Below are 115,069 nucleotides of genomic sequence, written 5' to 3' on the forward strand. Positions count from 1 at the left end.
ACGATGCGGCGCCGACGCTGGCGATGCCTGAAGGCACCGATATTGCGGCCTACAGCGCATCGCTGCTGCAGCGCTTTTCCAATGCCGCTCTGCATCACCGTACCTGGCAGATCGCGATGGACGGCTCGCAGAAACTGCCGCAGCGGCTGCTCGCCACCATCCAGGACCGGTTGCGGCTGGGCCTTTCGATCGACACGCATGCGCTCGCGGTGGCCGGCTGGATGCGCTACGTCACCGCAAAAGACGAACAAGGACGCGCCATCGACGTGCGCGATCCGCTTGCCAGGGAGCTGGCTGATATCGCCGAGCGCGCCGGCCCATCCGCAGAGCGCCTTGCTCCCGCGCTGCTGGAGGTGCATTCCATTTTCGGTACGCTTGGCAGCGATCCTCGCATGCGCAGCGCCGTCACCGAGGCGCTCACCAAACTCTACGCCCTGGGTGCACGGCAGACGGTGCAGACGTTTCAGCCAACATGATCGGCAGGTCAGAACCACCTGGTGGCAAGCCACACCGCGCCCCGCCGTTCATTTCGGGAATTCAGCAGGCTACGGAGACAACAACGTCCTGGTGAGTTGATGATCGGGATCGGCGAGCCCGTCGATGACATCGAAATGATGCCGGCCGGGTTCCTCGATCATGCAGGTTTTCGCGCCTAGCCCGGTCCAGATGTTGGCGAGGAGCGCGTTCTGGCGGACGAATTCCGGGCGCTCGGCGCTGCCCACCCAGCACGTCACGCGTGCGTTCTGCATCGGCTCCAGCAACGCCGGGCTTTCCACGAGCGCCTCGGCCTCGTCAATCCGAAGGTCCGTATTCATGGCGGCCTTCATCAGCGGACGAAGGTCATGAAGGCCGGAAATGGAGACGGTGTGGCTGATGCGCCCCCGGATATCGTCCGGGAGCGGCGACGTCGCCGAAATCATGCGTGTCACCAGATGCCCGCCAGCGGAATGGCCGGCCAGAAAAAGCGGGCCTTCGACCATCGCGGCGGCGCGCTCGACGGCCGCGGCAATTTCGCGCGTGATCTCGGAGATGCGCACAGTCGGGCACAGCGTGTAGGAGGGCATCGCCACCGCATAGCCGCCTTCAACCGATCCGCGCGCGAGATGCGACCAAAAGCTCTTGTCGAGCGCCTTCCAGAATCCGCCATGAACGAAGACGACCAGGCCCTTTGGCCGGCCTTCCGGTCCAAAGAGATCGAAGCGGTTTCGTGCGCCCTCGCCATAGCTGATATCGAGCGTCGCGCGGCCGCTGCCCTGAAGTGCGTCGCGATAGGCCTGCGCGGGTTGCACCCACGCCGCCGGCCAGCGTTCGCCGCCCGGAATGTTCGGAGCATTCGCATAGGCGTCGTCCCAGTCGGAAATCTGATGAAAAATCACGCGGTTCGGTTTCCATTTCATCTTGTGGGCCGGGCGGATGTCCGATCGCTACCCGCAGGCAACCAGTCTATACCGGGAAGCGCACCTGGCGCCCATAAATTTCAAGCTTGAAATAATCGATATCAGCGCGAATAATTCCAGCGGGGCGCGGACCAGGAAAGACATGACCGATTTCACGCGAACAAAATCGCGGTTCGCCATCCCGGATGGCCTGATCTATCTGGACGGCAATTCGCTCGGTCCCCTGCCCGTTGCAGCCGCCGATCGCGTCGGCCGCATGATATCGGAGGAATGGGGCAAGCACCTCATCAAGGGCTGGAACGTCGCCGGATGGATGACGCAGCCGCGGCGTGTCGGCGACCGCATCGGCCGGTTGATCGGCGCTGCCGACGGCACAGTGGTCGTGGGCGATACGCTGTCCATCAAAGTCTACCAGGCACTGGCCTCGGCGCTCCAGCTCAATCCGTCGCGGCGCGTGATCTTGTCAGACACCGGCAACTTTCCTTCCGATCTCTACATCGCCAGCGGTCTGCTTGAATCGCTCGACCGTGGCTACGCGTTGAAGGTCGTGGCCCCCGAAGACGTCGAAGCCGCCATCGACGAGACGGTCGCGGTGCTGATGCTGACGGAGGTCGACTATCGCACCGGCCGGCTGCACGACATGCGCGCGCTGACACGCAGGGCGCATGCCGCCGGCGTGCTGACGGTCTGGGATCTGGCGCATTCCGCGGGCGCGCTTCCGGTCGAGTTGGAAGCTGCCGAGGCCGATTTCGCAGTCGGCTGCACCTACAAATATCTCAATGCCGGTCCTGGCGCGCCAGCCTTCATCTATGTAACGCCAAAGCACGCCGATACGGCGCGGCCGGCGCTTTCCGGCTGGATGGGTCATCACGCGCCCTTTGCCTTTGACCTCGACTATCGGGCCGGGCCGGGCATTGAGCGAATGCGGATCGGTACGCCACCGATCATTGCGATGGCCGCACTCGACGCCGCCCTCGACGTCTGGGACGGCGTCAGCATGACCGACGTGCGCCATGCATCGATCGCGCTTGCCGACCTGTTCATCCGCGAAATCGAAGGACGTTGTCCCGAGCTGACGCTGGCTTCGCCGCGGGACGGCAAGCAGCGCGGCAGCCAGGTTTCGTTTCGTCACGCGGATGGCTACGCGATCATGCAGGCGCTGATCGCGCGCGACGTGATAGGCGACTTCCGTGCGCCGGACATGATGCGCTTCGGCTTTACGCCGCTCTATATCGGAGAAGCCGAGGTTCGCGCGGCAGTCGAAATCATCGCCGACGTCTTGACCAATCGCCGCTGGGATACCGCGGATTACCGCAAAAAGGCGCTCGTAACATGACTGGCAAGCCCGACGACGCCCCGCGTGAGGGAGCCCAGATGTCGTTCGACGGGCGCATGTCCTACAGCGATTATCTGCATCTGGAACGCGTTCTGGACGCGCAAGAGCCGCTCTCGGACGCGCATGACGAACTGCTGTTCATCATCCAGCACCAGACTTCCGAACTCTGGATGAAGCTCGCCATCCACGAACTCCGTTCCGCCATCAAGGCGATCCGCCACGACCAGTTGCAGCCCGCCTTCAAGATGCTGTCGCGCATAGCCCGGATCTTCGAGCAGCTTAATACCGCCTGGGACGTGTTGCGGACGATGACACCCAGCGAATACTCCGAGTTTCGCGATCAGCTCGGGCAGTCCTCCGGTTTCCAGTCGTACCAGTATCGCGCGATCGAGTTCCTCGCCGGCAATCGCAATTTGGCGCTGCTTGGCCCGCACGCGCACCGCCCCGACATCACGGCCAAGCTCGAGGAAATTCTCGCTGAACCAGGCCTCTATGACGAGGCGCTGCTGCTGCTGGCGCGCAATGGTTTTGACATCGGCGAAGACGCACGCCGAACCGACTGGCGCGTCAAGCGCACGCCAAACGACGAGGTTTTGGCGGCCTGGAAGACCGTCTATGCGTCGCCGGCGAAACACTGGATGCTCTACGAGCTTGCGGAAAAGCTGGTCGATTTCGAAGACTATTTCCGCCGCTGGCGCTTCAACCACGTCACGACGGTCGAACGCATCATCGGCCTGAAACGCGGAACCGGCGGCACATCGGGCGTCTCCTACTTGCGCAAGATGCTCGAGGTCGAGCTTTTTCCGGAACTCTGGAAGCTGAGAACGGAGCTCTAGGACGACACCCGATAAGCGGGTTTCAGCGCGGCACCACTGCGGTAGCTTCGATCTCGACGAGCGCCGCCTTCTCGACCAGTCGCACCACCTGCACCAGCGCCATTGCCGGATAATGCGCGCCAAAGATCTCGCGATAGACGCGGCCGAGTTCTTTCAGGCTCGCGAGATATTCCTCGATGTCGACGACATACCAGGTCAGGCGCACGAGATGCTGAGGTCCTGAGCCGCCCGCGGCAAGAATCTCGGAAATGTTGGAGAGCGTCTGACGCACCTGCGCGACGAAATCGGGCGCCAGGCGGCCCTGCGTGTCCCAGCCGATCACGCCGCCAGTCACCACGAGACGGCCGTCGGCCGCCATGCCGTTGGCGTATCCTTTCGGCATCGGCCAACCGCTCGGCTGCAGCACTTGCGGGCCGGATGACGAGGTATCGGACTTGGGATTAGGCACCACGCTCAGCGTGGGGCCTTTGGGGGCGGTCACCGGCTGTTCTCCTTCGTCCAATTCAAAGCATTCACTCCGCAGCGACATCAGGCGATGACGCGGCTCCGGCCGACGCCATCTGCCTCAGCGCAAAGCGCCTCAGCTTGCCGGTTTCGGTCTTCGGCAGTTGCGCGACATATTCGATTGCGCGCGGATATTTATAGGGCGCAATGGTCTGCTTGACATGATCCTGCAACGCCTGCGTTAGCGCGGCATCGGCAGCAGCGCCGCCGGCCAGAACCACGTAAGCCTTGACGATCATGCCGCGCGCCTCGTCGGGCGCGCCGACCACGCCGCATTCGGCGACGGCAGGATGCGACAGTAGCGCCGCCTCGACTTCGGGACCTGCGATGTTGTAGCCGGAAGAGACGATCATGTCGTCCGAGCGGGCGACAAAGGACAACCGTCCATTCGCGTCGCGGACGAAGGAATCGCCTGTCAAATTCCAGCCGTCGCGCACATAGTTCGATTGCCTGCTGTCGGCCAGATAGCGGCAGCCGGTCGGCCCGCGCACCGCAAGCTTGCCGACGGTACCATCAGGCAATTCGTTCATGCTGTCGTCGACGACCTTCGCCTCATAGCCGGAAACCGGTTGCCCGGTCGTTCCGGCGACGGCGTCACCGACGCGGTTGGTGATGAAGATGTGCAGCAGTTCCGTCGAGCCGATGCCGTCGAGAATGGTCTTGCCGGTCTTGCGGGTCCAGTTTTCGAACACCGGCGCCGGCAAAGTTTCGCCGGCGGAGACTGCAATCCGCAGCGACGACAGATCAGCGCCGTTGTCCATCGCGGCCATCATCGCGCGATACGCCGTCGGCGAGGTGAAGCAGATCGTCGCCTTGTAGGTCTCGATAATCTTGACCATTTCGGGCGGCGACGCGTTTTCCAACAGCGTTGCGGTTGCACCGAACCGCAACGGGAAGATCGCGAGCCCGCCGAGCCCGAAGGTAAAGGCCAGCGGCGGCGAGCCGACGAAAACATCGTCCTCGGTCACGTTGAGGACTTCTTTGGCGTAACCGTCCGCCACGATCATGAGGTCGCGGTGGAAATGCATTGTCGCCTTGGGTTCGCCCGTGGTGCCCGAGGTGAATCCAAGCAAGGCGACGTCGTCGCGTCCCGTCTTCACGGCTTCGAACTTTACCGGCTTGTTCAGCGCTACCCGGTCGAGTTCGGCGTCATGGTTGGACGTGCCGTCGAAGCTCACGACCTGCTTGAGGAACTTGCTTGTCTTCGCGCACGCGACCAGCTCATCGGCAATGCGGCTGTCGGTCAGCGCCAGCGCAATCTCGGCCTTGTCGATAATCTTGCTCAGCTCGCCGGCGCGCAGCATCGGCATGGTGTTGACGACGACGGCGCCTGCCTTTGTCGCCGCAAGCCATGCCGCGACCAGCGCCGGATTGTTGCCGGAACGGATCAGGACGCGGTTGCCGGGCTTGACGCCGTAGTTCTCCACCAGCGCATGCGCGAGGCGGTTGGACCAGTCAGCCAGTTCTTTGTAGGTGCGCTGGCGGCCGTTGCCGATCAGCGCGATCCGATCACCCCAGCCTTTTTCGACGATACGGTCGGTCAGTTCGACCGCGGCATTCAGATATTCCGGATATTGAAACTCGGGCCGGTCGAGCAACAGATCCGGCCATTGTTCGGACGGCGGCAGATTTCGCCGCGCAAAGTCATCGATATGGCCCGACGGGCCAAGGGACGAACCAGGGGTCCGGCTGGGAGTTCTACCTGACATTCACATCTCCCCTCGCTTCCATCAATGAAAGGCTCGAGATCAATATCGAGGACGCCCGGCAACGCCGTCTCGCAAATCATTTTAGGCTTAAAACAATTTTTCGCAAGTGCGGAATCACGCCTGCCCGCCCCCCAACCTGACGGCGGCAGCGCGGTGGGAACCCGCCCTCCGTCAGGCTGCGCGATAGGCCGGCGCCGAGGCCAGGAAGCGGCCATAGGCCGCGGCATCGGGCGGGGTAAATTTCTCCACCAGCGGATTAGCCCGGCGTCCGGACACGCCGATATCGGCCAGCAATTCGTCAAAATGCTTGAAGTGATAAGGCGCCACGCACAGCCCGCCATACACGCCGGCCGCCGGCCGCTCGACGCGCCTGAAATGCAGCATCATCTCGATGTTGTCCTGCATCTCCTTGCGCGTCGGCTGACGGGCGAGCTGGCCATCGGCGTAGCGCACCAGCCAGTTCGCGGCGAGGTCTGCGCACAAAACCGTGCAGAAGCTGGAATTGAAGCCGACGAATCCCATCTCGGGCAGGTCCGGATTGGCGATCAGCCGATACAGCCGGTATTGCCCGTCGGGATCGACAAGCTTGTTGCGGTACGCCTGCGGCAGGAACGGCACGCCGAGTTTGTAGCCGATCGCGAGCACGGCGACGTCGGCCTGAACGCGCTGCCCGCCGGTCATCACAATGGAATTTCCGTCGTAGCGCTCAAAGCTGCCTCTGACGGCCTTGATGCGGCCGTCGGCAACCATCGGAAAGAATCCTGGCGTGGCGATCGGCACCGAGCAGTTGACGCCGTCTTCGATCCGCTCTTTCGGCACCATGTCGCATTTGCCGAGCTTGAGCTGAACTTTCAGCAGGCTCTCCAGTCCACGCCAGTTGGCCCAGATGAACGGCTTTGCGACCGCATGCGCGAACCGCGACATCGCGCCGATGCCCCAGCTCCGGAACATTTCCTCCTGTGCGCGGATGTAGAGAATGCGTTTGAAATTGACCAGGCCGCCGATGAAATAGGGAATCCGCCACACCGGCTCGCGATATACCATCGTCACTTCGGCCGCGCCGGAATTGACCGCGTTGACCGCAATGTCGGTTGCCGACTTCGAACCGCCGAGCACGACGATCCTCCGGCCCTTGGCGATGACAGGATCGTTATATTGCGAGGAGTGCAGGATACGCGCGCCCTGCGCCTTGAACGATTCTTCGCCGGGCAGGCTGAGCGTCTGGGGCTCGTTGAACTGCCCGGTGCAAACAGCAACAAAATCGAAATCCTCGTGACCGACGCCGCCATCCGGCCCCCGCAGCCCGAGCCGCCAGCCGGGCGCGGAATCGGGCCGGCGATCCATCTGCAGCACGGCCGTGTGGAAGCGGATCGCGCCGAGGAGATTATTGTCCTTGGCGTACTCGGTGAGATAGGCGTGGACCTGCGGGCCCTTCGGCCATTCCGGATAGGAATCCGGCATCGCCTTGTCGGTATAGCGATAGAGATCCTTCGGGCTTTGCGTTTGCACCTCGGGATAGGACCGCGCCGGCTCCCAGACGCCACCGAGATCGCCGCTGCGTTCGACAATCGTGATCCGATGTCCGCGCGCGGCGAAGGCTTTTGCCGCCGCGAGCCCCGATACGCCGGCGCCGACGATACAAACATGTTTTCGCGTGATCATGACAACGTCTCCAGCAAGGATGGGCTCACCGGAGCGGCGCATTTGCGAATCCAGCGCCGCTCCTTTGCGCTCTTTCGAACTATTCGTTCGCCTCGGGTGGTAGGAAATTCACTTCATGCTGCGCCGAGATCCGAACCACCTCTTCGGGATCGGTCAGATTGTGGAGCTGGTTGAACAGCGCCTCCAGCTTCTGCATCGGCGACACCCAGAACAGCGCACGCGCCGGCTTGTCGGATTTATTGAAGTAGCCATGCGGAATGCCGCGCGGCATCCGAACGAGGTCGCCGGCCTTGGCCTGCACCCAGACGCCGTCGAGCTTGAGATCGAGGGTACCCTCCTGCACCAGGATGAATTCATCCTGCGTCGGGTGGACGTGCACCGGCACGAACTGGCCGGGCTCGCTGTTGGTCTCGAAGGCAAAGGTTGAGTCGGTCACGGCTTTGGGGAAGTAGACCTGACCCAGGATGTTCCAGGTCTTGCCGCCGTAGCCCGTGCCGCTGGCGGTGATGCCTTTTTCGAGAGCTGCCATGTCGCCATCTCCTCTGTCGCGGTTGGTGGTTCTTGGTGTCGAACTCGTTCGCGCAGGTTGCGGCCCGGCGACCCGACCGTCTAGCCAGAAAACGAATCCGTCGTCCGCGAACCGAAATTTTTGATTGTTGCGGCGCGAAAAAACGGCTCTTGCCTCCGGACCAGGCAGGCAAACGCGAACAAAACGCCTTTCCAATAGAGGCCCGCGCCGATATTATAGGCTTCAAATAAATGCAAAGGGCCGGGCCGTGGCGAGGGCTTCCAGCGTTCCAGAGCATGACCCCGCCGTCCGACTGGCGGCGTTCAACCACGTTTCGACCGACAGCGTCGACGACGCCGCCGATGCGGTCGGGCGCATCTTTTGCCCGCATGAATTGAAGCCCACCACGCGATCATCGCCTGAATTCTTCGCACTCCATAATTGTGCGGTCTTTGGCGGCTTCTCCGTCAACTACGTCGCTTATGGCGGGTCGGTGACGATCGACCCCGGTTGTCTCGAGCGCTTCTTCCTATTGCAAATCCCCGTGCATGGTTCGGCGCGGATCCAAACGGCGGCGCGCGACATCGCAGCCGCTCCCGGTGAGAGCGCTTCGCTATTGTCGCCGACGATTCCCACACGAATGACCTGGCTGGGCAATTGCGCCCAGCTCATTCTGCTGGTCGACCGCCGCCTCCTGGAGCAACGGGCTGCGGCGCTGTCGGGCCGGCCGGCGTGCGCGGTCGAGTTCGAGCCCGCGGTCGATCTCGCCTCCACGGGCGGCCGAGCGCTGCAGTCGCAGATTCTGGAGTTCGTCGATCTCGCCGAGCGCCTCGGACCGCAACGACGGCTTTCGCCAATCGCGGCAGCCAATATGCGCGAGACGCTGTCGGCTGCCTTGCTTCACGGCCAGCACCACAGCGCCAGCGATGCGATCGACCGATTTGGCGGCCGGGCCGAAGCGCTGCCGCAGCCGCTCCGGCGGGCGCGCGAGTTTCTCCATGCGCATGCGGACGAGCCGCTCGACCTTGTACAATTGGCCGAAGCCGCGGGCACGGGTATCCGCGCGCTGCAGCTCGGCTTCCAACGCCATTTCGGAACATCGATCTCGGAGATGCTGCGCGACATCCGGCTCGCGCATCTCAACGCCAGATTGACCGCCGCATCCCCTGACGACAGCATCACCGATATCGCATTCGAGCTTGGATTTACCCATCTCAGCCGGATGGCAAGCGCCTATCGTGCCAAGTTCGGTGAAACGCCGTCAGCGACCCTGCGCGCGATGAACTAGCGTCCGGCTAGCTGCTTCAGCCGAAGCGTCGCCTCAGCCCGCTCGCGCCTTGGCGGATTTCTGCGCCGAAGCCTTGGTCTTCGCCAGCAGGCGCATCAGTTCGCGAACGTCCTTCGGCGTCAGGTCGCCGAAGACATCGGCAATCCACAATTCGTGCTCCGCCGCCATCTTGCGGAATTCGGCCCGCCCCACCTTGGTCAGGCGGATCACCTGCACGCGGCGGTCGGCGTCCGACGTGCGGCGGTCGAGATGCCCGGACTCGACGAGGCGCTCGACCAGCCCGGTGACGTTCCCATTCGAGACCATCATCCGCTTGGAGACATCTGATAGCGTCATGCCCTCCGGCACCTTGTCGAGCTGCGCCATCAGATCGAACCGCGGCAGCGTGACGTCGAAGCGCTCGCGCAACCGGCTGCGCACCTCGCCCTCGATCAGGGTCGTGCAGGTCAGGAGGCGAAGCCACAGCCTGAGTTCGTCGCCATGATGCTCCGGGAGCTCGACGGCCTTGGTCTCTGAATCGAGGATCATAATGCAAATCTTGTCCGGCTTGGGCGTTCGGCGATCGAACAGAGCGCAGCTTCTCGGATCATTGCCCAGATTTCTTTAGGTTTCAAGTAATTGGCGCATGGCTTGCATGGTGGCTTGCAGGGACGCGTTCTGCTTGCAGGTGCCGTCGCCGTCAGAATAAGCTGCAATCCGAGCATTGGGTGTAGCGTGGGTTTCGGCGGCAAAGGCCGAACGGAGGAATAATCATGAAGCAGTCGTTGAAACTGACCGGACTTGCCGTCTTGCTGGGTGTTGCCGCACCGGCCGCAGCGCAGGAGAAAATCAAGATCGGCGTGATCACGACCTTGTCCGGCCCGGCGGCCGTCCTCGGCCAGCAATCGCGCGACGGCCTGCAACTCGGAATCAAGGACCTCGGCGGCAAGATGGCCGGCAAGGACGTCGAGGTCGTTGTCGTCGACGATGAACTCAAGCCCGATGGCGCCGTGACCAAGGCCAAGGGCCTGCTCGAACGCGAGAAGGTCGACTTCGTGGTCGGACCGATCTTCTCCAACATCCTGCAGGCCATTCACCGGCCGGTGACCGAGAACAAGACGTTCCTGATCAGCCCGAACGCGGGGCCATCGAGCTATGCCGGCAAGGAGTGCAGCCCGTTCTTCTACGTGACCTCCTACCAGAACGACCAGGTTCACGAGATCCTCGGCAAGGTCGCGCAGGACCGCGGTTACAAGCGCATGTATGTGCTGGTGCCGAACTATCAGGCCGGCAAGGATTCGGTGGCCGGATTCAAGCTCGACTACAAGGGCGAGATCGCAGAGGAAAGCTACACGCCGCTCGGCACGCTGGATTTCCAGGTCGAGCTGACCAAGATCGCTTCTTCCAAGGTCGATGCGCTGTTCACCTTCATGCCGGGCGGCATGGGCGTCGGCCTTGTCAAGCAGTACCGGCAGGCCGGCCTCGCCGACAAGATTCCAGTGCTGTCAGCTTTCACCGTCGATGAATCCACCCTGCCCGCGCAGCAGGACGCCGCCGTCGGCATGTTCGGCGGCGCCAACTGGGCGCCGAACATGGACAATCCGCAGAGCAAGAAATTCGTAGCCAGCTACGAGGCTGCCTACAACAGTGTGCCCGGCACCTACGCCATGCAGGGCTATGATACAGCCATGCTGATCGATAGCGCGGTGAAGGCCGTGAAGGGCGATCTGAAAAACAAGGAGGCCGTCTCGGCCGCGCTGAAAAAGGCCGAATTCACCTCGCTGCGCGGCGACTTCAAGTTCAACGTCAACGGCTACCCGATCCAGAATTTCTATCTGACCAAGGTGGCGAAACGCCCGGATGGAAAATTCCAGACCGAGATCGTCGAGAAGGTGTTTTCGAACTATGGCGACCGGTACGCCAAGGATTGCACGGCTGGCAAATAGTAATCGAGAGGGAGCGACACCATGAAAACCGAAATCGCCGGCATCACGCGCGCCAATGAGGGCATCCAGGGAATCTCCTGGAGCATCCTCGGCCAGACCTATGTGCCTAAAAGCGTCACCGAACATTCCTTCTCATGGCATGCGACGTTCCCGCCCGAAACCTTCGTGCCGCCGCATATTCATCCCGACCAGGACGAATATCTCTACATCCTGGAGGGCCAGCTCGACTTCTTCCTCGACGGCGCCGAGACACAAGCCACGCCCGGCGATCTGGTGCGGCTGCCGATGGGCAAGCCGCACGGCATCTTCAACAAGTCCGGCCGCACCGCCAAGACGCTGTTCTGGGTGTCGCCGACGCGGCGGCTCTACGATCTGTTCTGGGCGATCCATAACATGAAGGAGCAGAAGCCGGACGCGGTGGTGGCGCTCGCCGCCGAGCACAACATCCACTTCCTGCCGCCGCCTCCGGGGGCGTGAGGGATTACTCCGTAGCCCGGGTGGAGCGCAGCGAAACCCGGGACCGCTGCCGCTGCTGATCGAACCCCGGATTGCGCTTCGCTCCATCCGGGCTACGCGAGTTTCCTACGCCCGCACCGCGGCCAACCCAAGCGGCGGCGGCGCAAAACCGGCCTTGGAGGCGTAGCCGCGCACGATTGCCTCGCGCTGGGCGTGGCTCAGAACCTTCTCGATGTCGGTAAAGCCATCGGGCGCCAGTTGCTCGACCGCGTCGATCACGCCCTCGGGGCCGCCGCGGCGGTTCGCGCGCACGATCTCCGCCGTCATCGGCAAGCGCTTCTGTTCATAGGCCACCAGCGCCTGGCGCGGATGCTCAGCTCGCGCCAGTTCATCGGCGAGCGCGCGGGCGTCAAGGATTGCCTGCGAGGCGCCGTTGGAGCCGACCGGATACATCGGATGCGCGGCGTCACCGAGCAGCGTCACCCGGCCCCAGGTCCAGTACGGCAGAGGATCGCGGTCGCAGCAGGGATATTCGTAGAATTCCGGCGTCGCCGAGATCAGGCTGCGCACGTCGACATAGGGCACATTGAACCGCTCGACATGCGGCATCAGTTCCTCGCGCTTGCCGGGCCGCGACCAGTCCTCGCGGCGCGGCGGCGGCGAATTACCCTCGCCGATCTTCACCATGACCGCCCAGTTGGTCAGCCGGCTTGAGGGGCTCGATCCTTCGGCAATCGGATACACTACGACCTTGGCATTCAGCCCGCCGGCCACGATCATCGAGCGGCCAGTCAGGAACGCCGGCCAATCACGCGCACCGCGCCACAGCATCAAACCGTTCCAGCACGGCGGCCCCTCGTCCGGAAACAGCATTTCGCGCACCCGCGAATGAATGCCGTCGGCGCCGATCAGAATATCGCCGCGCGCAGTCTTAACGTGCGCGCCGGTGCGATCGAAAAAATGCGCGACCACGCCGCCCTCGTGCTGCGCGAACGAACCGAGACGGCAACCGGTGTCGATTGCCTCAGGCCCGAGCCGTTCCTCGACGGCGCGGTGGATCACGCTTTGCAGGCGGCCACGATGAACCGAGAATTGCGGCACGTCGTGACCGGCGTCGAGCCCGCGCGGTTCGCGCCAGACTTCCTGGCCATGACGGTTGAGATAATACAATTGATCGATGCGAACGGCAGCGGCATCCAGTCGGTCGAGCAGACCGAGAGCTGTCAATTCACGGATCGCGTGCGGCAGCGTGTTGATGCCGACGCCGAGCTCGCGGATGCTCTCAGACTGCTCGAACAATTCGCAGTCGATGCCACGCCCGCGCAACATCAGCGCAGTGGTAAGGCCTCCGATGCCGCCCCCGACGATGATCGCCTTCATGCGCTTTACTCCACTCTCTTCCTCCACCTCGCCCCGCTTGCGGGGAGAGGGAGGGATCGAGCAAGCCTGCCATCCGGCCTATTCGGCTGCAAGCGGCTTTGTCGCCTCGGCTTTCAGCTCGGCCCGGGTTTTCGGCTTACCCTTAATTTTGAGGTCCTCGAAATCCTGACGGTCGCGCACGCTGTTGCGGAAGATCTGTTCCTTGCCCGGCAGATATTGTGGCGGACAGGCGATATCGGCGCCATACCAGGCCGCCGCCCGCATCGTGAAGGACGGATCTACCAGATGCGGCCGGGCCAGCGCGACCAGATCGGCACGGCCAGCGGCCAAAATCGTGTTCACCTGATCCGCGGTGGTGATGTTCCCGACGCACATGGTCGCGACCCGGGCCTCGTTCCGGACCTGATCGGAGAACGGCGTCTGGAACATGCGGCCGTAAATCGGCTGCGCGTCGCGCACGGTCTGGCCTGTGGAGACATCGACCAGATCGACGCCAGCTTCCCCAAACGCACGCGCGACCGTCACCGCGTCGTCGCCGGTGATGCCGCCCGTAACCCAGTCGGTGGCGGAGATGCGCACCGACATCGGCTTGTGCGCCGGCCATGCCGCGCGCATCGCCTCGAACACTTCCAGCGGATAGCGCAGCCGGTTGGCGAGCGAACCGCCATATTCGTCGGTGCGATTGTTGGTCAGCGGCGAAATGAAACTCGCCAGCAGATAGCCATGGGCGCAGTGCAGCTCCAGCATGTCGAAGCCGCAGGCCTCCCCCCGCAAGGTCGCCGCAACGAACTCCTGCTTGACGCGGTCCATCGCCGCGCGATCCATCTCGCGGGGCACCTGGCTGTCGGGGAAGTAAGGCAATGGCGATGCCGAGATCGTGTCCCAGCCGCCCTGCTCCAGCGGCCGGTCCATTCCCTCCCACATCAATTTGGTCGCGCCCTTGCGGCCGGCATGTCCAAGCTGCAGGCAGATCTTTGCTGCCGAATTGGCGTGGACGAAATCGACGATCCGCGTCCATGCCGCCTGCTGCTCGTCGTTCCACAAACCGGTGCAGCCGGGCGTGATGCGGGCATCGCGGCCGACGCAGGTCATCTCCGTGAAGATCAAGCCGGCACCGCCGATGGCGCGCGAGCCGTAATGCACCAGATGGAAATCGGTAGGTACCCCCTCCTTCGCCGAATACATGCACATCGGCGAGACCACCGCGCGATTCCTCACCTCCATCTCGCGAAGTTTCAGCGGCTGGAACATCGGTGCGACCGGCTTATCGACATCGACGTCGAAGCCCTTGGCGCACACCTGCTTTGCAAAGGCCGTGTCGACCTCGCGGACGAACTCCGGCGCGCGCAGCGTGAGGTTATCGTAGGTGATCGCCTTGGCGCGGGTCATGACGCCGAAGGCGAACTGCACGGGATCGAAATCCCAGAAGCGGTCGACATGTTCGAACCAGACCAGCGACACGTCGGCGGCGTGCTGGGTCTTCTCGACCTCCTCGCGCCGGCCGTGCTCGTAGGTCTGCAGCGCAGCGTCGACGGTCGACGCCTGCGCCATGGCGTCCGCCAGCGCGATCGCGTCTTCCATCGCGAGCTTGGTGCCGGAGCCGATCGAGAAATGCGCGGTCGCCTTGGCGTCGCCGAGCAGCACCATGTTGTCCTTGACCCAGCGCTGGCTGCGGATCATCGGGAAATTGCGCCACATCGAGCGGTTGATCAGCAGGGGATGGCCGTCGAGGAACCAGCCGAAAATCTCGGCCATCCGATCGGCGGATTGCTGTTCGCTCAGGCCTTCGAGCCCGGCCCGCTGGAATGTTTCGGCATCGGTCTCGAAAATCCAGGTCGAGCGGCCCGCCTCATACTGATAGGCGTGCGCGATGAACGGCCCCCACTCGGTCTCCTGGAAGATGAAGGTGAAGGCATCGAGCGGCTTGGTCGAGCCCATCCAGGCGAATTTGTTGGAGCGCAGATCGATCTGCGGCTGGAAGTGGTCGATATGCTTGTCGCGGAAGCGGCTGTTGATGCCGTCGGCGATCACGATGAGATCGGCATCGGCAAACCGCGCTTCGTCGTCGATGTCTGTCTCGAATAGCAGCGTCACGCCGAGTTCGCGGGCACGCTCCTGCAGGATCATCAGCAGCGTCCGGCGCGAGCAGCCGCAAAAACCGTTGCCGCCGACGCGATGGACGGTGCCGCGGAAATGCACGGCGATGTCGTCCCAATAGGCGAACTCTTGCGTGATGCGGCGGTAGCTCGGCGGATCGTATTTCTCGAAATTGTCGAGCGTCGCGTCCGAGAACACTACTCCGAAGCCGAAAGTGTCGTCGGCGCGGTTGCGTTCATAGACCGTGATCTCGGCCTGGGGCCGCTGTTTCTTCAAGAGGATCGCGGCGTAGAGACCGGCCGGTCCGCCGCCGATAATCGCGATCTTCATCTGCCGCCTCCGAAACAGGCTGTCGGGCTAGTTCGGAATTACTTTAAGCCTAAAACAATTTTGGGGCAAGGGGGCTGGTGGCTCGTTCGTAGCCCGGATGGAGCGTAGCGCAATCCGGGATTCTCGCGGCATTCGGGCAGTGGCCCCGGGTTTCGCTGCGCTTCACCCGGGCTACGACTAAAACAATTTTGGGCCAAGGGGCTGGTGGCTCATTCGTAGCCCCGATGGAGCGTAGCGCAATCCGGGATTCTCGCGGCATTCGGCAGCGGCCCCGGGTTTCGCTGCGCTTCACCCGGGCTACGGCCCTCAGTTCCCCTCGAACACCGGGGTCCGCTTGTTCGAAAACGCCTCGAAGGCACGGCCGAAATCTTCCGTGGTCATGCAGAGCGCCTGGGCAACCGCTTCGGCCTCGATCGCCTCCTCCACCGACATCGCCCATTCCATCGCCAGCATGCGCTTGGTCATGGTGTTGGCGAAGGTCGGGCCTTCGGAAATCTGCTTGGCCATAAGCTGCGCCTGCGGCAGCACCGCGTCCGGCGTGACGATACGGCTGAAGAAGCCCCAGCGCTCGCCCTCCTCCGCGGTCATGAAGCGGCCGGTGTAGAGCAGTTCGGAGGCCCGCGACTGGCCGATGATGCGCGGCAGGATCGCGCAGGCGCCCATGTCGCAGCCGGCGAGTCCGACCTTGTTGAACAGGAACGCGACCTTGGCGCCGGTTGCGGCCAGGCGCAGGTCGGATGCCATCGCGACGATCGCGCCCGCGCCGGCGCAGATGCCTTCGACGGCAGCAACAATCGGCTGCGGGCACGCCCGCATCGCCTTCACCAAGTCGCCGGTCATGCGGGTAAAGGCGGTCAGCCCCTTGGTATCCATCTGAATCAAGGGACCGATGATCTCGAACACGTCGCCGCCGGACGAGAAGTTGCCGCCCGCACCGGTGACGACGATGGTCTTGACCTCGTCATCCATCGCGCAGGCGCGGAAGAAATCGGTGAGCTCGCGGTAGCTTTCGAAGGTCAGCGGATTCTTTCGCTCGGGACGATTGAGCGTCACCGTGGCGACGCGATCGACGACGGCCAGCAGAAAATGCTTCGGCGAATAGTCAGCCAGCGGCAGCGTGACGGGGTTGGCGGGCTTGCTCATGGGATCTCCCTGAATTTGATCGTTATCGATGTGGCGGCCGATCAGACTTCGCCGCCGGCAACCGCGATGGCCTGTCCCGTGATGGCGCCGGCGCCTTCGCCGCAAAGCCAGAGCACGGTATCAGCCACTTCCGAGGGCGACACGAGGCGTCCCTGCGGATTGTGCTTCGACAGTTCCGCTATGGCCTGCTCGCGGCTGCGGCCGGTCTTCTTGATGATGTTGTCGATCGAGCCTTCCAGCAAGTCGGTTTCGGTGAAGCCGGGGCAGACGGCATTGACGGTGACGCCGCTCTTCGCCGTCTCCAGCGCCAGCGAACGGACGAGCCCGACGACGGCATGTTTCGCCGCGCTGTAGGCCGAGACATAGGCGTAGCCTTTCAAACCGGCGGTGGATGCGACGGCAATGATACGGCCGTGGCGGCGCTCCACCATTCCAGGCAATACGGCTTGCGTGGCATAGACCACACCCATGAAATTGACGTCCATCATCCGCTGGAACAACGCCGCATCGGAGCGGCCGAATGGCGCAGATTCCGCTGCGCCCGCGTTGGCAATGAGGATGTCGATCGGTTGCCGCGCGGCGGCTTCCGCAACGGCTGATTTGACCGACGCCTGATCGGCGACATCGGCTACGGCTGCGAACTGCGCCGCACCGGATGCTATGGCTTCGTCCAGCGTTGCGCGGTTACGGCCGAGCACCGTTACGGTCGCGCCGGCTTTCGACAGCGCCGCTGAAATCGCAAGGCCGATGCCCCGCCCGCCGCCGGTGACGAGCGCATGGGAGGAACGCGATAATGGGGACATCGGAGGCCTCCAGGATGATGGTTCAGCATATATTTTAAACTTCAAGCTTTTGCAAGGAAGCGGCTGGGGCCAGAGCGGTGGCCGGGTAGCCCGTTGGCTCATCCGGGCTATGGATTCCAGGGACACTGTTCCTTCCCCGTCATTGCGAGCGAAGCGAAGCAATCCATGCTTCCGCAAGCTGCGAAATGGATTGCTTCGCTGCGCTCGCAATGACGATGGATATAGTTTCGCGTTCTCGCGGCGTGGGTCGCCCGAGGCTTGCTGGATAACTTCCCGCCCTCTTGTTTAGAGGGCGCAGGGAAGACCGGGTGCGCGCTGCACCCGCGGTCTCGCGTGCATTTGCACACAAAGAATGCGCACACGAGCATACAGGTTCAGCGGAAACACTCCGGCCTTCCCTGCGCAATGGCTTTACGGCTTATAACGTGCTCTCCCCGGTGAACGGCTTTCTTGCCACCGTCGCCACGCAGGAAATAAACCCCGCGCAACTTAGCGCCAGCACCGCGGCGCCAGAACCACACGACTTCGCCGTACGCGTCAGGCGCGTACGTCTCGCGCGCCATCTGCGTCCATCGCATCTCACCGCACGTTCGTGACGATGGCCAACGCCCCTCATCTGCCGTGAGACGCGCGGAGTTATGCCGGTGATTTGGGTGAGAACGAAAGCGGAATATTTTTGCGAGAAGGACTGGACAGGTTTTAGGTGATTTGCCCGACAAGTGATTTTTTGGCACACCCATTGCCTCCACGTCGTCATTGCGAGCGCAGCGAAGCAATCCATAGCGCAGCTTGCGGAGACGTGGATTGCTTCGCTTCGCTCGCAATGACGGCGAGAGTTCGTAGGGTATGCAAAGCGACTTGTCCGCCGTAGCTCAACGAGCGAAGGCGGAAGCGTGCCCACCATCAAGCAGCGCAATCGGTGATAGGTGGTGGGCACGTCGCTAGCGCTCCTTTGCCCACCCTACGGGCAACAGATGAACGATCGCGTTCGCGTAGTACCGCAACAGCACGAGTTCTTTGGGGTTGGCGCGGTAGGTGTCGTCAACCTCGATCACCAGGTGGCGCAGCGTCAGCATCCGCAAGCCGACGGAGATGGCGTAGTCGCGATCGGCGCGCGGGATGTGAACGTAGCTACCGAGCCGTTCGAGGCCGGCGATCAAAGTTGAAACGCGGCCCTTGATTTCGAACAATGTCAGCGGCTGATCGCCGGCCTCCAGCATGGCGGTCGCGACCAGCGAGACCGGCAGCGCCGGCACCACGCGGCCGACGGCCTCCATCAACTCGTTGCCGAGTCGTTCGACCTCGATGCGGCGCGGCTCCGGCGCAAGCACACGAAAATCGATCTTCCTTGCCTCGACATAATTTCGCAGCGACACCGGCACGCCAAAACTCACGCAGGTATATCCGAAGCGATGCCACTGGCCGCGCATTGCCATCCAGAGATGGCGGAAGAAATGGCGCGCGAAGGTCGCCGCGTTGAAGCCGAACACCGGCTTCTTGCCCGGCGCGGTATTGGCCACCGAGGTGAGCATGCGGTCTTCCAGCACGCGGTCGTAGTTAACGGCGACCGGGATGAACACCACGTCGCGCGGGCCGTGCGGATCGAAGTCCGCCACCATGTAGCTCAACAGCCCGAATTTCGGCGGACGCAGCTTGCCGTCGCGGCTGAGCCCGCCCTCCGGGAAAATCGCCTGCGTGACACCCGCCGCCGTCGCCATGTGTACATAGCGCGAAAGCACCTTGCGATAGAGCGCCTCGCCGGAATCGCGCGCGATGAAATAGGCTCCCATCGAGCGAATCAAATTGCTGAGGCCCCAGACCTTGGCCCATTCGCCCACGGCGTAGCTCAGCGCCGACGACGTCGAGGCGACATAGGTCACCAGCACGTAATCCATGTTGGAGCGATGATTGATGACGAAGATCACCGACGCGGACGGATCGACGGCGGCCAGCGCCTCGTCGTTGCGGACGCCGATCCGCACCCGGTACAGCATATGCGAAACCGCCCGCGCGATCCGCGTCCCGACGCGGAAATAGGCATAGGCGCTGAACGCCGGAACGATCTCGCGGGCGTAGCGCCTCACCTTTTCCATCGCGACTTCGTTCGGCACGCCGTTTTGGAGCGAATATTCCTCGGCCGCCCGCAGCACTTCCGGGTCGAACACCAGACGATCGATCAGCACCTGTCGCTCGGTCAGCTTGAACGGCTGAATGCGAAGCTTCAGTTTGGTGTTGAGTTCCTCGATGGCGCGGTTGGCACGCCGGCGCAGCGCCCAGCGCACGCTGGGAATGAGGATGCGATCCAGCGCCGCCGAGATCGCGAAGATCGCCATCAGGACGACGACCCAGAGCGGCAAGCTTACCTGCGACCCCATGCAAAACCCCGATCCCGCCTCGCCCGCGACGCCGCGCGTCGCCGCTCCGCGACGTCACGATACGGTCTGGAACTCCATTGTGACAAGCGTTCCGAGCATCGAGACCCGCCGATTCCCGGCGCGATCGGCTGGCATGTTCGCAACCGCGATATCGACGACGTTCGTTCGAACTCGGGCGTGTGCTCATAAACGAAATATCCGCTTTTGAGGCTAAAGCAGAAATGCGTTGGTTACCCCGGATTTTTCGCCTTTGACCCTGAACCGACATAGGCCGGGCGAAATACCTCAATGCGGCAGCTCCCTGCTGCTCACTCCCGTTTCATATTGGCCGCCCAATTCACCCTGCTCCACTTCCTGACCTCGTCGGAGATCAGTTTGGCGAAGTCGGCGGGCGACCCGCCAAGAGCCGTGCCGCCCAGATTGGCAAGCCGCGCTTGGAATTTCGGATCGGCGAGGCTGACGTTGACTTCCTTGTTCAGTATTTCGATGACGTCTGCCGGCGTGCGCTTTGGACCGCCAATGCCGTACCATGCACTTGCCTCGTAACCGAGCAGGGTTTCGCCGAGAGCTGGAACGTCCGGCAATATTGGCGAGCGCGCCACCGTCGTTACCGCCAGGGCGCGGAAGTTGCCGGCCCTGACATATTCGATCGATGATAGTAGCGGGCCAAAATAGACCTGTGCTTCGCCGGTGAGAAGAGCAGGAAATACCTGCGCGCCCCGATAAGGCACGTGAAAGAGATCGACGCCGGCCATCGTTTTGAACAATTCGCCGGCCAAGTGGGTCGTAGATCCGGTCCCGGCTGACGCCATATTGACCTTGCCGGGATTGGCCTTCGCGTAGGCGATGAACTCCGCGACTGTCTTGGCGGGAACCGACGGGTGGACCTCCATAACCAAGGGCACACGAACGATACCTGCGATCGGCGCGATATCGCGGATGAAGTCGAAGCTAAGGTTGAGCATGGTCGCATTTATCGCATTTGCTGCGGAAACCAACAGCAGTGTGTAGCCGTCCGGAGATGCCCGCACGACCGCCTCAGTTGCGATGTTGCCGGTAGCGCCACTGCGGTTCTCGACGACAAATGATTGTCCCAGTCGCTCCGACAGCGATTGACCGATCAATCGCGCGACGATGTCAGGTGCTCCACCGGCGCCGAAGCCTTCGAGCAGGTGCACCGGTCGCGTCGGGTAGCTCTGCGCGCGGGCGAACCGGGATAATACCGGAAACGTGGCAGCGGCCGCTGCCAGATGCAGGAATTGACGGCGTGGAAGTTTCATTGCGGCCTCCCCAAATTGCTGCATGCGGAGACAGTACCGGCAACTTACCACGCCTCGATCAGACGTTCAGTGAACTGCTTCACTTCCATGGGGCACCAATGACCGCAATTGCCAGCATAAAGCAGACACGCTGAAGGCCAGCCCAGATGTCCGCTTTTGAGCACAGTGCCGGACATCGCCAAGTCCTTGAACGTTTGGGATTTATGAGTCCACGCCCTACCCCGGCATGGCCGCTCGCAGCACTTCCGGATCGAACACCAGACGATCGGTCACATTGGGGTCACTGGTTTGGCCGAATTGTTTGTGCGCGCCCCGGCCAATATGAGGACTTTTGGATGGGCGTGGGGTCGTGTAGGCTTGTTTAGAGCTGCTCTTCGAGACGGGACGTGCCGACGTCTCCGTTCGAGGCGAATGGGCAGCGGGGAATGCCGTCGGCGGGCATCGAACTCTCAATAAAACCGACAGTCCTTTTGTGCCGGCCTCTCACCGAGCACTCGCCGTGCGCACGGGCACGCGAAATGCTTGCTTGACCGCGATGAGGGAGGGCGATGAAACCAAAATTGAGAACGTCCGTCGCAGCGCGATTCATGGCCAAACTCACTTTTCGCTCCACAGTCATTGTCGCCGCGGTTTAGCTATCACCATGAGCGCACGAGGCGTCCCTTTTCGGCGGCCGCCTATCCTCCTTTTTTCTTTTCGACACACTAACCCAAGAGGAGACTCGAAGATGCATAAGACCCTTTTTGCTTCGATGTTGGCCGCCGGTTTGGTGCTGCCGGCATTGGCGGAGGACGCGGGCACGATCAAACTCCACAGCGGGTGGAAGCTGATCCAAGAACGCGTAGACAAAGGTGTTGCCTACGGCACTCTGTGGGGGATCACCTTCAACGATGCTGGCAGCGGTCCTCTGCACATGGCACCTGTTTCTGGGACCTATAGTCTTACACAAGAGACCGGTAAGGGTGAGGGCGAGCTCACTTGGGGCGAAGGTGATGACCAACTCAAGGGGTCGTTTAGCATCACGGCTGCCGATGGTAAGGCAACCGGCGAGAACATGGTCAAGGGGACTGGAAAACTCGCCGGAATAAGTGGCGGTACATTCTCGTGCGCTTTTGTAGGCAAGCCCGAAGATCAGCAAGCGTGGTGTACGCAGGTGTTTAGGCGGAAGTAGGCCGCACGATCGCGGCTCAAAGCCTGTCAGCCCACGACTTCCCTCGGGCGACACGCGTGGACGCGGCCCTAACCCGGCATGAAGGCATCGAATGCGGCCCAGAGCTGCGCGCGATAGCGGTCGTCTTCCTGCAGGATTTCGTGCTTCGCACCCGCGATCACGCGATGCGATCCCGCCGGCAGATGCCGGGCAAACGCCGCAATGGCAGGGGTCGATACGATGGTGTCGTCGCCTGCCGCGAGCATCAGGACCGGCTGGCGAATTCGGCCGGCAAACTCACGCGAACGAAACTCGGTCATCACCGCAAAGGCCGCGTCGAGCCACGCCACGGTCGGCGACGCAATTCCGAGCGTTGGATCGGCCTCCAGTATAGCCGCGTTGCGGGCATAGCGGCGCGGGTCCGAGGTCAGGGGATTGCCGGGAAAGTCCGTTGACTTGATCAGGTCGATGTTGCCGCCTGGAATAAACCGCTCGCCCATTCCGGCCGCGCGCAGCATGCGCATCAGGCCGCGCATCGGCAGCGACGCTCGCAGACCCGGCAGGTCTATCATCGGCGCGCAGAGCACGAAGCGTTCGAACACTTCGATGCCGGCATGCGCGACGCGCAGCATGACCGCGCCGCCCATCGAATGGGCCAGCGCAAAATAGGGCGGCGGACAATCCGGCAGCACCACCTGCTTGACAAAGGCCGCCACGTCGATCTCGTAATCCGAAAAATTCCGGACATGGCCCTTGAGCGGATTGCCCAACTGACGCGAGGAATGCCCCTGTCCCCGCCAGTCGATCATCGCAACCGCATAACCGCGCTGGCGCAGATCCCGCACCGTTTCGAAATATTTTTCGATGTACTCGCTGCGCCCGGTGAAGACACAGACGGTCCCGCTGCCGTTGGCCGGCGCCGCCCAGCGCGCAAAGCGCAACGTGGCGCCATCCGGCGTCTCGATCGTTCCGGCGAGCGCACCCTCCGGAACGGGATTGGCCGGTATCGACAGCAGCGTCATGGAGCTGATGTCCAGGCTGCGGTTTGGCGACGAACCACCTGACGGCAACCAACAAGGCGGGTCATCGGCCGCGGCATCTAGATGATCCCGCCTCTGCGAAGCGCCGCGATGGCATCGGCGTCATAGCCGATATCGGCCAGCACAAGATCGGTGTGCTCGCCGAGCGTTGGCGGGCGCGACACGATTTCGCCAGGGGTCTCCGACAGCCGCACCGCGGCGCGCACCGTCGGAGCGGGTTTCGGCAAGCCTGGATAGTCGACGTCCTGCATGAAGCCGGTGGCGCGGATGTGCGGATGCTCCAGCGCCTGTTGCGGGCTCAGCACCGGGCCGGCTGGAATCATCGCCTTGCCGAGCGTATCGACGGCATCCTGCGTGGTGCGTTCGGCGCACCAGCGCGCCATCCGTTCGCTGATGACAGGACCGTGGTCGCCGCGCTTGAGATCGTCGGCGAAGCGCGGATCGCTCAGCCAGTGATCCGCCTCGCCCATCAATTTGGCCCAGCGGATGAACAGTGGATGGCCGGTGACCTGGCACAGCACCCAGCCGTCTTTGGTGCGGTAGATGTCGGCGGGAGCCGCGGTCTGGCCGAGGTTGCCGGTCGGCACGCGATTGGCTGATATCACCGCCTGCTCGATCAGCGTGGCGTTGGTGAAGGACAGCGCGGTCGCCAGCAGCGCGCCCTCGACGATCTGCCCGCGCCCGGATTTGCCGCGCTCGATCAAAGCGGCGAGCGTGCCGAACGCGCAATGCAGCGCGGTGCCGAAATCGACCCAATTCACGGCGGCCCGGTATGGCGGATCGCCTTTGCCCGTCATGTAGACCGCGCCCGACATCACCTGTCCAACGCCGTCAAAGCCGACGCGGTCGGACCACGGTCCCGGCCCGCCGAAAGCGGTCGCCGTCGTCAGGATAATGTCCGGCTTGATCGCCTTCAGCGATTCATAATCGAGCTTCATCGCCCGCAACGTCTGCGGCGGCAGATTGGCGACGACGACGTCGGCTGTGGCAACCAGCCGGCGCATCACCTCCTGCCCTTCCGGCTTCATCGGATCGAGCGTGATGCACTTCTTGTTGCGGTTGACCTGCAGGAACAGCGCACCCTCGCCGCCTTCGCCCACGGGCGCCACGAAACGGTCCTCGCTGCCGTCGCGTTTCTCCACGCGAATGACTTCCGCACCGAATTCCGCCAGCAAGGTCGCGCAGTAAGGCCCCGCGATATAGCGCCCGAAATCGAGGACGCGAACGCCCTCCAGAACTCCTCCCATCGATCTTTCCCTTTGTCTCGCTCGCTTGTGCCGAGGCTTCTATCATGTTGATGAATGAATTGGACAACCATACAATCACTGATCCCCTCCGAACGGAACTCCAGAATGACGCTGATTGCAAAACGGCCCTACCGCGGTGTGTTCCCCGTCGCTCCGACCATCTTCGACGACCGGGGCGAGCTCGATCTCGCGGGGCAACGCCGCTGCATCGATTTCATGATCGACGCCGGCTCGAACGGCCTCTGCATTCTGGCCAATTTCTCCGAGCAGTTCGTGCTGACCGATGCCGAGCGCGAACAGGTGATGCATGCGGTGCTGGAGCACGTCGCCGGCCGGGTGCCCGTGATCGTCACGACGACGCATTTCGGTTCGCGCATCTGCGCCGAACGCAGCCGCCAGGCCCAGGACGCGGGCGCTGCGATGGTGATGATCATGCCGCCCTATCACGGGGCCACTTTCCGCGTGCCGGAAAAGGCTATTTTCGACTTCTATCGCACCGTGTCTGACGCCATCGACATCCCCATCATGATCCAGGATGCGCCTGTGGCCGGAACGCCGCTGTCGGTCGACCTGCTGGCGCGCATGGCGCGGGAAATTCCGAACATCAGCTATTTCAAGATCGAGGTGCCGATGGCGGCGGCGAAGCTGCGCGACCTCATCGCTGCCGGCGGCGACAGCATCGAAGGTCCGTGGGACGGCGAGGAAGCCATCACCCTGATGGCCGATCTCGATGCCGGTGCGACCGGCGCCATGACGGGTGGCGGCTATCCTGATGGCATCAGGCAGATCGTCGATCCGTATCTGGCGGGGCGCCGGGAGGAAGCGATGACGGCCTATGCGCGCTGGCTGCCGCTGATCAACTACGAGAACCGGCAGTGCGGCTTGCAGGCCGCCAAGATCCTGATGCAGGAAGGCGGCGTGATCGGCTCGGAAGCGGTTCGCCATCCTCTGCAAAAGGTTCACCCGGCGGCGCGCGCGGGCCTCGTTGAAATTGCCCGCCAGCTCGATCCCGTGGTGTTGCGCTGGGGACGGTAATAACGCCTTCACGGCGGCTGGACGCAAAAGCGCACGGAAACGGAACCTTCGCTTCGATCAAACGTAAAAATCGGGGAGGAGCGACATGACCGAACCACAGACCTTTGCATCCCTGCTCGGCGAGGCCGCGATTGTCGTTTGGGGCGATATGCCCAGAGACATCCAGGAAGCGCTGTTCGAGACCGCCATGCGCGACCGGTCCGAACTGCGTCATGATCTGGCCTGTCTGCTGCATGAGCGCCACCCCCGAACGCAGCATCCGGCCAAGCCCGCCTGACCAAGCCTCTATTCCGGAAACGCGACATCCGCGATCACGGGAAGATGGTCCGAATACGCACGGGCCTTGCGATCGGTCCAGGCCGAGAGAATCGTCAAATCGCGCGAGGCATAGATCCGGTCCAGCCGCATCATCGGCAATCGGGAGGGAAACGTCCGCAAGCGCGTTCGGACCGGGCAGATCCGCGCCAGCACCCCCCTCACCGACTTCACCCAGAACCAGTCGTTGAAATCGCCGAGCACGAGCGTTCGCGTTGGCTGCACCAGTTCGGCCAGGGCATGGGCCTGCGCGTGCCTTTCATGGATGCTCAAGCCGAGGTGGGTAGCGATGACCCTGACCTCCCCGTAATCAGACAAGATGCGCGCGGCAATGGCCCGGCGCGGCTCCCGTTCCTGATAGGAGACGTCGGAGATTTTCGGCGGTTCGACGAACGGCCAGCGGCTGAGCAGCACCTGGCCATAGTCGCCGTCCTCCGTGACGATCGATCTTGCATCGACGCTGTGGTCGCCGACGGCCTTTGCCAACAGGGCAAAGGGATCATCGGTCCTTCCGCGGGAATCGACCTCCTGCAGTGCCACGATATCAGGAGACCAGTGGCGGATAATGGAACAAACGCCGTCCAGATCGAAACCCGGATTGAGGTGAAAGATGCCGTGAACATTCCACGTCATGATGCGCATAGTGGCCGTCACGTTCTTCGTCCCGCCATCCACGTCACCAGGAACTGCACGCCAAGGCACAACGCGATCCAGGCTGTGACCGCCAGCGCCAGCAGCACCGCATTCGTCCACGAGGCGTTTCTGGCGAGATCCGCGATCTGCGCACCGAGCGCGGCCATGACAGCGATCCCCGGCGCCATGCCCAGCACGGTGCCGAGCATAAAATCGCGCAGGCTCAGCTTGCTGGCGCCCGCCACCACGTTCACGATCGAGAACGGGGCGATCGGCACCATCCGGATCATGGCGACCGCCACGACCCCCTTGCCGATGATGCGGCTCTGGACCCGCGCCGCGCGACGCCCGAGCAGCCGCTGCAAACGCGCCTGACCCAGCACGCGGCCGATCGAAAACAGCGTGAGCGCGCTGAGCAGCACGCCGGCGCCGGCGCTGAAGAAACCCATCCACGGCCCCAGCGCCGCTGCCGTAGCGGCGATCAAGACCAGCACCGGAAACACCACCAGCCCGCCGAGGACGAAGGCGGCAATCGCGAGCAGCGGCGCGAACTGCGACCATGCGGGTTGCGAAATGACCGAGGAGACGAACCCTATCTCGGTGAAATCGCGCAACGATGTGTACTGCCAGGCCAAAGCGAGGCCGGCGAGCGCTGCGGCCAAACCGGATACGGCCAAAATGGTTCTTGCCGTCCACATGCGATTGGCGGCGCGGTCGAGGTGAAGCGGTTCTCTGGGATCGGCGACGGGCTGCACGACAATTGCCATGCTGCCGACTGTTGCGGCCGGGTCGATCGGCTGCAACGATTTCACGCCGCCTGCGTCCGGCAGGCGGTCGAGAAATCCGAACAGATCGGCTTCGTTGCTTTTGACGTCCCGTTCATCGACGCCGCAGAAATGCCCGATCAGCTGGCGGCGAAGCCCGGCGATGTATTTCCGGTGCGCCTCGGACGTCGCCTCGAAGGCGAGGTCGCACTCGGTATCGGCGCCCATCGAGCGGTTATTCAGGTTGGCCGAACCGACGCGCAGGATGCGATCGTCGACGATCATCACCTTGCTGTGCACCATCACCGCCGTGGCCTGCTCCCCATCCCGCGTCGACGGATAGAGAAAGCGAACCCGGTCCATGACATCAGCCGCCACGAATTGTTCGATGAACCCGCCGCGGCCGCTCTGCATGGCCTGCGATTCGAACCAGGACGAATGCATCTTCGGCGTGACGATCAGAACACGAAGCTGCGGCACGTCGAGCATCCGCTGCGCCAGCAGGCGCGCGATGTCGGTGGCGCTGGTGAACTGGTTCTCGATATAGATGAAGCGGTCGGCCGCGTTGATGGAGGCCTCGAACAGCCGCGCGACCTCGTTCACGCCGGCTTCGCTTGCGGTTGCGATCTCGGTCCGGGCGATACCCGCCGTCATGCCGCGGGACTGCACCGGCACCGAGGCCGGCCAGCGCTCGCCCGTCACCGCCGCAGACGTTTCGACCGTGCAGCCGGCAGCGCGCCATCTGCTCTCCACCACTTCCGTCAGGCTGGCCGCTGCTTCGCCATCCAGCATGCACTGCACGTCGTGAAACGGCGGATAGGGCTTGCCATCGGGATCGATGCGAAGCGGATGATGGGCGTCGTGCGCGCTGGTGTCCCAGCGCCTGATCGTAAGGTCGAGGCCGCCGACAAAGGCAAGCACACCATCAATGACGACGATCTTCTGGTGCTGCGCCGAGCCTAATGGAAGACTGGAATCGAAACAGAAGCAAAGCCGGTCCGACGCTTCGGAGGTAAATTTGGCGGCTGAATTCCACTCCCGCTCCGCCGCGTAGAGAGCCGGGAAATTCCAGCTCAGGATATTGATCCGCAACCCGGGCTTCGCCTTCAGGAGCGCTTTCAGAAACGCGCCGAGCTCTGCTGGATAACCATCGTCGGCCTGCCCGGAAGGCCCGACAAACCGGGTCAGGCTGTGGATGTCCCAGCCGATAATGTAGACCTGCCTCGTCGCGAGCAGCAGCGCTTCCCGCAAAGCGGCGAAATACGCGGCCGCGTCATTGAGAATTGCCAGCCGCCCTGCCTTACACCTTCTCCAGACGGTGTCGCCCGGGATGAGGATGGATGAGCTTTGCAGCAGGCGGCACCTCGGCAAGACATGGCGTGTAAGCGCGGGACTACGAGCACAGGCCCGCCCACTGCAAACGTCTGACAGGCAAGACCGTTCCTGCACCCGGAACTGTTTTGCGATCCGCAATTTCGCGCCAAATCCAGCAAAGCTAGCAGCGATCCCGGCTGGAAGAACCTTCTTCCCCGGCTACGGGCTCGATGTAGGTGCGGTGCAACGAGGTTGGTGACCTGAAGCCGTCGAACATGATGCGGATGGTGCTGCGATAGCGGCCCGCGCCAACGACGACCCCTTCCCTGCCGGCGAGATTTGGGCATCGCACCGCTCCGAGAGCGCTCATCCTGACGCGGGTCCGTGGAAGCAGCCCAGGCCGTTCTTCGGGCGGCTCTGTTGGCGATCGCGATAAATCGAGAACCATTGCGGACTCATCTATTCGGCCAGCGATGAAAAACGAGTTCGGTGCCGAATGCCTGGCGGGAAATCCACCGGCGCACCATGCGATTGACGAACGCCAGCGGGCCGGAGGCCATCGCGGCTGTCAGCCAAGGGAGCAGCAGAAGCGTCCGATCTTCGAAGCGCGGCGGCGCTCTTGACGTCAGTTCTTCCGACTGCCGGCACCTCGCCTTGTTGCAGATGCCGGCTTGGTCAGAATGCCGCCGCATCCTCGCCAACGACATGCACGCATTGGATGCGTCGCCGTATCTTGCGATATCAACCATCGACGCGGTTGGTGCTGGAGAGAGACAGTCTTTGTGGCTGCGCGCTGCAGACCTTGTTTTGATCAACCGCATCGACTGCGTGTGTGGGTGATGGCGTCTGAGGCATCAAAAAATGAACATGCAGTGATTCAGTTCATTGCGAACCTTGGTGGATTCAGAGAAACGCTCGATGAGGGCCGTAGATTTTTCGACAGAGCCTTGGCGCTAACTCTGATCTTGGCCAGTCGCTGGATCAGATCGAGTCTCGCGCGGGTCGTATTCACTGTCGCGAACACGACGGCGGCGGAAGCCTGCGCAGGAGAATCATCAGCACGTAGATGAAAAGGCTTTCGGTGTTCGACCAGCTGCAGATCGGGTTCCCCATCAAGGCGAGAACGAATGTCCGACGATCCGCCGAGGCGGGAGCCACGGCAGCGAGCACTTCAAAGTCCGGTTTTGAGTCCGCGAATGCAGGCCGCTTCGTCTAATCGTAACGACTTCGTCGCCGGGACGTATATATCGAAAGATATAGAAGTGACGGTTGGGCGGCCGCTCTTCTGCAATCACTACAGGAAAAATGTCGCTTTCTCGCTGCTATCTTGCTGCAGTTCCCTTGTTTCCGACGACTTCTTGTCACACTCAGGCTTCTTGGCAATCGTTTGGAACAAGGATAAACTTTTATACACAATTAAGATGCTAAGTGATGTGTTTCACAGCGACCTAGAAGGGCCGGAGGCAATCTATCGATAGTCATAGGATGTAACGATCGATAGTCATTCGACGTATTGTAAGGGGCGCGTTATGTCGGTCCCATTTAAGAAGACGGTTTTTCTTGTAGACGCGATGGCCTTCAGACGAGCTCGCGCAGAGAGCTTCTTAAGTCCGTGGGCCCGGAACGAAAGCGTCGAGCTGATTTCGCTCGATCCTGACGAAGCCCACGCAAGACTCGTCGAGCGCGCCCTATGCGACATGCTGATTTACAGCGTCGGCGCCCCCTCTCCCCACGAGGTCTTCACCGAGATACAGGTATTGCATACGCTTCGCCGTGACGCAGCGCTCGCCATTGTCTCCGACGATGAACATCCCGCCACCGTCCTCGCCGCGATCCGCTGCGGAGCCCAGGGTTACTTCAGCAACTCCATGGCGCCCGAACTGGCGTTGCAGGCCCTTTCGTTCGTCCTCCATGGCGGCACTTATTTTCCGCCAGCTGCCATCCTGGCCAGCCAGACCTTCAGCGCACCGGCGCCCGTCGAATACAAACAGCCCGACCTTTCCCAGGAGCAAGCGCCGCCTCTCAGGCCGGAGGACGGCCTTTACGAGCAGCAAGGCTCCCTCTTCGACGACAAGGCGGCCAGCGTGCAGCGCGACCATGGCGCCAACGGCTCCAACGGCGCGCGGCACGCGCCCGAGTATACCGAGCGGCAGTACGCCGTTCTCGTTTGTCTCTGCCAGGGCGACCCCAACAAGGTGATCGGTCGCAAGCTCGGCATGACCGAAACAACCGTGAAAGTCCATGTCCGCGAAATCATGCGCAAGCTGGGCGTAAGCAACCGGACCCAAGTCGCAATCGCCGCGGCGCACGTCTGCTCGGACAGCGCCGTCGAGCTGGATCCCGCGGGCTCATCCATCGTGGTCAGGCCGTCCATCCCTCATTAGCCGTGAATTTTCGGCACTGCGTGCCGCGCGCCATTGCGCCATCATGCTCTTGGCGAACGTTTCTGCGATCCGATACAAAAGACGCTTCATTACTCTTTGCGGAAGGAATCAGCGCCCGGTCGGGTTCCACAATCGGCGCGTTGGAGCAGTCCCCGGATCATTGGTGCTAATCCTTCCGATGAATCCATCCACGAAAGGACTGATACCGCGGAGGCTTTCGCGCTCCTCTTGTTCCCACGTTCTCGCTCCCGCCAGATTTCACGGTAGGGAGTTCCGAAAGAGAGATCCGGGCCGGGCCCGCAAAGCCAGGGATCCTCACTGCCCCGGTTCGCGTCAAGAAAACGCGTCAAATCAAAAATCTAGAGCCCCGTTCCGCTTCCATCGGAACGGGGCTCTATGCTCTCTTCGGGTGTAAGGTCAAAACCGAGCGCATATCGGCCTGTACGCGCATTGCCTCCTCGATGGCGGCCACCAGCGCCGTCTGGTCGAACGGCTTGGAAATGCGCGGCAGGTGAGGCTGCGTGGAGCCTGGAAGCTCGGCATATCCCGTGCAGAGCACTACGGGCGTGCCGGGACGCTCGGCAGCCACTGCCTCGGCAAGCTGAAGCCCGTTCATTCCCGGCATGGCGTAATCGGTCACCACGATGTCGATCTTCGGCATTCGGGGCAGCAGCCGGACTGCCTCCTCGCCAGAGCGCGCCTCGATCACGGCGTGGCCGAGATCATCGAGCATCGCAGCGATGCTGTCGAGAACAAGAAGGTCATCATCGACGACCAACACGGAGATGGGTCGACTGCTGCGGGATGCGGAGCGCGACGGCTCAGCCGCATGGGGCACCGGCACCTTTTCGTCCTGACAGGCGGGCAGCCAGATCTCGGCCGTGGTCCCCTCGCCGATGTGGCTCTTCAGCAGCAGCACGCCTCCGGACTGTTCGGCCAACCCTTTCACCATCGAGAGGCCGAGACCGGTTCCCTTGCCGACACCCTTGGTCGTAAAGAACGGCTCCTGCGCATGCTTCAGCGTCTCCTCGTCCATGCCGCATCCGGTGTCGCTCACCGAGAGCGCGACGTATCGCCCCTCCGCAAGGCCGTCGATGGCATGCTCTTCGCGTGCGGCGATGCTGATCACCCCGCCGCCCGCCATTATCGCATCCCGCGCATTGACGGCGAGGTTGAGGATCGCGAGCTCCAGCTGGTTGGCATCGACCTTCACATTTGCGAGTTCGATCGGAAAACGGGTCTCGACGCGGATGCCCGGAGCAAACTTCAAGAGAGCTGCCATTCCGCGCACCAGCTCCGGAACATCCACGACGACGGGCTTGAGGTCCTGCTTGCGCGCGAATGCAAGCATGCGCTGGGTCAGCGAGGCACCCCGGAGGGCACCGTGGATCGCGTTGTCGAGGAGCCGGTGAATCCTGGGATCTTCCGGCTGGAGGCGCTTCTTCGCAAGTTCGAGGCTGCCCAGGATCACGGCGAGTATGTTGTTGAAGTCGTGGGCCACGCCGCCGGTAAGCTGTCCGACAGTCTCCATCTTCTGCGATATCGCGAGCGCGTCGCGCGTGCGCTCCAGCGCTTCCTGGGCCAGGCGGCGCTCCGTCACGTCCCGAACGATCTTGGCGAAGCCTATGGTCTCGCCCCGCTCGTTCCGCACCACGCGAATCGTCGCCTCGGCCCAGAAGCGGTTGCCGTCCTTGCGAACGCGCCAGCCTTCGCCTGTCGACTTGCCTTCCCGCTTTGCGTCCAGAAGCATGGCATCGGGAATTCCGGAACAGCGCTCTTCGTCCGTGTGAAGGATGGCGTAGTGCGTCCCGACGATCTCGTCGCCATAGCCGATCAGCCGGTGCGCGCCGAGATTCCAGTTCGCCACCCGTCCCTCGGGGTCGAGCATGAAGATGGCGTGATCGGCCACACCCTCCACCAGCAGCCGGAATCTCTCCTCGCTTCGCCTGAGCGCCTCGGCTTCGCGGCCAGCTCGTTCTGCCGAGAACCGGTCGTACACGGCCGCAGCAAGCCCCATGACAAGGACGACAATCGTGGTGCCAGCGATCAGGAACGCGAGGGGCGCTTGGCCCACCGAGCCGGGTGCTGCGCGGCCAAGGACGGCATCGGCGGGAACGAAGGAGGAGCCCTGCATGGCTGCGTAGTGCATCCCGGAAATCGCCACGCCCATGACGGCTCCCGCCGACACGCGCTCGAGCACGCTCGTCATGTGAAAAGCGAGGCGCAGCGCTATGATGGACGCTCCGATCGCAATGGCGATGGAAAGCGCGACCCAGACGGGATCGTAGTGGATGGAAGCCGCCATCCGCATGGCGCTCATGCCGGTGTAGTGCATGCCGGAAATCGCGAGCCCCATTGCAATGCCGGCAACGACGAGCGCGTTCGACCGCCGACTTACGACGACGAACGCGGCTGCCGCGACCAGGATGGGAATGGCAAGCGAGAGGAGCGTGAGGAGCGGATCGTAGGAGATATCCACGCCGGGCAGGCTAAAGGCCAGCATGGCCACGAAATGCATGGACCAGATGCCGCCGCCCATGGCGACTGCCGCAGCCCCGAGCCAGCCCAGGCTGGCGGAGCCTGAAGCGGCCCGCATGCGAGTCGCGAGATCCAGTGCCGTATAAGAGGAAAGCGCCGCGATCAGGACCGACAGCGCGACAAGAACGGGGTCATGGGAGCCTGGATGATGATGCATTCCGCCGACGACGCATTGAAGACATCTGAATAGCACCGTTTTTCCAACAGTGCATTGTTCCGGTGCCGAATTGTTGAAGAGGCCAGGTTCAGCGAAAAGCCTGGCCGGGCCGGGAGGGATCGAACCTGCGAATCGCGGAATCAAAATCCGCTTTGTTGTTCAACGATTTCCAGGGGGCATTTGAAAAAATGCCAAAAATGTCCCTGGCATTTACAATAGCTTGGTAGTTGTTTCCAAACAAAGAAACACCTCTGCCAAATAAAGAAGCAGACTCTCGCGGGAAGAATCAGTCTCGCAAAATCTGAGGCAACGGCCGATGCCCGCCTTGATTGCGAATCGATAAGCGCTTGCGACGTTCTTATCGGTCGTAAGCAACCAACGGCCGCTTTGCGCCGGGACCGGCCATTCGCCAAGCGGAAGTTATCGAAACTCCACGTCAGTGGCGGCGCCTGCGCGCTCGGCCACCCGATCGGCGCCACCGGCGCGCGATTGATCGTGACGCTGCATCACTGGAAGCGCGGAACCCGAAACGCGGCGTCGCCGCGCTGTGCATCGGCGGCGGTGAAGCGACGCCATCGCCGTCGAGCGCGCCGTTCGCTGACCGGGGCGATTGGAAGGACATGCGAGCGGCACTAATGGCGCCGCCCGCCGCTGTCTTCTCATCCGACCACCTCCGTGTGGGGCGCGCTGGCTCGACGGTCTAGTAATTGCTCGCCGTCGACTCATTCGGGATGCCGTCGATCGGGCATTCGTCGGTGCCAACCGTCGGGCGGGTCATCGCCTCGACCATTTCGCGTGTGCCTTCCGGATCGTCGATCCATTTCTTGTAGAAGTCATAGGGGCAGGACGCGACGCCTTTCGTACTTTCGCCAGAGTTGATCATGCCGGTATAGCCGCGGTGCAGCAGCTTGAAGAGATGGTTCTGCGACTGGCCGTTGCGGCGCGCATCGCGGATCAGGCTCTTCGACAGTCCTGCGTACTGGATGCCGTACTCCTCCTCGCCGGTCTCGCCCAGCGTGCGACCGTCGAAACCAATAATCGCGGAGTGGCCGAAATAGGAATAGACGCCGTCGAAGCCGGCGGCGTTGGCGACCGCGACATAGACATTGTTGGCCCAGGCCATCGCCTTGGAAATCAGGATCTGCTGTTCCTTGGCGGGATACATGTAGCCTTGGCAGCGCACGATCAGTTCGGCCCCCTTCATGGCGCAGTCGCGCCAGATCTCCGGAAAGTTGCCGTCGTCGCAGATGATCAGGCTGACCTTCAGGCCTTTCGGCCCTTCGGAAACATAGGTGCAATTGCCGGGATACCAGCCCTCGATCGGCACCCACGGCATGATCTTGCGGTACTTCTGGACGATCTCGCCCTTGTCGTTCATCAGGATCAAGGTGTTGTACGGCGCCTTGTGCGGGTGCTCCTCGTGGCGCTCGCCGGTGAGCGAGAACACGCCCCAGACTTTTGCCTTGCGGCAGGCTTCGGCAAAGATCTCTGTCTCGGCACCGGGGATCGACGAAGCGGTCTCGTACATCTCCTTCGAGTCATACATGATGCCGTGGGTGGAATATTCCGGGAAGATCACGACATCCATGCCCGGCAAGCCGAGCTTCATGCCGACGATCATGTCGGCGATCTTGCGGGCGTTGTCGAGCACCTCGGCCTTGGTGTGCAGCCGCGGCATTTTGTAGTTGACGACTGCGACGCCGACCGTGTCGTTGCTTGAGGAAATGTCACCGTGGAGCATTGGATCGCCTCTTGTTCTGGTTCGGGTTTGAAGGATCGCGCCTCAGTGGCTGATCATCCAGGGCCGCGCGGTGGGAAAGCCCTTGGCTCCGCTTCTGGTCTTGGTCATCAGGCGGGCCGGCTTCTTCTTTCCGGTTGAACAGCAGCCACAGCCGGGGCCATGCGAGGCCTTGTATTCCCCAAGCGTCTTCGGCGCGTGGGCGCTGCGCTCATTGGTGGCGAGCGCTTTCCGCTTGTCTGATGGCATGCAGAAGAACGCCGGTGCGGTGAGGATCACGCGCGGCGATTCAATCGTGCAGCGCGGGCAGTCCTGCGGATCGTCGCATTCGGCCATCGGCCGCATGTCGGTGAACGGGCCGCAATCGTTGCAGAGGTATTCGTAGACGGGCATCTGGTTTTCTCGCGCGATGGTTGGAAGATCACGACGTCGGATGCGGGGCGGCCGGCACGCATGCCGTCCCGCATCCCTCTCGCGCAGGGATCACTTGTCCGGCGAGATCGGCATCTGGATGTCGCCCTTGATGTGTTTGATCGGCCCGGCCGACGACGGCATGATGTCGAAGTCGAAAATCTCCGTCGGCAGCCACAGCGTGGCGCAGGCGTTGGGCACATCGACCACGCCGGAGATGTGGCCCTGGCACGGCGCGGTGCCCAGGATCGAATAGGCCTGCGCGCCCGAGTAGCCGAACTTCTTCAGATATTCGATCGCGTTCAAACAGGCTTGGCGATAGGCGATGTGGACGTCGAGGTAATGCTGCTTGCCGGCCTCGTCCACCGAGATGCCTTCGAAGATCAGATAATCCTTGTAGTTCGGCGTGATCGGCGACGGCTTGAACACGGGATTCTTGATGCCGTATTTGGCGACGCCGTCCTTGATGATGTCGACCTTCAGATGCAGCCAGCCGGCCATTTCGATCGCACCGCAGAAGGTGATCTCGCCGTCGCCCTGGCTGAAGTGCAGATCCCCCATCGAGAGGCCGCCGCCCGGCACATAGACCGGGAAGAAGATTTTTGAGCCGCGCGACAGATCCTTGATGTCGCAATTGCCGCCATGCTCGCGCGGCGGCACGGTGCGGGCGCCTTCCGCACCGACCTTGGCCTTGGCGTCGCCCTTGGCGCGGCCGGCGTGGGCGGTCGCGGCGAACGGCGGATTGGCGAGGCCCGGCACGCGGGTCGGATTGGTCGCGATCAACGCGGTCTCGCGCTCGTTCCAGGTCGCCAGCAGTTTCGGGTCCGGAAGACAGCCGATCAGGCCGGGATGGATGAGGCCGGCGAAGTTCACGCCGGGAATGTGACGCGACGAGGTGTAGAGGCCCTTGATGTCCCAGATCGATTTCTGCGCCAGCGGGAAATGGTCGGTGAGGAAGCCGCCACCATTTTGTTTGGAGAAGAAGCCGTTAAAACCCCAGAGGCTTTCCTTCAGCGGACCGACGTCAAGCAGGTCGACCACCAGCAAATCGCCGGGCTCGGCGCCCTTGACGCCGATCGGGCCGGACAGAAAGTGCACGATCGACAGGTCGATGTCACGCACGTCATCGGCGGAATCGTTGTTCTTGATGAAGCCGCCGGTCCAGTCATAGGTCTCGATGATGAAATCGTCGCCCGGGTTGACCCACGAAACCATCGGGATGTCGGGATGCCACCGATTGTGGATCATGTCGTTGTCGTAGGCCGACTTCGAAAGATCGACCTTGATCAGTGTCTCTGGCATCGATAGCTCCCCTTTTAGACAGCACAGGTTGGGTTTTCAGACAGACAAGAATTTCGAGACTTGCGCGGCATCGACGCTTTCGCGCGGGTCATCGCGGACGATCTCGCCGTTCTCGATGACCAGCACACGGTCGGCGATATCGAGCGCGAAGCTCAACACCTGTTCGGAGACGACAATCGACAGGCCACGCTCGTCGCGAATACGTTTTAGCGTGCGCGCCATGTCCTTGATGATCGACGGCTGGATGCCCTCGGTCGGCTCGTCCAGCAGCAGCACCTTCGGCTTGGTGGCGAGCGCGCGCGCGATCGCCAACTGCTGCTGCTGACCGCCGGAGAGATTGCCGCCGCGGCGGCCCTTCATTTCCAGCAGCACCGGAAACAGTTCGTAGATATCTTCAGGCACCTCGGAGCCGCCCGACACCACCAGCCCGGTCTCGATGTTCTCCTTCACCGTCATGCTCGAGAAGATCATGCGGCCCTGCGGCACATAGGCGAGGCCCTTGGCGACGCGCTCGTAGCTTGGGAGCGCGCTGAGCTCGGCGCCTTCCATGCTCACCGAGCCGCTTTTGGTCGGCACGATGCCCATCAGCGACTTCATCAGCGTGGTCTTGCCCATGCCGTTGCGGCCCATGATCGCAACGATCTCGTTGGGCGCGACGGAGACGTTGAGGCCGTGCAGCACTTCGCTCTGGCCGTAGGCGACGTGAAGATCCGAAATAGCCAGCATGCCCCTACCCCCTAGTGCCCGAGATACACTTCAATGACTTTCGGATCGTTCTTGACCTTCTCCATCGTGCCCTCCGACAGGATCTGGCCCTGGTGCAACACCGTCACCTTGTGGGCGATGTCCTCGACGAATTTCATGTCGTGCTCGATCACCAGCACGGAGCGGTCCTTGATGATGCGATTCAAGAGTTCGGCAGTCTTGGCGCGCTCGCTCACGCTCATGCCGGCGACGGGCTCGTCGAGCATCAGCAGGTCCGGGTCCTGGATCAGCAGCATGCCGATCTCGAGCCACTGCTTCTGGCCATGGCTGAGCAGGGCTGCGCTCATGTCGAGGCGGTCCTTGAGGAAGATCATTTCAGCGACTTCGTGCACGCGGTCCCGCACCGTTGCGTCGCGCGTGAAGGTGAGCGCGCCGAACACGGTGCGGCCGCGTGGAAACGAAATCTCGAGATTCTCGAACACGGTGAGATCGTCGTAGATCGACGGGGTCTGGAACTTGCGCCCCACCCCGGCCTTCACGATCTGGTTCTCCTTCAGCTTCGTCAGCTCCTTGCCGCGAAATTCGATTTTGCCTGAAGTGGCCTTGGTCTTTCCGCAGATCAGGTCCAGCACCGTGGTCTTGCCGGCGCCGTTGGGGCCGATGATGACGCGGATCTCGTTCTCCTCGACATAGAAGGAGAGATCGTTGACCGCCTTGAACCCGTCGAAGGACACTGTGAGCCCTTCGACCGCGAGCAGGAAGGGCTTGGGTTGATGACCAATCAGCATGATGTCCTCCTCACTCTGCCGGCGCGCCGTCGGCGACGGAATTGTCGGTCCAGCCGCTCTCGGACTTGGGCTTGCGTGACGAGATCAGCCGGTCGATCCGTGGCTGAACGTGATCCTGCCAGATGCCGGCGAGGCCGTTGGGGAAAGCAAGGACCACGGCGATGAACAATCCGCCGAGACCGAACAGCCAGAGCTCGGGGAAGGATTCCGAAAGACTGGTCTTGGCGAAGTTGACCAGCATGGTTCCGTAGACCGCGCCGAGGATCGAGAGCCGGCCACCGACCGCGGTATAGATCACCATCTCGATCGACGGCACGATGCCGACAAAGGATGGTGACATGAACCCGACCTGCAGCGCGAACATGGCCCCGCCGATGGCGGCGAAGACGGCGCCGACGCAGAAGGCGAAGATCTTGAAGTTGGCGACGCTGTATCCGGAGAAGCGGACCCGGTCCTCCTGATCCCGCATCGCGACCAGAATGCGGCCAAGCTTCGAGTGCCGGATGAACTGGGCGATGAAGATGCAGACGAACAACAAGCCTACCTCGAAGAAGTAGAGCACGACCTTGGCGTGGTCGGGACGAATGTCCCAGCCCTTGAGCGTGCGCAGGTCGGTCATGCCGTTGATGCCGCCGGTGTAACCCTGCTGACCGACGATCAGGATGGTCAGGATCGCGGCGACGGCCTGCGTGATGATGGCGAAATAGGTGCCGCCGACGCGGCGCTTGAACATCGCCGCACCGATGATCAGGGCGAAGAGGCCCGGCACCAGAATGACGGCGGCGATGGTGAAGGTGAGGCTGTGGAACGGCTGCCAGAACAACGGCAGCGAGGTGATCTGATTCCAGTCCATGAAGTCGGGAATGCCGGGGGTCGACTGGATCTTGGTGTTCGCGACGCTCGATGCCTCGAGCTTGAGAAACATCGCCATGCAGTAGCCGCCGAGGCCGAAGAATACGCCCTGCCCCAGGCTCAAGATGCCGCCATAGCCCCAGCAGATCACCAGCCCCAGCGCCACGAAGGCGTAGGTCAGATATTTGGCGACCAGGTTGAGCCTGAAGACGTCGAGGCAGAGCGGCAGCACCACCACCAGCAAGGCGGCGAGCACCAGGATGCCGATCAGCTCCGAACGCGTGGTGAAGCGATTGTCGTTCATGGCTCAGCCCCCTTATTTGCGGACCTTGAGGGCGAACAGCCCCTGCGGCCGCAGCATCAGAATTCCGACAACCGCGAGCAGCGTCAGCACCTTCGCCATCGATCCCGACATGAAGAATTCGAGCGTCGACTGCGTTTGCGAGATCGAGAAGGCCGATGCGATGGTGCCGAGCAGGCTCGCGGCGCCGCCGAACACGACGACCAGGAAGGTATCGACGATGTAGAGCTGGCCTGAAGTGGGCCCCGTCGAGCCGATCATGGTGAAGGCGCTGCCGGCGACGCCGGCGATGCCGCAGCCCAGCGCAAAGGTGAAGCGATCGACTTTCGCGGTGTTGATGCCGACCGCACCCGCCATAATGCGGTTCTGCACGACGGCGCGGACCTGGCGACCCCAGCGCGACTTGTACATGATGTAGGCGACCGCCATCGTGATCAGCACGGTCAGGCCCATCACGAAGACGCCGTTGATCGGCACCTCGATGCTGTCGGAGACCTTGAGCGAGCCCAGCATCCACTGCGGCAGATCGACGCCGACCTCACGCGCGCCGAAGATCGAGCGATAGGCCTGCTGCAGCATCAGGCTGAGGCCCCAGGTCGCCAGCAGCGTGTCGAGCGGCCGTTTGTAGAGATGACGTATCAGCACCCACTCCACCAGCATGCCGAGCGCGCCGGAGGCGAGGAATGCGAGGATCATCGCGAGGAAGAAATAGCCGCTGAACAAACCCGGCAGATAGCTCTGGAACACATTCGACGTCATCCAGGTGACGTAGGCGCCGAGGATCATGAACTCGCCATGCGCCATGTTGATGACGCCCATCTGGCCGAAGATGATCGCAAGACCGAGCGCCATCAGAACGTAGACGGAAAACAGGATCAGGCCCGCAAAACCCTGCATGACGAAGATGGAGCCCAGATCGCCAATCGAATATTCGCCGAACATCTGACTTCTCCGTCGAGGGGATAAGGTCCCGCGTCGCGAAAAGATTCGCGACGCGGGGTCGTGAGCGCGGATTGACGGTCCACGCCAGGGAGCTCGGGGAAAGCGGCGCGAGGTTCCGCTGCGCTTACTGGTAGCCCTTCGGGAACGGATCGGGTTCGACCAGATCTGATGTCTCGAAGATCAGTTCGAACTGGCCATCGAGCTTGGCCTTGCCGACGCGGGTCTTCGACCAGAGGTGATGGTTTTCGTGGATGCGCACGTAACCTTCGGGCGCCTCCTTGAATTCGATGCCTGGCGAGGCGGCTGCGATCTTGTCGACGTCGAAGCTGCCGGCCTTCTCGCAGGTCAGCTTCCACAGCCACGGGCCGAGATAGCCGGCCTGCGTCACGTCGCCGATCACGGTCTTCTCGCCCCACAGCTTCTTGAAGGCGGGAACGAACGCCTTGTTGTTGGCATTGTCGAGCGACTGGAAGTACTTCATGCAGGCATAGGCGCCCGCGATGTTTTCGCCGCCGATGCCGTCGATTTCGTCCTCGGTCACCGAGATCGTCAGCAGCGCCTGCTTCGAAAGGTCGACACCGGCCGCCTTGAGCTGCTTGTAGAAGGCGACGTTCGAACCTCCGACCACGTCGGTGAAGATGACGTCGGGCTTGGTCAGCTTGATCTTGTTGATGACCGAATTGAACTGGGTGCTGCCGAGCGCGTAATATTCCTCGCCGACGACCTTGCCCTTCAGCACGTTCTCGACGTGCTTGCGCGCGATCTTGTTCGAGGTGCGCGGCCAGATGTAATCCGAGCCGATGAAGAAGAACGATTTCGCGCCCTTCTCCTTGGCGATCCAGTTCAACCCGGCGAGAATCTGCTGGGTGGCTTCCTGGCCGGTGTAAATGACGTTCTTGGACTGCTCGAGACCTTCATAGAAGGTCGGATAATAGAGCATGCCGTTGTACTGTTCGACGACCGGCAGCACCGCCTTGCGCGATGCCGAGGTCCAGCAGCCCATGATCGCCGCGACCTTGTCGTTGACGAGAAGCTTCTTGGCCTTTTCCGCAAAGGTCGGCCAGTCGCTGGCGCCGTCTTCCTGGATGAACTTGATCTTGCGTCCGAGCACGCCGCCGGCGGCGTTGATCTGTTCGATCGCGAGCTTTTCGGCCTGGATCGAACCGGTCTCCGAAATCGCCATCGTGCCGGTGGCCGAGTGCAGGATGCCGACGGTGACTTCCGTATCGGTGACCGCGAGGCCCGTGGTGTTGACCACGGAGGTCGCGGGGCCGGCTCCGAATGACGGCCGGGGAAGCATCGAAATGAACGGCAGCGCCGCCGCGCCCATCAGCAGTTTGCGGCGAAGCGGCGACTGCAGGCCTTTGCTTGTTTCGTCTGACATGAGCACCCCATTTTTGTTCGAGAACGCGCTTTGGTCAGCCGAGGATGAACCGGATTTGTGCACCGCACAGATACGTGGGATTGCGTATATTGCACCGCAAAATAGCGACGTAGGTTTCTGGTACGGAGTTTGCTGGTTATGCGGGGTCGGCAAAGCGGGTCAGGAGCATCACAGTGGCAGGGCGGCAGCGGATTGACCGCGTCAGGCGCCAATATAATCAATGGGTTGCGAACCAAACCCTGGAAGACTACGCGCTGCGCTTCACCGCCAAGAGCGCCCGGCGATGGTCGGCCGCCCGCGTCGCCAATACAGCCCTTGGCGCCATCTCTTTTCTGGCGCTGGAAGCGATCGGCGGCACGATTACGCTGAATTATGGCGCGGCCAACGCCACCGCCGCCATTCTGGTCGTCAGCGTCATCATCTTCTTTTGCGGCCTGCCGATTGCCTACCATGCCGCAAAATGCGGCATCGATATCGACCTGCTGACCCGCGGCGCCGGCTTCGGCTACATCGGCTCGACCATCACCTCGCTGATCTACGCCTCCTTCACCTTCATCTTCTTCGCGCTCGAAGCGGTCATCATGGCAGCCGCGCTGGAGATGTGCTTCGGCATCCCGCGCCCGATCGGCTATCTCATCAGCGCCGTCGTCATCATTCCCCTGGTGACCTACGGCATCACCTTGATCAGCCGCTTCCAACTGTGGACGCAGCCGCTCTGGGTCATCCTCCACATCCTTCCCTTCGTGGCGATCGCCTGGGCCAACCCGCATTCGTTCACGGAATGGCGCAAATTCGCCGGCGAGCATGGCGACCCAAGCGGCCATCTCGATCTGCTGCTGTTCGGCACCGCCGCATCGGTGGTGTTTTCGCTGGTGGCGCAGATCGGCGAGCAGGTCGACTTCCTGCGCTTTCTGCCGCGTGACCGCCGAACCTCTCGTACCTCATGGTGGATCGCGCTGCTCAGCGCCGGCCCCGGCTGGATCGTCTTTGGCGCACTCAAACTATTGTTGGGCTCGTTCCTCGCCTACTTCGCGCTCAGCCACGGCGTCTCCAGCGAGCACGCCGCCGAGCCCGCGCATATGTATCTCGAAGCGTTTCGTTACGTGCTGTCGCAGCCCGATCTGGTGCTGGCGCTGACCGGCACCTTCGTCATTCTCTCGCAGATCAAGATCAACGTCACCAACGCTTATGCCGGCTCGATCGCGTGGTCGAACTTCTTCTCGCGGCTGACGCACAGCCATCCCGGCCGCGTGGTCTGGCTGGTGTTCAACGTCATGGTGGCGCTGCTCTTGATGGAAATCGGCGTCTACAAGGCGCTGGAGCAGACGCTGGCGCTCTACTCCAACGTGGCGATTGCCTGGGTCGGCGCGCTGGTCGCCGATCTCGTCATCAACAAGCCGCTTGGGCTTCGCCCGCAGCACATCGAGTTCAAGCGCGCGCATCTCTACGACATCAACCCGGTCGGCGTCGGCGCCATGACGATCGCGACCATCGTCTCGATCTCAGCGTTCTACGGCCTGTTCGGACCGACGGCGAAGGCCCTGTCGGCTTTCGTGGCGCTGGCGGTCGCCTTCGTCACCGCGCCGCTGATCGCGTGGGCTACGGACGGAAAATATTACATCGCGCGCAAGCCCAAGCGAAGCTGGCAGAATCTCGAATCGATCCAGTGCTGTATCTGCGAGCACTCGTTCGAGCCGGAGGACATGGCCTCCTGCCCCGCCTATGCCGGACCGATCTGCTCGCTGTGCTGTTCTCTCGACGCCCGCTGCCACGACCTCTGCAAGCCGCACGCGCGCGCCGGCGCACAGGTGTCGGAGGCGCTCGGCAAGCTGTTGCCGGAGCCGATCTATGCCCGGATCAATTCGCAGTTCGGGCATTATCTCGGCGTGTTCGCGGTGTCCGCGGGCCTCGTCGGCCTGACGCTCGGGCTGATCTATCTGCAGACTTCCGCGACGATTCCGGTCGACGGTTTTTCGCTATCCGACGTGATGTGGAAGGTGTTTTTCGCGCTCACCATTATCATCGGCGTAGTGGCGTGGCTGTTCGTGCTGGCGCAGGAGAGTCGCCGTGCGGCGGAAGCGGAAACGCGGCGGCAGACCGCGCTCTTGATTCAGGAAATCGACGCGCACAAGCGCACCGATGCCGAACTGCAGCGCGCCAAGGAAGTGGCTGAATCCGCCAACCTCGCCAAGAGCCGGTATGTGGTGGGGCTCAGCCATGAACTGCGCTCGCCGCTGAACGCCATATCCGGCTATGCTCAGTTGCTGGAACAGGACACCAACCTCGCCACTAAACCGCGCGATCAGGTGCGCGTGGTCCGCCGCAGCGCCGACCATCTGTCGGGGCTGATCGACGGCATTTTGGACATTTCCAAGATCGAGGCGGGCCGACTCTATTTATCGCGCGACGAGGTGCGGTTGAGCGAATTCCTCGACCAGCTCGTCGGGATGTTTCGCGTCCAGGCCGCCGCCAAGGGCATCGACTTCGTCTTCAAGCGGCCTTCGGTGCTGCCCGTCGTCGTCTATGCCGACGAAAAGCGCCTGCGCCAGGTGCTGATCAACCTGCTGTCGAATGCGCTGAAATTCACGCAGACCGGCAGCGTGCAATTCGTCGTGCATTATCGCAGCCCGGTCGCGGAGTTCGAAGTGATCGACACCGGCCCGGGTATTCAGGCAGATGATCTCGAACGCATCTTCGCGCCATTCGAACGCGGCGCGCTCGGCGTATCGCAGCCGCAGACCGGCACCGGACTCGGGCTGACCATCAGCCGGCTGCTGGCGGGCGTGATGGGCGGCGATATCAAGGTGACGAGTGAGGTCGGCAAAGGCAGCATTTTCCGCGTCAAGATCCTGCTGTCGGAAGTCACCAATCCGACAAGGATTGCGCCGGTGGAGGCGCCGATCTTCGGCTATCACGGCCCGCGCAAGACGATCCTGATTACCGACGACGATCCGACCCATCGCGACCTCCTGCGCGAGGTGCTGGCGCCGCTCGGCTTCATTCTCTTGAGCGCGCCCGACGGACCCGGCTGCCTCGCGCTGGCGCAACACTGCCGGCCTGATCTGTTCCTGCTGGATATCTCGATGGCGGGCATGGACGGCTGGACGGTCGCGGAAACGTTGCGCGCGAGCGGCCATCATCAGGCCCGTATCCTGATGGTGTCGGCGAGCGCACTGGAAGCCCATGGCGCGCCGCTGGCGCAGCCGTTTCATGATGGCTATCTGATGAAGCCGATCGATATCCCCAAGCTGGTGGAGACGATCCGGCAATTGCTCAAGCTCGAATGGCAGTACGAGGCCGAGCCAATACCCCAGCCGCGCTGGAAACCGGAAACCGGCTCGCGGCCACCGGTAAAATATGTCGAGGAACTGATCGGCCTCGGGCAACTCGGCTACATCCGCGCGATCCAGATCAAGCTGGACGAGATTGGGAACGATTACCCCGAACATGCCGATTTCGTTTCGCAAATGCGCTCGCTGGTCGACCGCTTCGATCTCGATCAGTACATGGCGACCCTGAAAACACTGCACAGCTATGATCACTGAATCCAAAAAGCGCGACGTCGCCCTCGTCGTCGACGATTCGCCGGAGACGCTCCGGCTGCTCACCGACGCGCTCGACGGCGCCGGCATGACGGTCATGGTCGCGCTCGACGGCGCCGCGGCGATGCGGATCGTCGACCAGATCACGCCCGATATCGTACTGCTCGACGCTGTTATGCCCGGGTTGGACGGTTTTGAAACCTGCAGGCGGCTGAAGCGCGACGCCGGTCTCGACCACGTTCCCATCATCTTCATGACAGGGCTCGCCGAAACCGAGCACATCGTTCGCGGCCTAGAAGCCGGCGGCGTCGATTATGTGACAAAACCCATTGCGGTCGAGGAGATGCTGGCGCGCATCCGCGTCCACCTCGCCAATGCGCGGCTGACCCAGAGCGCGCGCGCCGCGCTCGATGTCTCCGGCCGCTATCTGCTGGCCGTGAACAGCTTGGGCAAGATCATGTGGGCAACGCCTCAGGCGCAGAAACTGCTGTCGGATGCGCTTGCCGCTGATAGCGACGATGTCGTGCTGCCCGAGCCGATCCCGCAATGGCTCGATCAGGCCCGCAAGGGCAAGGCCGGGTCAAAGACTGCATTCATGGCCGCACTTCCCGGCAACGAGCAGCTTCGGCTGCAGTATATGGGCAAGCTTGGCGCGAACGAATTCCTGCTGCGGCTTGCCAAGGATTCCAGCACCGAGACGCCGGCGGAATTCTCCAGCGAGCTTGGCCTGACGACGCGCGAGGGCGAAGTGCTGTCGTGGCTGTCCAAGGGCAAGACCAACCGCGACATCGCGCAAATTCTGGGCTTGAGCCCGCGCACCGTCGACAAGCACCTCGAGCAGATCTACTCGAAACTCGGCGTCGAGAACCGGACCGCGGCGGCTGCGATCGCGGTGAACGCGAAGCATCGAAAATCTTAGGATGGATTTCCAAGCCTACGGCCGACCAGAGAACCGATCAATCAGGGTTTCCATCGACGTATTCAGTTCGTCAGCATTGGTGGCACCGGCAAACACGTAGCCCGGCAACAGCTTGATTTCCCATCGTCGCAGATTGCGGGGCCCGGCACGAACGTTCCGGGGGGTGACGGCCAGCAATACTGAAAACTCTTCGCGGGCCGTTTGGCGGACTCGCTGGTCAGCGTATCCACCACCATCCACCATTCGTCGAACGTGAGATCTTTACGCCATTCTCCCGCTCGTGCCTCGCAAGCAGAAGGCAACAATAGCCTTGGCCTGACGTTGACGCTCTGCGGTCGAGAGGCTGTCCAAGGCCAAGGGACCGACAAGGCCTTCGAAAAGGGAGCCAACGATGCACGCGGCGGAGGCTTGAACGTCCTGGACGGGAAATTCTCCGTCACGAATCCCCTGCTCAATAATCCCTTCGAACACCCGAGCAAGTTTTCTGCGATATTTGAGGCGTGCCGATTCAATTTCCGGCTCGACCGGCTCGGCGACGAGGGCATGCGCCAGCTTCCGGCCTAACAGGGCGCGGCTTGCAAAGAGCCACGCAGAAGCCGACAGCCGTTCAGCGGCCGTGCCATTCTCCGTGGCGACTTTCGCGACGGCATCCACCTCACGCTGAGCCACATCCGCAACAACCTCGACCATCAACTCGGCCTTGGAAGGGAAATTGCGGTACAGCGTTCCCAACGCGACACCTGCGGTCTCGGCAACGGCGTTCATTTGGGTATCGCGGAATCCGACGCCCGTCACCAACTCCCGAGCCGCACGCAAAATAGATGCACGCTTGCTTGGCGATGGCGTTCGGAGCCGCACGCTTCGCGTCGGCTTGCTTGCACCTGACATATGTCCCATCCGAAAATCGTTTCAGGGAGCGGGAAGGAATCTGGTTGATTAGATAGACCGTCTTTGTCGTCCGCCTGCAAGCGAGATTCTACTATCGGGAACTCATGCTCGGGTAAGTGGTTCGGGCTTTCCCTGCCACAGGAACTGCCTTCTGCCCCTCAAAACGTGCCGTCTCTGGGCGTGATGCCAAGCCGAAGCGCCAATTTAGGGCTTGACACCAAGTAGAATTAGAATTCTATTTTCATTAACGATAAGCAAACAAGGCTCGGCGTTCCCCGGTAGGAGCGTCGTGGAAGCCAAGGCTGGAATCCCGGTTCTAGCTCTCTCAGCAATGTGGGAGCGGCGCCGAACAGCAGATGCGGGACAAAAGTTTGCCGCGCCTGTCCGAGTTCTCCAGCGCCCATGCTTCCGACGTGGCGGGCAAGTCGGCCGCGGCCGGCGTGCCTGTTCAGATAATTCATAGGAGGGAACTCTCGTGCCGTCTCAACAGCATGTTGCCGCCCAAGCGCGTATTCACGAACTGGTCGCGCTTTACGCTGATCCAAATGCGAGTGCCGCCGATCTCCTGTGCGACCGTTATCCTCCCGGCGCCTTGGCATACAGGGTCGTCGGAACGGATCTCGAAGCAACCGACATCACATATGGGCACTTGCGAAAGGAGTCCGAGAGGTTCGCGGCAGCACTCGCGGGCCTCGGTGTTGGTCCGGGCGATCGCGTCGCCACCCTGATGGGGAAGAGCTCGGAATACCTTGTCGCTCTCATGGGCATCTGGCGGCTCGGAGCCGTGCATGTACCGATCTTCACGGCCTTTGCCCCGGCAGGCATCGCGTTTCGGCTGATCCGAAGCAAAGCGAAGGTGATCGTCTGCGATGAAACCCAGCAACAGAAATTGCTGCCTGGCGACGACATCCCTGCTCAAGCTTCGTGGAAGGTGGTGACGACAGCAGCGGAAGGCGCCGGTATTCCGGGCTCGCTGCGCTTTTCCGAGGTGATGAGCGCTCAGGTGCCAGGGCGGCCTGCGGCACGGCTTGGCGGTGATGCTCCGATCATTCAGATCTATACATCCGGCACCACTGGAACACCGAAGGGAGTGTTGGTGCCGACCAGGGCGCTGGCGGGTTTCCGGGCCTACGCAGAATTCGGCCTGGGTCTCGGCCCCGACGATCTCTACTGGTGCGCGGCAGACCCGGGATGGGCCTATGGCCTGTACTTCGGCATCCTCGGAGCGTTCACCACCGGAGTGCCGAGTTTACTCCTGACGGCCGGGTTCGATGCGGCGACGACCTTCGAAGTTCTCGCGCGGTACAACGTCACGAACTTCACCGCCGCCCCAACTGTCTACCGTTCGATGCGCGCGTTCGATGGCCCGCGACCGAAGCTCACGAAGCTGCGCTGCGCCTCAAGCGCTGGTGAACCCCTCACCCCGGAGGTCAATCTCTGGGCCGTAGAAGCTTTGGGCATCGCCGTGCACGATCACTACGGCCAGACCGAAGCTGGCATGCTGATCAACAATCATCATCACCCCGATTTGGTCGCCTCCCTGAAGCAAGGTTCCATGGGCAAGCCCCTAACCGGCTGGTCGGCGCTGGTTCTGAAGGAAAACGAAGACGCTCCCGCCGCTGACGGCGAACTCGGGCGCGTGGCGATCGAACTGAAGGACAGTCCCCTCGCCTGGTTCACCGGATATATCGACGACGCGCAGAAGAGCGCCGAAAAGTTCGCCGGGAATGGTCGATGGTATATGACCGGCGATGCAGGTCGGCGCGACGAGGATGGCTATTACCATTTCTCCTCGCGTGATGACGACGTCATCATCATGGCAGGATACCGGATCGGCCCGTTCGAAATCGAATCGATCATCGCGACGCATCCCGTGGTCAGCGAGTGCGCGGTTATCGCGGTGCCCGACAGCACGCGCGGCGAGGTTCTGGAATCCTATGTCGTCTTACGGTCCAGCGAGAAGCAATCCCCGGAGGTCGTGAAAAGTATCCAGGATTGGGTCAAGACGCGCTATGCGGCGCATGCCTATCCACGGCAGGTGCATTTCGTCGACGCGCTCCCCAAGACGCCGAGCGGAAAGGTGCAGCGCTTTATCCTGCGCCAAAGGCGACGCGATCAGCTGATCACCTCCGCGACCGGGACCCGTTGAAATGGAGACCGATACGTCGCTGCCCGGCTTGTCGGGCTCACCAAGGGAGGCGTCCAAGCATTGCCGGAATTCGCCGGTGATCGACGCCGTGGTGAACCGACACTCGGTGCGGCACTTTTTGTCGACCCCGGTTCCCCTGAATGTGGTCAGGGCGATCCTGTCTGCGGCCGCTCGCGCTCCGTCTGGCACGAATTTCCAACCTTGGCACGTCCGTGTCGTGACCGGGGTGACCCGGGCCAATCTCTCCCAAGCCGTCACGCAAGCTGCGGAGGCCGGAGAGCGTTCCGATGAATATTCCTATGCCCCTGCGCCGGTGATGGAGCCCTATCTCTCGCGCCGGCGAAAGGTGGGATACGACCTGTACAAGCTGTACGGCATCGCGCGCGATGATTTCGCGGCGCGCAAGCAGGCCATGCTGCGCAATTTCGAATTCTTTGGCGCGCCGGTTGGACTGTTCTTCACCATGGAGAAACGCCTTCTTCTCGGCTCCTGGCTCGACTGCGGAATGTTCATGCAGAATGTGATGATCCTCGCCAGAGCGCATGGGCTCGAGACCTGCGCACAGCAGGCTTGGTGTGAGTACGGGCGCGTCGTGCACCAACAACTCGACATCCCCGATACCCACATCGTGCTGTCTGGAATGGCGCTCGGCCATCCTGATCCCGACGCGCCCGCAAACAACCTGATTAGTGATCGCGTGAGCATCGATGACTTCGCTGTTTTCCACCAATAGGTGCTGGAGAGGACCTGCCGGCGAGACAATTCGGCTCGACGGCGCCTTACGAATGCAAGCTCGCTGAAATTTCGCACGTCGGAGGAGTTGGAGAGATGATGGACAAAGACCCCGTCGTGATCGCCGGAGCGGCACGCACCCCGATCGGCGCCTTCCAGGGCGAATTGCGTGCAGTCGCCGCCCCCGAACTCGGAGCAGCCGCCATCCGAGCCGCCTTGGAACGATCGGGTATCACCGGCGACGCCGTGACCGAGGTTGTTTTCGGTTGCGTGCTTTCGGCCGGCCAGGGGCAGGCGCCCGCGCGACAGGCGGCGCTTGGCGCGATGCTGCCGATATCGGCGGGCGCCACGACCGTGAACAAGATGTGCGGCTCCGGCATGAAGGCCGTGATGATGGCCCACGACCAGATCCTTTCGGGCGACGCCGACGTGATAGTGGCCGGCGGCATGGAGAGCATGAGCAATGCACCGTACCTGCTCGACAGGGCGCGCGCCGGGTACCGCATGGGTCATGGGCGCATTGTCGATCACATGTTCCTGGACGGCCTCGAGGATGCCTATGACAAAGGCAGCCTCATGGGCGTCTTCGCCGAGAACTGCGCAGAAGCGTATCAGTTCACTCGCGAAGCCCAGGACAATTTTGCCATGCGTTCACTGACACGCGCGCAGAGCGCCGGCGCTGCAGGACGTTTCGAGCGCGAGATCGTCCCCATCACCGTGACGGCAGGTAAGCTGCAACGCGTCGTGCGTGAAGACGAACAACCGTCCCGGGCACAGCCGGAAAAAATCGCAAAACTAAAACCAGCATTCCGGGAGGGCGGCACCGTGACGGCAGCCAATTCTTCCTCGATTTCAGACGGTGCCGCAGCGATGGTCCTGATGCGGCGTTCGGAGGCAGAAAAGCGGGGGCTCACCCCTCTCGCTGCTATTGCCGGCCGTGTGACCCATGCGGGGTTGCCGAGCCAGTTCCCGACAGCCCCCGTCGGAGCCCTGCGCAAGCTGTCCGAACGCACGGGGTGGAGCCTGGACCGCGTCGACCTGTTCGAGATCAACGAGGCTTTCGCTGTGGTCGCCATGGCGGCGATGCACGATCTCGGCCTTCCACCTGAGAGGGTCAACATTCACGGCGGCGCCTGCGCGCTCGGTCACCCGATAGGCGCATCGGGCGCCCGAGTGATCGTTACCCTGCTCGCGGCGCCGGAAACGCACCGCATGAAACGCGGCGTTGCAACCTTGTGCATCGGCGGTGGCGAGGCCACCGCCGTCGCTATCGAACGCCTTGAGTAAGCGCGATCCGGTCGGGCGAGGCCTGCGCGCCGGACCGTTAATGCTTCGCACTTGCAGGGAAATTCGTGTCGCAATGTTGAGGGAGTATCCGAACTAACCAGCCGCGGGCCGGCCCAGAAGAAGAAAAAGCAAAGTCTAGAGAGCACCAGGAGCAGCGCATTCGAAGAATGCGCTGAAGGAAAACTTTTGTCTCAAAACGGGAGGGAAACATGACGTATGTGCAAGCCATGCCGAGAACGGCTGGAATGACTGACAAAGACAGGCGCGTGATCGTCGCAGCGTCGCTGGGCACGATCTTCGAGTTTTACGACTTTTTTCTGATCGGCCTTCTGGCAACGGAAATCGCAAAGGCATTCTTCTCCGGCGTTAACCCCACAGCCGGGTTCATCTTCACCCTGCTCGGCTTTGCGGCCGGGTTCATGCTCCGGCCCTTTGGCGCGATTTTCTTTGGTCGATTGGGCGATCTCGTCGGCCGGAAATACACCTTCCTGGTGACGATCGTGCTGATGGGGCTATCAACCTTCGTCATTGGCCTGTTGCCAGCCTATGCAACGATTGGCATTGCGGCACCCGTCGGCTTCATCGCGATGCGCATGTTGCAGGGTCTTGCGCTCGGAGGGGAATTCGGCGGTGCGATGATTTATGTCGCGGAACACGCTCCGCTTGAAAAACGGGCCGCCTGGACGGCGTGGGTTATTCTCACCGCTGCGCTCGGCTTCCTGCTTGCTGTTGCCGTCATCATCCCGCTGCGCCTCGCAATCGGCCCTGATGCCTTTTCGTTCTGGGGCTGGCGTATTCCTTTCGTGATCTCCATCGTTCTGCTCGGTATCTCGCTTTGGATCCGCCTGCGCCTCGATGAATCGCCGGAATTCAAGCGCATGAAGGCTGAAGGGCGAGCCTCCAAGGCCCCGCTGTCAGAGACCTTCAAGAACTGGAAGAACGTCAAACTGATCCTGGTGGGGGCGCTGTGCATCCTGCCGGCGCAAGCCGTGATCTGGTACACAGGACAGTTCTATTCTCTCTTCTTTCTGACCAAGGTTCTGAGGGTCGAAAATCTGACGGCCAACTACATGCTGATCGCCGCCACGATCATAACTACACCGCTGTATGTCGTGTTCGGCAGCCTGTCCGATAAAATTGGCCGCCGTCGGGTGTATGTGACCGGGTACGTGCTCGCAGCTCTCCTGACGATCCCGATCTTCAAAGGGATCACTCATTATGCCAATCCCGCCCTCGAACGCGCGCAAATAGACGCTCCGATTACGATCCTCGCAGATCCCAACGATTGCTCGGTGCAGTTCAACCCGCTTGGGACCTCGAAGTTTACTTCGTCGTGCGATGTGGTGACCGATGCGCTGGCCAAGCTCGGCCTCAGCTACAATACGGAGAATTCGACGAGCACCCCCGTGGCGGTGGTCAAGATCGGAGAACGGTTGATCAGGGGATACCCCGCAGCGGCACCGGATGCGATCTCGGAGAAGGGACGCTTCGACACGGAACTGAAGGCGGCATTGAGCGACAACAAATATCCTCTCGGGCCGGCCGCGCACGGGGATATCAACGCACCCATGATCGTCCTTCTGCTATGTGTTCTTCTGACCTTTGGGACGATAACTTTTGCTCCCACCACCACTTCGTTGTTGGAGATGTTCCCATCGCGTATTCGATATACCGCGATGTCGTTCCCCTATCACATGAGTGCCGCGTGGTTCGGCGGATTTCTACCCGCTACGGCCTTCGCGATTGTAGCGGCGACAGGGAATATCTACTCGGGGCTATATTACCCGGTGTTCATTTCTGCCGCATGCGTGGTGTTGAGCCTGCTGTTTGCGCGCGAGACAAGAGGGACCGACATCTCTCGAGGATGATAGCGTCCGGGTAGCCGATGAGAGGAACGGCGCTTCTCGATCGAGAAGCGCCGTTTCAAGCAAGGTGCACTGCCGCCGGCGATCTCAAGGCGCGCAGATCCATGTGCCGGTTCACGTCTTTATACAGCAGGTAGCGGAAGCGTTCCGGGCCGCCGGCGTAGCAGGCCTGAGGGCAAAAGGCGCGGAGCCACATATAATCTCCGGCCTCGACCTCAACCCAATCCTGGTTGAGCCGGTAGACGGCCTTGCCTTCCAGAACATAGAGGCCGTGCTCCATCACATGGGTCTCTGCGAAGGGGATCGACGCACCAGGTTCGAACGTCACGATCGTAATGTGCATGTCGTGTCTGATATCGGATGGATCAACGAAACGCGTCGTCGCCCACCTGCCATCCGTGTGAGGCATCGGCGTCGGCGCTATGGCGTTTTCGTTGGTGACGAAGGCATCGGGCACCGCGATATCAGGCACACGCTGATACAGCTTCCGGATCCAGTGAAAATGCACTGAACCGGAGCTGCGGTTTTGCACGCTCCAGGAGCTCCCGGGAGGCAGGTAGGCAAAGCCACCGGGCCGCAGCACATGTTCGGTTCCGGCAAGCCTCAGGGACAGCTCTCCCCCAACGACGAACAGCGCACCCTCCGCGCCTGCATCGGGTTCCGGCGACTCACTTCCTCCGCCCGGCGCCACGTCGATGAGGTAGTGCGAGAATGTTTCGGCAAAGCCGGACAGCGGTCGGGCCAGCACCCAAACGCGCGTATTGTCCCAGTGCGGAAGATAACTGGTCACGATGTCGCGGATCACGCCCTTTGGTATCACCGCATACGCATCCGTGAAGACCGCCCGGCCGGTCAGGAGCTCGGTCTGGGCCGGATGCCCTCCCGGCGGCACGTGATAGGTTCGAGATGACATTCCTTATGACCTCTTGGAGATTGATTGTGCTGGAGATCGCCGGGCCGCTAGCCCGGCTTCGCCGTGATGTCCGGGTTCGCTTCCGCCGCACCATATGGCGCGACGTGCAGCCAATTTGCCGCTTCAAGCCACCTTTCCTCGAGGTTGCTGCCCGACCCCTTACGGTCGATCACGACGAACGGACTGGCGTCCCCGACGACGAGCAGCGGATGATGCCAGCAATTTCGCGCGTAGTTCACGCCCTGTCGTCCCGATGCGGCAAATGCCCGGTAGCTTGAAGAGATATCCGGATCGGTGCACACCACCACCAGCCAGGGCGCTCCGCTCAACGGCATGAACAATTGGCTGCCCAGCGGGTGGCGCTCCATGAGTTTGATGACGAGCGGAGCTGACCTTGCAGAGCCGATGAACAGACTGACGTTGACCTCTCCACCTTCCATGGCGACGTCAATGCTGGCCAGATCGTCAAAACGCTCCGCAAAGCCTTCATTGATCAATTTCGGCTTCACGTCTGCGGTTTCCACCACCTCGCCGAATGGCGCAAACCCTGCCTTTGTCAAAGGCGCAATCGAAAGCGCTATCATCGCTCAACTCCCATCCGTCGCAGATCCAAAAACGGGATCATCGACGATGTGGTCCGGCACGACCACCGCTTTGTCTGACCGGTGCCGGACCCACTGATGCATGGTCTCAGGACGTCTGAAGCTGCGCTCCGGATGCAGCGATACCGACGGGATCGACCGATGTGTCGATATCGATGGCGGCGGCCTCGCCATTCAAGACGCGATGCGCCTTTTCCCGATCGATGTCGCCTTCCCATGAGGCGACGGCAACCGTGGCAACGCAGTTTCCGACATAGTTGCCCAGCGCGCGCGCGATACCGATGAACCAGTCCACCGACAAAAGCAGCACCAATCCGATGGCTGGAATGGCCGGAATAGCCGCGAGTGTCGCCGCAAGGACAACGATGGCCGAGCCCGGGACGCCGTGAGCACCTTTCGAGGTCAGGAGCGCAATGCCGAGAATGGCCAGAAGATCACCCGTCGCCAGCGGCGTGTTGGTGGCCTGGGCAATGAATACGGCCGCCAGCGTCAGGTAGATCGAGAACGCGTCGAGATTGAACGAGTATCCGGTCGGAATGACCAGCCCAACGGTCGACGGCTTGATGCCGAGGAGCTCGAGCTTCCGCATGGTCTGTGGCAGCACGCTGTCTCCGGCCGCCGTGCCAAGAACAATCGTCAGCTCTTCGCGGAAATAACGAAGCAGCTTGAACAGGCTGAAGCCGGAAAAGCGCATGACCGCGCCCAGCACCACGACGACAAAGACGGCCACGGCCACATAGAACAGGGCGACGAGGCCGCCGAGTTGCTTGAGCGAGCCGATACCATATTTGCCGACGGTAAATGCAATCGCCCCAAAGACACCGAGCGGCGCCAGCCTGACGACGAAATTCATCATCTTGAAGATGATGTCGCTGACGCGCCCGATGAAATCCGCCACCGGCTTGGCCCGCTCGCCGCACAGGGAGACGGCGCAGCCAAACATGATCGAGACGATCAATACCTGCAGGATGTCGCCGGTCGTGAACGCTCCGACCACGGTCGAAGGTATGAGCTTCATGAGGAATTCCGAGACGCCGCCGCCGGAAACCTGGGCTGCGGTCTGGCTGAAGCCGCTCAGCGCTTTTGCATCCAGCGTCTTCGGATCGATGTTCATGCCAACGCCGGGCTCGAAGTAATAGGCGAGCGCAATGCCGAGCACCAAGGCAATCGTCGTTATGACCTCGAAGTATATGAGCGCGCGCACCCCGACCCGTCCAACCTTCGAGAGATCCCCGGCAGCGGCGATGCCGTGCACGACGACACAAAACACGATCACCGGAACCAGCATCTTGATGAGTTTGATGAAGCCGTCGCCCAGCGGTTTCATCTGAAGGGCAACGTCAGGGTAGGCCATGCCGAGTGCAATACCCAGTCCGAGCGCAATGGCGACCTGGAAGAAGAGTGACTTGAATATATTTGGCACGGCTTTCCCCACTTGGTTGGCGTTTCCATGAATGCGGCTTGGTCGGCCCACGGCCGATGCCGCTATTGTTTTGACGGCGACGTTGACGTCGCTTCGAAACCGATTGCTCCCCGCCCCCGGGCTGTTGCCCGGCCGCGCCGACCCGCCTGCCCGCCTCGACCTTCGCGACACGGCGCCTCGCCCTGGCCCATCAACCGAAGCAGCACATCCCCCTATTCGTTGACCACGCCGGGTCAAGTGTCCAATATATAGAACGACACGATCAAGAGGATATCGCTATGGATCTCCGTCAAATTAGATATTTCATCGCCGTGGCCGAGGAGTGCAGCTTCACCGTCGCGGCGCGGCGGCTGAACCTTTCCCAACCCCCGCTGAGCCAGCAAATCCAGGCACTCGAAGCTGCGCTGGGGACGCAACTCCTCTATAGGACCAGCCGCAAGGTCGAGCTGACGCAGGCCGGAGAAGCGCTGCTCGCACGCGCCCGCGCCATTCAGCAGCAGATCAAACTGGCGGAAGACGAGGTCCGCGCGATTGGCGCCGGCCTGGTCGGCTCTCTCGATATCGGAGCGACTGGCTCCATCTTGCGCGGGCGCCTGGCCGATCTGCTGGCTGCATACCGGAAGGATGCGCCTGCGGTGAAGATGACGGTGCATGAACAGGCACCGGCCCTGCAGATCGCAGCCCTTCTCAACCGAACGACGAACATCAGCTTGAATCGAAGCATTCCCACCGAGGACGCTTTGAGCAGCGAACTCGCGTGGTCTGAAGAGGTCGTCGTGGCCATGCCAAAAGACCATCCGCTCGCCCGGCGCAAGCGCATCGCCCTCGGCGACCTTGCGTCGGAGGACCACATCGTCCTGCAGCCGGAGAGCTCCCAATTTGCGCGCTATATACAGAAATGCTGCATCGACGCCGGCTTCCTGCCGCGGGTCTCCCAGCAAGTCGTCGATGCGCAGTCAGTGCCCAGCCTGATCGCAGCGGGTTTCGGCGTTGCCCTGGTTCCGCAATCAATAGCCCGCTTCACGACCGACGAGATCGTGTTCAGACCCATCAGGCCCTCGCCGCCGTCCGCCGACGTGTTTCTCGTCTTCAGAAAAGACGAGACGTCGATGGTGGTGCAAAATTTCATCAAGCTGGCGCGTCGTTTCCTCAGGCAGAAACGGAATGCGGGTCACCTCGTCGCCGGCAGATGATTTGGCCGACGGCGAACGCGACAGCGCGCAATAGCGTTACTACCTTTCGAGGCATGTAGAATTACATGCCACTTCAGAAGCTGAGCTGAACCTTCATGGATTGGCTGCGATCCCCCGCGATCTCGAAGGCGTGTATCGCCTCGTCCAGTCCAAAGACACCGGTCAGCAGCGGCGTCAGATCCACTCTCTTCTGGTTGATGAGGTCGACCGCCAGGCCGAACTCCTCGTGGAAGCGAAAGGTCCCGCGCATTTCGATTTCCTTGGCCACCACCAGGTTCTGCGGAATGGAGACATCGCCGCCGAGACCGAGCTGGATCAGAATGCCGCGCGGCTTGAGCACCTCTAGCCCCGAGCGAACGGCCCGCTCGTTGCCGGACGCCTCGAACTGGACATCGAAATAACCCTTGTTGGCCGAATAGGCGCCGAGCTGATCGGGATCGCTGGCGACATTGATGGTTCGATCAGCACCGAGCTGAAGCGCCTTCTCCAAAACCGCGGCCACAACGTCAGTCGCTACGATCTCGCGCGCACCGTGGAGACGCGCCGCGATGATCGCCAATGCGCCGATCGGACCGCATCCCGTCACAAGAACCCGTTTGCCGAGCAGCGATCCGGCACGGTTGACGGCGTGCAGGACGACCGCGAATGGCTCCGCAAAGGCCGCCTCATTGATCGAGACGCCGTCGGCGACCTTGTGGCACTGCCAGGCTTCGGCGACGAGACGCTGACGAAATGCCCCCTGGATATGCGGCATCGGCATCGCGCTGCCGTAGAAGCGCATGTTCAGGCACTGGTTCTGCTGGCCCTTCAGGCAATAGTCGCAAGCGTTGCAGGGCCGGCTCGGCGACACCGCGACACGGTCGCCGATCGCGAGGCCCGACACCGACCCACCCAGCGCCTTGACGGTGCCGGCGACCTCGTGACCGAGGATCATCGGCTCGCGCACCCGCACGGTGCCGAAGCCGCCATGGTTGAAATAATGCAGATCCGATCCGCAGATGCCGCCGGCCTCGACGGCGATCTCGACCTGTCCCGCACCGGCTGTCTCGGGTTCGCGTTCCTCGACCCGCAGATCGCGGGCCGCATGAATGACGACGGCTTTCATTGTTGCACTCCAGCGGCACAGACCTAGAGACTGGTGGTGATCCCGCCATCGACATAGAGCGTATGTCCGTTGACGAAGGACGAAGCCTTGCCGGACAGGAACACCGCAGCCCCGACCAGTTCCTCGACATTACCCCAGCGGGCCGCCGGTGTCCGCTTTTCGAGCCAGCTCGAGAATTCCGGATTGTCGACAAGCGCCTGGTTGAGCGGGGTCTTGAAGTAACCCGGCGCGATCGCGTTGACCTGGAGGCCGTATTTGGCCCAATCGGTGCACATGCCGCGGGTCAGATTCTTGATGGCACCCTTTGTGGCCGTGTAGGGCGCGATACCGGGACGCGCGAGCTCGCTCTGCACGGAGGCGATGTTGATGATCTTGCCCTGGCCGCGCCGGATCATGTGACGGGCGACGGCCTGGCCGACATAGAACGCGCTCGAAATATTAGTGGCGAGCAATTGCTCCCACTTCTCGACGGGGAAATCCTCGAGCGGCGAGCGAAACTGCATGCCGGCGTTATTGATCAGGATATCGATCGCGCCGGTATTCTTCTCGATCGCCTCGACACCGTCCCTGGCGGCTTGCGCCTGGGTCACGTCGAAGCCGGCCACCGACACCTTGTGCCCGGCGGCCGCCAGTCTCGCCGCGGCCGCATCAAGCTTGGCTGCGTCACGGCCATTCAGGACGATCTCGGCGCCGTGCTCGGCAAGGCCTTGCGCAAGCGCTAAGCCAATGCCCTGCGAGGAACCGGTGATGAGCGCCCTCTTACCCGTGAGTGCGAAAAGTTCAAATGCCATGTGACGATCCCGTGCTGGCTTCGAGCGCGAAAACTCACCGCCCGAGCGCCTTCTTGATACCGTTCAATCCGAGGCGCGGGAAGGGGTCAAGGTCGACTGGTAAGATTGCTATTCCTCAATCGCTCCACCGATCAGCCTGAGGTGCTCCCGGAAGCCGAACGCCGGATTCTGCCTACGCCGCGCCAGGTATTGCCCGAACGCCGCCTGGTCTCTGAAGCTCCGGCCCGCGTGCATTTCGCCGGCCTGACGGCGTTCCGTTGTCCTGATCATCTCTGCAGCTTGAACGATCTCGGCCAACCGCTCGCCCGGAAGGAAGACTACGCCATCTGCATCGCACGCTACCAGATCATCGGAACTGACCACCCAATCTCCCACCCGAGCCCAGGCGAGAACGTCGGGCGAACGTTTATCGAGCCGCTGAGGCCCGGTGGGTAGCGTGCCCAGGGAGAAGACAGGCAGTCCGATCTCGAGAAGCTCGGGGGTGTCGCGATGCAGTCCCCAGATGACGATGCCCGCCAGACCTGCGTTACGCACTTCAAGGGTCACCAGGTCGCCCACGCAGGCCTCGTCGACGCGACCTCCGTTGTCAACCACAAGCACGTCGCCGCGCTCCGCCGCTTCCAGAGCCTCGAGGAAAACATCCACGCTGCCGACGTGACGCGCCGGCCGAACCCGACCTGCGCACCGCATCGCGGTCGCTATCGGCCGCAGGGACGCCGGTGCGCACCGCACGACAACGCCGGTCCTGAGACAGGCATCGGCCAGGTGCGGCGTGCTCAACGCGCCGAGGCGCTCGATCAGTTCGCTGTTCATGACAATTGCCCCGAGTGCATTACTCTGTGGTTGAACGGTTCCTGTCGAAAACGAGCGGTTCCAACGCGTGACCCGCCAGAACCATGACTGAGGGTCTCAGGCTGGCAGCGGCCAGGTGATCTCCCTACCCTTCAGCTCGCGGTAGCGGCGGGCATTCGCGCGCAGGCTCCTGGGGTCCGACATGCCCCGCGACAGAAAATCCAGATCTAGTCGCGCCGCCGAATCGATGGCGGCCATCGTCGTTGCCTGTAAGGCGCGCTTGGAAAATGCATAGGCCGGATAGCAGTCAGGCGTCACGTGAGCGGCCCAGGCGACGGCGGCATCCAGAAGCTGGTCCGACGCCACCGTCTTCTGCACGACGCCCATCCGGCTTGCGGCCTCCAGGTCGTAGACCTGTCCGAACAGCGTGAACTCGGACGCGGCCTGCGTGCCGATCGCATATTTGATGATCTCGCAATAAACCGCCGGCATCGGAATTCCGATCGGCACCTCATTCAACGCAAACTGCAGCGCGCCTTGCGTCGCGATCCGATAGTCGCAATCGATCGCCGTGATGAACCCACCCGCATAGGCATGGCCATTGATCGCTGCGACGGTGGGCCGGGGATAGGTGAACAGGCGAAGATTGGTGGCGCGATACGCAGCGAACCAATCGTCGATCTCCCGGAGATTGCGGCGCGCGTACATGGCGAAGTGATGATCCAGGTCGAGGCCCGCCGAGAACACCTTGCCCGTCCCGGTGAGAACGACGGCACATTCGTTGAACTCCGTCTCGAGGCGATCGAACGCGGCGTGAAGATCGGCGAAGAATGTCGGGTTTTGCGCATTGACCTTGTTGGTATTCATCGTCACCACAACGACGTGGTCGTGTTTACGCTCGATAGTCCAGGGCATGTTGCATTCCTTCACGGTTGGTGAGCGGCCGGCTCGCGCCAGAGCCGAAGCTGCGCTCTCAGTTGAGCTTGAATACGCGTTCCGCATTGCCGGCGAGGAATGCGGCTTTGGCGGACTCCCCGAGATCGAGCGCGTCGAGACCGGCGACGCATTCGCCCGCCGGCCAGAACGGGTGGTTCGATCCGAACAGGATGCGGTGCCTTGGATTGCCGCGCATGTAGTCGACCAGTTCTTTGGGATACCGGCTGACCTTGTACGCCGACGTATCGATGAAGACGTTGGGATACTTCATCAGCAGCGAGAGCATCTCCCAGAGCCATGGCACACCAATGTGGCCGCCGACGATGCGCAGTTCGGGAAACTCAAGCGCAACACGATCCAGATAGGGGATGGGTCGCCCGGGCTCCGACTCCCTGAGCGGCCCGGCATGTCCGACCTGCGTACAGAAGGGAATGTCGAGCTCGCAGCACTCCGCAAACAGCGGATAGTATCGCCGGTCATCGGGCGGCAGGCCCCACACCCAAGGGAGCACACGTAGCCCCTTGAAACCATCCTGCTTCACACGACGACGAAGCTCGCGCACACCATCCATCGGCCGATAGAGATCGACCGACGCGATACCGACGAAACGGCCGGGATGAGCCCGGCAATGCTGCGCCACCTCGTCATTGCTGATCATCGGTCCGGACGGGCCGTGCCACGCACAGAGCATGCCGATCGAGACACCAGCCTGATCCATCTCCGCAAGGGTCGCCTCGACGGGTTGGCTCGTCTCCGACCACTTGCCGGGCTTCCACCGGCGCAGCGAGTCGAACATCGGATTGTGGATCCACTCCGCGTTCGGATGCTGCATCCAAGCGTCGATAATCATTGTGCCGCCACCCCTCCCTGATACGCGCGAAATCGGCATGACCACCCGTCCCCAAGCACAAGGGAGCGCTTTACATAACGACGTTATTAGAATATCCCGATAGTCCAATCGAACGCAAGGTCACGCAAGCGGTCTTCAATGTCGGGGATGAATTTCCGCCCTTGGGTTGACCTGTAGCGCGACTCGCGGCGACAAACGTGAGCGGCATCGACGGGAACGATCCCGTGGCCGCCCCTTGAAGTGCAAAAGAGCGAAAGTCGGCAGCAACCCATGGCAAGCCCTTCGGATCCAGACGTCGAAAGGCGCAAGGCCGCCGTGAGCGCATTCAAGCGGGAACTGATCCGGGACGCGGCCAAGCGGGTCTTCGTCGAGGTCGGCTTGCACGGTGCCTCGGTTCGCGAGATTGCCAAGGCGGCCGGATATACGACCGGCGCCATCTACGCGCAGTATGCGAGCAAGGAGGAGGTTTACGCCGACATTCTCCGCGAGTCCCTGAGCGACATGGCACGTGCTGTGGAACAAGCGGCCGCCGCGGCCAGGGTTGGTCACAAGGGCGCCGCTGCCCTGCGCGCCTGGTTCGAATATTTCCGCGACAGGCCAGCCGAGTACGACCTTGGCTTCTACCTGTATGGAGGAGCCAAACCTGCCGGCGTAGGCAATGAACTGAACCGGGAGCTCAATGTCCGACTGAGGCGTGTCTACGCTGCCGCGGCTGACGCACTGGAAGCCGACGGCCTGGTGAAGGCTTCGGAAAAACATGAGAGGGCGATCGCCGGAGCCTCCTGGATGTTCGGCGTGCTGCTCATGTTCAGGACCGGTCGCCTCAAGATCCTGTCGGTGGATGTGGAGCTGCTGGTCGATGAATGTCTGGCAACGTTCTATCGTGGCACGGCAGCACCCCGATCGCGGCGCTGAAGGGGCAGCTGATTGCGGCTTCAATCGGCCTGTTGATCTGCCACCGCTTCTTGCTGTGATCTTCGATAGTTGAACTGGCCATCGCACTCTGCTGGCCGCTCGATCGCCGCTACATCGAACCCTCGCGTGCCGACGCAAGCGGCGGTCTTCGCAGGACGACTTGACAAAATAATAACAGTGTTATCCAAATATATCTAGAATGCATATCCGCGGACGCCCTTGCAAACAGCCAACCTGAACGGCCGCCAATGATTCGCCTCTACACCTGGCCAACGCCGAACGGTCATAAAGTCCAGATCATGCTTGAGGAAGTCGGTGTGCCCTACACGGTACATCCGGTCGACATCATCCGTGGCGCTCAATTCAATCCTGACTATCTCGCGCTCAACCCGAACAACAAGGTGCCAACGATCGTCGATGAAGATGGCCCCGGCGGCAAACCACTCACAGTATTCGAGACGGGCGCGATCCTCGTATACCTTGCCGAGAAGACCGGACAATTCATGCCGTCGGACCCGCGGGCGCGTTCCGGGGTGATGCAATGGCTCATGTGGCAGATGGGAGGGCTTGGTCCGATGCTCGGCCAGGCGCAGCATTTCCATCGCTACGCCACCGAGAAAGTGCCTTATGCGATTGAGCGGTACACCAAGGAAGGCCGGCGCCTGTTGTGCGTGATGGAACGGCAGCTCGACGGGATCGACTACCTTGCCGGAGATTATTCCATCGCCGACATCGCCTGCTTTCCCTGGGTTCGCATCCACAAGATGGCGAACCAGAGCCTCGATGATCTGCCGCGCGTTTCGCGATGGTATGCGGCCATCCGTGCCCGCCCGGCGGTAGAGCGAGGCATCAAGCTGCTGCTCGATCAATGGGTTGACGTCACAAAGAGCGAGGAAGCGCGGACAAATCTGTTCGGCAGTCCCCAGTATCGGTCGAGCGCGAACGGATTGCCGTGAACAGATCCGATATGACCTCAACCGTCATTCTCTACGTCGATTACCGCAGCCCGTTCTCTTACCTCGTGAAGGAAGAAGCCTACGCGCTCGCACGGGATTTCGGCGTGAGGCTGCTCTGGCAACCCTTCACCACCGATTTCGAGGGAGCCTATGGCGGCGCAGTCGAAGAGCGAACCGACCGGGATTGGCGCAAGGTTCGCTATCTCTACATGGATGCAAGGCGCCTTGGTGCCCGGCGGGACTTGATCATCCGCGGCACGACTAAAATCTTCGACCCCACTCTCGCGCATATCGGCATGCTGCTTGCCTCACAGACGCACGATCCCGTGTTCCGCTGCTATCACGATACGCTCTGCGAGCGCTTTTGGCGCGGCGACCTCGATATCGAAGACGCGCGAGTGATAAGGGCCCTCCTCATCGAGGCGGGCGCGGATGGCAGCGCTTTCGACGCGCTGGTCGCATCCGGCAAAGGGGCCCGCCAATGCCGAGCGATCGCTGCGGAGGCTGAAGAGCGGGGCGTTTTCGGCGTCCCGACATTCGTGCTGCAGGATACAGGCGAGCTCTTTTGGGGCAGCGATCGGGTCTGGCTGCTGCGCGAGCGGCTGTCGGACAAGCTGTAGCCAGCAAAGACAGCAGGAGCGCAGCCTGCCAACCCTGTCATTTTCCTTCCACCTCGTTGAACGCCTCACGCGCATTCCGGAAGGCATCGATTCCGGAGGGGATGCCGCAATACACGCCGACCTGCAGCAGGATCTCCTTGATCTCGTCCTTGGTGAGGCCGTTCTTTAGCGCCCCCTTGACGTGCAGCTTCAGTTCGTGGGGCCGGTTCAGTGCCCCGAGCATCGCCAGATTAACGATGCTGCGGGTGCGGCGGTCCAGTCCCGGACGGGTCCACAATGCCCCCCAGCAAAATTCAGTCGACCATTCCGCCATCGTCCGGGTGAACTCGTCGGCGCCGGCGATGGATTTGTTGACGTAGTCCTCGCCGAGCACTTCCTTGCGGACCTTCAGGCCTTTTTCGAACAATTCGCTCATCGTTGGTTCCTTCCACGGTTTGAGTACTCTTTTTCAAGGCAGCGCGGCTCAGCCGTGCGCCCTCATCAGGCCCGAGACGTCCGCAAGCGTATCGAGACGCCACACATCATCGATGATGCGATCCATATCCCAACCGGCGCCACCCAACCGCGCACAATCGCGCAGTTTCGCTTCGATATCGCGGTCCGACAGCGGATCGGCAAGACTGCCCTTCGCTTCCATCACAATCTCGCTGAGCGTCTCTCCCGACGTCAGTTGGATAATGACGCGCGCGGCACCATCCGGAAGCGAAGCGTCAAGCGCCGCCCTCACCTTCTGGCGCAGGGACACGATGTCCGGTCGAAATACGGTCGCATCCGCGAACTCGGTGACGCCGGCCGCACCCAACAGCAGCGCACAGGCGGCGCAATGATGAATGCTGACCCGTGCATCGCGTTCGTTACGAACCGGCCGGTCGCCGCGCGCCAGCAGCAGCGCCGAGCCCTGCACCGTGATGGAGGCGATATCATCGATGCGCTGGTTCAGCTTCGCCCGCAAATTGAAGCAGGCATCGATCACCGCATGAAACACGATGCCCGCCGGATAGGGCTTGTAGGTATTTTTCGTAATCTCCCAGGTCCTGCCGAGACCGCCCGTCAAGCGTGCAGTATCTGGCACGTCCCCCATGGCGCGGGCCCAACCGAGCGGCCCTTCAATGGCCCGCGGCGATGCGGAATAGCCTTCTGCCGCGAGCAATGCCGCGAACAGGCCGTTGCGCGCCGCGTTGCCGACGCTGACATTCTTGGCGGCGCTCGGCAGGTTTTCGACGATCCCGGCCGATTGGCTGGCGGCAATTCCGATCGCATTCGAAATCTGGTCCGCCGGGAGCTCGAGCAGTTTCGCGCAGGCCGCGGCCGCACCGAACACCCCGCAAGTCGAGGTGATGTGCCAGCCACGCGCGTAATGTCCAGGGGACACCGCGTTGCCGATGCGGCATTCCACTTCCACACCAAGAATGAATGCCGTGAGAACAGCCTGCCCCGAAAATCCCCGCGTTTGCGCCAACGCCAGAACCGGCGCTGCGACGGGCGCGGCCGGATGAATGATGGTGTCCAGATGGGTATCGTCGAAATCAAGCAGGTTGGCCGAAACCGCGTTGACGAACGACGCGCCCAGCGCATCGAGCCGTTCCGGACGGCCGATGACCGCAGATGTCGCTGCACCGCTGAACGGCAATAACGTGCGCAACGCAGCGCTGACGGCGGGGTCATATGCCGAACCGAGCGCGGTGGCGAAAAAATTCAGGATCGAGCGTTTAGCTTCGTGATTATGCGCGGCAACATCCGCCCACAACGTGCCAGCAACGAAATCGGCGAAAATTGTGCCGGCGCCTTGCGCTTCATCCTGCCGCACTGAGCGAGTTCCTCGGATCTTGTTTTTCCGACCCTATTCCGGCGCGGCATCGCCTGTCGACAAGAATCTTATGCTTGACAGATTGACTGACAATCTTGACATTCGGCGAAACGCGACCGGGGAACCCTGGCGCGGCAAGAACAAGAAAGCGCCCGTGCTTGCGGCGCGACAGGGAGCGAACCATGGCAGCAGCAGAAACAATCGGCTTTGTCGGCACGGGCCGCATGGGTGGACCGATGGCCGGGCGTCTGCTCGACGCCGGCTATTCGCTGTGCGTTTACGATTCGCAGAGCGAGGCGACCAAAGCACTGGTTGCGCGTGGCGCACGGCTTGTGAAATCGCCCGCCGAAGTCGCATCGAGCGCAGACATCGTGCTGGCAAGCCTCCCGACTCCGGACATCGTCAAGGCGGTTGCGCTGGGGCCCGATGGAATCGTTGCCGGAAACCGCGCCACGGTCCTGATCGACCTGTCCACCACCGGACCCGGCGCGGCCAAATTGATCGCGAAAGGGTTCGAACCGAGAAACCTGACGCTGGTCGATGCGCCGGTCAGCGGTGGCATCAAGGGCGCGGTGAACGGCACGCTCGCGGTGATGGTGTCCTGCCCGAAGGCGACCTATGAAAGGGTTGAGCCGATCCTGAAGCACTTCGGAAAGCTGTTTTACACCGGTGACAAGCCGGGCACGGCACAGACGGCGAAACTCGCCAACAATCTGATGGCGGCTGCAGCACTGGTGATCACCTCCGAAGCGGTGGCGATGGGGGTCAAGGGCGGCGTCAACGCCAAGGTGCTGATCGATATCATCAACGCCAGCAGCGGTCGCAATAGCGCCTCGGAAGATAAATTCCCCCGCGCAGTGCTTCCCGGCACGTTCGATTTCGGATTTACCACCGGCCTCTCCTACAAGGACGTTCGGCTCTGCGTCGATGAAGCCGAGGCGATGGGCGTCCCGATGGTCTGCGGCTCGGTGGTCCGGCAGATGCTCGCCATCACCAACGCCAAATATGGCGCCTCATCCGACTTCACCTCGATCGCAAAAGTGCTGGAGGAATGGGCCGGCGTGGAAATGCGCGGCTAGACCCGGGCGTCGCGCGAGGGACGATTGCCATGACGATCGGATCTGCTGGACCAGGCGAAGTTTCATTGGCGCGTGCGCTGGCGCGCGCCGCACTTGCCGTCGATCCCGGTCGCTTCGATGCCGAAGTCATCGCCAAGGCGAAAATCTGCCTGCTGGATTTTCTCTCCTGTGCCTTCGAGGCGCGAAATCATCCGTGGAGCCGCCAGGCGATCGGCATCGCACGCGAGGTTGGAGACGGCGCGACCGTCATCGGCACCCACACCCTCGCCTCGCCGGGTGATGCGGCCTTCGCCAACGCCACCATGGGCCACGGCCTGGTGCGCGAAGACATGCACGCCGCCAGCATCTGCCACCATGGCGTGGTGATCTGGCCGACCCTGCTCGCATTGTCGGAGCGAACATCGCTATCCGGCGCATCATTCCTTGCCGCCGCAATCATCGGCTATGAGGCCGGCGCGCAGATCGGCCGCGCGCTCTTTACCGCCGACCTCGCCCGCCTCTACCGGCCGACCGGCCTTGTTGCGCCACTCGGCGCAGCGCTAGCGGGAAGCTATGCCCTCGGCCTTACCGAAGATGCCGCAACCAGCGCGATTGCCATTGCCGCCAACACATCGTCCGGCCTGAACGAATGGCCGCGCGCGGGCGGCTCCGAGATGTATTTCCACCCGGGCTTTGCCGCGCGCAACGCGATTGCCGCGATCGAACTGGCCGAGGCCGGCGCCGTCGCTTCGGAAACAATCCTCGAGGGCGAGGCCGGATTGTTCGCCGCCTTCCGCCGCCAGCCTGCTCCGTCCGAGATCCGGTTGTTTGCCGGCCCGCAGCCCGAGATCATGGCCGTCTACAACAAGCCCGCTCCCGCCTGCAATTTCGCGCAGACCGCGGCGCAGGCAGCCCTGCGCGCCGCGCGCGAACTCGGGACAGCGGAAGACATCGCGACCGTTGCGATCCGGGTCCCCGAAGCGGCGGCCCGCTACCCCGGCTGTGACTCCAAGGGGCCATTTCACAATGCGTTGCAAGCCAAGATGAGCATTCCCTTCAGCGTCGCCGCCGTGCTGGCGCGCGGCGCGCTCGAAGAGGAAAATTACGCTGATGTCGGCGATCTCAGGATTCTGCGCCTCGTCGAACGGACCGATTTGCAAAGCGATCCTGGCCTTACCGCCGCGTTCCCCGCGAACCAGGGCGCCGAGGTCCTTGTTGGGTTGCGCGGTGGAAAAACCATCCATCAGCGTCTCGACAATGTCATTGCCGCGACGCCGGAGGAAATCCGTGTCCGCTTTCGGCAAGCTGCTTGCGATGTCATCGGCGACAAGCGCGCACGGCATCTGGAAGAACTCGTCGACGATTGCACATCGCTTCCGGACAGCCGCGTCATCGCCGCCCGGTGCCGACTCGAACCGACAGAGCAACGACTGCGGCCAGCGTCATGATCGATAACGACAAACGGAAAATGGGGGGCACAATGTTCAAACCGGAGACGGCCGACGCGGCCATATCTATAGCTGATCCGAAACCGGGATACTCCCTTCCCGCGCGAGGTCTCCGGTGACCCAGGCACTGGAAGGCTTCCTGCAAGCATTGTCCGCCGGACTTTTGATCGGCGCGGTCTACGGCTTGATGTGCGTCGGGCTCGGGCTGATTTTCGGCGTCATGCGGGTGATCAATTTCGCCCAGGGCGATTTCATGATGCTCGGCATGTATGCGGCGTTCTATTTCTTCACCGCGCTCGGCGTTCAGGCCACGTTCGGCAACACCTTTGGACCGTTTGTCGCAATCCTGCTGGCCGGCCCGGTGCTGGCTGTCTTCGGTTACTTCGTCCACCTGACACTGATCTCGCGCGTATCAGGCACGCGCACCTCTTCGCTCGAGGGCGAGGGTCATTATGCCCAGCTCATTCTGACGCTGGGGATCGCGCTGATCCTGCAGAATGGCGGCCTGCTCGTGTTCGGTTCGGTGCTGGCATCGATCCGAACGCCGCTATCGAGTTCGGCGTGGGAGCTTGGACCGTTGTTTTATGACGTCAGCGTCTTCATCAACAAGGCGCGCGGGATAGACGCGGTTGTTTCGCTGGTGACGATGTTGCTATTGACGCTCATGATCACGCGGTCGCGGATCGGAAAGTCGCTGCGCGCCGCTGCCGACAACCCCACCGCGGCGACCTATATGGGTATCGACGTCGATCGCGCGCACCGCATTGCCTTCGCGCTCGGCACCGGTATCACCGCCATTGCCGGCGGCCTGCTCGCCACCAACTATCCATTTCACCCCTTTGTCGGAGTCGAATACGTCATCGTCATGTACGCCGGCGTCGTGCTCGGCGGCATGGGCAGCATTGTCGGTGCCTTCTGGGGCGGCATGACGATCGGCCTGGTCCAGCAGATGTCCACGCTGATCCTGCCGACGCAATTGCAGAACGCCGCGATCTTCGTGGTGTTTCTTCTGATCATCTTCTTCCGCCCGCAAGGTTTCTTCGGGCGCATGGTCGAGAGGACATGACCATGCGTGGATGGCGATCGCTGCTGCCTATCATTGTGTTCACCGCACTCTATGCGGCGGTGTCGCTGAGCGTGACCAATTCCTATTACCAGTTGGTGATGACGCTGGTTCCGGTCTGGGCGATATTCGGCCTGTCGTGGAACCTGCTCAGCGGATACACCGGGCTGATATCGTTCGGTCATGCGGCCTTCTTCGGCGTCGGGGCCTATGCCGTCGTGCTCGGCCAGATCCATTTCGATCTGTCGCCGTGGATCATGATCCCCATCGCAGCCATTCTCGGCGGCATTGCCGGATTGCTGATCGGATTTCCGACTTTCCGCCTGCAGGGCCACTACTTCGCGCTGGCGATGCTCGCCTACCCGCTCGCCATTCTCTATGTGTTCGAATGGCTCGGCCTTCAGGAAGTCACGCTGCCAATCAAGCGCGACAATCCGATCGCCTATATGCAATTTGCCGATCACCGTCTCTACACGCTGCTGGCGCTGGCGATGATGCTCGGCACGATCCTGCTGACGCGGGCGATCGAACGATCGCGCTTCGGCATGGCGCTGCTGGCGATCAAACAGAACGAGGCCGCCGCGGAAGCCGCGGGGATCAACACGCTGGCCTGGAAGCTCCGGGCCGTCACTGTCAGCGGAGCCATCGCCGGAGCGGTTGGCGGATTTTACGCGGTCGTGCTGCTGGTGGTGACCCCGCAATCCGTATTCGGCATGCTGGTGTCGGCCCAGGCGCTGACGGTCGCCATGTTTGGCGGTGTCGGAACGGTCTGGGGGCCGGTGATCGGATCGGTGATCCTGATCCCACTCGCGGAAACGCTCAACGCCGAAGCAGGCTCGCGCTTTCCCGGCATTCAGGGGGTGATCTACGGCCTCGCCATCATATGCGTCATCCTTCTCGCGCCTGAGGGCCTGTTCTGGAAAGTGCGTGACTTCCTGCGCAAGCGGTCGGCACCATCGGCTGCGGCGAAGTTGAGCGCACCGGATGTTCCGGTCGCGGCTGCCGTCCCCGCCGCACCGGCGCCAGCGCGTGCCAAACGACCCACTGGGACAGGCGACGTCGTTCTCGAAGTACGTAACCTGTCGCGTTCCTTCGGCGGATTGAAAGCCGTTCAGGATGTCAGCTTCAAGCTGCGGCGAAACGAGATCCTCGGGATCATCGGCCCCAACGGGGCCGGCAAGACCACGCTGTTCAACCTGTTGAATGGTTTCCTTCGGCCAGGTACGGGCGAGATTCTCCTCGACGGACGCGAGATGTCCGGCCGCAAGCCGCACGAACTCTGCGAGGCCGGCATCGGCCGCACCTTCCAGATCATGCGCCCGTTCCTGCGCATGTCGATCTCGGACAACGTCGTGGTCGGAGCCTATGTCCGCGCCAAGACCGATGCCGAGGCAAGGCAACTGGCGACTGACGCGATTGCCCGCGTCGGCCTGTCCGAAATCGCCGACCGCATCGCCGGTGAACTCACGACCAAGGAATTACGCCTGATGGAGCTCGCCCGCGCGCTGGCCGGACAGCCACGTATCCTGCTGCTCGACGAGACGCTCGCAGGCCTCGGCCATGACGAAGCCAACGAGGTCGTAGCCGTAATCCAGCGGCTGGCCCGCGACGGCATGACGATCGCGATCATCGAACACACGATGCAGGCGATGGTTCGCCTGGTCGACAGTTTCCTGGTGCTCGACCATGGCGCCGTTATCGTCGAGGGCGAACCTGAAGCGGTGACCCGCGACAGCCGCGTCATCGAGGCCTATCTCGGCAAAAAATGGGTGGCCCATGCTCCGCATTGAAGGGCTGACCGCCGGCTATTCCGCAATTCCCGTGTTGAACGGCGTCTCAATCAAGGTCGAGGAAGGCCAGTTCGTCGCCATCGTCGGACCGAACGGCGCCGGCAAAACCACGCTGTTCAAGACGATTTCCGGTATCGTGCGCCCAAGCGCGGGAACCATCACATTCGGAGATCACGACCTGCTGGCGATCCGGCCGGCGCAACGCGCGCATCTCGGCATCGCCCACGTCCCGGAGGGCCGTCAGGTGTTTCCTTCGCTCACCGTGATGGAAAACCTCGAAATGGGTGCGATGACGGAGGCTGGCCAGCGCGACTGGAAACGCAACATCGAGCGCATTTTCGAATGGCTGCCGATCCTCGCCGAACGCCGCGGCCAGTTCGCAGGTACGCTCTCGGGCGGACAGCAGCAGATGCTGGCGATCGGCCGCGGGCTCGCAGGCTCGCCCAAGCTCCTGATGCTGGATGAACCCTCCATGGGTCTCGCGCCCACGATCGCGGATTTCATCTTCGAGCGGCTGATCGAAATCCGCCGGCAATCAAACCTGACGATCCTGCTGGTCGAACAGCGCGTGGCAGAGGCGCTCGAATCCGCCGACCACGGCTACGTTCTGGAGGCAGGCCGTGTCGCACTCGAAGGCAACAACCAAACCTTGCGGGCGGACGATCGCATCCGCAAGGCCTACCTCGGCATGTAACCAACGAACAACACCATTGGGAGGACGAAAATGGGCCAGGAAAAGATTGAGGACAACCTATCCGGCAGGAACTCGAAGACATCGCTGACGCGGCGGACCGTGCTCTCAGGTGCGGCTGCTATCGGCCTGTCGACGGTGGCACGCGCGCAGCAGCCGGCCGAGGTCAAGGTGGGCCTGATCGTGCCGCTGTCGGGCATCTACACAAGGCCGGGTCAGGTGATGCGCATGGGCGCCGAAATGGGCATCGAGCACATCAACGCGCAAGGCGGCATCAAATCGCTCGGCGGAGCGAAGATGAAGCTTGTCGTGATCGATTGTGGCGACACCACGGAAAAGGCCAAGAACGCGGCGCAGCGCATGGTCGCCCAGGAGGCCGATCTGGTTGCAGCAACCGGCTCCTATCTGAGCTCCTTCACGCTGGCGGTCACCGAGGTCACCGAGCGCGCCGAACTACCAATGCTCACGCTGTCCTATTCGGACTTGCTGACCGAGCGCGGCTTCAAATTCATCTTCCAGACGGCGGCGCCTGCGAGCCGGCAATCGGAGCTCGGCCTGCCCGAACTGATGAAGCTCGCGGAAGCCGCATCCGGCAAGCGCCCGAAGACGGTGGCGATGCTGATGGACAACACGGCGACGTCGGTTGCGACCGCCAAGGCGCTCAAGGAGAAGATCTTTACGCAGGAAGGCCTGCAACTGGTCGTGGAGGAAGTCTGGACGCCACCGCTTTCGGACGCCACGCCGCTGATTCAGAAGGTAAGGTCAGCCCGCCCGGACCTGCTGCTGTTCATGCCCAACGCGATTTCAGATGCCAAGCTCGGCCTGGAAAAAATCAACGAGTTCGGGCTCGGCCAGGGCAAAATTCCGACCGTCTCCTTCTCGATCACGATCGCCGAGCCCGACATGCTGCAAAGCGTCAGCACCGACGCCGTGCAGGGCATCATGACGGTAGTCGCCAACTGGGGCTCGAAGGGCCACGAAGCCTTGATCGCCGAGTTGAAGGCAAAATACAAAGAGCCCTGGATGACGCAGAACGTCATCTCGACCTATGGCGACATGTGGCTGATGAAGGCCGCGCTCGAACAAGCCGGCAAGGCCGACCGCCTTGCCGTTGCGCAGGCGTTCCGCACCATGGACGGCGGTCCGTCGAAACACTACCCCGGTGGTCAGCTCAAGTTCGACGAAAAGGGCCGCCGTGTCGGCGCCGGCGTCGTGATCGTGCAATGGCAGTCCGGCGTGCCCGTCACCGTCTTTCCGTCCGACCTCGCATTAGCCGCTCCGTTCTGGCCGAAGAAAGCTTGATCGCAACGCGTTTCAAACATTTCAGGGAGGAATAGTCATGACAAAAAATACCCGGGCCGCATTGACACGGCGTAGCCTGCTCGCCGGCGCATCCGCCGGTCTGATCTCGTCTCGGGTGTGGGCTCAGCAACCGTCCGAAGTGAAGGTCGGATTGCTGGTGCCGATCTCGGGTCTCTATGCGCGCCCGGGAGCCGTGATGCGCCACGGCGCCGAGATGGGGGTGGAACACATCAATGCGCAGGGCGGTATCAAGTCGCTCGGCGGCGCTAAGCTCAAGCTGGTCGTGCTCGATTCCGGCGATACGACCGAGAAAGCCAAGAACGCCGCGCAACGCATGGTCGCCCAGGAGACCGATCTGGTGGCCGCAAGTGGTGCTTATCTCAGTTCATTCACGCTGGCCGTCACGGAGGTCACGGAACGGGCCAATCTTCCAGTCCTCACCCTCTCCTACTCCGATCTCATTACCGATCGCGGCTTCAAATATGTCTTCCAGACCTCGGCAACGGCGGGATCGCAGGCAAAACAGGCCTTGCCCCAGATCGTGAAGCTGGCGGAAACGGCCTCAGGCAAGAAACCCAAGACGGTCGCGATCATCACCGACAACACCGCGGCATCGGTTTCTTCGGCAAAGGCGATGCGAGACGGCCTGCTTGCCGAAAACGGGCTGCAACTGATCGTCGACGAAACCTTTACCCCGCCGCTCGCCGACGCCACCCCGCTGGTTCAGAAAATCCGGTCGGCGAAACCTGACCTGCTGTTCTTCCTGCCGACCGTGATTTCCGACGCCAAGCTGCTGCTCGAGAAGATGAACGAGTTCGGCCTCGGGCAAGGCAAGATTCCGACCATCTCGTTCGGCATCGCCATCGCCGAACCCGACATGCTGCAGACCGTAAGCCCGGAATTGCTGCAGGGCCTGCTCACCTGCGTCGCCAGTTGGGGCGCCAAAGGGCACGAGGCCCTCATTGCCGAACTCAAGACGCGCTACAAGGAACCGTGGATGACGCAGAACGCGATCTCCACCTATGGCGACATGTGGGTGATCAAGGACGCGCTCGAAAAAGCCGGCAAGGCTGATCGCGTTGCCGTCGCCGACGCGCTGCGCACCATGGATGCCGGTCCCTCCAAATATTACCCGCTCGGCGAAATCAAGTTCGACGAAAAGGGCCGCCGCGTCGGCGCCGGGATGACCATCGTGCAGTGGCAATCCGGCGTACCGGTCACGGTATTCCCGCCGCAACTGGCGCTTGCCCAGCCGTTCTGGCCGAAAACCTAACTGAAGATTGGATAGCAAAATGGACAAGGCGACATACGATCGAGGCCTCCAGATCCGCAAGAGCGTGCTGGGGAACGAGTTCGTCGACAAGGCGATCGCATCGGCCGACGACTTCAACCGGCCGATGCAGGACCTCACGACGGAATATTGCTGGGGCTACGTTTGGGGCCGCGAAGGCCTTTCGCACAAGACCCGCAGCTTTCTCAACCTGGCGATGCTGTGCGCGCTGAACCGGCCGCAGGAACTCAAGACCCATGTGCGGGGCGCGCTGACCAACGGCGCCACGCGCGAAGAGATACGCGAGGTGTTCATGCAGGTCGCGATCTATTGCGGCGTGCCAGCCGGCGTAGACGCCTTCCGTAACGCCAAGGAAGTGTTTGCCGAACTGGACAAGAAATAGCCGGAGTCTGAGATGTTGAAGGGCAAATGGGCTCTCGTGACCGGGGCAACGGCAGGCCTGGGCCTCGCCGTGGCCGAAAGCCTTGCAGGCGCGGGAGCCAGCATTGTCCTGCACGATTTGGTCGAACCGGTGCAGACGCGAGATCGTCTTCGCACGCAGTTTGGCGTCGAGGTGGTCAGCATCGCAGCCGACCTGTCGCAGCGCACCGCCATAGAAGCTGTCATGGCCGACCTGCTCGGCCGCACCGGCGCGGTCGACATATTGGTGAACAATGCGGTGGTCCGGCATTTTTCACCGGTCGAACACTTCCCGCCGGAACGATGGGACGAAGCGCTCGCCGTCAATCTGTCGGCCCCGTTCCACCTGATCCGTCTCGCATTGCCCGGGATGAAAGAGCGACGCTGGGGCCGCATCATCAACATGGCCTCGATCTATTCGACCCGCGCCGTCGCGGACCGCATCGACTATGTGACCACCAAGACCGCTATCGTCGGCTTGACCCGTGCGGTCGCGATCGAGACCACGAAGAACGGAATTACGTGCAACGCGCTGTGCCCGGGCACGCTGCCCACGCCGGCCATTCTGGGAAAAATCGCAGGGATCGTGGCCAGCGAGGGCCGCAGCATCGACGAGACCACAAGCGACTATCTGGCGACGCGTCAACCGACCGGACGATTTGTCGCCATGGAAGGCGTCGGCGCGATGGCAGCCTTCCTCTGCAGCCCGGCCGCGCAGGACATCACAGGGGCAACGCTGCCGATCGATGGGGGCTGGTCCATCGCATGAGCGTCATCGGCTACCCCCCACAGGAGATACACAATGACTGAAGCATCGAGCCGAAATGCCCTGGTAACCGGCGCCGCCGGTGGCATGGGTCGTGCCATTACGAAAGCGCTGGTCGAAAGCGGGCGAAGGGTCGTACTGGCCGACCGCGATCCGGCCTCGCTTCGCGAGTTCGCCGCCGAAATGGGCGACAACACATTCCCGATCGAGCTCGATATTACCGACGCCAAAGCCGTGGACCGCCTGCCCGATCTCGTCCCGGACGCCTTCAAGCCGATCGACATCCTCGTCAACAATGCCGGTCACGACATCGGCGGCCGGACGCGCTTCGATGTCGGCGCGGCGGACGATTGGTCCGCGATCATACAGACCAATTTGATCGGCCTGATGCGGGTGACCCGTAGCCTGCTACCCGACATGGTCAGGCGTAACACGGGCCATATCGTCAACATCAGCTCGATCAACGCCGTACGCATCGTTCCTGACATGGCCGCCTACAGCGCCAGCAAGGCGGGCGTGCACATGTTTACTGAAACGCTCCGGGGAGAGCTCGCAGAAACCGCGATCCGGGTAACCGAGATGCAGCCCGGCCTGACCAGGACCAACATTATCCTCACCCGCTACCGCGGCGACCGGGAGAAGGAAAAGGACTATTTCGACCAGTTCAAGATGGCGCTCGATCCGGCCGATATTGCCCGGTCGATCGTCTTTGCGTTGGACCAGCCGCCGCATGTTCAGATTGCGGAGATGATGATTCTGCCCGTAAATCGCTATTGAACCAATGTCGGCACCAAGGCGGTAGACAATGGATAAACGCGGTGAATTGCAATCCACGCTCCGGATCGAGGACGTTCCGACCGTCCGGTCGATGGTAGCCCAAAAGCTGCGTGAAGCGATCATGTCCGGGATACTGAAGCCGGGCCAGCGCCTGATCGAACGCGAGCTTTGCGAGATGACCGGCGTGAGCCGTCCGTCCATTCGCGAGGCACTTCGGCTGCTGGAGGCCGACGGCCTGGTCAACACGGTCCCCCATCGCGGCCCCGTCGTCAGCACCATCAGTCTCGAGGAAGCAAAACAGCTCTACGCGGCACGTGCCGTTCTCGAGGGATTTGCCGGGCGTGAATGCGCCCGCCTGCACGATCCCGCCGTCGTTCGCCGGATCGGCGATGCACTCTCCAAATTGAAAGCCGCATTCGCCGATGGCGACCTTATGACGGCCCTTGAGGCCAAGACTGAGTTCTACGCCGCGCTGATCGGCGGCTGTCAAAACGCCTTCATCGAACGAATGCTCAGGCCGCTGCATGACCGGATCACGCTGTTGCGAATCACCTCGATGTCGCAGCCGAAGCGAATCAACAAGAGCCTGCGCGAGGTCACCGCGATCTGGCGCGCAATTCAGAGCGGTGACCCAGATCTCGCCGAGCAATGCTGCGTCGATCATATCAGGGCGGCGGCGGTGGCCGCGCTCAGCATGATCGAGCAATCATCCGCGTCGAACGAAAAGGCGACCGCGGATGAATGACCCAACGTTATTTCGATCAAGCCGTTTCAAAGGGCCACAAGGCCGATAGGAACTTGCCATGAAGTTCGTAAAACGCGTTTTTCTGATGCTGCTATTGTCGCCCGTACTGCCGGCATTCGCCCAGGAATTTCCGAGCCGGCCGATCACGATGGTCGTTCCCTTCTCGGCCGGCGGCCCAGGCGACGTCATTGCCCGCCTGCTCGGGACATCGATGAGTGCGACGCTGAAGCAGGCGGTCGTCATAGAAAACGTCGTCGGCGCCGGTGGCACCCTCGGTACCAATCGCGTCGCCAAGGCCGCGCCTGACGGCTACACCCTGCTGCTGATGCATGTCGGCCAGGCGACCGCGCCCGCGCTCTATGCGAAGCTGCCGTTCGATCCCGTCGGCGACTTTGCGCCGATCGGCCTCGTCACCGACGTGCCCATGATCCTGGTGGCGCGCGCGAATTTTCCAGCCAGGGACCTGAAGGAACTGGTCGCCCATGTCCGCGCCCAGGGCGACAAGGTCACTTATGGCAATGTCGGCCTCGGCTCCGCGTCGCATCTGTGCGGGCTGATGTTCATGAGTGCCATCGAAGCCAAGCTCACGCCGATCTACTACAAGGGCGGCGGCCCCGCGCTGAACGATATCATCGCCGGCCACATCGACATCTATTGCGATCCGGCAACCGGACCTACGCCTTATATTCAGGCCGGCACCATCCCGGGTTACGCCATCACCAGCAAAAAACGCGTCCCGACCCTGCCGAACGTGCCGACTTCGGCGGAAGCCGGGGTGCCGAAGTTCGACGTCACCACCTGGTACGGGCTGTACGCACCGCGCAATACGCCGAAGCCGATCATCGACGCGCTCGTCGATGCCCTGCAAAAGGCGCTGAAGGACCCGCCACTGGTCAACCGCTTTGCTGAGCTCAGCATGGCGCCCGTTGATGAAGAGCGAGCCACACCCGCGGCACTCGAAGCACTCCTCAAGGCTGAGATTGATAGATGGGGCCGGATCATCAGGGATGCCGGCATTGCGCCGCAGTAAAAGACTGCAGGCAGCAATATCAGTTGCTGCTTCTCCTTCGGCGATACCTGCCTCGACGATACGTGTGCGAACGTCGATCTCTATGCGGACCTGAGGCCTCAAGGTAGGTGAGCGTCAGAGCACGCGGTAACGTTGTCCCCTTTCAGCTACACGTATCCGTCAGGCCATCCGGGTCAGCAGAGCTATTCCTTCAGCGCTTCCTCGCGCTTGGAGCGGATGGCGGGCAGCGTGATCAGCACGACGGCGACGGCGGCTGCTGCCAGCAGGCCGCCGGACAATGGCGAGGTCAGGAACACGGTGCTGTCGCCGCGCGAGAGCACCATGGCGCGGCGAAAGTTCTCCTCGATCGCCGGACCCAGCACCAGCCCCAGCAGCAAGGGCGCGGCCGGAAGGTCCAGCTTCATCAGCATGTAGCCAAAGATGCAGAACAAGGCCGCCTCGTAGACTTCGAACGTGCCGTTGTTGATCGAGAACACACCGATCGAGCAGAACACCATGATGGCCGGAAACAAATAGCGATAGGGAATCGAAAGCAGCTTCACCCACAGTCCTACCAGCGGCAGATTGAGGATCACCAGCATCAAATTGCCGATCCACATCGAAACGATCAGGCCCCAGAACAGCGGGGGGTTTTTGGTCATGACCTGCGGGCCGGGCTGAATATTGTGGATCGTCATGGCGCCGACCATCAGCGCCATCACCACGTTGGACGGGATGCCCAGCGTCAATAACGGAATGAACGAGGTCTGGGCGCCGGCATTGTTGGCGGATTCAGGACCCGCCACGCCTTCGATCGCCCCCTTGCCGAATTGCTCCGGATGCTTGGAGAGCTTCTTCTCCAGCGTGTAGGAAGCAAAGGAAGACAGTACGGCCCCGCCACCAGGCAACACGCCGAGCATGGTGCCAAGCGCCGTGCCGCGGAAGATCGCCGGCATCATGCGGCGAAAATCCTCGCGCGTCGGGAACAGGTTCCTGATCTTCTGGGTGACCAGCGAGATGTCACCGTGCGGTTCGAGGTTCCTGACGATTTCGGCGAAGCCGAAGATGCCCATGGCGAGCGGCACAAAGTCGATGCCGTCGAACAATTGCGGAATGCCGAATGCGAAGCGCTGGGTGCCGCTGTTGATGTCGGTGCCGATCAGGCTGAGCAGCATGCCGAGCACCACCATGCCGATGCCTTCGATGAACGGACCGGAGGACAGCACCGAGGCGACGACGAGGCCGAGGATCATCAGCGAGAAGAATTCCTTCGGCCCGAACAGCAAGGCGGTGGCAGCCAGCGGCTGGGCGAGCGCGGCAACCGCCAGCGTGGCAACGGTGCCCGCAAAGAACGATCCGATCGCCGCGGTCGAGAGCGCGACACCGGCCCTGCCCTGCTTCGCCATCTGATAACCGTCGATGGTGGTGACGACGGACGAGGACTCGCCCGGCAGATTGACGACGATGGCCGTGGTCGACCCGCCATACTGCGCCCCGTAGTAGATGCCCGCGAGCATGATCAGTGCGGCTTCCGGTGTCAGCGCGTAGGTGATCGGCAGCAGCATGGCGATCGTCGCGAGCGGCCCAAGGCCCGGCAGCACCCCGATCAGCGTTCCCAGCAGGCAGCCGATGAAAGCATAAACGAGATTGGTCAACTGGAACGCGGTGGAAAAGCCGATCGCAAGATTATGAATGAGATCCATCCCCGATGCTCCGGCTCAGTTGAACAGGGTCGGCCAGACCGGGAACTTCAGCCCGAGGCCATAGACGAACACGCCGACGCACAACACGATCAGCACCGCGGCGTTCGCCAGCGCGCCCTTCAAGGTGAACTCGGGACTGGCCTTGCTCGAAACCATGATCAGAACGAACAGCGAGATCACGAAGCCGAGTGGATAGAGCAGGAAGGCAAAAAGCATCACCGAGCCGGTCACCCACAACAGCCCCTTCAGGTCCCACGCCCGTAGCCGTTGCATTTCCGCCGTCGGCCGCATGGCGCCGGCCATCACGAACAGCCCGATTGCCGCCAAGACGATGCTCAACAGCCGCGGAAAATAGCCCGGCCCCATTCGCGCCGTGGTGCCCGGCGCGTAGCCCAGCGCCACCGCATAGAAGAAAACGGCAACGGTCAGGAAGAACGCGCCGGACACGAAGGCGCGCCGGTCGCGGATTGTCAGACGTGACGTGACGTTCTTCATGGCGCTTTGCGATCTCCCCCATCAGGCGTTGCACCGATCGCTTCGAGCAGCAGCGGCACGCCGACGGTGCACGCGTGAACGCCGAGATGCGCGGTCATCTGCAGCACCTGCAGGATTTCCCTGTGATCGGTGCCGAGCCGGAGCGCCCGCCGGATTTGCAGCCGGAGCCCGTGCGGATTGAGCGATGTAAAGCAGGCACTCAGCGCCAGCGATATCAGGCCGCGCGATTTCTCGTCGAGACCGTTGGAGGGCGGCGCCACGGAAAGCAGCTCCAGCATCGCGGCGAAATAGCCGGGATCGACCCGCAGCAGGTGATCGCAGAAATCGGGCCAATCGCCGAACCGGGCTTGATAGTCGTCGCGGAGCTTGCGTTGTTCAGCCGAGAGTTCGTCATGCGGGAGCACGGCGTCATGCCCCGCGATGGCGAGTTCCTCGACCAGGATCTCGACGCCGAGGTTGCAGCCGTCCAGTCCCTGGGCGGTCGCAAGCTGAAGCACCTCGATGATCTCCTGCGCGGATGCCCCGCTTTCGAGCGCAAGCCCCATGTGAAGCGCAAGGCCCGATCGAAAAAGATGCGTGGCCGAACCATCCAGCGCGACATAGATCAGCTCGCACATCTTTCGCGACAACGGGCCGGTCGCCGCCGGATAGCCGGCGTATCTGGCATAGGCAGCGAGAAATTCCGGATTGAGCCGCAACAGACCCTCGGTCCACGGCCGCCAGTAGCCGCGCTGCCGGATGAATTCGTCCTTCAGGGCTTGTTCCGCTGGCGTCAGGTTCACGATGGGATCCTTTGCAATGGCGAACGGTCGGGCCCGGCTGAGATGCTCACTCCTCCATCGACCGTGATGACGCTTCCGGTCACGTAGCCCGCCCCTGTACTCAGAAGAAAATCCGCAACCTCGGCGACGTCCTGCGGCGATACCGCGCGCCCGAGCGGGATCCGCGCAAGCGCCTCAGACGGGACATCCCCGAATAGCCCGGCCGCGATCGCGTTAACGCGAACGCCGTGCCCACCCCATTCGGAGGCCAGCGTGCGCGTGAACATCGCGACCGCCGCTGCGTTGGCTGCCCTTCCGGCATCCGCACCCAACACAACATCTGCGTCGACCGACGTCAGATTGACCAGCACGCCAAAACCCTGCCTCAGCAACGTCGGCCCAACCGCTTTCGCAACCCGCAGCGCGCCCACCAGATGCGCGTCGGACGATTGCCTGTCGTCACCCTGTGATCTCGCAGGTTCGGCGCCGCCCATCATCCGCCGCGGCGCCATCAGCGTTTCGGCGCCGATCGCATTCACGACACCGTCGAGCCGGCCGATACGTTGCACAATGGCCTCAATGCCGGCCCTGAAACCGGCCTCGTCCAACATATCGACAGGTAGCACCGGATGGTCCGCGCCAAGCGCAGCCGCCAGCACGGACAATTGCTTTTCTTCGCGGTCGACTGGGATCACCGTGGCATCACGGGCGGCGAGCATCCGCGCCACGGCTTCGCCGAGCCGGCTGCACGCCCCCGCGACAAGGTAGACGGGCCGTCCGGCCAGCGCCGGCTGGCCGGCTTGCCGAGGCGCGACCGCCCCGCTGCTGCCGCTCACCTGCGATCCGCCGTCGGCCAGAAACGTTGAGCCCGTGAGATAGGCCGCGCGCGGCGACGCCATGAACGCGATCACGGCTGCGATTTCATCCGGTGCCGCCATCCGGCCGAGCGGGATTCGCCGCGCCACGGCGGCTGGATCGATACGACCGCGCGCGATCAGCTCATCGACCAGCTCGGTGCGCGTGTAGCCCGGCGCAACTGCATTGACCCTGATTCCGTCCCCAGCAAAAGCGCAGGCATGATGGCGCGTCATCGCCAGCACGCCGGCCTTGGAGGCGCTGTAGCCGTTGCGGAAAGGCACGGGACGCAGCGCCGCACCGGACGCGACATTGACGATGCTGCCGCCACCGGATGTCCTCATCGCGGAGGCCGCCGCCTCTGCGGCGAGAAGACTTCCGCGCAGATTGACAGCCAGCAGATGTTCAAAGGCGGCGACCGGCTGGTCCACGGCGCTCAGGCCATCCGGATCGGTGCGGCCGGCATTGTTGATCAGAATGTCGAGGCGGCCGAATTGGCGGACGCTGTGTTCCACCATTGCGACGACCTGATGGTCTTGAGCGAGATCGACGCCAAAGGATCCGTGCGCGTCGCCGAGTTCGGCCGCGCGCCTGGCGGCCCTGTCGGCATCGATGTCGGCAATCAGTACCCGCGCGCCGGCGGCAGCGAAGCGCTGCGCCGTCGCCCAGCCGATTCCCGCCGCGCCACCGGTAATGAGGACGGCGCGCCCACTGAAATCCGTCTCCCGCGCCTTCGCTCTCACGCCGACCCCATGACCACGTGTTGGTGACTAGATGTTGGTAAAGGTAATTCCGCCATCGACCGTCATGACCTGCGCCGATACGAACCCGCTGTCATCGCCGGCCAGGAAACAGATCGCGCGCGCAATATCCTCGACAGTGCCGAGCCGCCCCAACGGCGTGCGCGCGACGCGGCGTGCATCGAGCTCTGCGTTGCGGTTTCGCATGGTGCCTTCGGTGGGTATCGCCGAGGGCGCGACGGCATTGACCCTGATGTTGCGCGCGCCGAGTTCGGCCGCTGCCGCCCGGGTGATGCCCATCACGCCCGCCTTGATGCCGCTATAGACGATACTGTTCTTGGCGGAGACGAGGCCTGCGACCGAGGCCACATTGACGATAGCGCCGCCGCGTTCCGCGTCCATGACTTCCGCGGCCGCCTGAATGCCCCATATGATCGCCTTGAAGCCGATATTGAGCATTCGCTCCACAGTCTCCGGCGCGATGTCTGGCACCGACTGGTAACGGACCCACGCCGCGTTGTTGACGAGAATGTCGAGCCGCCCCTGCTGTTGGGCAAAACCCAGCACCACCTCGCGCATGCCGTCGCGGGTCGATACGTCGCGCGTCACCGCCACCGCGTTGCCGCCAGCCGCCTTGATCTCGGCAACGACGCTATCGACCGCCTCCTGTTTCAGATCGTTGACGCCGACGGCGGCGCCGAGCGACGCCATACGGAGCGCCGTCGCCCGCCCGATGCCGCTGCCGGAACCGGTGATCAATGCAACGCGACCTGCCAGCGCTTTCATTGCAGTCTCAGTCATCTCCCCGATCCTTCTCCGTTATGCCGCCGCTTCCGATGCAGGCTCAATCTCCGCGACATAGCGATGTCCGAGCGCCCGCAAGAGGCCGCTGGCATCGCCCTGCGCCTGCAGGGCAAGGATACGCCGCAGATGGCGGTGTATCGGCACGTCCCAGGTGAACCCCATGCCACCGTGAATCTGCAGCGCGCCCTGGCTGATCGCGACGCCATACGACGCGGCGGCAAGGAAGGCGGCATTTCGCTCCAGTGCGCTGGCTTCGCCAAAGAGGCTGCGCGTGATCGCATGGCGGATGCTTTCGAGTCCGAGCTTGTGCCGCGCCAATGCGTGACGGATGGCCTGGTTATAGGCCAGCGCATGGCCGAACTGCCGCCGTGTCGAGGCGTGCTCCTGCGCCATCGCAAGGCAAGCCTCCGCCGATCCCATGATCGCCGCCGCGCGCAAGACCAGCGCGTCCGACTGCAGGAGCGGCCAGGTGCCCGCCGGCAACAGATTGCGTTCGGCGATGCTGACGTGATCGAGCCGCACGGTGTGTTCCGGCATGGCCAGGTCCAGGCCGGTCGGCTCCAGCGTGACCCCCGATGCCGTGACTGGAACGAGCGCCGCGGCATCGTCGCCGACACGCACCAGCAGCCAATCGACATCAGCGGCGCACGGTGCGCGGCCCGCGCAGCCGCTCAGTACGACGCGGTCGCCTTCAGGCTTGGCCGAGGCGGCATTTGTCCAGGCGATGGTTGCGCATGCCGCGCCTGACACGATCGCGCGTGACACATCAGGCAACGGTGCCTGCAACAGGCGGCCGAGCAGAAGCGTTTCCAGGAGCGGAAAACCGAGCAATCCCGCACTGGCGGCGGCGACCGGAACCGCGAAGGCGGCCGGCAAATCGAGCCCCCCGACCTCCTCGCCTGCCGTCACGCCCAGCAAGCCATCGCCCCCGAGGCGCTCCGCCTGCTGTCGCGCGGTGAGCCCGGCGCAGGCCGCAATCGCGCGCGCCGCGGTCGCCGCGAAATCGGCCGGCGACAATCCATCTTCCGTCATGGCCATTACTTACCTTTGGAAAGTGCGAGAATCCTGTCGGCAATGATGCCGAGCTGGATCTCGGTAGTGCCTGCGTAAATCGTCTCGGCGCGCGACGCCAGATAGATGCCCTCGAAGCGCCGCAGCGCGACCTTCACCGACGGTGCGAGCGGCAACGGCGCCTTCGACAAAAGCTCCATCGCCAGGATCGCGAACCGCTGGTGCGCCTCGCTCCAATGCAACTTGGCGAGGCTGCCGCGGGCGCCGATCGAGCCGCCATCGACCAGCACATCGACCGCGGTTTCAACGTGCGCCTTCAACACCTCGATATCCACGACCGTTTCGGCGAGACGAACCGCGTAATGGCTGTCGGCCAGGAGCCCCGCCAGTACAGCGTCGGTCTTGCAGGCCGAGATCAGATGGCGCAGCTCGTTCTGGAAACGCCAGGCGCGATACATCCGGTTGGTCGCCCGCTCGATCTCCAGCACGCGGATGGCCGCGGCCCAGCCCTCGTCGGGCGCACCGAGGGCGTCCGACTGCGCGACTTCAACCTCATCGAAGAAGACTTCACAGAAGCTTTCCTTGCCGTCGATCGATTTGATGGTGCGAACACGAACGCCGGGCGCGTCGAGCGGCACCGCGAACAGCGCCAACCCACGGTGCCGATCTTCGACCGGTCCGGTCCGCGCCAACAAAAGGCAGCGCTGCGACCGCGCCGCGCCGCTGGTCCAGATCTTCTGGCCGTTGATCCGCCAGATATCGCCGTGGCGCACCGCGCGCGTGCGCAGGCCGGCAAGATCGGAGCCGGCCTCGGGCTCGGAAAACCCTTGGCACCAGATATTGCGCATCTGAAGGATCGCCGGCAGGAAGCGCTTCTTCTGCTCTTCGGTGCCGATCGCGAGAATGATCGGCCCGGCCAGTTCCTTGCCGATGGAATTGACACTGTCCGGCATCGCCAGCGAGCCGATTTCCTGATTGACGATGAGATGTTCGCGCAGCGTGCGGCCGTGCCCGCCATAACTCGTTGGCCAGGTCATGCCCGAAAGCCCGGCGCGATGCATCGCTGCTTCCCAGGCGATCGACTGTTCCAGCGTTGGCGGCGAGAATGCTGCGCTGTCGCTGCGGTAAGACGCGGGCAGTTCGTTGCGGAGCCAGTCCCGCACCGTCAGGCGATAGGCCTCCCCCGTCAACAAGCCGGCGGCGACGTCGGGGTGCTGCTGCGCTTCCATGACGGTCATCATGATTCCTTACCTTTGCCTTCGGAATGCGGCACCAGCAGCGCGTCGAGGGCCACAACACCCTGCCCCTCCGGCATCAACAGCAGAGGGTTGATGTCGATTTCCGAAATAGTTCGCGCATGCGCGGCGGCAAAGCATGACAGCGCGGCGATCGCCCGCGCTGCCGCCGCCGTGTCGGCACGGGGCCGGCCCCGCGCGCCATCCAGCACCGCGAACGCCTTCAGCGATCGCAGCATCTCCATCGCCATGGCCTCATCGACGGGCGCCGTCTGCACGACGACATCCCCGATGATCTCGGCGAAGATGCCGCCGAGTCCCACCATAACCACCGGGCCGAATACCGGATCCGTCGTGGTGCCGAGAATGAGCTCGGCAATTCCTTTTGCCATCGGCGCGACCAGCACGCCGTCGATCACGGCTTGCGGCGCCTTGACCGCGACGCTTCGCAGCATCTCGGCAAAGGCCTGCCGCACCTCATCCACTGAGGCGAGGCCAACCTTGACGCCACCGACCTCGGTCTTGTGCGGCAGGTCAGGCGAAACGATCTTCAGCACCACCGGAAAGCCGATTTCAGCCGCTGCAAGCGCGGCCGCATCGGCGTCCTGCACCAGACGCTCGGCAAGGACGGGAATGCCAGCCGCCGCCAGCGCCCGCTTGGCGCCAAACTCATGTCGCAGCGCATCGGCTGGAAGCGGCGCCGGACGCTCGCCCGAGGGCGCAATCGATGTCTTCTCCGGCTTCTTCAGCGCCGTACGCAGCTTTGCCAGTGCGGCAAGCGTTGCGCAGCAGCCATCAAAACTGTCGATGATCGGATAGCCCATCGCACGCAGTTCGGCGACCGCATCCTGCGGGCCGCGCACGCACAGCATCAGGATGCGATCGGGATATTGCTCGCGGATGCGCCGCAGTGTTTCGATGTAGATCGATCGCAACCGCGGCACATACAGCGACAGCGGCAACGGCATCAGTACCGCATCGCAGGTATCGTCCGCGACCACGGCCGACAATATCTTCTGCAGCATTTCCGGTCGGCTCGACATCTGCGCCGTCGCATCGACCGGATTGCGCGCCGAGGCGAACGGCACGACGTCCAGAATGGCTTGTTGCGTTGCCTCGCTCAGCTCGGGCATCACGAGGTCCGCCGCATGGGCAGCGTCAGCCAGCAATATCCCAAAACCGCCGGAAGCCGTCAGCAGCGCCACCCTCGGGCCGCGCGGCAAACGATCCGGCAGCAACATCGAGGCGGCATCGCCCAGATTGATCAGTTCCTCGATGCTGTGCACGCGCAGCGCGCCGGCGCGTGCAAGCACGGCATCGAACACCGCGTCCGATCCGGCAAGCGCACCGGTGTGGGATGCGGCGGCCGCCTGGCCGGCGGCCGAAGTCCCGATCTTCAACGCAATGACCGGCTTGCCGGCCTCGCGCGCCTCTTCCAGGCTTGCGATCAGGCGGCCGGCATCGCGGCAGGTTTCGAGACAGCACAGGATCACCCGCGTGGCGGGGTCGCGCGCCAGAAAAGCGATGCCATCGGCGATATCGATGTCGCATTCGTTGCCGGTGGTCATGAACCGGCTGACGCCGACGCCGCGTTCGCTGGCAAGCCGCATCGTAAAACTGCCGAGATTGCCGCTCTGGGAGACGATGCCGAGCGTACCCGCCACCGGCAGGCCTTCTTCAAGAACGATCGAGAACGTGGCGATGCTCTTGTCGGCGATGCTGACGGCGCCGAGACAGTTCGGCCCCAATATCCGCATGCCGGTGCGCCGCCCGGCGGCACGCAGCCGTTCCTGCAGCGCCCCGCCGGCTTCGCCCAGTTCGGCAAAGCCTGAGGAGAACACGACGACGCCGCGCACACCGCGCGCGGCGCATTGCTCGACCGCGTCGGGCGCTTTTTCGGCTTCCACCGCGATGAGGGCGAGATCCGGCGCCTCCGGCACTTCCATCACCGAAGGATAGGCCTTCAGCCCCTGCACTTCGGCGGCTTTCGGGTTGATCGGATAGATCTGCCCGGCATAGCCATATCGGCGCAACAGATGCAGCGGCCGGCCGCCGATCTTGGCCGGATCCTGCGACGCGCCGATGATCGCGATCGAGCGCGGCCGCATTAGCGCCTCGAGGCCTTCGCCCACGCGCATCTCTAACGTCCCTTGAACACAGGGTCGCGCTTTTCGAGGAACGCCTGGCGGGCCTCTTTGGCATCCTCGGTCTTCGACAGCGTCATCGTGATGTTCTGCTCGAACCGATAGGCATCGCGCTGCGGCATCAGGTCGACCATGTTGACCGCCTGCTTGGCGTAGTTCATCGCGATCGGGCTTTTGGAGGCAATCTCCCTGGCGATCTTCATCGCCTCGGGAACGAGGTCCGCCTGGCTGGTGCAGGCCTCGATGATGCCACGCCGATAGAACTCGGCTGCCGACACCCGCAAGCCCGTAAAGAACATGCGCCGCAGCAGCGAACGGCCAACCAGCGTGCGCAACATCGACGCCCCGCCGGCGAGGCCGACATTGATCTCGGGCATGCCGAACACCGCCTCTTCCGAGGCCAGATAGATATCGCAGGACGCCATCAGCCCGAGGCCGGCGCCGAGCGCCGCACCGTTCACCGCCGCGATCACCGGCTTGGCGCATTCGCGAATGCTGTTGCCGGTTTCGCGCGTGATCCTGTTGTGACTGTGAAAGGCGCCGGGCTGGGTGGCATCGGGACGATCCTTCAGATCCGCCCCGCTGCAGAATACCTTGCCGTTGGCGGTCAGCACCGCAACACGGACATCGCTGCGCTCGGAAATCTCGTCGAACACCGCCACGATGCGTTCGCGCATGGCGCGGTCGAGCGCGTTCACCGGCGGCCGGTTCAAGGTCACGAGTGCGATGTAATCGGATACTTCAAGGGTGACGATATCGGCCGACACGATTCCCTCCGGACTTGAACGCCCCGTTCCGAGGCTTTGATTGCTGACCGATCGGTCAGGATGATGGACAAGTACCACTATAAAAAACCGCTCGCAAGTATCCTCCGTCACAAATCTTGACTGACCGATCGGTCATGATCTAAGACAACGGCCAAGACAACAAGAACAGCATCAAGGGAGGACGATACCGATGGCGACTATCACCCGACGCCAGGTCACCGCGCTGATCGGCGGCACCCTGCTGGCACCGTTTGCGGCGCCCTCAATCGTGAAGGCGCGTTCGGCGCAAACCATCTTCATCATCGTGCCCTACGCGAGCGGCGGCTCGATCGACGGTATGATGCGGACCATCGCCAAGGCCATGTCGGAGACGCTGGAGCAGCCGGTTCTCGTCGACAACAAGCCCGGCGCCAACGGCATCGTCGGCTCGCAATATGTGGCGCGAGCGCCGAAGGACGGGACGGTATTGCTTGCCGGAGGTACAGGGCCGATCTCGCTTAACGTGCTGCTGCGCAAGAGCCTGCCCTACAAGCTCGAGGATTTTTCCTCCGTCGCCATGCTCTGCCACGGCCCGCTGTCGCTGACCGTCAATTCCAAAATGCCGGTCACCGACGTGAAGGGTTTTGTCGACTACGCCAAGAGCCGCGACAAGCCGCTGTTCTATGCCACCCTCGGCCCGGGAAGCGTGACGCACTTGTTCGGCATCATGATGAGCAAGTCGATGGGATTTGCCGTCACCGACGTGCCCTATCGCAACAATCCGCTGTCGATCATGGACCTGCTCTCCGGCGCGTGCGATCTGAATTTCGCAACGCCCGCGGCGGTGATGGAACACGCGACCGCGGGTACGCTGCGGATCCTCGCGCTGTCGTCGGACAAGCGGTCGCCAAATCTACCTGACGTTCCGACGCTTGCGGAGTCCGGCTATCCGGAACTGACGGCGTCGTTCTGGACCGCGCTCCACGCCCCGGCGGGCACCCCGCCCGATGTCATCGCCAGACTAAACGCGGCCGCCAATGCGGCGATGCAGAAGCCTGAGATCGCAACTCAACTGCAGACCGACGGACTGCTGCCAGACACCGGCGCGCCGAACCTGCTCGATGCGCAGCTCAAGAAGGATGCGGCATTGTGGGGGCCTGTGATCAAGTCCCAGAACATCGTGCTCGATTGACCGCCCTGCCGGTGCCTGCAACGCTCAGCGTGGCTTGCGGCGCGCCGGCTTGGGCGGAGGCGGCGCTGGCAGAGAGATGTCACCGGCCCGCAGACCGTTGAACACGAGATCGAAATAGACGTCGGCAATCTGCTCGGGCGTCATGGCCTTGTTGGGATTGTACCAGCGATGCATCCAGTTCAACGACGAAAGGATCAGGCGACCGGCCATGGGCACGTCGACTTCACGGATTTCGCCGGCCTCGATCGCTTCCTCAATCAGGCCGCGCAGGAAGTTTTCGTAACGGTCTCGCCGCGTCATCCGCTCCTTCTGGCGATGACGATCCGGATCGTTCCAGAATGCGGTCGTCGATGCGATCCACGCCCAGCGGTAGCGCCGGAAATACTCGGCGGTCGCGACCATGAAGGCGCGAATCTTGGCTGAGGGCGGGCCAGATGGAACACGATCGCGCACGAAAAGATACAGCTCGTCGGTGGAGCCGACCGTTACACGAGAATAGAGCTCCTCCTTGTTGGCGAAGTGGTGATAGAGCAGTGCCTTCGAGATGCCGCAGGCGACCGCAATGTCGCGCATCGACGCCCCTGCATATCCCTTGCGGGCGAAGATGCGCTCGGCCTCGGAGAGAATTTGCGCGACGCGGTCAGAACCATCGGCCTTGTCGGGCTGGCCATCCTTTGTCGTCGACATCTCGGTCATCACATCCGGTCGGAGCTGATCTTGGATTCTGGATCGAAACGAACGCCGACCACGGAATTTCACTGTATTTTTCGCTGACCGACCGGTCAAGTCCGCACCACGCCGTCGCGCTGCGGGCAGCAAGGGGAAGACAGAGATGAGTTCACTACGCGTCAGGCGGGTCGGCAACACACGCGATCAACTCGGCGAAAGTCCGGTATGGGATGGTCGCACGCAGCGACTCTACTGGATCGATTCGCTGGCCGGTACGATCCACCGACTCGATCCGGTGACCGGCGAACTGCAGCAATTTCATGCCCCCTCACCTGTCGGTTCGATGGTGCTGCGGCATGACGGCGGCGCCATGCTGGCGTTGCAGCACGGCTTCGCCCGTTATGATTTTGAACAGGGCGAGGTCACGTCGTCGATCGCGTCGATCGGCTGCGATCATCCGATGTTGCGGCTGAACGACGGCAAGGTCGATCCCTTGGGCCGCTTCATCGCCGGCACCATGCACCATGGCCGGGCGCACGACGAACCGGCGCTCGGCGGGCTCTATCGCCTGCAAGCCGGGGCGGTGACGCTGCTCGACACCGATTTCGGTGTCAGCAACGGCCCATGCTTCAGTCCTGACGGCGCCATACTCTATTTCGGCGACAGCGCGCGACGCTCGATCTTTGCGTACGACTATCGGCGCGACGGACTGCCCGCCAACAAGCGCCTGTTCGCGGATACGAGCGCCCTCAACTCGGGCCCGGATGGCGCGACCGTCGATGCCGACGGCTATCTCTGGTCGGTCCTTGTGCGCGCGGGCGCGCTGGCACGATTCGCACCCGACGGCCGCCTCGACCGCACGGTGGAGTTACCGGTCAAGCATCCGACCAGCGTGGCGTTCGGCGGACCCAACCTCGATATTCTGTACGTGACGTCGATTTCGAAGAGCACCAATTTGTCGGCCTCCGAACCCGATGCGGGCGGGCTCTTCGCAATCGAAGGCCTCGGCGTTCGCGGGCTTCCCGCTTACACATTCACCGCGGACTGACGCGCCTGGTCGCCTGCAACCGCATCGGCAGCAATCCGCCTTTCTTGACCTGGCCGGGCACGTTCGCAGCCAGAAAGTCGACGAAGGCGCGGATCTTCCCGGGCAGGTAATTCGTCTGCAGAAAGGTCGCGTAGATGCCCTCGTCGAACGTTGAATTAGTGACGCGATAGCCGGGCAGAAGCCGCCGCAGCTGGCCCCGTTCAATTTCACCCGAGACGGTGTAATCGTCGAGCAGTGCAATGCCGTGTCCCATCACCGCGAGCTGATGCAGCACATAGCCGTTGTTGGCGCTGAACGAGGACGGCACCGTCATCTCCTTCAGCTTGCCCTTGCGCATGAAGCGCCAGACCACATCGTTGGCGCCCATCCAGTAAGTCAGGCAGTTGTGCTTCACGAGATCGTCCGGCTCACGCACCGCCGGCGTCCGCGTGATGTAGTCGGGTGCAGCCACCAGGATGCGCTCGGTGGCAAGCAGCCGGCGCTGCATCAGGCTCTCATCCTTCGGCGCGGCGATCCGCAGATCGATGTCGAAATCCTCCTCGCGAAGCTGGATACGCCGTTCCGAAAGGCTTAGCTCAACCTTGAGCTCCGGATACATTTTCTGGAATTGCGGCATCAGCGGCATCACGACGGTCATGCCGAACAGCATGCGGGAATGCACCCTCAGCGTTCCGCGCGGCGTGCTTTGCAGGGCAAGCGCCGCCGCCTCGGCGTCCTCGATGCTGTGCAGCGCCGGTTCGACCCGCTGCAGGTAGGCCTTGCCGGCCTCTGTTAGTGCGAGATGACGGGTGGTGCGGTTGAAAAGCTGAACGCCGAGCCGCGCTTCCAGCTCGCCGATGCGGCGCGATACCGAGGCCGGCGACAGCCCGTTGTGGCGTCCGGCGGCGGAGAAACTGCCCTCCCGCGCCGCGCTCACGAATAACTCCATCGCTTGCAACTGGCTCATTTTGATCTTTTCAGATTCTGCAAAAGACATGCTCAAAATAGAGCGATTGTCCGATAAAGCGCAAGGCCCTAGCCTCGCTCCATCGTCGGCCGCCGGCACATCAAGAAACCACCTGAGGAACGCAACCATGGAATTTGGCGTATTCATTCTCGCCCAGCAACGCGGCTATCACCAATCCTCGCAGCAGGTGATCCGTAACGCCGTGGAGCAGACGATGACGGCGGAAGCCGCGGGCTTCGACACCGCATGGTACGCCGAGCATCACTTCAACAATTACAGCCTGTGCCCCTCGCCGCTGATGATGGTCGCGCATTGCGCCGGACTGACGACGCGGATCCGACTCGGCACCGCGGTCTGTGTGCTGCCGCTGTACAATCCGGCCAGGCTTCTCGGCGAGATCGGTTTCGCCGACACGGTTTCAGATGGCCGGCTCGATCTCGGCATCGGCTCGGGCTACCAGCAATTCGAGTTCGAACGCTTCGGCGTCGATCTGAAGGACTCGCATTCGCTGTTCGCGGAATTCTACGACATCCTGCAGGCGGGCATGCGCGACCGCATCTTCTCCTACGATGGAGAGCACCTGAAGATGCCGCCAACCGCGATCGCGGTGCGCACGGTGCAAACGCCGATGCCGCCGATCTGGGTAACGTCGGGTCACCCGGAGACGCTGGGTCGCGCGATCCGCGACAACCACAATTTGTTCGTGACGGCGCTGCTCAACGGCCTCGACGCGGTGAAAGCCTTGCGTGAGCGGCTGGAAGGAATCGCGGCCAAGGAAGGCCGATCCATCGACAATACCCGCTTCGGCTTCCTGCGCTGCGGCTATGCCAGCGACAACGAGAGCGAGATCATGTCCTATCTCGACAACGCACGCTTCCAGCGCCGGGTGTCGGAAAGCCTCAAGTTCCGCCGCGCCCAGAGCGAGGACGGCTACCTCATCAAGGAGGAAGCAGGCCCGAACGACATGTCGCTGGAGACGATGCGCAAGAATCTGCCGGTGGGAAGCGTCAACCAGGTGATCGACCGCCTGCTGGAGGAAATCAGCGTATTGAAGCCGTCGCATATCGCGCTGCAGACCCAACTCGGCGATTTCGACCAGAAGACGATGCTGCGCCAGATCGATCTCTGGGGTGAACGGATCATTCCCGCCGTCCACCGCGAGCTGAAAAGCAAGGGCGGCAGCGCCCGCCACCCCCAACGCGACGACGAAAGCGCCGTGGCATGATCGAGGCGCCATCAACGATGACGCGGCATCCCGGCCCGCGAGCGAGCGTTGCTCAGCTCGCCCATTTCCCACCGGTCGAGGCGAGCGAATTTCGTGAGGCCCTGCGAAATCTGGCCAGCGGCGTTGCCATTGTCGCCACAGGCGTGGGCGAGGCCCGCCGAGGGTTGACGGCGAGTTCCGTCACTTCGATCTGCGCGGACCCTCCGTGCCTGCTCGTCAGCGTCAACACAAAATCGGAGGCACACGATTCCATTCTCGCCAACGGGTACTTCGGCATCAGTCTGCTCAGAACCGGACAGGAAGCGCTGGCGCGGCATTTCGCAGGCCTTGATGGCGTCGGTGGTGCGGATCGATTCAAGAATGCGCCGTGGAGTGAAGGCGTAACCGGCGCGCCATTGCTGGATACGGCGATATGCGCCATCGACTGCGTTCTGCAGCAGCACCAGATTGTCGGCAGCCACGGCATCTTCATCGGGCGGATCGTTGCGACCCGACGGCCCTGCGCCGGCAATCCCGTGATCAATTTCCAGGGAGAACTTCGCACGCTGCCCCTGACGTGATGGGATCCGAGCAATGATCGTTCAATATTCGTCAAGCGATGGCCTGACGCTCGTGGAACCGGAAGACTTCCGCAACTTCAAACTGGTGCTTAGAGGCGCTACCGAAGATCGTTCGCCCTCGATTGTGGGAATTACATTCGTCGACGAACGGAATGCGCTGATTTCGATCGAACTCGTCCCGACCCTGCCCGGGCGGTCCGACGGCGAAAGCTGGCAAAAGGGCTATTTCGCCATGATCGAAGCAGCCCGCAAGCACGGCTGGATCGACGCGCAAACAGGCGCCATTCGCGCCCACGTCGAACGGTCTGCCTGATGACCGCGTGACTTGTCGCGACTGACGATTGCTCGACCGCGAAAGGCAGTTCAGCAGTGACGCATGCATAATTGCAAAATTCCGCTAACTTCAGAAACCCGAGACCGATAACCGGTGACGAAATGCCTGAACCGGAATAGCATCCCGGATCGGAGGCGATCATGTTCAATCCAACAGAAATTGTCATCCAGGCGTTTATCCAGCATCTTCAACATACGTACGGCCAAATCTATGGGGTCCTTGAGCCCGCCTATCCGGACATCATTGGCTTCGTTGCGCGCCTCTCGTTGGAGAATATCGCCGATAGTGATGCGGCCTATCACGACGTGAACCACACCATCATGGTGACATTAGTTGGCCAGGAGATTTTGCGCGGGAAACACATCAGGGACGGCGGCGTCACCCCACGCGATTGGCTCCATTTTACGATTTCGCTCCTGTGCCACGATATCGGGTATGTACGAGGGGTATGTCGGGGCGACCGCGATGGACATTATGTCTGCAACGAAAAAGGTGATCTCGCGCCCATATCCGCGGGAGCCACGGACGCATCCTTGACCCCCTATCATGTCACGCGATCGAAGCTCTTTGTCCGCGAGCGCTTCGGCAAAATAAGCTTGGCGCACATCGACACGCCAGAAATCGAGGCCAATATCGAGCACACGCGCTTTCCCGTACCGGAGCACGAGCAGCATACCAGCACCGCAGATTATCCAGGCCTGCTTCGTGCCGCGGATCTAATCGGCCAACTGGCCGACATCAACTATTTGCGCAAGACGTCCGCGTTATTTGCCGAATTTCAGGAAACAGGCGCGATCGAAAAGCTCGGATATCAAACCTCCGATGATTTGCGGGCTGCGTACCCGGCTTTCTTCTGGCAGGCCGTCCGGCCCTATATCGGCGATGCACTTCGGTATCTGCGGGTGACGCAGGAAGGCAAGCAGTGGATCTCCAACCTATATGCGCACGTGTTCTCAGAAGAACATCGAGGAGAATTTGCGGCGCACTGAAGCGGGCTTGCCGGATGGGGGACCAGGCAGCGGCTTCCAGTTGATCCAAACCGAAATGTTGCTTGCAAGACCCGCACTGCGTTGAGACGTGGATGTGTGAAGCAATCAGTAGCCAAGGCTTAAGCTATGTCGTCCGCGGCCGTAGGCGGCCGCAAGGCTTTTTCCTGTGCAACGACTCCTTCCAGCCGCGAAATGTTCTCCAGCAGGCGCTGGCTGGTCAGGACGAGAAAGTAATAACCGAATTGCGGATTTTGAAAGTAGATCTCGAGGAGCTTTTCATAAGTTATGGTCATCACTTGCCCGTCTTCGATGCATTCGACGGTCGCGGTTCTCCGCTGATTGGGAGTAAGGAAACCGAGTTCGCCCATGAGACGTCCCGGTGGAAGCTCCACGCCGATTTCCTTGACCAAAAACGTTCCTGTGACCGTCAGGAACATTTCGGAAGCTGCATCATCCTTCCTGAACAATTTATCTCCCCGGCGGTATCTGCGCTCGGTCATGAAAGGTTTTAGCCATTCCAAGGAGGTGTCGCCCTCCGTCGCGATACGTGCCCTTTTGATCAGATTGAGCATTTGACGGAGGCGGATTGCATTGATCGGCAGCAACAACAGATAGAGGAAGAAAGCCCCGACGTTTCCCGAGAGCGCGCCATAGGCGACGAAGAACATGCAGCCGACCATGTTCGCCACGCGCAGCGGCACTATCGTCTGCATCAGCAGGGTAGCGACAAGAAAGATGGCGCCAACCAGAGCGAACATATTGGCAAGCGTGATGTTGGCCAGCACAATTTCCAGCAGCCGACTGAATAGTGCGTCGTAGGTGATGTTGTTGGGATCGAGGCCCATCTGAATCAGAATCTTTGCGATCCTGAGATTGTCCGCCGCCGTATCAAGAATGCGGTCGAGTATCGTCGACAAATCTACACTGCTGAACTTCATCGGATCATCCCCCGCGAAAGCCGTCGGTACTCGTCGGATATACCGGATACTGATAATCGAAGTCGGATAACAACCATTGAGTAATATCACTCCCAGTCTCGATGCAATCGATCAACTTTACCTCGGGCGGTGGTGGTTTGGGTAACGCTCTCTGATGGCTCTTGCCGTCGAGTCTGTCCCTAGTGGAAAAGAAGACAGCCAAGGACGCGACGCTTTTACCCAACTGAGAGATGTCATCGCTCCAGAGATTGGCACCTGAGACCACCCGCTGGCCCTTACAGTGTGCTACTCTGAGCCGGCACGACCCCCTGTCCTCAGCCAGGAACCGTCGCACCGTGACCCACTATAATAACCAGGCACGGACGGAGGAAAGCCGCTTCCGCGGTGCCCTTGACGATGTGATAATCGTCCCACTTGTTTTTTTCGCGCTGGCCGCAAACAAAATCCTGCGTTTCATTCTTTCGATCTTGATGCGGCTGCTCGACTACGCGTTCCCTTTGGCAATGCAGATTGTCTGGCTTCCGCTCTTGGCGGCCAGGGTTCTTGGCAATGTCATCGTTACTGTCATAAACGGCGCGTTGCGCTTCCTCCCCATTTCCGAGACGAAACGTCGACAGTGGAGTACATCGATCCGCCGGAACTGGTCGTGGCTCCGGCGGAAGATTAGCTATCGGGCGTTCGAACATGCTGTGTACATTGCCTTTGAAAGCGGCATGGCATGGGTGTTCCGAAAATGCCGACATCTCACTCCGAACACCGCATTGCTCGTGATCCTGGGCGCGGTACTTTGGCTCCCGATTTCCTTCGGGGCTGCAACGGCGATGCACGCGGTATTGTTTGCCAAGGTCACGTCCTGGCCAGCTTGGATGCAACTCTTGCATCCGCTGGCAACGGTCATCGCCAAGAGCAAGCTTTTGGTGCTGCCGGTGTACCCAGCAGCCTGGCCACAGGCCAAAAAACATCCGCTCGTTCAGCTCATCTTCAAGGGCTATGAAACCGTCAAGTCCCTGTATGTGATCAAAAAGGCCGGTTTTCGCTATCGGCAGGCAGAGACCGTCAGCGTCGCGGCGGTTGAGAAGCTTGAACGCACCGCAGGCCTCGCATGGGTGGCAAGGTGGCTGCGCGAGGCGCATGTCACCGAACATCTCGGCGTCGAAAAGCCCACTCAGAAATTGCGTTCGTTCTTCTCGCGATGGTCAATTCAGTTCTCGGCCGAATACTACGAAGCGAAGGAACGGCAAGTCTCAGGTATCCCATCATTAAACAGCGGCAAGCTGCGAACGCTGAGATGATATCTATCTCGCGCGATCGATGGCCGTAGAGGGATTCCGCTCTTCTTGAAGCAGCGGGCTCTGTGGCGGATGCAGACTGAAGAGCGCGGCTGATGCGCCTGATCTTGTCCCCTCTTGTTCCCGTCGATCGACGAGGCGGTCGAATAACGGCGCCACTTCCAAGTTTGGCACGTAGTCAACAGCACCCACTTACCGAGCGGCCGCTTTGCGACCCCGAACGGACATGGGTCGGACGCTTGCTCCTATTCACGCCCTAGCCAAGAGGCTCCATTCAGTCATGTTGCTGACGCAATTTCTGTCTTAGTCGGTGAGAACTAAGAACACCTGTGCGAGGACCACACTGGTTCCCACAACGGTTCCGTCGCCCGGGTTGGCACGAATCCACAAAACATTCGGCACGAGTTCGTCAACGCATCCGCGTTCGCTCGATCATGTTTTGCGGCATCGGGAACCGAACGTTCTAGAAAATCAATCAAGGAGTTATGATGTTGTATCGCTCGGGCGCCGCAATTTGCGGCGCCGTACTTGCGCTTGCCTTTTCTGTTACCGTTGCTCGAAGTGATGCAGTTCATTCAAGCGCCGTCGTCAATGCCGCTTCTGGGGATGCGATCGTTGGCGCAGCATCCACGTACAATCCGTTCAAGCCCGGATGGCGGGAGGGCGGCCCGAACACAGCCTCCGGCGAGCGCTACGATCCCTCTGTCTGGGCGGCTGCCATCAAGACGAGCTTGCGCCAGAAATTTGGTGGGGTCCGATATGGCGCGAGGCCGAAGTATGCCCTCGTCGAGGCTGTAGGCAAGAAGGTCATCGTCAAGATAAATGACGTGGGGCCACTAACGCCTGGCCGCATCATTGACCTCAATGAGCGGGCGATGCGCCATTTCGACCCGAGCCTGCAGCGCGGGGTAATCTATGGCGTAAGCGTTAGGCCGCTTTCCGGCGACTATTGGATCCCCGGACCGGTTGGCTGAACATCGCATGCGAAAGAAACGGAGCACGACCCTTCTGGACAGTGGGAACGCCTCGATGGCCTCCCCGCCGCTGATCTTTGAGGCGATGCCACCTCTGGCGACAAGGCGCCGTCCGGCGCAATTTGCGTTGCTCGCGTTCGGCTCGAGATCGCACAGATGTGGCACGACCTTGCACCCTTCAATTTGGCGATAGATCGCGAACTTCGCGCCTGCGATTTGGTCAAACTTCGCATCGACGAAGTATCCTCAGGTGCAATGGTCCGGGACAGAGCGACAGTCGTCCAAAAGAAGACGGGCCGACCAGTGCAGTTCGAGATTACGGAACAGACACGGCTTCCCTCGAAGTCTGGTTACGAATTCTCGCGCTCGGGATGAGGTAGACGATGCTCTACACATCGCCGAGCAAATCGCTTGCACGCCAAAACCCGGACGTTCCCTGAAAATCAGGTGCTGGACCCAATCCGATGCCTGGCCGCATTTTAACCCGACTGGCTGTTTCTCCCTCGCCTCTTCGCCGCAAAGTGCTAGAGTTTAGGTCTGTCCTGAAAGACCGAATGACACCGCGCAAGCTCATCGCTTTCGTCGGCGCCTCGGCTTCAGTTCGCCGGAACGAGAAAAGAGCGCAGCTCTGCCATCGGCACAAGGGAGGACATCATGCTCGACAAAGCCCCGGACGGAAAAATGTCTGATCTTCTCAACGCGCTCGACAAAGCGCTGTCCGCTGGCGAGGTGGAAAGCGCCGTCGATCTCTTTCAGACGGACTGCTACTGGCGCGACCTCGTTACCTTCACCTGGAACATCAAGACAATGGAGGGCAAGGAGCAGGTTCGCGACATGCTCAAGGCGCGGCTCGCCGATACGAAGCCGTCGAACTGGAAGATTGCGGACGGAGAGAACGCTTCCGAAACAGATGGAATTATCGAGAGCTGGATACAATTCGAAACAGAGGTCGCGCGTGGCTTTGGCCACATGCGCCTGAAAGACGGTCGGATCTGGACGCTGCTGACGACCATGAGCGAACTCAAGGGACACGAAGAGCCATTGGGCTTCGACCGTCCGATGGGCGCGAAACACGGCGCCGAACGCAATCGAAAGACATGGAAGGAAGAACGCGAGGCGGAAACCGCTGAGCTCGGCTACTCGCGTCAACCCTATTGTGTCATTGTTGGTGGCGGTCAGGGCGGCATCGCGCTCGGAGCCCGTCTGCGTCAGCTTAATGTGCCGACGATCATCGTCGAAAAAAATGAAAGACCTGGCGACAGCTGGCGCAAACGTTACAAGTCCCTCTGTCTGCATGATCCGGTTTGGTATGATCATCTGCCCTATCTGCCGTTTCCTCGGAACTGGCCGGTTTTCTCACCGAAGGACAAGATCGGGGACTGGCTAGAAATGTATACAAAGGTGATGGAGCTCAACTACTGGGGCGCCACCGAATGCAAGAAGGCATCTTACGACCAGAAAAGCCGCGAATGGACCGTTGTCGTGCAGCGCGACGGCAAGGAAGTCGTGCTCAAGCCAAAACAGCTCGTACTTGCGACGGGGATGTCAGCCAAGCCCAACATGCCGAAATTCGAAGGCATGGAAATTTTCAAGGGCGATCAGCACCATTCGTCGCAGCATCCGGGACCAGACAAATACAAGAACAAGAAAGCCGTGGTGATCGGCTCGAACAATTCCGCCCACGATATTTGTGCCGCGCTTTGGGAAGCCGGAGCCGACGTTACCATGGTTCAGCGCTCGACGACCCATGTTGTGAAGTCGGACTCGCTGATGGAGCTCGGACTGGCCTCGCTTTACTCCGAACAGGCGGTCCAGTCTGGAATGACGACGGCCAAGGCCGACCTGATCTTTGCTTCACTGCCTTACAAGATTCTGCACGAGTTTCAGATCCCGGTTTATAACGCGATCAGGGAACGCGATGCCGATTACTACAAACGTCTCGAGAAGGCAGGCTTCCTGCTCGACTATGGTGACGACGATTCCGGTTTGTTCATGAAATACCTTCGGCGTGGATCCGGATACTACATCGACGTCGGTGCTTCGGAATTGGTAGCCAATGGCAGCATCAAGCTGAAGAGCGGCGTCGATGTCAAAAAGCTCACGGAACATTCCGTCATTTTGACCGACGGGACCGAGCTGCCGGCAGATCTCGTCGTTTATGCCACCGGCTACGGTTCGATGAACGGCTTCGCCGCGGACCTGATCTCCAGGGAAGTTGCTGACAAGGTAGGCAAGGTCTGGGGACTAGGCTCGAATACGACCAAAGACCCGGGCCCATGGGAGGGCGAACAGCGAAATATGTGGAAACCGACGCAACAGGAGGGGCTTTGGTTCCATGGCGGTAACCTGCACCAGTCGCGCCACTATTCCCAGTTTCTCTCCCTCCAGTTGAAAGCGCGAATGGAAGGCATTCCCACACCGGTTTACGGTCTCCAAAAGGCCCATCATCTGAGCTGATTGCCTGTTCGATATCCGCCGGAATCTTTCTAACAAGAACTGGCCATTCAACAGTCAGGCACATGGGCGATGAAATCGTTCGCCACTCTCGTCGCTCCTACCGAACTCGGCGAACTGTGCGAGGCGCTGCGCTGCTCCGGTTCGTCAATGTTGCTGACGGTAATTCCCCGGAATTGCTGTTACACCAAACGCGGTCTCGGATGCGGCATTCAACGCATCCGCTTCGACGTCACGATCAGGATGGGAGATGATCATGCGCAGCACAGCACTGGTGATTGCATTCGTGATCTCGTTGACCGCGCCGGTTTCGGCTCAGAAGGCCGAGATCGAAGCGATCAACACCAAATTTGTTGAATTGTTCAACAAGGGCGACTTCTCCGGGCTTGCATCACTCTACAGCACTGATGCGACCGCCTTCCCGCCCGGTTCTGCGATGGTACAGGGCCGAGCGGCCATCGAGGCAATGTGGAAAGGCATGGCGGAAAAAGTTGGCGATCCGAAACTCACAACCATTGACGTCAAACCGCTTGGCCCATCCGCAGCACGCGAGATCGGGACCTTCTCCCTGAAGACCAAGGGACCGACACCCCAGGAAGTGACTGGAAAGTATGTCGTGGTTTGGGAAAAGGTCGGAAATGACTGGAAGCTCAGCACCGATATATGGAACGACGGCAAATAGCCATCTCTCATTCTCAGGTCTGCTTCGCGCCGAACGATATCGATCTGGCCGCGCTCGCACTCGCCAACAACCTTTGTCCACAACCCCGGCAGGCGCCTCCGGTGCGTGAAGTGTGGCAGGTCGGCATCCATCCGGGCTGATCGCGTTCGACCAGCCGTGGAGAACACGGAAGTAGCCAGCCATGGGCGCTCGACGGGCTGCGTTCAGGTTGTTAAGCCCGCCTCCGCCAAGGGGACTTTGAGTCGGGACATGACCGTTGCGATCGAGATGGGACACACGACGGCAGGCGCCCCGGCTAACCTGGACCTAGAGGAACTGCTGGCGACCCGCCTGCTGGTGCAGGGCAATTCGGGCTCCGGCAAATCCCATCTGCTGCGCCGGCTGCTGGAACAGAGTGCCCCGTGGGTGCAGCAGACCATCATCGACCCCGAAGGCGACTTCGTGGCGCTTGCCGACCGTTTCGGCCACCTCCTGATCGATGCCGAGGACCATACCGAGCGGGGCCTGCAGGTCGCCGGGGAGCGAGCGCGCATCCATCGCGTCTCCGCGGTGCTGAATCTCGAGGGGCTCGACGCCGAGAACCAGATGCGCCGCGCCGCCGCCTTTCTCAGCGGGCTTTTCGAGGTCGCCCGCGACCACTGGTACCCGATGCTGGTGGTGGTGGATGAGGCGCAGCTGTTCGCGCCGGCCGTCGCCGGTGAGGTTTCGGACGAAGCGCGCAAACTCTCGCTCGGCGCCATGACGAACCTGATGTGCCGCGGCCGCAAACGCGGGCTTGCGGGGGTCATCGCCACCCAGCGACTGGCGAAGCTCGCCAAGAACGTCGCGGCCGAGGCGTCCAATTTCCTCATGGGCCGAACCTTTCTGGATATCGACATGGCACGCGCCGCCGACCTTCTGGGCATGGAGCGGCGACAGGCGGAGGCCTTCCGGGATCTGGAGCGCGGGCAATTCATGGCGCTGGGACCGGCCCTCTCCCGCCGTCCGCTGGGGCTGCGCATTGGTCCAACGGACACCACGCCGCGCAACGCGACCCCGCGCCTGATGCCGCTGCCGGAAGCGACACCGGACGCACGCGCCATCATCCTGGCAGCGCCGCCGCCCGAGAATAACCGGCCCCAGCGCCGGTCGTCGCCAGACCTCCTCGAGCAGCTCATGGCGGCGAAGTCAGCGGCGCTGGAGATCCGTACCGAAGCGGTGGAGCAGCCCCTCAGCGCTGAGGAACTGGCGGAGCGGCGTGAGCGCGTGGACCGTATTCTGCGCGCCGTCATGGCGGAACCCGACGCGGGATTCCGTGCCATCGGCGTCCTCTATCAGGAGTTCGTGGTCCGCTGCCGAATAGAGGGCCTCGGTTCGGACGTGCCGGATCTGGCTGATTTCCGCCGCATGCTGACGCGCGCCCGCGCCGGGCTCGGCTCCGATATGGCAGAGGATGACGGCTGGCAGGATGTCTCGGTCCGCGCCTCACTGCTGCCGGAAGATATGCAGGGCGTCTTCATGATGATCGCCCGCGCCGCAAAGGAAGGCTGGCCCTGCCCGGGTGATGCAGCGATTGCCCGCGCCTATGGCTCACATTCGTTGCGCCGTGCACGGCGTCTGCTGACCTACATCGAGGAGCAGGGCCTCATCGTTTGCCAGCTTGACGGTGCCGGCCGGCGGATCGTGACGCTCGTCGAACTGGCCTGGGCAACGGCACCGGGCGACCCCAATGCCGAGGAACTGCCGGCGGAGCAAGGCTGCAGCAGCTCGGCTCCATGATGTGACGGTCGAGCGCGCACTCGGAAAATACCGCGCATCAGCCGTGGCAGCAGAGCACTGCTAGAGGGCTTCTGTCGCGTGATACACAAACGAGGTAGCTCGATAATGGCGCCCGTCTCGCTCCGCGGTATGCTAAACTTGCCGAGTGTTGCGCGACAGTTCCGTTGACGAGTCCGCGCTTTTGTCGCCGACCGCTTTTTGCATTTCGCGCTTAAAAGGAGTTCTGAGCTTGAGCGTTGCCTTCACCAAGGAAGACAGTGCCGAAACCGCGTCGGAGACTTTGCTTCCCGACCGCCCGGTTTCACCTCATCCGAACCTTGTTACGGAAGCGGGATTGAAGGCTCTGGAATTTCAGCTCCAGCAGGCCCGCGAGGCGTACGAGACGGCGCAGAAAATCGAAGACGTGAATGAGCGGCGGCGGCAAGCCGCAACCCCTTTGCGTGATGCGCGCTACTTTGCGGCAAGAGTTCGGACGGCTCAGGTCATCCCCACTCCGACATCAAACGACACTGTCGCCTTTGGGAGCACCGTCACTTTCAGGCGCGACGATGGGCGCGTGCAGAAATATCATATCGTGGGAGAGGACGAAGCGGACCCCAAGGCCGGCTCTATTTCCTTCGTGTCCCCAGTGGCAAGGTCTCTGATGGGCAAAGCTGTTGGGGATATCGTCGGCACCTCCGGTCAAGAGCTGGAGATTATTGCGATCTCGTGAGCCCCCGGACAAGGCGCAGCCGATGTTTGGAAAGTCCGCCGTGCAGCAAGAGCTGCCCTCCCACAGCGGGCGTTGAGCAACTTCTCCACGAGCAACACGGTTACGGGCGCTGTTTCCGCGGGACCACACCGTTCGGCAGGTCCGCGAGGCGCGTCCTAAGGCGTGGCAACGCGAAGTCGAGAAACGCACGCAATTTGGCCGGCATAAAGCGATTTGGCGAGTACACGAAGCTGACGGGTTGCGGCGGCGGCTGAAAATCCTGCAGAAGCGGAACCAGCTGTCTGGATTTGATCGATTCGGCGACAAGATAAGAGAACGCCACGGTGATCCCGATGCCCGCGCGCGCAGCATCGCAGGCCGACTCGAGATTGCTCGCAACGAAACGCGATCGAACGGGCACCACATACTCGGTCTGGTCTCGTTTGAATCTCCACGTGGTTGGCGACTGCATCGGAGAATAGCTGATGCAGTCGTGCGCAGAGAGGTCGTCAGGCGATTTGGGCGTTCCGCGAGATTTCAAATAGCCCGGACTCGCGCAAGCTACGCGGTAGATTTCCCCGACACGCACCGCGATCAAGCTGCTGTCGGCAAGATCGCCGACGCGAAGCGCAACGTCGATGTGCTCCTCCATGAGATTGACAGTCCTGTCCTGCAAATTGAGCTGAACGTCCACCTCCGGAAACGTCACCAGGAACTCCGCCAGAATCGGCTGCAGACATAAGCGGCCGAGCGCGACAAGGGTCGAAACACTCAGATCTCCGCGCGGCGTTGTGTACTCGCCGGAAGCGGCGCGCTCGGCTTCGGTGATATCGGCAAGGATTCGCTTTGCGGCGGCGATGTAGGAGAGCCCCGCGTCAGTCGGGACCAGTGCGCGGCTCGACCGATTGAACAGCTTGGTGCGCAGGTGCGCTTCGAGCTCGGACACCTTTCGGCTCACGGTCGCCAGCGGCATTTTCTGCCGGCGGGCCGCAGCCGACAGGCTTCCGGCTTCGGCCACGGCTAACACAATCGACATGCCTTCGAGACGGTCCATTGGGATGCTTCCATTTTATGGAAGGATACATCTCGATTTTGCCAGATAGCCATCAATTTCGGAAGGGCCTATCCATCACCGCGAAGCAACGAACCAACCAAACGGAGATGGACATGACCCAGGCCAAAGGCACCGCCCTTATCACCGGCGCATCCACCGGCATCGGTGCGATCTACGCCGATCGTCTGGCCAAGCGCGGCCACGACCTCATTCTTGTTGCGCGCAACAGGCAGCGCCTCGCATCGCTGGCGCGGCGGCTCGCCAACGAAACGGGCCGGAAAGTGGAGACGGTCGAAGCCGACCTCACGTCCCCGGCAGACCTGCAACGCGTTGAGGACATCCTCCGGACCAATGCCGGCATCTCCCTGCTGGTCAACAACGCGGGCGTCGGCGCTGCAGGCCCGCTGGTCGCTTCCGACGTTGACAAGATGGAAGACATGATCCGTCTGAACGTCACCGCGCTGACGCGGCTGACCTATGCCGCGGTCCCGGGATTTGTTGCCCGCGGCTATGGCACGATCATCAACATTGCGTCGATCGTCGCGATCGCGCCGGAGGCGCTGAACGGTGTCTATGGCGGCACGAAAGCGTTCGTGCTCGCGTTCAGCCACTCTCTCGTTCACGAACTCGCCGACAAGGGCATCCGCGTACAGGCGGTGCTGCCGGGCGCCACGGCTACCGAATTCTGGGACGTGGCCGGCATGCCGGTTCATCAGCTTCCGGCACAGATCGTGATGTCGGCCGACGACATGGTCGATGCCGCGCTCGCCGGCTTCGACCTCGGCGAGACCGTGACCATCCCGTCGCTGGCGGACAAGTCAGAGTGGGATCGTCATGAGACGGCGCGCTTCGCCATGTCGAGCAAGCTCTCGAGTGCCATCCCGGCGCCTCGCTACAACCTGCACAAGCACGAAAGCGTGAGCGCCTAGACGACGCCTACGCACCAATCGCCGGGCTGCCAAGGCGCCCGACGTACTTCTCGGCATCCAGCTGGACGTGCCGAGACCGTCGAGTTGATGCTCGACGGCGGTCCTTCACACGTCCGGTGGACAAGGAGAGTACCATGAAAACGGAAGTTACCATCTCACGCATCGCCATCCGGACACCGGTCCTGCCACTGCGCGCAGTCTCCGAGTGGCGCGATCATGCCGAACGCCTGCTCGCCTACGCCGAGCCGGTCAGCCGAGTCGGCCTCTACGTGTCGCTCGCGATCATCTACGCCTGGTTCGGCGGGATGAAGTTTACTGAATACGAAGCCAACGGGCTGGTGCCGCTGGTGGAGAACAGCCCACTGCTGAGCTGGTTCTATGCTCTGTTTTCGGTCCGCGGCTTCTCCACCTTCCTCGGTTTCATCGAACTCAGTATCGGGCTGCTGATCGCCCTCAGATTGGCGAACCCGATCTTTTCCGCAGCCGGCGGTCTTCTCTCGGCCGGGCTTCGTCACGACCCTCAGCTTCATGATCTCGACGCCGGGCGTCGTCGTGCCGGAGCTCGGGCTGCCCGCGATCTCGGTCGCGCCGGGTCAGTTCCTCCTGAAAGACGTCGGCCTGTTCGCCGCCTCCTTCTGGGTGTTCGTCGACTCGCTGAAGACCGTGGTTCGCCGGTGAACAGGACAAAAGCAACAGCACCCCAAGCAAAGGAGAACACCACCATGAAAATGCGATCCATCTTCGGCGCGGCTTACGCTGCCATTGCCATCGCCACAGCGACGCCTGCCGCCGCCCACGGCGTCGGCGAAACGGTCACGCCGCACTTTGAGCAGACGATACCCAACATCCCCGGCAAATCACTGGTCGCCCTGGTCGTCGACTATGCGCCGGGCGGGGTATCGCCTTCGCACATCCACGCCAAGTCGGCTTTCATCTTCGGCTACGTCCTCTCGGGCGAAATCGAGTCCCAGGTGAATGACGGACCCAGGCGGGTCTACCGCGCCGGCGAAAGTTTTTACGAGACGCCGGGCTCCCGTCATCCCGTCAGTCGCAATGCTAGCAAGAAGGGGCCTGCAAGGCTGCTCGCCGTGTTCGTCGTCGATACCGACGAGAAAGAACTGACCACTTCCGTTGAGCAACACACGTCATCAAGGAGCAAAAAATGAACAAGCGCCTCGACTACAACCAGATCGCACCGGCAGGCGTGAAAGCGCTGGGCGGCGTCTACGGCTACGTCATGCAGAGCGGCCTTTCCCCTGCGCTGGTCGATCTGGTCTATCTGCGGATCTCCCAGATCAACAATTGCGCCTACTGCCTCGACATGCACACGCGCGACCTGCTCAAGAGGGGAGAGAAGATCGAAAAGCTGGCGCTGGTACAGGCGTGGAGGGAAGCGGGCAACCTCTTCGACGCGCGCGAGCGCGCCGCCCTTGCATGGGCAGAAACGGTGACGCGTGTCGCAGAGACCAACGTACCCGATGAAGCCTACCAGGCCGCCCGCACCGTGTTCGACGAGCGAGAACTCGTGGATCTCACGATCGCGATAGGCTTGATGAATGCCTACAACCGCATGGCAATCAGCTTTCGGAACACGCCGCAGGCTGTGCTCGGGAAGTAAGGCCAGATGCGGCAAAGCCAGCAGGAGAAGCTCATGAAGATTTGGCCGCACGGCGCGATCGCAAATAAGCTTTCGCGCACAAGACGGACGCGGGGCTCTTCATTTGGCCCGGACTACCTGATGTAACTCGTTGACAAGTACGCGGATGTTCTCGCTGTAATCGACGGGTACTACGACGAGATGCACGCCGCCTTCGCTAAAAGCAGCTTCCAGCATCGTCGAGAGCTCCGAGACCTTGCCGACGCGGGAGCCCTTGGCGCCATATGACCTGGCATAGGCGACGAAATCAGGATTGCCGAATTCGAGTCCGAAGTCCGGAAACGCATCGACTTCCTGCTTCCATCGGATCATCCCGTAGGCACGATCCTCGAGCACGAGCACGACGAGATTCAGTTTGAGCCGCACGGCCGTCTCAAGTTCCTGCGAATTCATCATGAAGCCGCCATCACCGCAGACGGCGAGCACGCGCCGGTCCGGGTGGATCAGCGACGCTGCGATCGCCGAAGGAAGACCCGCCCCCATGGTCGCCAGCGCGTTGTCGAGCAGCAGCGTGTTGGCGACGCTGGTGCGATAGTTGCGGGCGAACCAGATCTTGTACATGCCGTTGTCGAGGGCAACGATGCCGTCCGGCGGGATGACCTGGCGGACGTCGTGCACGATGCGCTGCGGCGTCAGAGGAAACCGATCCTCCGTCGACCGCTCGGCGAGGTGGGCAAGGATCCCTTCCCGCAAACCCAGCAATGCCTGACCATTGGGGAGGTTGCCTTCGAGGCGATCGGCCAGGCTCGTGAGGCTCGCGCCGACGTCGCCGACGATCTCCGCCTGCGGGAAGTAAACCTGTTCCACGGTCGCCGGCGTGGCGCCGACATGGATAACCTGCGGTCCATCATGGCCCATCAGGAAAGGCGGCTTCTCGACGGTGTCGTGGCCGATCGAAATAATCAGATCGGCCTGGTCGATCGCCTCGTGAACCCAATCCCGCTCCGACAGCGCGGCCGTGCCCATATAGAGATTGGAGCCGGCATTGACCGCGCCCTTCCCCATCTGGGTGTTGAAGAATGGAATCCCGCATCGGCGCACGAACGCCGACAGCGGCTCGGCGAGACGCGGGCGGCTCGCCGCCGCGCCCAGCATGACGAGCGGCCTGCTGGCACCCATGATCATGGCTGCGGCGCGCTCGATGGCCGCTGCAGGCGCGACCGGAAGCTCGACGACATGCGGCGGAATGATGTCGGCCGCGGCTTCGTCGGCCGCGATATCCTCGGGCAGTTCGAGATGCACGGGCCCCGGCCGCTCCTGCTGCGCGACCCGGAAGGCGTCGCGAACCAGGGTCGGAATACTCTGCGCAGAGACGATCTGCGTTGCCATCTTGGTGAGCGGCCGCATGGTCGCGACGATGTCGACGATCTGGAAGCGCGCCTGGCGACTGCTCCGGATCGCCTTCTGTCCTGTGATCATGACCATCGGCATCGCGCCCAAATGCGCGTAGGCCGCAGCCGTCGTCAAATTGAGCGCACCGGGACCCAGCGTCGTCAGGCAGACGCCCGCGCGCCCGGTGAGACGCCCGTAGGTGGCCGCCATGAAGCCGGCCGCCTGTTCGTGCCGCGTCAATACCAGCTTGATCTTCGAGCGCCGCAGCGAGTCCAGCACGTCGAGATTCTCCTCGCCGGGAATGGCGAAGATGTATTCGACGCCCTCGTTCTCAAGGGCGGCCACCAGCAGATCGGAGGCTTTGGTCACGCGACTGAGGCTCCGCTCGCGCTTGTTGCAGCTTTCTCCGCCCGATGCGGCAGTGTCCATTCCGGCCGAATGAAATGACAGGTGTAGCCGTCAGGATATTTTTCCAGATAATCCTGATGCTCGGGCTCGGCCTCCCAGAACGGTCCGGCAGGGGCCACCTCGGTGACAACCTTGCCCGGCCAAAGGCCGGAAGCATCGACATCGGCGATGGCGTCTTCCGCGATCCGCTTCTGCGCGTCGCTGGTATAGAAGATGGCCGACCGATAGCTCGCGCCCCGGTCGTTGCCCTGGCGGTTCAGCGTCGAGGGATCATGGATCTGGAAAAAGAACTCCAGCAGCTTGCGATAGCTGATGGTCTGCGGATCGAAGGTGATCTCAATGGCTTCGGCGTGATTGCCGTGGTTGCGATAGGTCGCGTTTGGCACCTCGCCGCCGGTGTAGCCCACCCTGGTCGAGATCACGCCGGGATAGCGGCGCAGCAGATCCTGCACACCCCAGAAGCAGCCGCCGGCGAGGACTGCGCGTTCCGTCGAAACTGTCATGTCTGTTCTCCCTGGTTTGCTGCGCTCGTCGACAGCTTAATCAGCCGCAGTTCCAGACCGGCCCGATCGGCGTCCGCGTCCAGCAAGGGCCGAAACTGCCGCCATTGTAGCGACCACCGTAAAAGCCGGGCCGGCCGAAATAGTGCCAGTCGCCATCGTACCCGTAATAACTTGGGACTGGATCGATATACCAAGGGCGCCGGTTTTGGCGCGCCATCCGCGAAACCGAAGCTTTCTGCTTGAAAGCTGGAAGGCTGTTATTCGGTGGCTGCTGATAGCCCGGCAGGAAGCCGTAGCCGTGCCAGCGTGGCGCAGGCCGTTTATGTGCCGGCGCGGCCGACGCAACGACCGGCAGCAGCGAAAGGACGATAGCAATCGACAGAAACATGAGGCGTGACATAAACACACCATAGACGGCCGGCTGTTGGGACGCGATTCAAATCTGGGTGCACAATCCGGCGCAACTGCTTCCGGTTCGCTTGCGGAATGGCCGCCTTGCGCCAGAAGCGGGCGTCGCCGCGCGGTCAGCCTTTGACCGTGTACCCGAATTCAGCGCATGATTGCCGACCTGACGGGAGGAACCGTTCATGCCCAATTGCATCGTTGTCGTTCAGTTCGATTTGCCAAAGCGCTCCGAGGAGCTGGCGGTGAAAGGCGGCACGTCGACCGCGCCAACCTATCGCGGCCTCGCCAAGAGAGGATTGATCCGAAAGGACTACCTGAATGGTGAAAATGGCACCGGCGGCGTTTATCTCTGGGACAGCCGTGAATCGGCGGAAGCCTGGTTTACAGAAGAGCGCATCGCGGATTTGACCGAGCGCTTTGGGGTCCGGCCTCGCCTCACCTGGTACGACACCCACGTGACGGTCGACAATTTGAAGGGCGAGACCCGCGTCAACGGCAAGGCGATTGAGGTCGTGGCCTGATCAACCTGATCGCGGCGCAAGGGAAATGTTCCGATGACGATTATCGACTCCCAGGTCCACGCCTATGAGGCCAACACGCCGAAGCGACCTTGGCAAAGCGTGCCGAACTGGCCGGATCACGTCACGGGTGACGAGATGGTGGCGGCGATGGACAAGGTCGGCGTCGACGGCGCGATCTTCATCTCCGCCTTTTCGTTGTACCGCTACGACGCCAGCTACGCCGTCGAAGTGCAGCGGGCCTATCCCGACCGGCTCGCCATCGTCAAGCCGCTCGACCCTGATGACCCTGATGTGGCCGACGTCGTCGCCGAGTGGAAGAAAACGCCGGGCGCGGTCGGAATCCGCATCATGCTGCGGAAGGAAGAGAAGCGTGCGACTGACGATCCCGGCCTCGACCGGATTGCGCGCGCGGCCGTTCGTTACGACTTTCCACTCAACATCCTGTGCTGGGACAATCTGGACGCGGGCATTGCGCTGATCGATCGCCACCCCGACACGCGATTCATCGTCGACCATCTGGGCATCCTGCAGCCGCGCGTGCCGCCGGCGCCGCCCGAGCCCTGGACCAACCTCCCAAAGGTGCTGGAACTGGCCAGGCGCCCAAACGCCGTGATCAAGATCAGCGGCGCCTGCACGCTTTCGCGGGAGCCGTATCCCTTCCCGGACATTTGGGACCCGCTTGCCCGCGTATTTGATGCCTGGGGTTTCGATCGCTGCCTGTGGGGCACGGATTGGACGCGTGCATTCGCAGTCGTCGACTACGAGCAGGCCGTTGAGCCCTTTCTCAGAACGGACCGCCTGAGCGACACCGAGCGGGCAATGCTGATGGGCGGTGCCTGCGCCAAGGCCTATGGCTGGACACCGAAGAAGGGTTAGGATTACCAGGTTCCGGAAGTAGCCGCCCGCCTTGACATGCCGTCCCGCTACGTCCTTGTCACTGCAACTGCGCGTCGACCGCGCCCGCGAAGCTTGCCTGCTCCGCCGGCGCGGCCGTTGGACATTTACGCGGCGCGAACGTAGCCGTAGCGCAGGTTCGAGGGTTCCTTGGCCGCCAGCGCATACTCGTTCTTGAGCGAAGCGAGACGGTCCACGGAAAAGGCCGGCATCCTGGTGTTCTCAGCCGCTTTCAGCCTGATCTTGTAGAACTTGGTGGCGTTGCCGCCGAAGATCAGTTGCTTGGTGACGCTATTGGCGTCGCCGAGCGGCGCAAACCCGTATTTCTTCTGCATGTCCTCCGGAATTTCGAGGCGGCGCAGCGCCTCGATCTGCCACTGCGGTGAGCCGTACCAGACCGAGTCAGTACCCCACATCACGTGATCAACCCCCATGCCCTTGATCAGCGTGCCGACCAGCGCGGCGCAGAACTTCGGATGCGCCACCGCCGAGTTGGCAAAGGACGTGCCGAGCTCGGCATAGACATTGGTGACGCCGAACTTCTGCGGGATTTCAGCGAGATCCGTGGCCCACTGGATGCGACCGGTCTGCTCGAACTCCGCCCAGGCCTTGTCCGGCAGTTCGAGGAACGCCCGCAGCGCCGAGTGATAGATCACGAAGTTCATCTGCGGCCAGTCCTTCGCCGCCTTTCCGATGTCCCACGCGGTCGCGTATTCCCACACGCCGGCGAACGACTTCTCGTAATCGGGCGGCAGCAGCCCCTTGTGGATGCACAGCGTGTTGATGCCGGCCTTCACCGCCTTTTCGTAGAACGGATACATCACCTGCTCGTCGTCGAGCCGCCACGGGAACTTGGAGGGTGCCAGCGGATCGCCGATGGTGTAGGACTTCCAGGAATCGGGCTTGTAGACCTCGATTGCCTTGTCGACCTCCTCCATCCAGCCGGGCTGCTTCGGGGTGATGACGCTGTGCGCCAAGAGGCGGCGCGAGCCCGCGAAATCGTTGATGAGTTCGCGCGCCTTGACGATCTGCTCGTTCGACAGAAGCCACCAGCTCGGATCGTCGAACGGCGCGCCGCTCAAGAGCGCCATGTTGGTGTCGCTGTCGTAGTAGATCTCTTTCACATAGTTCATGAACTTGTAGCGGGCGAGCGAGGTGACGCCCTCCTCCTTCATCTTCGGGTTCCAGTGCTGGCTCGCAAAATCCGCCAGCCCCAAGAGCTCCTTGTGATCGAAGTCGTCGCGCACGAAATGGGTCTGGACGTCGAAGATAAACTGGCCGGCGAGGCCTTGCGCGCGCGCCAGCATCAGCTCGGGCTCGCGGGCCTCTGCAGGGGCGACCTGGAAAACATTGCCATAGATATCGTTCATGGCGAGGAATGCCGCCGCCATGCCGCAGCTCGTGTGCAGGAACTGCCTGCGGCTCAAACCGAGGTGCTTGCCGTTCAGGTCAGCGAGCTCGTTGATCCGCGCCTCGACCTTCTTCTGTGTAGCGCTCTGCGGGGGCGGTAGATACTCGCCGTTGGAAACAATTTGAGTGGGGATCGGCGTTGCCGCCGATGCCGCCTCTGCGCCCGCGACAAGACGTTGCTCTCGCTCACTAAGCCAAGTGCCCATCGTTCTCCTCCCTTGTTGATGATCGAAGCGCGTGCTGATCATTGCCCGCATGGAGACTGCGTGCGTCTGGCTGCTTCAGAGCGGTTGCCTGCCGGCTCGCCGGACCATCCCACCTCGCTCAAAAATTGCATCGCAGCCGCGCATGACGCGGCGAATTCAACGCTCAAATTTCCATGACCGCAAGCGGAGTAATCCGGCAGCCGCACTGTCCCAAACTCATTTCGCTTCTGATCATCATTTCCGCACTCAGAATCGATTGGCCGAACGCATCACGGGCGGCGCAAGCCAGCTATCAGTCGCATCGGCGTCCCTTCCGGAAGCGCACAGGTTGCGGCAAACTGCCTGTGTAGCCTGCGATTCGTAGATGTCCTGAGGATCCATGAACGAGACTTTGATATCCGCCTGCACGATGTTTCTCATTCCAGCAACGCTTTTGTTTGGCGCTTTAGGTGTCGCGAACTCGTCCTTTCTCAAGGTGCTGGTCTGCTTGCTTGGCATGGCCACGACAGGAATATGGCTTTACCGGATATGGTGGTGGACAAACCTGTCCTTGATTGATCGCAGAACGGCGCTTGGTCTCGCGGGCATGTATGCGTGCGCCTGGCTGGTGACGTTCCTGGTGCAGCTGAAGAATATGTTCTCATCGCGCTGACTGACTCTGTCCAAGCCTCCGCGTGACCGTCACGCGGGGATGGTTTCAACGGCAGTTCGGCAGCAGCGCGACAATGTGGCGCAGAACCGAGACGCCGGCCCTCACGTGCAGGGCGCCGGCTGTGTCCCGCGTCGTAGCTCCAAGGAAATGATGTTGCAGGACCGAAGTGGATCGGCTGCACAATCATGCGTGCCACCGATCG

At 62.1% G+C, this 115,069-nt stretch carries 106 protein-coding genes and 2 pseudogenes (2 of these 108 cut by a window edge); 53 read left to right on the forward strand and 55 right to left on the reverse strand.

What is annotated here, in order from left to right:
• Positions 1-476: the final stretch of a mannitol dehydrogenase family protein gene (locus KIP88_RS01690; protein WP_214486087.1), read on the forward strand. 1,045 nt of this gene lie to the left of the window's left edge; 476 of the gene's 1,521 nt are visible here — the last part of the coding sequence; the start codon falls outside the window, past its left edge; its stop codon occupies positions 474-476.
• A gap of 69 nt (positions 477-545) precedes the next feature.
• Here KIP88_RS01690 and KIP88_RS01695 read toward each other — a convergent pair whose 3' ends face one another.
• Positions 546-1,376: an alpha/beta hydrolase gene (locus KIP88_RS01695; protein WP_308163166.1), complete on the reverse strand. Its 831-nt coding sequence runs from the start codon at positions 1,374-1,376 to the stop codon at positions 546-548.
• A 163-nt stretch (positions 1,377-1,539) separates the two neighbouring features.
• Between KIP88_RS01695 and kynU the strand changes: the two genes are divergently transcribed.
• Both kynU and kynA read left to right on the forward strand, forming a co-directional pair.
• On the forward strand, positions 1,540-2,733 hold the full coding sequence (gene kynU / locus KIP88_RS01700) for a kynureninase (protein ID WP_214486089.1): 1,194 nt from the start codon (positions 1,540-1,542) through the stop codon (positions 2,731-2,733).
• Positions 2,730-3,569, forward strand: a complete 840-nt coding sequence (gene kynA, locus KIP88_RS01705) for a tryptophan 2,3-dioxygenase (RefSeq protein ID WP_249790455.1) — start codon at positions 2,730-2,732, stop codon at positions 3,567-3,569. Before kynU ends, kynA begins: the two co-directional genes overlap by 4 nt.
• A gap of 22 nt (positions 3,570-3,591) precedes the next feature.
• Here kynA and KIP88_RS01710 read toward each other — a convergent pair whose 3' ends face one another.
• From KIP88_RS01710 to KIP88_RS01725, 4 genes are all read right to left on the reverse strand, one after another.
• Positions 3,592-4,050 (reverse strand): RidA family protein, encoded by a 459-nt coding sequence (locus tag KIP88_RS01710; protein ID WP_214486090.1) that lies wholly within the window; start codon positions 4,048-4,050, stop codon positions 3,592-3,594.
• A gap of 31 nt (positions 4,051-4,081) precedes the next feature.
• Positions 4,082-5,782: a benzoate-CoA ligase family protein gene (locus tag KIP88_RS01715; RefSeq protein WP_214486091.1), complete on the reverse strand. Its 1,701-nt coding sequence runs from the start codon at positions 5,780-5,782 to the stop codon at positions 4,082-4,084.
• Between the two features lie 171 nt (positions 5,783-5,953).
• Complete coding sequence (locus tag KIP88_RS01720; protein WP_214486092.1) at positions 5,954-7,444, reverse strand: NAD(P)/FAD-dependent oxidoreductase; 1,491 nt, start codon at positions 7,442-7,444, stop codon at positions 5,954-5,956.
• Positions 7,445-7,523: 79 nt separating this feature from the next.
• Positions 7,524-7,973, reverse strand: a complete 450-nt coding sequence (locus KIP88_RS01725; protein WP_214486093.1) for a cupin domain-containing protein — start codon at positions 7,971-7,973, stop codon at positions 7,524-7,526.
• A 247-nt stretch (positions 7,974-8,220) separates the two neighbouring features.
• On the opposite strand from KIP88_RS01725, the gene KIP88_RS01730 reads away from it, so the two are divergent.
• Positions 8,221-9,240, forward strand: coding sequence for an AraC family transcriptional regulator (locus KIP88_RS01730; protein WP_308163167.1), 1,020 nt, complete (start codon positions 8,221-8,223; stop codon positions 9,238-9,240).
• Positions 9,241-9,273: 33 nt separating this feature from the next.
• Here the strand turns inward: KIP88_RS01730 and KIP88_RS01735 are convergent, their stop codons facing one another.
• On the reverse strand, positions 9,274-9,768 hold the full coding sequence (locus tag KIP88_RS01735; RefSeq protein ID WP_214486094.1) for a MarR family winged helix-turn-helix transcriptional regulator: 495 nt from the start codon (positions 9,766-9,768) through the stop codon (positions 9,274-9,276).
• 224 nt (positions 9,769-9,992) lie between these two features.
• Between KIP88_RS01735 and KIP88_RS01740 the strand changes: the two genes are divergently transcribed.
• Positions 9,993-11,165 carry an ABC transporter substrate-binding protein gene (locus KIP88_RS01740; RefSeq protein ID WP_214486095.1) on the forward strand — a complete coding sequence of 391 codons (1,173 nt, stop codon included), beginning with the start codon at positions 9,993-9,995 and terminating at the stop codon, positions 11,163-11,165.
• A 21-nt stretch (positions 11,166-11,186) separates the two neighbouring features.
• Positions 11,187-11,642, forward strand: a complete 456-nt coding sequence (locus tag KIP88_RS01745; RefSeq protein ID WP_214486096.1) for a cupin domain-containing protein — start codon at positions 11,187-11,189, stop codon at positions 11,640-11,642.
• A gap of 105 nt (positions 11,643-11,747) precedes the next feature.
• Here the strand turns inward: KIP88_RS01745 and KIP88_RS01750 are convergent, their stop codons facing one another.
• The 6 genes from KIP88_RS01750 to KIP88_RS01775 all read right to left on the reverse strand — a co-directional run bounded on the left by KIP88_RS01750 (position 11,748) and on the right by KIP88_RS01775 (position 21,029).
• Entirely contained in the window at positions 11,748-13,001 is a 1,254-nt protein-coding gene (locus KIP88_RS01750) for a flavin-dependent oxidoreductase (protein WP_214486097.1), read from the reverse strand.
• Between the two features lie 78 nt (positions 13,002-13,079).
• Positions 13,080-15,428, reverse strand: coding sequence for a bifunctional salicylyl-CoA 5-hydroxylase/oxidoreductase (locus KIP88_RS01755; RefSeq protein WP_214486098.1), 2,349 nt, complete (start codon positions 15,426-15,428; stop codon positions 13,080-13,082).
• Between the two features lie 306 nt (positions 15,429-15,734).
• A complete protein-coding gene (locus tag KIP88_RS01760) occupies positions 15,735-16,571 on the reverse strand; it encodes an enoyl-CoA hydratase family protein (protein WP_214486099.1) in 837 nt (278 codons plus the stop codon).
• Between the two features lie 41 nt (positions 16,572-16,612).
• Positions 16,613-17,374 (reverse strand): SDR family NAD(P)-dependent oxidoreductase, encoded by a 762-nt coding sequence (locus KIP88_RS01765; protein WP_214486100.1) that lies wholly within the window; start codon positions 17,372-17,374, stop codon positions 16,613-16,615.
• Between the two features lie 941 nt (positions 17,375-18,315).
• Positions 18,316-19,749 carry a 1-acyl-sn-glycerol-3-phosphate acyltransferase gene (locus KIP88_RS01770; protein WP_214486101.1) on the reverse strand — a complete coding sequence of 478 codons (1,434 nt, stop codon included), beginning with the start codon at positions 19,747-19,749 and terminating at the stop codon, positions 18,316-18,318.
• Positions 19,750-20,057: 308 nt separating this feature from the next.
• Positions 20,058-21,029, reverse strand: a complete 972-nt coding sequence (locus KIP88_RS01775) for a tripartite tricarboxylate transporter substrate binding protein (RefSeq protein ID WP_214486102.1) — start codon at positions 21,027-21,029, stop codon at positions 20,058-20,060.
• A 727-nt stretch (positions 21,030-21,756) separates the two neighbouring features.
• On the opposite strand from KIP88_RS01775, the gene KIP88_RS01780 reads away from it, so the two are divergent.
• Positions 21,757-22,200, forward strand: coding sequence for a hypothetical protein (locus KIP88_RS01780; RefSeq protein WP_214486103.1), 444 nt, complete (start codon positions 21,757-21,759; stop codon positions 22,198-22,200).
• Between the two features lie 68 nt (positions 22,201-22,268).
• On the opposite strand, the gene KIP88_RS01785 is transcribed toward KIP88_RS01780, so the two are convergent.
• Positions 22,269-23,201 (reverse strand): alpha/beta fold hydrolase, encoded by a 933-nt coding sequence (locus KIP88_RS01785; protein ID WP_214486104.1) that lies wholly within the window; start codon positions 23,199-23,201, stop codon positions 22,269-22,271.
• 77 nt (positions 23,202-23,278) lie between these two features.
• Entirely contained in the window at positions 23,279-24,466 is a 1,188-nt protein-coding gene (locus KIP88_RS01790; protein WP_214486105.1) for a CaiB/BaiF CoA-transferase family protein, read from the reverse strand.
• Between the two features lie 105 nt (positions 24,467-24,571).
• Between KIP88_RS01790 and KIP88_RS01795 the strand changes: the two genes are divergently transcribed.
• Both KIP88_RS01795 and KIP88_RS01800 read left to right on the forward strand, forming a co-directional pair.
• A complete protein-coding gene (locus KIP88_RS01795) occupies positions 24,572-25,501 on the forward strand; it encodes a dihydrodipicolinate synthase family protein (RefSeq protein ID WP_214486106.1) in 930 nt (309 codons plus the stop codon).
• An 85-nt stretch (positions 25,502-25,586) separates the two neighbouring features.
• On the forward strand, positions 25,587-25,778 hold the full coding sequence (locus KIP88_RS01800) for a hypothetical protein (RefSeq protein ID WP_214486107.1): 192 nt from the start codon (positions 25,587-25,589) through the stop codon (positions 25,776-25,778).
• Between the two features lie 8 nt (positions 25,779-25,786).
• On the opposite strand, the gene KIP88_RS01805 is transcribed toward KIP88_RS01800, so the two are convergent.
• Both KIP88_RS01805 and KIP88_RS01810 read right to left on the reverse strand, forming a co-directional pair.
• A complete protein-coding gene (locus tag KIP88_RS01805; protein WP_308163169.1) occupies positions 25,787-26,470 on the reverse strand; it encodes an endonuclease/exonuclease/phosphatase family protein in 684 nt (227 codons plus the stop codon).
• Positions 26,467-28,584, reverse strand: a complete 2,118-nt coding sequence (locus tag KIP88_RS01810; RefSeq protein WP_249790456.1) for a VTT domain-containing protein — start codon at positions 28,582-28,584, stop codon at positions 26,467-26,469. The genes KIP88_RS01805 and KIP88_RS01810 overlap by 4 nt, the downstream gene beginning before the upstream one ends.
• Positions 28,585-29,052: 468 nt before the next feature.
• On the opposite strand from KIP88_RS01810, the gene KIP88_RS01815 reads away from it, so the two are divergent.
• Complete coding sequence (locus KIP88_RS01815) at positions 29,053-29,367, forward strand: hypothetical protein (RefSeq protein ID WP_214486108.1); 315 nt, start codon at positions 29,053-29,055, stop codon at positions 29,365-29,367.
• Between the two features lie 857 nt (positions 29,368-30,224).
• Positions 30,225-30,911: a response regulator transcription factor gene (locus KIP88_RS01820; RefSeq protein WP_249790457.1), complete on the forward strand. Its 687-nt coding sequence runs from the start codon at positions 30,225-30,227 to the stop codon at positions 30,909-30,911.
• 394 nt (positions 30,912-31,305) lie between these two features.
• Here KIP88_RS01820 and KIP88_RS01825 read toward each other — a convergent pair whose 3' ends face one another.
• The gene (locus KIP88_RS01825) at positions 31,306-33,606 is read right to left on the reverse strand and encodes an MHYT domain-containing protein (protein WP_214486110.1); all 2,301 of its coding nucleotides are present in this window, start codon (positions 33,604-33,606) and stop codon (positions 31,306-31,308) included.
• A 426-nt stretch (positions 33,607-34,032) separates the two neighbouring features.
• Here KIP88_RS01825 and KIP88_RS01830 point away from each other — a divergent pair.
• Positions 34,033-34,207 (forward strand): annotated as a pseudogene (locus KIP88_RS01830) (acetyl-CoA C-acetyltransferase); the annotation flags it as partial.
• Between the two features lie 99 nt (positions 34,208-34,306).
• On the opposite strand, the gene KIP88_RS01835 reads toward KIP88_RS01830, so the two are convergent.
• The 8 genes from KIP88_RS01835 to urtA form a co-directional block, all read right to left on the reverse strand.
• On the reverse strand, positions 34,307-35,347 hold the full coding sequence (locus tag KIP88_RS01835; RefSeq protein WP_214486111.1) for an aliphatic amidase: 1,041 nt from the start codon (positions 35,345-35,347) through the stop codon (positions 34,307-34,309).
• Between the two features lie 42 nt (positions 35,348-35,389).
• Entirely contained in the window at positions 35,390-35,737 is a 348-nt protein-coding gene (locus KIP88_RS01840) for a zinc ribbon domain-containing protein (protein WP_214486112.1), read from the reverse strand.
• A 90-nt stretch (positions 35,738-35,827) separates the two neighbouring features.
• A complete protein-coding gene (fmdA, locus tag KIP88_RS01845) occupies positions 35,828-37,057 on the reverse strand; it encodes a formamidase (RefSeq protein WP_214486113.1) in 1,230 nt (409 codons plus the stop codon).
• Between the two features lie 36 nt (positions 37,058-37,093).
• Entirely contained in the window at positions 37,094-37,783 is a 690-nt protein-coding gene (gene urtE, locus KIP88_RS01850; protein ID WP_214486114.1) for an urea ABC transporter ATP-binding subunit UrtE, read from the reverse strand.
• A gap of 11 nt (positions 37,784-37,794) precedes the next feature.
• On the reverse strand, positions 37,795-38,550 hold the full coding sequence (gene urtD, locus KIP88_RS01855; protein WP_214486115.1) for an urea ABC transporter ATP-binding protein UrtD: 756 nt from the start codon (positions 38,548-38,550) through the stop codon (positions 37,795-37,797).
• A gap of 10 nt (positions 38,551-38,560) precedes the next feature.
• Positions 38,561-39,706, reverse strand: coding sequence for an urea ABC transporter permease subunit UrtC (gene urtC, locus KIP88_RS01860; RefSeq protein WP_214486116.1), 1,146 nt, complete (start codon positions 39,704-39,706; stop codon positions 38,561-38,563).
• A gap of 12 nt (positions 39,707-39,718) precedes the next feature.
• Complete coding sequence (urtB, locus tag KIP88_RS01865; protein WP_214486117.1) at positions 39,719-40,645, reverse strand: urea ABC transporter permease subunit UrtB; 927 nt, start codon at positions 40,643-40,645, stop codon at positions 39,719-39,721.
• Positions 40,646-40,769: 124 nt separating this feature from the next.
• A complete protein-coding gene (urtA, locus tag KIP88_RS01870; RefSeq protein WP_214486118.1) occupies positions 40,770-42,029 on the reverse strand; it encodes an urea ABC transporter substrate-binding protein in 1,260 nt (419 codons plus the stop codon).
• A gap of 173 nt (positions 42,030-42,202) precedes the next feature.
• Between urtA and KIP88_RS01875 the strand changes: the two genes are divergently transcribed.
• Together KIP88_RS01875 and KIP88_RS01880 are read left to right on the forward strand one after the other, a co-directional pair.
• The gene (locus tag KIP88_RS01875) at positions 42,203-45,574 is read left to right on the forward strand and encodes an ATP-binding protein (protein WP_214486119.1); all 3,372 of its coding nucleotides are present in this window, start codon (positions 42,203-42,205) and stop codon (positions 45,572-45,574) included.
• On the forward strand, positions 45,564-46,490 hold the full coding sequence (locus KIP88_RS01880; protein ID WP_214486120.1) for a response regulator: 927 nt from the start codon (positions 45,564-45,566) through the stop codon (positions 46,488-46,490). Before KIP88_RS01875 ends, KIP88_RS01880 begins: the two co-directional genes overlap by 11 nt.
• Positions 46,491-46,505: 15 nt before the next feature.
• Here the strand turns inward: KIP88_RS01880 and KIP88_RS01885 are convergent, their stop codons facing one another.
• Both KIP88_RS01885 and KIP88_RS01890 read right to left on the reverse strand, forming a co-directional pair.
• The gene (locus tag KIP88_RS01885; RefSeq protein ID WP_214486121.1) at positions 46,506-46,667 is read right to left on the reverse strand and encodes a hypothetical protein; all 162 of its coding nucleotides are present in this window, start codon (positions 46,665-46,667) and stop codon (positions 46,506-46,508) included.
• Between the two features lie 84 nt (positions 46,668-46,751).
• A complete protein-coding gene (locus tag KIP88_RS01890) occupies positions 46,752-47,387 on the reverse strand; it encodes a TetR/AcrR family transcriptional regulator (RefSeq protein ID WP_308163173.1) in 636 nt (211 codons plus the stop codon).
• A gap of 466 nt (positions 47,388-47,853) precedes the next feature.
• Here KIP88_RS01890 and KIP88_RS01895 point away from each other — a divergent pair, with 466 nt between their 5' ends.
• The 4 genes from KIP88_RS01895 to KIP88_RS01910 all read left to right on the forward strand — a co-directional run bounded on the left by KIP88_RS01895 (position 47,854) and on the right by KIP88_RS01910 (position 53,414).
• Entirely contained in the window at positions 47,854-49,527 is a 1,674-nt protein-coding gene (locus tag KIP88_RS01895; RefSeq protein ID WP_214486123.1) for an AMP-binding protein, read from the forward strand.
• Between the two features lies 1 nt (position 49,528).
• Positions 49,529-50,260 carry a nitroreductase gene (locus KIP88_RS01900; protein ID WP_214486124.1) on the forward strand — a complete coding sequence of 244 codons (732 nt, stop codon included), beginning with the start codon at positions 49,529-49,531 and terminating at the stop codon, positions 50,258-50,260.
• A gap of 95 nt (positions 50,261-50,355) precedes the next feature.
• Positions 50,356-51,546 (forward strand): acetyl-CoA C-acyltransferase, encoded by a 1,191-nt coding sequence (locus tag KIP88_RS01905; protein WP_214486125.1) that lies wholly within the window; start codon positions 50,356-50,358, stop codon positions 51,544-51,546.
• 209 nt (positions 51,547-51,755) lie between these two features.
• Entirely contained in the window at positions 51,756-53,414 is a 1,659-nt protein-coding gene (locus KIP88_RS01910) for an MFS transporter (protein WP_214486126.1), read from the forward strand.
• Positions 53,415-53,469: 55 nt separating this feature from the next.
• Here KIP88_RS01910 and KIP88_RS01915 read toward each other — a convergent pair whose 3' ends face one another.
• The 3 genes from KIP88_RS01915 to dctA form a co-directional block, all read right to left on the reverse strand.
• Complete coding sequence (locus KIP88_RS01915; protein WP_214486127.1) at positions 53,470-54,324, reverse strand: bifunctional allantoicase/(S)-ureidoglycine aminohydrolase; 855 nt, start codon at positions 54,322-54,324, stop codon at positions 53,470-53,472.
• Between the two features lie 47 nt (positions 54,325-54,371).
• Entirely contained in the window at positions 54,372-54,908 is a 537-nt protein-coding gene (locus KIP88_RS01920; protein ID WP_214486128.1) for an ureidoglycolate lyase, read from the reverse strand.
• A gap of 106 nt (positions 54,909-55,014) precedes the next feature.
• Entirely contained in the window at positions 55,015-56,349 is a 1,335-nt protein-coding gene (gene dctA, locus KIP88_RS01925; protein ID WP_214486129.1) for a C4-dicarboxylate transporter DctA, read from the reverse strand.
• A gap of 278 nt (positions 56,350-56,627) precedes the next feature.
• Here dctA and KIP88_RS01930 point away from each other — a divergent pair, with 278 nt between their 5' ends.
• Entirely contained in the window at positions 56,628-57,542 is a 915-nt protein-coding gene (locus tag KIP88_RS01930; RefSeq protein ID WP_214486130.1) for a LysR substrate-binding domain-containing protein, read from the forward strand.
• A gap of 73 nt (positions 57,543-57,615) precedes the next feature.
• On the opposite strand, the gene KIP88_RS01935 is transcribed toward KIP88_RS01930, so the two are convergent.
• From KIP88_RS01935 to KIP88_RS01955, 5 genes are all read right to left on the reverse strand, one after another.
• A complete protein-coding gene (locus tag KIP88_RS01935) occupies positions 57,616-58,647 on the reverse strand; it encodes an L-idonate 5-dehydrogenase (RefSeq protein ID WP_214486131.1) in 1,032 nt (343 codons plus the stop codon).
• Positions 58,648-58,670: 23 nt separating this feature from the next.
• Positions 58,671-59,438 (reverse strand): SDR family oxidoreductase, encoded by a 768-nt coding sequence (locus KIP88_RS01940; RefSeq protein ID WP_214486132.1) that lies wholly within the window; start codon positions 59,436-59,438, stop codon positions 58,671-58,673.
• 108 nt (positions 59,439-59,546) lie between these two features.
• A complete protein-coding gene (locus KIP88_RS01945; RefSeq protein ID WP_214486133.1) occupies positions 59,547-60,251 on the reverse strand; it encodes an RraA family protein in 705 nt (234 codons plus the stop codon).
• A 96-nt stretch (positions 60,252-60,347) separates the two neighbouring features.
• The gene (locus KIP88_RS01950; RefSeq protein ID WP_214486134.1) at positions 60,348-61,145 is read right to left on the reverse strand and encodes an enoyl-CoA hydratase/isomerase family protein; all 798 of its coding nucleotides are present in this window, start codon (positions 61,143-61,145) and stop codon (positions 60,348-60,350) included.
• Between the two features lie 58 nt (positions 61,146-61,203).
• A complete protein-coding gene (locus tag KIP88_RS01955) occupies positions 61,204-62,016 on the reverse strand; it encodes an amidohydrolase family protein (RefSeq protein WP_249790459.1) in 813 nt (270 codons plus the stop codon).
• A gap of 315 nt (positions 62,017-62,331) precedes the next feature.
• Here KIP88_RS01955 and KIP88_RS01960 point away from each other — a divergent pair, with 315 nt between their 5' ends.
• The 3 genes from KIP88_RS01960 (at position 62,332) to KIP88_RS01970 (ending at position 64,507) form a co-directional block, all read left to right on the forward strand.
• Positions 62,332-62,931 (forward strand): TetR/AcrR family transcriptional regulator, encoded by a 600-nt coding sequence (locus tag KIP88_RS01960; protein ID WP_214486136.1) that lies wholly within the window; start codon positions 62,332-62,334, stop codon positions 62,929-62,931.
• A gap of 248 nt (positions 62,932-63,179) precedes the next feature.
• Positions 63,180-63,887 (forward strand): glutathione S-transferase family protein, encoded by a 708-nt coding sequence (locus tag KIP88_RS01965; protein WP_214486137.1) that lies wholly within the window; start codon positions 63,180-63,182, stop codon positions 63,885-63,887.
• Positions 63,888-63,898: 11 nt separating this feature from the next.
• Positions 63,899-64,507, forward strand: a complete 609-nt coding sequence (locus KIP88_RS01970; protein WP_214486138.1) for a DsbA family protein — start codon at positions 63,899-63,901, stop codon at positions 64,505-64,507.
• Positions 64,508-64,544: 37 nt separating this feature from the next.
• Here the strand turns inward: KIP88_RS01970 and KIP88_RS01975 are convergent, their stop codons facing one another.
• Both KIP88_RS01975 and KIP88_RS48110 read right to left on the reverse strand, forming a co-directional pair.
• On the reverse strand, positions 64,545-64,922 hold the full coding sequence (locus KIP88_RS01975) for a carboxymuconolactone decarboxylase family protein (protein ID WP_214486139.1): 378 nt from the start codon (positions 64,920-64,922) through the stop codon (positions 64,545-64,547).
• A gap of 48 nt (positions 64,923-64,970) precedes the next feature.
• The gene (locus KIP88_RS48110) at positions 64,971-66,314 is read right to left on the reverse strand and encodes an MmgE/PrpD family protein (protein ID WP_214486140.1); all 1,344 of its coding nucleotides are present in this window, start codon (positions 66,312-66,314) and stop codon (positions 64,971-64,973) included.
• 158 nt (positions 66,315-66,472) lie between these two features.
• Here KIP88_RS48110 and KIP88_RS01985 point away from each other — a divergent pair, with 158 nt between their 5' ends.
• The 12 genes from KIP88_RS01985 to KIP88_RS02040 all read left to right on the forward strand — a co-directional run bounded on the left by KIP88_RS01985 (position 66,473) and on the right by KIP88_RS02040 (position 78,674).
• Complete coding sequence (locus KIP88_RS01985) at positions 66,473-67,393, forward strand: NAD(P)-dependent oxidoreductase (RefSeq protein WP_283848475.1); 921 nt, start codon at positions 66,473-66,475, stop codon at positions 67,391-67,393.
• Between the two features lie 29 nt (positions 67,394-67,422).
• On the forward strand, positions 67,423-68,820 hold the full coding sequence (locus tag KIP88_RS01990; protein WP_214486142.1) for an MmgE/PrpD family protein: 1,398 nt from the start codon (positions 67,423-67,425) through the stop codon (positions 68,818-68,820).
• 115 nt (positions 68,821-68,935) lie between these two features.
• Entirely contained in the window at positions 68,936-69,886 is a 951-nt protein-coding gene (locus tag KIP88_RS01995) for a branched-chain amino acid ABC transporter permease (RefSeq protein WP_308163176.1), read from the forward strand.
• Entirely contained in the window at positions 69,883-71,673 is a 1,791-nt protein-coding gene (locus KIP88_RS02000; RefSeq protein WP_214486143.1) for an ATP-binding cassette domain-containing protein, read from the forward strand. Before KIP88_RS01995 ends, KIP88_RS02000 begins: the two co-directional genes overlap by 4 nt.
• Positions 71,660-72,367 carry an ABC transporter ATP-binding protein gene (locus tag KIP88_RS02005; protein WP_214486144.1) on the forward strand — a complete coding sequence of 236 codons (708 nt, stop codon included), beginning with the start codon at positions 71,660-71,662 and terminating at the stop codon, positions 72,365-72,367. Before KIP88_RS02000 ends, KIP88_RS02005 begins: the two co-directional genes overlap by 14 nt.
• A 30-nt stretch (positions 72,368-72,397) precedes the next feature.
• Positions 72,398-73,666, forward strand: a complete 1,269-nt coding sequence (locus tag KIP88_RS02010; RefSeq protein ID WP_214486145.1) for an ABC transporter substrate-binding protein — start codon at positions 72,398-72,400, stop codon at positions 73,664-73,666.
• Between the two features lie 37 nt (positions 73,667-73,703).
• The gene (locus tag KIP88_RS02015) at positions 73,704-74,939 is read left to right on the forward strand and encodes an ABC transporter substrate-binding protein (RefSeq protein WP_214486146.1); all 1,236 of its coding nucleotides are present in this window, start codon (positions 73,704-73,706) and stop codon (positions 74,937-74,939) included.
• 19 nt (positions 74,940-74,958) lie between these two features.
• Complete coding sequence (locus tag KIP88_RS02020; protein WP_214486147.1) at positions 74,959-75,339, forward strand: carboxymuconolactone decarboxylase family protein; 381 nt, start codon at positions 74,959-74,961, stop codon at positions 75,337-75,339.
• A 12-nt stretch (positions 75,340-75,351) separates the two neighbouring features.
• A complete protein-coding gene (locus KIP88_RS02025) occupies positions 75,352-76,125 on the forward strand; it encodes an SDR family oxidoreductase (protein ID WP_249790461.1) in 774 nt (257 codons plus the stop codon).
• Between the two features lie 33 nt (positions 76,126-76,158).
• Positions 76,159-76,899, forward strand: a complete 741-nt coding sequence (locus KIP88_RS02030) for an SDR family oxidoreductase (RefSeq protein ID WP_214486148.1) — start codon at positions 76,159-76,161, stop codon at positions 76,897-76,899.
• 28 nt (positions 76,900-76,927) lie between these two features.
• Positions 76,928-77,644 carry a GntR family transcriptional regulator gene (locus tag KIP88_RS02035; RefSeq protein ID WP_214486149.1) on the forward strand — a complete coding sequence of 239 codons (717 nt, stop codon included), beginning with the start codon at positions 76,928-76,930 and terminating at the stop codon, positions 77,642-77,644.
• 58 nt (positions 77,645-77,702) lie between these two features.
• Complete coding sequence (locus KIP88_RS02040) at positions 77,703-78,674, forward strand: tripartite tricarboxylate transporter substrate-binding protein (RefSeq protein ID WP_214486150.1); 972 nt, start codon at positions 77,703-77,705, stop codon at positions 78,672-78,674.
• A gap of 182 nt (positions 78,675-78,856) precedes the next feature.
• Here KIP88_RS02040 and KIP88_RS02045 read toward each other — a convergent pair whose 3' ends face one another.
• The 9 genes from KIP88_RS02045 to KIP88_RS02085 are packed head-to-tail and all read right to left on the reverse strand — an operon-like array spanning position 78,857 to position 89,168.
• Positions 78,857-80,356 (reverse strand): tripartite tricarboxylate transporter permease, encoded by a 1,500-nt coding sequence (locus KIP88_RS02045; protein WP_214486151.1) that lies wholly within the window; start codon positions 80,354-80,356, stop codon positions 78,857-78,859.
• A gap of 15 nt (positions 80,357-80,371) precedes the next feature.
• A complete protein-coding gene (locus KIP88_RS02050; protein ID WP_214486152.1) occupies positions 80,372-80,851 on the reverse strand; it encodes a tripartite tricarboxylate transporter TctB family protein in 480 nt (159 codons plus the stop codon).
• Positions 80,848-81,633, reverse strand: a complete 786-nt coding sequence (locus tag KIP88_RS02055) for a carboxymuconolactone decarboxylase family protein (RefSeq protein WP_308163177.1) — start codon at positions 81,631-81,633, stop codon at positions 80,848-80,850. The genes KIP88_RS02050 and KIP88_RS02055 overlap by 4 nt, the downstream gene beginning before the upstream one ends.
• Positions 81,630-83,210: an SDR family oxidoreductase gene (locus KIP88_RS48115; RefSeq protein WP_214486153.1), complete on the reverse strand. Its 1,581-nt coding sequence runs from the start codon at positions 83,208-83,210 to the stop codon at positions 81,630-81,632. Before KIP88_RS48115 ends, KIP88_RS02055 begins: the two co-directional genes overlap by 4 nt.
• A 27-nt stretch (positions 83,211-83,237) precedes the next feature.
• The gene (locus KIP88_RS02065) at positions 83,238-84,008 is read right to left on the reverse strand and encodes an SDR family NAD(P)-dependent oxidoreductase (RefSeq protein ID WP_214486154.1); all 771 of its coding nucleotides are present in this window, start codon (positions 84,006-84,008) and stop codon (positions 83,238-83,240) included.
• A gap of 18 nt (positions 84,009-84,026) precedes the next feature.
• A complete protein-coding gene (locus tag KIP88_RS02070; RefSeq protein ID WP_214486155.1) occupies positions 84,027-85,049 on the reverse strand; it encodes an acyl-CoA dehydrogenase family protein in 1,023 nt (340 codons plus the stop codon).
• Positions 85,049-86,263 carry an acyl-CoA dehydrogenase gene (locus KIP88_RS02075; RefSeq protein WP_249790462.1) on the reverse strand — a complete coding sequence of 405 codons (1,215 nt, stop codon included), beginning with the start codon at positions 86,261-86,263 and terminating at the stop codon, positions 85,049-85,051. The genes KIP88_RS02070 and KIP88_RS02075 overlap by 1 nt, the downstream gene beginning before the upstream one ends.
• Entirely contained in the window at positions 86,260-88,395 is a 2,136-nt protein-coding gene (locus tag KIP88_RS02080) for an acetate--CoA ligase family protein (protein WP_214486156.1), read from the reverse strand. The genes KIP88_RS02075 and KIP88_RS02080 overlap by 4 nt, the downstream gene beginning before the upstream one ends.
• A 2-nt stretch (positions 88,396-88,397) precedes the next feature.
• Positions 88,398-89,168, reverse strand: coding sequence for an enoyl-CoA hydratase/isomerase family protein (locus tag KIP88_RS02085; RefSeq protein ID WP_214486157.1), 771 nt, complete (start codon positions 89,166-89,168; stop codon positions 88,398-88,400).
• A 190-nt stretch (positions 89,169-89,358) separates the two neighbouring features.
• On the opposite strand from KIP88_RS02085, the gene KIP88_RS02090 reads away from it, so the two are divergent.
• On the forward strand, positions 89,359-90,339 hold the full coding sequence (locus KIP88_RS02090; RefSeq protein WP_214486158.1) for a tripartite tricarboxylate transporter substrate binding protein: 981 nt from the start codon (positions 89,359-89,361) through the stop codon (positions 90,337-90,339).
• Positions 90,340-90,363: 24 nt separating this feature from the next.
• On the opposite strand, the gene KIP88_RS02095 is transcribed toward KIP88_RS02090, so the two are convergent.
• Positions 90,364-91,026, reverse strand: coding sequence for a TetR/AcrR family transcriptional regulator (locus KIP88_RS02095; RefSeq protein WP_249790463.1), 663 nt, complete (start codon positions 91,024-91,026; stop codon positions 90,364-90,366).
• Positions 91,027-91,171: 145 nt separating this feature from the next.
• Here KIP88_RS02095 and KIP88_RS02100 point away from each other — a divergent pair, with 145 nt between their 5' ends.
• A complete protein-coding gene (locus KIP88_RS02100; RefSeq protein ID WP_214486161.1) occupies positions 91,172-92,056 on the forward strand; it encodes an SMP-30/gluconolactonase/LRE family protein in 885 nt (294 codons plus the stop codon).
• Here the strand turns inward: KIP88_RS02100 and KIP88_RS02105 are convergent.
• Positions 92,043-93,002 (reverse strand): LysR family transcriptional regulator, encoded by a 960-nt coding sequence (locus tag KIP88_RS02105; protein WP_214486162.1) that lies wholly within the window; start codon positions 93,000-93,002, stop codon positions 92,043-92,045. The two genes, KIP88_RS02100 and KIP88_RS02105, sit on opposite strands and share 14 nt — an antisense overlap.
• 127 nt (positions 93,003-93,129) lie before the next feature.
• Between KIP88_RS02105 and KIP88_RS02110 the strand changes: the two genes are divergently transcribed.
• From KIP88_RS02110 to KIP88_RS02125, 4 genes are all read left to right on the forward strand, one after another.
• A complete protein-coding gene (locus KIP88_RS02110; RefSeq protein WP_214486163.1) occupies positions 93,130-94,227 on the forward strand; it encodes an LLM class flavin-dependent oxidoreductase in 1,098 nt (365 codons plus the stop codon).
• 17 nt (positions 94,228-94,244) lie between these two features.
• The gene (locus tag KIP88_RS02115; protein WP_214486165.1) at positions 94,245-94,787 is read left to right on the forward strand and encodes a flavin reductase family protein; all 543 of its coding nucleotides are present in this window, start codon (positions 94,245-94,247) and stop codon (positions 94,785-94,787) included.
• A 13-nt stretch (positions 94,788-94,800) separates the two neighbouring features.
• Complete coding sequence (locus KIP88_RS02120) at positions 94,801-95,100, forward strand: hypothetical protein (protein ID WP_214486166.1); 300 nt, start codon at positions 94,801-94,803, stop codon at positions 95,098-95,100.
• 161 nt (positions 95,101-95,261) lie between these two features.
• A complete protein-coding gene (locus KIP88_RS02125; RefSeq protein ID WP_214486167.1) occupies positions 95,262-96,110 on the forward strand; it encodes an Npun_R2479 family HD domain-containing metalloprotein in 849 nt (282 codons plus the stop codon).
• 119 nt (positions 96,111-96,229) lie between these two features.
• Here the strand turns inward: KIP88_RS02125 and KIP88_RS02130 are convergent, their stop codons facing one another.
• The gene (locus KIP88_RS02130) at positions 96,230-97,048 is read right to left on the reverse strand and encodes a Crp/Fnr family transcriptional regulator (protein ID WP_214486168.1); all 819 of its coding nucleotides are present in this window, start codon (positions 97,046-97,048) and stop codon (positions 96,230-96,232) included.
• A gap of 335 nt (positions 97,049-97,383) precedes the next feature.
• Between KIP88_RS02130 and KIP88_RS02135 the strand changes: the two genes are divergently transcribed.
• The 6 genes from KIP88_RS02135 to greA all read left to right on the forward strand — a co-directional run bounded on the left by KIP88_RS02135 (position 97,384) and on the right by greA (position 104,917).
• Entirely contained in the window at positions 97,384-98,340 is a 957-nt protein-coding gene (locus KIP88_RS02135) for a hypothetical protein (protein WP_214486169.1), read from the forward strand.
• A 482-nt stretch (positions 98,341-98,822) separates the two neighbouring features.
• Positions 98,823-99,311 (forward strand): septal ring lytic transglycosylase RlpA family protein, encoded by a 489-nt coding sequence (locus KIP88_RS02140; RefSeq protein ID WP_308163178.1) that lies wholly within the window; start codon positions 98,823-98,825, stop codon positions 99,309-99,311.
• A gap of 654 nt (positions 99,312-99,965) precedes the next feature.
• On the forward strand, positions 99,966-101,768 hold the full coding sequence (locus KIP88_RS02145) for an NAD(P)/FAD-dependent oxidoreductase (protein WP_214486171.1): 1,803 nt from the start codon (positions 99,966-99,968) through the stop codon (positions 101,766-101,768).
• Between the two features lie 253 nt (positions 101,769-102,021).
• Positions 102,022-102,447 carry an SgcJ/EcaC family oxidoreductase gene (locus KIP88_RS02150; protein ID WP_214486172.1) on the forward strand — a complete coding sequence of 142 codons (426 nt, stop codon included), beginning with the start codon at positions 102,022-102,024 and terminating at the stop codon, positions 102,445-102,447.
• Positions 102,448-102,696: 249 nt separating this feature from the next.
• Entirely contained in the window at positions 102,697-104,205 is a 1,509-nt protein-coding gene (locus tag KIP88_RS02155; RefSeq protein WP_214486173.1) for an ATP-binding protein, read from the forward strand.
• Between the two features lie 229 nt (positions 104,206-104,434).
• Positions 104,435-104,917: a transcription elongation factor GreA gene (gene greA, locus KIP88_RS02160; RefSeq protein ID WP_214486174.1), complete on the forward strand. Its 483-nt coding sequence runs from the start codon at positions 104,435-104,437 to the stop codon at positions 104,915-104,917.
• Between the two features lie 100 nt (positions 104,918-105,017).
• On the opposite strand, the gene KIP88_RS02165 is transcribed toward greA, so the two are convergent.
• Positions 105,018-105,950: a LysR family transcriptional regulator gene (locus KIP88_RS02165; RefSeq protein WP_214486175.1), complete on the reverse strand. Its 933-nt coding sequence runs from the start codon at positions 105,948-105,950 to the stop codon at positions 105,018-105,020.
• A gap of 113 nt (positions 105,951-106,063) precedes the next feature.
• Between KIP88_RS02165 and KIP88_RS02170 the strand changes: the two genes are divergently transcribed.
• From KIP88_RS02170 to KIP88_RS02185, 4 genes and pseudogenes are all read left to right on the forward strand, one after another.
• Positions 106,064-106,879, forward strand: a complete 816-nt coding sequence (locus tag KIP88_RS02170) for an SDR family oxidoreductase (protein WP_214486177.1) — start codon at positions 106,064-106,066, stop codon at positions 106,877-106,879.
• Between the two features lie 134 nt (positions 106,880-107,013).
• A pseudogene (locus KIP88_RS48440) lies at positions 107,014-107,557 on the forward strand (YkgB family protein).
• Between the two features lie 44 nt (positions 107,558-107,601).
• Entirely contained in the window at positions 107,602-108,045 is a 444-nt protein-coding gene (locus KIP88_RS02180; protein WP_214486632.1) for a cupin domain-containing protein, read from the forward strand.
• A complete protein-coding gene (locus tag KIP88_RS02185) occupies positions 108,042-108,497 on the forward strand; it encodes a carboxymuconolactone decarboxylase family protein (RefSeq protein WP_214486179.1) in 456 nt (151 codons plus the stop codon). Before KIP88_RS02180 ends, KIP88_RS02185 begins: the two co-directional genes overlap by 4 nt.
• Before the next feature lie 99 nt (positions 108,498-108,596).
• On the opposite strand, the gene KIP88_RS02190 is transcribed toward KIP88_RS02185, so the two are convergent.
• From KIP88_RS02190 to KIP88_RS02200, 3 genes are read right to left on the reverse strand one after another with little or no spacing between them, the layout of a single operon-like run.
• Entirely contained in the window at positions 108,597-110,237 is a 1,641-nt protein-coding gene (locus KIP88_RS02190) for an acetolactate synthase large subunit (RefSeq protein ID WP_214486180.1), read from the reverse strand.
• A complete protein-coding gene (gene msrA / locus KIP88_RS02195) occupies positions 110,234-110,779 on the reverse strand; it encodes a peptide-methionine (S)-S-oxide reductase MsrA (RefSeq protein WP_214486182.1) in 546 nt (181 codons plus the stop codon). The genes KIP88_RS02190 and msrA overlap by 4 nt, the downstream gene beginning before the upstream one ends.
• Positions 110,780-110,819: 40 nt before the next feature.
• The gene (locus KIP88_RS02200; protein WP_214486183.1) at positions 110,820-111,179 is read right to left on the reverse strand and encodes a hypothetical protein; all 360 of its coding nucleotides are present in this window, start codon (positions 111,177-111,179) and stop codon (positions 110,820-110,822) included.
• 187 nt (positions 111,180-111,366) lie between these two features.
• Between KIP88_RS02200 and KIP88_RS02205 the strand changes: the two genes are divergently transcribed.
• The gene (locus KIP88_RS02205; RefSeq protein WP_214486184.1) at positions 111,367-111,705 is read left to right on the forward strand and encodes a YdhR family protein; all 339 of its coding nucleotides are present in this window, start codon (positions 111,367-111,369) and stop codon (positions 111,703-111,705) included.
• A gap of 33 nt (positions 111,706-111,738) precedes the next feature.
• A complete protein-coding gene (locus KIP88_RS02210; protein ID WP_214486185.1) occupies positions 111,739-112,581 on the forward strand; it encodes an amidohydrolase in 843 nt (280 codons plus the stop codon).
• 125 nt (positions 112,582-112,706) lie between these two features.
• Here KIP88_RS02210 and KIP88_RS02215 read toward each other — a convergent pair whose 3' ends face one another.
• Positions 112,707-114,215 (reverse strand): amidohydrolase family protein, encoded by a 1,509-nt coding sequence (locus KIP88_RS02215; protein WP_214486186.1) that lies wholly within the window; start codon positions 114,213-114,215, stop codon positions 112,707-112,709.
• Between the two features lie 379 nt (positions 114,216-114,594).
• Between KIP88_RS02215 and KIP88_RS02220 the strand changes: the two genes are divergently transcribed.
• Entirely contained in the window at positions 114,595-114,867 is a 273-nt protein-coding gene (locus KIP88_RS02220) for a hypothetical protein (protein ID WP_214486187.1), read from the forward strand.
• A 101-nt stretch (positions 114,868-114,968) separates the two neighbouring features.
• Here the strand turns inward: KIP88_RS02220 and KIP88_RS02225 are convergent, their stop codons facing one another.
• A protein-coding gene (locus tag KIP88_RS02225) for an enoyl-CoA hydratase-related protein (protein WP_249790464.1) crosses the window boundary here: on the reverse strand, positions 114,969-115,069 show its 3' end. The gene runs 337 nt beyond the window's last position; the window shows 101 of its 438 coding nt (coding positions 338-438); its start codon lies off the right edge, out of view — the gene reads right to left on this strand; its stop codon occupies positions 114,969-114,971.

It is taken from the genome of Bradyrhizobium sp. SRL28, from assembly GCF_018596315.1.
In the GTDB taxonomy this organism is placed as follows: domain Bacteria; phylum Pseudomonadota; class Alphaproteobacteria; order Rhizobiales; family Xanthobacteraceae; genus Bradyrhizobium.

Bases quoted from the DNA above. Each gene is read 5' to 3' on its own strand.
- kynU (WP_214486089.1), top strand. From the start codon at position 1,540: ATGACCGATTTCACGCGAACAAAATCGCGGTTCGCCATCCCGGATGGC.
- kynA (WP_249790455.1), top strand. From the start codon at position 2,730: ATGACTGGCAAGCCCGACGACGCCCCGCGTGAGGGAGCCCAGATGTCG.
- KIP88_RS01715 (WP_214486091.1), bottom strand. From the start codon at position 5,782: ATGTCAGGTAGAACTCCCAGCCGGACCCCTGGTTCGTCCCTTGGCCCG.
- KIP88_RS01720 (WP_214486092.1), bottom strand. From the start codon at position 7,444: ATGATCACGCGAAAACATGTTTGTATCGTCGGCGCCGGCGTATCGGGG.
- KIP88_RS01725 (WP_214486093.1), bottom strand. From the start codon at position 7,973: ATGGCAGCTCTCGAAAAAGGCATCACCGCCAGCGGCACGGGCTACGGC.
- KIP88_RS01735 (WP_214486094.1), bottom strand. From the start codon at position 9,768: ATGATCCTCGATTCAGAGACCAAGGCCGTCGAGCTCCCGGAGCATCAT.
- KIP88_RS01740 (WP_214486095.1), top strand. From the start codon at position 9,993: ATGAAGCAGTCGTTGAAACTGACCGGACTTGCCGTCTTGCTGGGTGTT.
- KIP88_RS01745 (WP_214486096.1), top strand. From the start codon at position 11,187: ATGAAAACCGAAATCGCCGGCATCACGCGCGCCAATGAGGGCATCCAG.
- KIP88_RS01750 (WP_214486097.1), bottom strand. From the start codon at position 13,001: ATGAAGGCGATCATCGTCGGGGGCGGCATCGGAGGCCTTACCACTGCG.
- KIP88_RS01755 (WP_214486098.1), bottom strand. From the start codon at position 15,428: ATGAAGATCGCGATTATCGGCGGCGGACCGGCCGGTCTCTACGCCGCG.
- KIP88_RS01760 (WP_214486099.1), bottom strand. From the start codon at position 16,571: ATGAGCAAGCCCGCCAACCCCGTCACGCTGCCGCTGGCTGACTATTCG.
- KIP88_RS01765 (WP_214486100.1), bottom strand. From the start codon at position 17,374: ATGTCCCCATTATCGCGTTCCTCCCATGCGCTCGTCACCGGCGGCGGG.
- KIP88_RS01770 (WP_214486101.1), bottom strand. From the start codon at position 19,749: ATGGGGTCGCAGGTAAGCTTGCCGCTCTGGGTCGTCGTCCTGATGGCG.
- KIP88_RS01775 (WP_214486102.1), bottom strand. From the start codon at position 21,029: ATGAAACTTCCACGCCGTCAATTCCTGCATCTGGCAGCGGCCGCTGCC.
- KIP88_RS01780 (WP_214486103.1), top strand. From the start codon at position 21,757: ATGCATAAGACCCTTTTTGCTTCGATGTTGGCCGCCGGTTTGGTGCTG.
- KIP88_RS01785 (WP_214486104.1), bottom strand. From the start codon at position 23,201: ATGACGCTGCTGTCGATACCGGCCAATCCCGTTCCGGAGGGTGCGCTC.
- KIP88_RS01790 (WP_214486105.1), bottom strand. From the start codon at position 24,466: ATGGGAGGAGTTCTGGAGGGCGTTCGCGTCCTCGATTTCGGGCGCTAT.
- KIP88_RS01795 (WP_214486106.1), top strand. From the start codon at position 24,572: ATGACGCTGATTGCAAAACGGCCCTACCGCGGTGTGTTCCCCGTCGCT.
- KIP88_RS01800 (WP_214486107.1), top strand. From the start codon at position 25,587: ATGACCGAACCACAGACCTTTGCATCCCTGCTCGGCGAGGCCGCGATT.
- KIP88_RS01815 (WP_214486108.1), top strand. From the start codon at position 29,053: ATGCGATTGACGAACGCCAGCGGGCCGGAGGCCATCGCGGCTGTCAGC.
- KIP88_RS01820 (WP_249790457.1), top strand. From the start codon at position 30,225: ATGCTGATTTACAGCGTCGGCGCCCCCTCTCCCCACGAGGTCTTCACC.
- KIP88_RS01825 (WP_214486110.1), bottom strand. From the start codon at position 33,606: ATGCATCATCATCCAGGCTCCCATGACCCCGTTCTTGTCGCGCTGTCG.
- KIP88_RS01835 (WP_214486111.1), bottom strand. From the start codon at position 35,347: ATGCTCCACGGTGACATTTCCTCAAGCAACGACACGGTCGGCGTCGCA.
- KIP88_RS01840 (WP_214486112.1), bottom strand. From the start codon at position 35,737: ATGCCCGTCTACGAATACCTCTGCAACGATTGCGGCCCGTTCACCGAC.
- fmdA (WP_214486113.1), bottom strand. From the start codon at position 37,057: ATGCCAGAGACACTGATCAAGGTCGATCTTTCGAAGTCGGCCTACGAC.
- urtE (WP_214486114.1), bottom strand. From the start codon at position 37,783: ATGCTGGCTATTTCGGATCTTCACGTCGCCTACGGCCAGAGCGAAGTG.
- urtD (WP_214486115.1), bottom strand. From the start codon at position 38,550: ATGCTGATTGGTCATCAACCCAAGCCCTTCCTGCTCGCGGTCGAAGGG.
- urtC (WP_214486116.1), bottom strand. From the start codon at position 39,706: ATGAACGACAATCGCTTCACCACGCGTTCGGAGCTGATCGGCATCCTG.
- urtB (WP_214486117.1), bottom strand. From the start codon at position 40,645: ATGTTCGGCGAATATTCGATTGGCGATCTGGGCTCCATCTTCGTCATG.
- urtA (WP_214486118.1), bottom strand. From the start codon at position 42,029: ATGTCAGACGAAACAAGCAAAGGCCTGCAGTCGCCGCTTCGCCGCAAA.
- KIP88_RS01880 (WP_214486120.1), top strand. From the start codon at position 45,564: ATGATCACTGAATCCAAAAAGCGCGACGTCGCCCTCGTCGTCGACGAT.
- KIP88_RS01890 (WP_308163173.1), bottom strand. From the start codon at position 47,387: ATGGGACATATGTCAGGTGCAAGCAAGCCGACGCGAAGCGTGCGGCTC.
- KIP88_RS01900 (WP_214486124.1), top strand. From the start codon at position 49,529: ATGGAGACCGATACGTCGCTGCCCGGCTTGTCGGGCTCACCAAGGGAG.
- KIP88_RS01905 (WP_214486125.1), top strand. From the start codon at position 50,356: ATGATGGACAAAGACCCCGTCGTGATCGCCGGAGCGGCACGCACCCCG.
- KIP88_RS01910 (WP_214486126.1), top strand. From the start codon at position 51,756: ATGACGTATGTGCAAGCCATGCCGAGAACGGCTGGAATGACTGACAAA.
- KIP88_RS01915 (WP_214486127.1), bottom strand. From the start codon at position 54,324: ATGTCATCTCGAACCTATCACGTGCCGCCGGGAGGGCATCCGGCCCAG.
- KIP88_RS01920 (WP_214486128.1), bottom strand. From the start codon at position 54,908: ATGATAGCGCTTTCGATTGCGCCTTTGACAAAGGCAGGGTTTGCGCCA.
- KIP88_RS01930 (WP_214486130.1), top strand. From the start codon at position 56,628: ATGGATCTCCGTCAAATTAGATATTTCATCGCCGTGGCCGAGGAGTGC.
- KIP88_RS01935 (WP_214486131.1), bottom strand. From the start codon at position 58,647: ATGAAAGCCGTCGTCATTCATGCGGCCCGCGATCTGCGGGTCGAGGAA.
- KIP88_RS01940 (WP_214486132.1), bottom strand. From the start codon at position 59,438: ATGGCATTTGAACTTTTCGCACTCACGGGTAAGAGGGCGCTCATCACC.
- KIP88_RS01945 (WP_214486133.1), bottom strand. From the start codon at position 60,251: ATGAACAGCGAACTGATCGAGCGCCTCGGCGCGTTGAGCACGCCGCAC.
- KIP88_RS01950 (WP_214486134.1), bottom strand. From the start codon at position 61,145: ATGCCCTGGACTATCGAGCGTAAACACGACCACGTCGTTGTGGTGACG.
- KIP88_RS01955 (WP_249790459.1), bottom strand. From the start codon at position 62,016: ATGATTATCGACGCTTGGATGCAGCATCCGAACGCGGAGTGGATCCAC.
- KIP88_RS01965 (WP_214486137.1), top strand. From the start codon at position 63,180: ATGATTCGCCTCTACACCTGGCCAACGCCGAACGGTCATAAAGTCCAG.
- KIP88_RS01970 (WP_214486138.1), top strand. From the start codon at position 63,899: ATGACCTCAACCGTCATTCTCTACGTCGATTACCGCAGCCCGTTCTCT.
- KIP88_RS01975 (WP_214486139.1), bottom strand. From the start codon at position 64,922: ATGAGCGAATTGTTCGAAAAAGGCCTGAAGGTCCGCAAGGAAGTGCTC.
- KIP88_RS01990 (WP_214486142.1), top strand. From the start codon at position 67,423: ATGACGATCGGATCTGCTGGACCAGGCGAAGTTTCATTGGCGCGTGCG.
- KIP88_RS02000 (WP_214486143.1), top strand. From the start codon at position 69,883: ATGACCATGCGTGGATGGCGATCGCTGCTGCCTATCATTGTGTTCACC.
- KIP88_RS02005 (WP_214486144.1), top strand. From the start codon at position 71,660: ATGCTCCGCATTGAAGGGCTGACCGCCGGCTATTCCGCAATTCCCGTG.
- KIP88_RS02010 (WP_214486145.1), top strand. From the start codon at position 72,398: ATGGGCCAGGAAAAGATTGAGGACAACCTATCCGGCAGGAACTCGAAG.
- KIP88_RS02015 (WP_214486146.1), top strand. From the start codon at position 73,704: ATGACAAAAAATACCCGGGCCGCATTGACACGGCGTAGCCTGCTCGCC.
- KIP88_RS02020 (WP_214486147.1), top strand. From the start codon at position 74,959: ATGGACAAGGCGACATACGATCGAGGCCTCCAGATCCGCAAGAGCGTG.
- KIP88_RS02025 (WP_249790461.1), top strand. From the start codon at position 75,352: ATGTTGAAGGGCAAATGGGCTCTCGTGACCGGGGCAACGGCAGGCCTG.
- KIP88_RS02030 (WP_214486148.1), top strand. From the start codon at position 76,159: ATGACTGAAGCATCGAGCCGAAATGCCCTGGTAACCGGCGCCGCCGGT.
- KIP88_RS02035 (WP_214486149.1), top strand. From the start codon at position 76,928: ATGGATAAACGCGGTGAATTGCAATCCACGCTCCGGATCGAGGACGTT.
- KIP88_RS02040 (WP_214486150.1), top strand. From the start codon at position 77,703: ATGAAGTTCGTAAAACGCGTTTTTCTGATGCTGCTATTGTCGCCCGTA.
- KIP88_RS02045 (WP_214486151.1), bottom strand. From the start codon at position 80,356: ATGGATCTCATTCATAATCTTGCGATCGGCTTTTCCACCGCGTTCCAG.
- KIP88_RS02050 (WP_214486152.1), bottom strand. From the start codon at position 80,851: ATGAAGAACGTCACGTCACGTCTGACAATCCGCGACCGGCGCGCCTTC.
- KIP88_RS02065 (WP_214486154.1), bottom strand. From the start codon at position 84,008: ATGACTGAGACTGCAATGAAAGCGCTGGCAGGTCGCGTTGCATTGATC.
- KIP88_RS02070 (WP_214486155.1), bottom strand. From the start codon at position 85,049: ATGGCCATGACGGAAGATGGATTGTCGCCGGCCGATTTCGCGGCGACC.
- KIP88_RS02075 (WP_249790462.1), bottom strand. From the start codon at position 86,263: ATGATGACCGTCATGGAAGCGCAGCAGCACCCCGACGTCGCCGCCGGC.
- KIP88_RS02080 (WP_214486156.1), bottom strand. From the start codon at position 88,395: ATGCGCGTGGGCGAAGGCCTCGAGGCGCTAATGCGGCCGCGCTCGATC.
- KIP88_RS02090 (WP_214486158.1), top strand. From the start codon at position 89,359: ATGGCGACTATCACCCGACGCCAGGTCACCGCGCTGATCGGCGGCACC.
- KIP88_RS02095 (WP_249790463.1), bottom strand. From the start codon at position 91,026: ATGTCGACGACAAAGGATGGCCAGCCCGACAAGGCCGATGGTTCTGAC.
- KIP88_RS02100 (WP_214486161.1), top strand. From the start codon at position 91,172: ATGAGTTCACTACGCGTCAGGCGGGTCGGCAACACACGCGATCAACTC.
- KIP88_RS02105 (WP_214486162.1), bottom strand. From the start codon at position 93,002: ATGAGCCAGTTGCAAGCGATGGAGTTATTCGTGAGCGCGGCGCGGGAG.
- KIP88_RS02110 (WP_214486163.1), top strand. From the start codon at position 93,130: ATGGAATTTGGCGTATTCATTCTCGCCCAGCAACGCGGCTATCACCAA.
- KIP88_RS02115 (WP_214486165.1), top strand. From the start codon at position 94,245: ATGACGCGGCATCCCGGCCCGCGAGCGAGCGTTGCTCAGCTCGCCCAT.
- KIP88_RS02120 (WP_214486166.1), top strand. From the start codon at position 94,801: ATGATCGTTCAATATTCGTCAAGCGATGGCCTGACGCTCGTGGAACCG.
- KIP88_RS02125 (WP_214486167.1), top strand. From the start codon at position 95,262: ATGTTCAATCCAACAGAAATTGTCATCCAGGCGTTTATCCAGCATCTT.
- KIP88_RS02130 (WP_214486168.1), bottom strand. From the start codon at position 97,048: ATGAAGTTCAGCAGTGTAGATTTGTCGACGATACTCGACCGCATTCTT.
- KIP88_RS02140 (WP_308163178.1), top strand. From the start codon at position 98,823: ATGATGTTGTATCGCTCGGGCGCCGCAATTTGCGGCGCCGTACTTGCG.
- KIP88_RS02145 (WP_214486171.1), top strand. From the start codon at position 99,966: ATGCTCGACAAAGCCCCGGACGGAAAAATGTCTGATCTTCTCAACGCG.
- KIP88_RS02150 (WP_214486172.1), top strand. From the start codon at position 102,022: ATGCGCAGCACAGCACTGGTGATTGCATTCGTGATCTCGTTGACCGCG.
- KIP88_RS02155 (WP_214486173.1), top strand. From the start codon at position 102,697: ATGACCGTTGCGATCGAGATGGGACACACGACGGCAGGCGCCCCGGCT.
- KIP88_RS02165 (WP_214486175.1), bottom strand. From the start codon at position 105,950: ATGGACCGTCTCGAAGGCATGTCGATTGTGTTAGCCGTGGCCGAAGCC.
- KIP88_RS02170 (WP_214486177.1), top strand. From the start codon at position 106,064: ATGACCCAGGCCAAAGGCACCGCCCTTATCACCGGCGCATCCACCGGC.
- KIP88_RS02180 (WP_214486632.1), top strand. From the start codon at position 107,602: ATGAAAATGCGATCCATCTTCGGCGCGGCTTACGCTGCCATTGCCATC.
- KIP88_RS02185 (WP_214486179.1), top strand. From the start codon at position 108,042: ATGAACAAGCGCCTCGACTACAACCAGATCGCACCGGCAGGCGTGAAA.
- msrA (WP_214486182.1), bottom strand. From the start codon at position 110,779: ATGACAGTTTCGACGGAACGCGCAGTCCTCGCCGGCGGCTGCTTCTGG.
- KIP88_RS02200 (WP_214486183.1), bottom strand. From the start codon at position 111,179: ATGTCACGCCTCATGTTTCTGTCGATTGCTATCGTCCTTTCGCTGCTG.
- KIP88_RS02205 (WP_214486184.1), top strand. From the start codon at position 111,367: ATGCCCAATTGCATCGTTGTCGTTCAGTTCGATTTGCCAAAGCGCTCC.
- KIP88_RS02210 (WP_214486185.1), top strand. From the start codon at position 111,739: ATGACGATTATCGACTCCCAGGTCCACGCCTATGAGGCCAACACGCCG.
- KIP88_RS02215 (WP_214486186.1), bottom strand. From the start codon at position 114,215: ATGGGCACTTGGCTTAGTGAGCGAGAGCAACGTCTTGTCGCGGGCGCA.
- KIP88_RS02220 (WP_214486187.1), top strand. From the start codon at position 114,595: ATGAACGAGACTTTGATATCCGCCTGCACGATGTTTCTCATTCCAGCA.